Origin of the sequence: Janthinobacterium sp. Ant5-2-1 (assembly GCF_001445815.1) — a bacterium.
GTDB classification, from domain to species: Bacteria; Pseudomonadota; Gammaproteobacteria; order Burkholderiales; family Burkholderiaceae_D; genus Janthinobacterium; species Janthinobacterium lividum_E.
The window spans coordinates 1-115,343 of record NZ_LNCE01000004.1 but is presented as its reverse complement, the minus strand read 5'-3'; the positions used below and the strand labels follow the sequence as shown (position 1 = coordinate 115,343).

Sequence of the window (115,343 nt, the reverse complement as noted above, 5' to 3'; positions counted from 1 at the left end):
GAGATTGACATGTCCTTCACGCACCCGAAACGCAGCTTCATCAAAACCACCCTGATCGCCGCCGCTCTGGCCGGCATCGGCAACCTGGCCGCCGTCAGCATGGCGAACGCGGCCGAAGCAGGCACCCTGCTGATCTGGATCAATGGCGACAAAGGCTACAAAGGCCTGGCCAAGGTCGGCGAGGAATTCACCAAGAAGACGGGCATCAAGGTCGTCGTCGAGCATCCGGAAGATGCGCCGAACAAATTCCAGCAAGCGGCCGCCGCCGGCAAGGGCCCGGACATCTGGATCTGGCCGCATGACCGCATCGGCACCTGGATCGACGCCGGCTTGCTGCAACCATTGACGCCAAGCAAAGAAGCGCGCGCCGCCATCCTGCCGCTGGCCTGGAACGCCTTTACGGTGAGCGGCAAGACTTGGGGCTACCCGATCTCCATCGAAGCCGTCGCCCTCGTCTACAACAAGGACCTCGTGCCGACGCCGCCAAAAACCTTCGAGGAAATCGCCGCACTGGACAAAAAATTGTCTGCGCAAGGCAAGAAAGCCATCCTGTGGGATTACACGAATACCTATTTCACGTGGCCATTGCTGGGCGCGGGCGGCGGCTTCCCGTTTGAAGTCAAGTCCGACGGCCGCTACGATGCAGCCAAGACGGGCGTGAACAATGCCGGCTCGCAGGCGGGCGTCAATGCGCTGATGACCCTGATCAACAGTGGCGCCATGCCGAAGGGCGCCGGCTACGCCGAGATGGAAGCCGGCTTCAACCAGGGCAAGATCGCCATGATGATCAACGGCCCATGGTCGTGGGACAATGCGCGCAAGTCGAAGATCAATTTCGGCGTGGCAACGATCCCTACCGTGGCAGGCAAGACGGCCACGCCATTCGTGGGCGTGCTGGGCGCGATGATTTCCAAGGCCAGCCCGAACAAGGACCTGGCCACGGAATTCCTGGAAAACCAGATGCTGCAGATCAATGGCCTGAAAACCATCAACGCCGATGTCCCGCTGGGCACGCCAGCCAACAAGGTGCTGTTCGCGGAATTGAAAGCCAATCCGAACATCCAGGCGACGATGGAAAGCGCGCAAGCGGGCCGCCCGATGCCGAACAACCCGGAAATGGGCCGCTTCTGGTCGTCGATGCAATCGGCGCTGGAAAACATCACGCAAGGCCGCCAGACGACCAAGGATGGCCTGGATGCGGCGGCGAAGCGGATTACGACGGCGAATTAATCAATATCGCGCTGCATCACGTGACTTCGCGTAGGTCGGATTAGCGCTTGCGCGTAATCCGACATGTGCAGCCAACAATGTTGTCGGATTACGGCCCTTCGGGCCTAATCCGACCTACACCACAACGCCTTCATCCAGCATCCATCTTCACAGGTATCCATCGTGCGCAAGTTTATCGGCCCTACGGTATTGACCATCAGCATGGCGCTGGGTCTGTATCTGCTCTTCATGTTGTACATTTCCGGCCAGACCATGCTGGCCGCCGTTTTCCTCGGCTTGCTGACCCTGACGACGTTCGTCTTCACGTCGCCGCGCGCCTATGCCTACCGCTATCTGTTTCCCGGCATCACGGCGGTCATCGTCTTCGTGCTGCTGCCGATGGTGTACACGGTGTCGATCGGTTTTACCAATTTCAGTTCGCGCAACCTGCTCACCTACGAGCGGGCCACGCAATATTTGCTCGACGAAACGCAGCGGGTGGAAAGCGCCGGCTATGCGATGACCGTGCATGCCGACAATAAAGAATACCGCTTGCGCCTGGAAAGCCCGGACACGGGCGAAGTGCTGCTGACGCAGCCGCTGGCCCTCAAGCGCGCCGTGCCCCTGAAGGTGGAAGTGGTGCCGCTCGATCCCGTGCAGGCGCCCGTGCTGGCCGCGCCGCTGGGCATCAAGGACATCATCGCCCTGCAAAAGGATATCAAGCTGCTCACCCTCGTGCTGCCGAACAAGATCGAGCTGCGCATGGTGGGCTTGCGCGAATTCGGCCCTGTCGCGCACGTCTACAAGCAATTGCCGGACAAGACCTTGAAGAAGATCGCCACGGGCGAACTGGTCACGCCGAACTTCAAGACGGGCTTTTATGAAATGCCGGACGGTAGCAAGCTGGAACCGGGCTTCAAGGTCAACGTGGGCTTCGCCAACTTCGTCAAGATTTTCTCCGACGAAGCGTTCCGCGGCCCCTTCCTGCGCATTTTTGTCTGGACCATCGTTTTCGCCCTGATCAGCGTGGCCACGACGACAGGCCTGGGCATGGTATTGGCTGTACTGCTGAACTGGGATGCGCTGCGCTTCCGCGGCCTGTATCGCACCCTGCTGTTCCTGCCGTACGCCGTGCCGGGCTTCATTTCCATCCTCGTCTTCAAGGGCTTGTTCAACAATAACTTTGGTGAAATCAACCTCGTGCTCGACGCCCTGTTCGGCATCAAGCCTGCCTGGTTCTCGGACACCACCCTGGCCAAGGCCATGATTTTGATCGTCAACACCTGGCTCGGCTACCCCTACATGATGGTCGTGTGCATGGGCTTGATCAAGGCGATCCCGTCGGACCTGTACGAAGCGTCGGCCCTGGCCGGCGCAGGACCGCTGACGAATTTCTTCAAGATCACGTTACCGCTGATCGTCAAGCCGCTCACGCCGCTGATGGTGGCCAGCCTCGGCTTCAACTTCAACAATTTCGTGCTGATCAGTTTGCTGACGGGCGGGCGTCCCGATTTCCTCGACACCACCTTGCCGGCCGGCACGACGGACTTGCTCGTGTCCTACACCTACCGCATCGCGTTCGAGGATTCCGGCCAGAACTTTGGCCTGGCCGCCGCCATCTCGACCCTGATCTTCTTCCTCGTGGCCGCGATTTCGCTGGTCAACATGCGCCTGACGCGCATGAACAAAGCATAAAGGACAGCCATGGCTATCGTTGTCGACCGTTCCAACCGCTGGCGCATCCTGGCGGCCCACGCCGCCGTGATCGCGCTGATCGCGCTGGTGATGTTCCCCTTCCTGATGATCTTGTCGATCTCCCTGCGGCCCGGCAATTTCGCCTCGGGCAGCCTGATACCGCCCGAGATCAGCTTCGAGCACTGGCGTTTGGCGCTGGGCATGTCTTACCAGGCGCCCAACGGCGCCCTCATCGAGCCGGACTTCCCCGTGCTGCTGTGGCTGTGGAATTCCATCAAGGTGGCCAGCATGAGCGCCACCGTGACCGTGCTGCTGTCGACCACTTGCGCGTATGCGTTCGCGCGCATGCAATTCCGCTTCAAGTCACAGACCCTGTCCGCGCTGATGCTGCTGCAGATGTTCCCCGCCGTGCTGGCCCTGGTGGCCATCTACGCCATCTTCGACGTGCTGGGCAGCTACGTGCCATGGCTGGGCATCGACCACCACGGCAGCCTGGTGCTGGCCTACACGGGCGGCATCGCCCTGCACATCTGGACCATCAAGGGCTACTACCAAACCATCCCCATCGAGATCGAGGAAGCGGCCAAGGTCGACGGCGCCACGCAGTGGCAAGCGTTCGTCTACGTGCTGCTGCCGATGACGGTGCCCATTCTGATGGTGGTGTTCCTGCTGTCGTTCATCGGCGCCATCATCGAGTACCCGATCGCTTCCGTGCTGCTGCATGAACAGAACAACCTGACCCTGGCCGTCGGCTCGAAGCTGTTCCTGTACGAGCAAAAATACCTGTGGGGCGACTTCGCCGCGGCCGCCATCTTGTCCGGCCTGCCCATCACGGCCGTGTTCCTGCTGGCGCAAAAATGGATGATCTCCGGCCTGACGGCTGGCGGCGTGAAAGGCTGACCATGCGGCGCACCCTGACTACGCTGGCCGCCCTGCTCCTGTGCGCTTCGGCGCAGGCAGGGAGCTTTGCCGAGAATCCGATTGTCTACTTCGCCGTGACAGACCGTTTCGCCAACGGCAATCCCGGCAACGACCACAGTTATGGCCGTGCCGCCGACCCGCAAGGCGGCGACGTCGGCAGCTTCCACGGCGGCGACATCGCCGGCATCACGCAGCAGCTGAAAGCCGGCTACTTCAAGGAACTGGGCGTCAACGCCCTGTGGATCACGGCGCCGTACGAGCAGATACATGGCTGGGTGGTGGGCGGCAAGCAGCAATTCCAGCACTACGCCTACCACGGCTACTGGGCGCTCGACTACACGACGATGGACGCCAACATGGGCACGCGCGAGGAACTGCGCGAAATGATCAATACGGCCCATGCGCAAGGCATCCGCGTGCTGTTCGACGTGGTGCTGAACCATCCCGGCTATGCGGACCTGCGCACCCTGGCGCAGTACAAGGTGCCCGTGCTGTGGCCGGGCCACGAAAAGGCCGTGCTGCGCGACTATCACAGCTTCATCGACTACAACAACTTCGAATTCAAGCAATGGTGGGGTCCGGACTGGGTACGCGCGGGCTTGCCCGGCTACCCCGACGGCGGCAAAGATGATTTCACGATGCAGCTGGCCTACCTGCCCGACTTCCGCACGGAGAGCGGCAAGGCCGTGGGGTTGCCGCCGATCTTGCAGCGCAAGATGGATACGCGCGCCGTGGCCCTGCCCGACACCACCGTGCGCGGCTACCTTGTCCACTGGCTGGCCGACTGGGTGCGCGAATTCGGCGTCGACGGTTTCAGGGCCGACACCGTCAAGCACGTGGAGCCGGCCAGCTGGCTGGCCCTGCGCGCGGCGGCCACCGATGCCCTGGCCGACTGGAAGGCGCGCCACCCGCAGCAGAAAATCGACGACGCACCATTCTGGATGACGGGCGAAGCGTGGGGCCATGGCCCCGAGCGCAGCAGCTGGCATGATGCGGGCTTCGACTCGATGATCAATTTCGATTTCCAGCATCGCGCGGGCGGCGACTGGAAAAGCATCGACGGCGTGTACCGCCAGTACGCGGGCTTGCTGAACAAAGCCTCGGGGCCCCCCTACGACATCCTGTCGTATATCTCGTCGCACGACACCAGCCTGTTCCCGCGCGACCGGCTGAAACATGGCTTGAGCGCCCTGCTGCTGGCGCCAGGCGGCGTGCAGCTGTTCTACGGCGATGAAAGCGCGCGCCAGCCTGGCGCGGCGCCCATCGGCGACGAACAGCAGGCGACCCGCTCCGACATGAACTGGTCGTCGCTCGATGCGGCCACCCTGGCGCATGCGCGCAAGCTGGGGCAGTTCCGGCTGCGCCACCCTGCCCTGGCGCGCGGCGAACACCGGTTCATCAACGACAAGCCATATGCGTTCGCCCGCGTGACGCAGGACGACGCCATCATCGCCGTGCCCGAAGCGCAAGGCGCGCTCCAACTCAAAGTACATGGCGTGTTCGCCGATGGTACACAACTGCGCGACGCCTACACGCATCAAACTTATATCGTCAAGGAGGGTGCCGTCGCCGTGAACGCGGCCGGCACCGTCCTGTTAGAAAAGGCAGCACCATGAGTACCTATGACATCTTAGTGGTCGGCGGCGCCGGCATCGACACCATCGTGCGCGTCCCCGACCTGCAATTGCCCGTCGCCGACTCCGTCCACGTGCCGCCCATCCGCGACTACGTGGCGCACACTGGCAATGGCGTGGCGCTCGGCTGCCACGCGCTGGGCTTGCGCTGCAAGTTCATCGACTTCATCGGCGACGATGCGCAAGGCGCGGCCATCCTGCAGCGCTACAAGGAAGCCAAACTCGATTTCTCGCACATCGTCGAACCTTCGGGCACGCGGCGCAGCGTCAACCTCGTCGACCCGCAAGGACGCCGGCTGTCGCTGTATGACGGGCGCCACCCGGAAGACGTGCGCATGCCTGCCGCCTTCTATCTGCCCTACCTGGGACCGGCCCGCCACGCACACTTTTCCATCATGGGCTGGGTGGCCGAGCTGTTTGACGATGCACTGACGTGCGGCACGACGGTATCGACCGATTTGCACGACTGGGATGGCGTCAACCCGCACCACAAAAAATTCGCACTGCGCGCCGACCTGGTGTTTCTCAGCACGGCGGCGCTGGGCCAGCGCCGGGACGACGTCATGCGCGCGATTATTTCGGAAGGCCGCGCGCAAGCCGTCATCGCGATGGCGGGCGCGGATGGCGCCTACCTGCTGGAACGGGACAGTGCCTCGGTGCGGCACTATCCGACGGCAGGCTTGACGCTGCCCGTGGTGGACACGAATGGCGCGGGCGATTCGTTCGTGGCCGCCTTCCTGCACGCCTGGCTCGATGGTGCGGGCATCGACACCGCCATGCGCCACGGCGCCATCGGTGGCGCGTTTGCCTGCGCGCAGCACGGCACGCATGAGCGGTTTATCGGCAAAGAAGATCTCTTGCACCAATACCGAAAAACACAGCAAGCAAACGCGTCCTGATGCTTTTATCGTCTATTTAACGAGTAAAACGCTGTTATTTAAAGCCAAAGAGCAGACGATGAGCAGCTAGATATGGTTTGTGTTGCGCCTGAATCGGGATAATAATAGTAGTTGAAATATTGAGGGCGCTGAGGTCCTTAGCAGTCAGTAGTGGGCTAATCATGATCTGGCCGGCATCTGTAAAACCAATCAAGCCTTTATCAAAAAGTCTGTCGACATGCGGCGAGAACAGGAATCCGTTGAAGGGGTCAAGCCTTTCACTATCATCTGAAGTCGCCCAAGGTTTCATGTGCGACGCAATCAACAGGTCGAGATTCGCAAGCCCTGTAACCGGACAAGACTTCCAAAGTTTGATCAACTCTTGCCGAAAATACCCTTGACCAATGCGTGCTTCACGTATTGTTTGTCGAGTAGTAGCTCCAACAGGTCGTTTTGCAGACGAGAAAAAATCACGACCAAGAATATCACTAGCCTCAACCACAGAAGTCTCTATTTCTCTGGACATGCTCAACAAATCCAAGCCTGCTGCATCAGGAATGCTAGCCATATACCCTTGAAATACATTCCCATTAGATTTGAAGACTGTCGGTTTCGAACCAATGTTGTAGCGCGTCTGAAATGCCTCATGTATATAGCCATCGACACTCAGGGGAGTCGGTAATGGAAAAATATCGATGCGTACTTTATTTCCATTAACACCCCACTGTCTGAAAGTTCTGGTAGATGGACGTGTAGCTGTCTCCGCATCAGCAAGTGCAACTGCAATGAATCGAATCTTACGATCCATATTGCAGAAAATAATATCCCCCGCCTTCACCAAACCAACATTGGTCCAATGATCGTACTTCCGCACTCGAATCCCCTTCGAAACATCATTGATATCGACTGGTTTTTCACCTTGCAATGGTGCCCATAAAAATCCGTTTTCAACAACTTCATCATAAGACAGGCCGATGTTAACCCAGTAAAAATTCAAAATATCTCCTTGTACGAATGAAGGATGAACCAGAAATTACGACTCATTTTCAATCTTACAATATTTCCACGGGGAATCTAAATAAAAAATTGGAAATTTTTAACAGAAAAAATTTTTTGTTTCATCTCATCAAAAATATTCTACTCATCTTTTCTTTAAAAAATTAGGAAACATATGCCTATAACGCACTAGCTTATGACTTAATATTCTATCAAGCGTAGCAACGCGCTAATGGTCGCATGGCACAATGGCTGCGGATTTCACCACACAGACTATTGAAACCGGAGACCACATGAGAATCGAAACCCTGGCCGTGCACGCCGGCTACACCCCCGACCCGACCACCAAGGCGGCCGCCGTCCCCATTTACCAGACGGTGGCCTACGCCTTCGACAATGCCCAGCATGGCGCCGACCTGTTCGACCTCAAGGTCGCCGGCAATATCTACACGCGCATCATGAACCCCACGCAGGACGTGCTGGAAAAGCGGGTCGCGGCGCTGGAAGGCGGCGTGGCCGCGCTGGCCGTGGCGTCGGGCATGGCCGCCATCACCTACGCGATCCAGACAATTGCCGAAGCGGGCGACAATTTCATCTCCGCCAGCCAGCTGTATGGCGGCACCTACAACCTGTTTGCCCACACCCTGCCGCAGATCGGCATCGAAGTGCGCTTCGCCGACGCGCGCCAGCCCGAGACCTTCGCCGCCCTGATCGATGCGCGCACCAAGGCCATCTTCTGCGAATCGATCGGCAACCCGCTGGGCAACGTGACGGACGTGGCCAAGCTGGCCGAGATCGCGCATGCGCACGGCATCCCGCTGATCGTCGATAACACGGTGCCCAGCCCCTATCTGTTCCGTCCCATCGAGCATGGCGCCGACATCGTCGTCCATTCGCTGACCAAATACCTGGGCGGCCATGGCACCACGGTGGGCGGCGCCATCGTCGACAGCGGCAAATTCCCGTGGGCCGAGCACAAGGAGCGCTTCAAGCGCCTGAACGAGCCGGATGTGTCGTATCACGGCGTCGTCTACACGGACGCGTTCGGCCCCGCCGCCTTCATCGGCCGCGCGCGCGTCGTCCCGCTGCGCAATATGGGTGCGGCCATTTCGCCCTTGAGCGCGTTCCAGCTGATCCAGGGCATCGAGACCTTGGCCCTGCGCATGGACCGCATCTGCGACAACACGCTAGCCCTGGCCAAGCACCTGAAACAGCATCCGAAGGTCGCGTGGGCCAATTACGCGGGCCTGGAAGACCACCCGGACCACGCGCTGGTGAAAAAATACATGCAGGGCCGCGCCTCGGGCATCTTGTCCTTCGGCCTGAAGCTGGCGGCTGGCGAAGATCCGCGCGCTGCCGGCGCCCGCGTGCTCGACGCCCTGCAACTGTTCACGCGCCTGGTCAACATCGGCGACGCCAAGTCGCTGGCTACGCACCCGGCGTCCACCACACACCGCCAGCTCAATCCCGAGGAACTGGCCAAGGCGGGCGTGTCCGAAGACATGCTGCGCCTGTCCGTCGGCATCGAGCATATCGACGACTTGCGCGAAGACCTGGAGCAGGCGTTGAACGCGGCCTGAGGCCCTATTTCAAACCGTCCACAGGGGTCTTCATGCCATAATTGGCGGCATGTCTTCCCCTCCCACTCCCCCTGAAGAGCCGGCGTCCGACCTGTTCCGCGCCGAATATGCGCGGCGCATGAATGCCGTGCTCGATCATATCGACCGCCACCTCGACACGCCGCTGGATCTGGCGCAACTGGCCGACGTCGCGCATTTTTCCCGTTTCCACTTTCACCGCGTGTTCGCCGCCTGGATGGGTGAAACGCTGGGCGACTATGCACGCCGCCGGCGCCTGGAAACGGCCGCCTTGCGCCTGGCCTGCCGCCCTGGCGAAACGATACTCGGCGTCGCGCTGGCGACGGGCTTCGGGTCAGGCGAAGCGTTTGCGCGCGCCTTCAAGTTGAAATTCGGCTGCACGCCAACCGCCTGGCGCGCCAGCGTTGCCGCAAAAAACGCTGCCATGCTTGCGGCCATGCGCATGCGCCGGCAAGATAGCAATCCTGATCAGGCCATGCGCAATACCGATCAGGAAAGCCTGCTGAACTTCCAGCACCATGACGACTCCCATTCACATCATAGAGAGAGTCTTATGAAAGTTACCATCCTCGACCTGCCGCCTGCCACCGTGGCATGCCAGCGCCATATCGGCCCCTACGGCCCCGCCATCAGCACCTTCTGGCGCGACACCGTCGCACCATGGATGCAGTCGCACGGCCTGGACGACGCGACCTGCTACGGTATCGGCCATGATGATCCCGGCATCACGCCGCCGGACAAATGCCGCTACGATGCCTGCGTCGCGGTACCAGATGGCTTCCAGTCAGGCGGCCGGGCCAGCATCACCACCCTGCCCGGCGGGCGCTATGCCGTGGCGCAGTTCAAGGGGTCATCCAGCGCCATCGCCGAGACGTGGACGCGCATGACGCGTGAATGGCTGCCGGCCAGCGGCCTGCAGTGGGATGAGCGCCCTTGCTTCGAGCGCTTTTCCGCCGCCACGGCGATGGACCCGGCCACCGGAGAATTCTCTTGCGAGATCTGCATCCCCGTGCGACCGCTGTAACTTCGGCGCGCGGCGCTGGCGGCCCTCCTGTCAGCCATTGACGCCATAGCGCGATGCCGGCTGGCCGCGCATCGCGCCCGCGAACAGGGCCAGGCGGGCCGCATCGAACTGCTCCCACAAGGCCTGGTCTTCCACCGAAGGCAGGGTCACCAGCTCGCCCTGGTCCAGGCCCGCCAGCGCCGCATCGACGCAGTCTTCCGCGCGCATGATGGTGGCCTGGTCCAGCTGCGCCAGCGGCACGCCGCTCAATTCCCAGATTTCCGTCGCCGTCGACGCGGGCAGCACCAGCTGCACCGTGATGCCCGTGTCGGCCAGTTCCTGCTGCAAGCCGCGCGTGAAATTCATCACATAGCCCTTGGTGGCGCTGTAGATCGTGCTGACGGGCAGGATATGGAAGGACAGCACGGAGCCGATGTTGATGATGGTGCCGCTGTTGCGCTGCTTGAACTGCGGCAGCACGGCGTACGTCAATTGCGCCAGCGCCGCCACGTTGACCTGGTCCATTGCGGCGATACCCTCGCGCGGCGAGTCCACCACGGCGCCCAGGGTCGAGACGCCCGCGTTATTCACCAGCATGGTGATGGCCGGGTTGCCGGCCAGTTCTTCGGCCACGCGCTGCAGGTCGGCCGGTGCGGCCAGATCGGCGGCCATGGCGCGCACGGCCACGCCATATTTTTCCGCCAGCGAGGCGGCCAGGGTGCCCAGGCGCTCGACCCGGCGCGCCACGAGGATCAAATCGAAGCCGCGCGCGGCCAGGCGGTCCGCATATACGGCGCCCAGGCCGGAAGAGGCGCCGGTGATGAGGGCCGTGCCTTGGGTAGTAACTGCATTCATGATCATTCCTTCTTCAGTATATGGGGTGGGTTGAGGCCATCAAACATGACAGCCATCATGCTTCAGCACATTAAATATGACGGTCATCATGTTTAATGTGCTGAAGCATGACGAACATCATGTATGATGTCAACCATTATTTTTGAATTGCGATCAGGAGCCTGCCATGCGTTATCCCGCCGAAGAAACCGCCGAAAAGCACCAGCGCATCCTGACGCAGGCGGCGCGGCTGTTCCGTGAAAAGGGCTACGACGGCGTCAGCGTGGGGCAGATCATGCAGGCGACGGGACTCACGCATGGCCCCTTCTACAACCACTTCGCTTCGAAGGAAGCGCTGATGGCGGAAAGCACCCTGCACGGCTCGGAACATTCGCGCGTGGCGCTCGATGCGGCGACCATCAGCCCGGAAGCCATGCGCCAGTACGTACGCGATTACGTCAGCACGGCCCACCGCGATGCACCGGGCGATGGCTGTCTGCTGGCGGCGCTGGCCGGCGACGCGCGCAAGCAACCGGCCGTGCGCCCTGCATTTACTTTCCACCTGAAGTCCATCATCGGCAAGCTGGCCACGCATTTCCCGTGGCAGAAAAAACGCAACGCGCGCCAGGACGCCATCGTCATGCTGTCGGCCATGGTGGGCGCCGTGGCGCTGGCGCGCGCCGTCGATGATGAAGCGTTTTCGGATGAAATCCTGAAAGCAGTGAACACAGCTTTTACGACGTAGGTCGGATTAGCGGCGCAGCCGCGTAATCCGACAACATTGTTGACGTATGTGGTGATGTCGGATTACGCTCCGCTAATCCGACCTACGCGCGAGCAACTGGGCGACTTGCCCTACCCTGTCTGCGACCGTGCCTGACACATTGACATAGGCGATCCCTCTGCGGGCCAGTTCGGCCTGGTACCACGCATGCTGGCGCGCGCGGAAATCCTCGTCGCGGCGCGTGCCGTCCTGGATGAAGGGGAAGTCGGGGGCGCACAGCAGCACCAGGTCGTATCCGTGTTCAGCCAGCTGCGCCAGTTCCTGCTCGGCCTTGCCGAACATCTCGACGCAGTAGAAATACGTGGTCATGGGCGATGTATCGCAAAACAGCCAGCGCCGCGCGGCCAACAGCGCCTGCGCTTCGCGGCGCAGCTGCTCGCGGCCGATCTTCAGCAGATCGTCATAATTCAATATGCCGTCCTGGTTTTCCCACAGCTCGCGGCCATACTCGGCCACCCAGGCCGTCTCGAAATGCGCCGCCAGTGCGGCCGCCAGGGTCGTCTTGCCGCTCGATTCGCCACCGAGCACGCACACGCGCATGACAAAATCGGCGCGCACGATGGGCGACAGGAAGGCGCTGTGCGCATGTGGATCTTGCCGCGCCACGGTGCCGGACACGGGCACCATGGTTCTCGCCCGGTCCACGCTCACGTGGGCCACCGGCCCGCTCGCATAATGCCGTTGCAGTACCTGCGCAAAGCCGGGGCCGTAATCCTCGCTGGTAAACACGGCGTCGAGGGGCAGTGCCAGCACCGTCCAGCACAACCAGCCCATGAAGTGGCGATGCAGCTCGCCATCGTCGTCGTTGTGCGGCAAGGTCCGTGCAGGAACGCCGCGCGCCGCGCACAGGGCGGCCAGGCGCGCATCATCCAGCACGACGATGTGCGCCTGCGGGAATTGCGCGCGCAGCCACCGTTCCCTGCGCGCCGGCTCGCAACCGGGAAATTCGGGCTTGGTGTAGCTGACCACCAGCACTTCTTCGCAAGCGTTTTGCGCACGGTTGATCAACAGTTCATGGCCCAGGTGCAGCGGGCAAAATTTGCCGACCACGAGACCGCGCTTGTAAAGGTTCATGCCACTGCTTCCTGCAAATCCGAGGTGTATTGAATGATCTTGTCTTCCGCCAGCAAAGTCTCGACCGCGACGTCGCCGAAAAAGGGCGCGAGCAAGGCGCGCGCCCTGTCAGCCTGCGGCATGGCGTTCGGCGCCAGGCGCAGCGCGATGGCACCATCGCCATGCTGGTGCACGCCGAACAGGGCGATGGCCAGCGGTTTCAGGGCGTGCGTGATGTCGATATTGTTGATCCACTCGCCGTTGACCGTGCGATAGCGCAAGGGGCTGCGTCCCGCCAGTCCCACCAGTACGGGACCGTGCGGGCCATACGCCAGCGAAGCGTAGTCGCCCGTGCGGTAGCGCACGAGCGGCAGGCAGAAATTGAAGCCGCCCGTCACCGTGATTTCGCCGCGCGCGCCATCAGGCACGGGCTGGCCCGCAGTATCGAGGATTTCCACGTACAGCCGGTGCTGCAGCAGCACGTGGCCGCCCGCCTGCTCATCGTAGACGGCGACGGGCCCCACTTCATTGAGCGAATAGATATCGAGCACGGGACAACCAAAACGCGCTTCGAGACGCGCGCGCATGCCGGGCAACAGCATCATCGACACGGACATCAGCGCGGCCGGCTTGTGCGCCATGGGCAAGGTCAGCAGCTCGGCAAACGAGATGGGGTCGCCCGCGATCAGCTCCGGCGCCATGGCATCGAGGTAGCGCGCGCGGTCGTCCGGGTCGCGCCAGTCATCCACATGCAGGTTGATCTTCGCCAGGCCCGATTCGTTCATCGTCGGCGTGACGGAGACATAGGTAAAGCAGCGGCGCTGGTGCCCCAGCAGCATGACGCCCACCTGTCCAGAGCCATGGCACAGGGTCACGCCGAAGCGGCGCAGCGCGCGCTTGTGGAAGGCAAGGTAGCGCCCCGCCACCAGCGGGTGCGAAGCGATCAGCAGCGGGTGGCCCGTGGTTCCCGTCGTCTGGAAATTGATCATGCGCGCCAGGTCCGCGTCGTCGGGCACGAAGGCGGCGATGTCGTGCGCCAGCTCGGCGCGGCTGATGGGCGCCACGTCCGCAAGGCGCGCGGGCGGCGAGCCGCAGGCGCGGTAATGCGGCACGGTGGCGTAGGCCGTCCTGAGAAAACCGGACAGCCAGAACGGCGGCGTATCGGCGCTCCAAGCGACTACCGCATCCATGACTTCCTGCTCGTAGGCGCGCAACGCTTCCACTTCGCCGGCCAGCAGCTTGTTGCCGCTGCGGTTGCGGTACCGGGGCGCCGCCGGATGGCTGCGCAGTTTTTCCAGCATGCGCGCGCCCGCCGGCGTCAGGGTGGGACAGTAGTCGCGGTCCGACTCCCAGGCGCCCCCAGGCAGGTTGGCGTCAGGTTTGCCAGCGAGCGTCATTCGCGCGACCACTTGTCGGCCGACTCCTCGGCCGCTTTTTTCGCCAGCGCCTCGCGGATTTCGCGTGCGCGCTGCTCGGCCAGCCGGCTCGCTTCGAGCAGGCGGCGCCGTTCCGTGCCGCTGATGGCCGACAACCGGTCCGTCGCCTGCGCCACGCTTTCGTCGCGGGGCCGAAAACCGAGGCGCGCCAGCACGATGCGCGCCAGTTCCTCGCGCCGCTCGGAGTCTTGCGTGAACTGGTGGGCCGGCGTGGCGGCGGCCAATTCGCGCGCCGCCTCGCCCAACAACTGCAACAAATCGTGCTGCGGCAACTGCCGCCCGGTGAACCAGTCGTCGGCCAGCAGCCAGCACACGATCATGGCCAGCGCCAGCCGGTTGCGGTCCGCCTTCACTTGCGCGCCGATAAACCCCTGCAAGGACGCGGCCGGCGCACGGGCGCCATGCAGCAGCAAAATGTCGTTGACCAGCGCGGCCACGGCCACGGCCTGCGCATTGGCGACGCCGGCAATGCGGGGCTCGGCGAGGAATTCGACGGGCGTGTCGGCCAGGCGGTGGGTCAGGGTTTCGAGGTGGGGACCGGGAGTATGCATGTCATTGTTGTATATAGTGGCGCCGGCTGAACGCCCGCGCAAAGTCCAGCAAGTCCTCGTAACGCTCGACGGCGTGGATATCCCAGCCCTGCTCGCGGCGCGCGCGCTTCAAGTCGTCATAGGTCTTCTGCAGCCACTTGTTAGCCGCCGCGCCCTCCCAGTCGCGCTCCAGGTTCAGGGCCATGGTGCCGCCCGCGCCACCCTGGGCCAGCGCTTTCGCCGAGATATCCCAGCCGCTGTTGCCCAGTTCATCCTGGTCGAACATGGTGGTGATGCCATCGTCGGAAATCATCAAAATGTGCGCGGGCCGTTCGCGCCTGGCCGCATACGTCTGGCGCAAACGGTGGATGGGGAAGCAGGTGCCGCCGCCGAAAAATTCCGTCAGCACGCCCAGGATCATGTCTTCATCGCGCACGAAACCCGGCGTTTGCATCACCTCGTTCTTGCCGCTCCACAGGGTCACCTGCACTTTCGCGCCGGCGCGCAAGGCCGATAGCGCGATGACGGCGCCAGCCAAGGTCAAAAACGAGGTGTGCGCCTGCGGGTTCGGCATGGAACCGGAACTGTCCACGTACATGTTGAGGTCGACGGGCACGGCGTCGATCGCGCGCGCCGGTTCGCGGCCATACACGCGGCGCACGGTGGTCACGCCCGGCACGGGGCGCGGCGACTGCATCACCGATTGCAGCCAGTCGATGTCTTCCAGCGGGTCGCCGATTTCCCACGGCTCCAGCCCTTCCATCTGCGGCTCCTGCGACTCGGGTGCGGGGCGGCTGGGAAACGCCACCAGGTGCGGCAAGGCCCGCTCGCGGTAGTAGCGGATGGCGATTTCATGGTCGCTCAGGTTCACGCCCGACGCCTTTAGAATGTCGCCCAGCTCGAACGGTTCGCGCAGCTGGCCGCCGCCCTGCCTGGCCGGCGCATCGGCTGCAGGTTCCTCGCCATCGAGGCCCGAGATGCGTTTGTCGTGCACGGGATGGATGGCGCCGTCCGCCTCGTCATTCTCGATCTGCTGCGCGCCATAGGTCTGGCAGCCACGCGCCGCATCGCGCGTATCGAGCAGATAGCGGCTCGGGCTCAATGCATCCGTGTCTTCCACCAGGTAAGGCAGCAGCAAGGTGGCGAAGCGGCCCGCCGCCAGCATCCAGTCGTTCGCGTAGACGCGGATCAGGCGCGCGCCCAGCCAGGCATCCGTGTCCAGGCGCTCATCGGCCTGGCCGCCTCCCAATTCACCTTTTTCCAGCTGCCACAGGTTTTCATAGATGCGCATGTACAGGGTCCAAACACCGCCACTGGCCTTGGCTTCCGCAGAGCGTCCCTGCTCCAGTTTGCGGTAGATGTCGGCCATGCGCAGGTTCGCCTGGCGCTGCAAGCGGTCGTTGATGAACAGGTCCGTGTACAGGTTGGCCACCATGGGCGCGTGCTGCTCCAGGGTCGGCAAGGCGCGGCGCATGCGGGCCAGCAGGCGGAACTGGTCGCTTGCGCTGCCAGGCGCGAGGATGTGGTGGCCGATTTCATGGGCGAGCACTTCCAGCGCGTAGTCGTCCAGGCCCAGCTCCGTCACCAGCGGCAAGTCCACCACCACGCTCTGGTCCAGCAGTCGTATCATGGCGAAACTGCCGGACAAGCCCTGCTTGCTGGCCTCGACGCGGCTGGCGCACAGGCTCGGGTCGCGCAAGCGCGTGAATTTGCTCCACACGGCCAGGGCTTCGGGCCAGGCGGCGCGCCAGGCGCCGATCAGTACGGTGTCGTCGGTCGTTTTCATGCGAGCGGCAGCAGGCGGATCGCGTGCGTCCACGGCGACGTGATGGCGAGCGTGTGCGCATTGGCGGCAAGAGCGATGTCGCCAGCGGGCAGATCGAGCGCGATGCTGCGCGCGCCGATATGCACGGTCGCCCCATCGAGGCGCACGGACGATGGCATGCCGGTATTGGCCTGCTCATACTCCTGCGCCGTGGCGCTGTGCAGCACGGCGCCATAGGCATCGGCCACCAGCAGGTAATGGCGCTCGGCGCTGCGCACGACAAAACCGTCGTTTGTTGCACGCACTTGCGGCGGCGTGCCGAAAGCGCCACCGAGGCCGCTGAAGCTGCCGAACTCCCTGCCCTCGGCATTGCCGCGCCAGGGATTAGCCAACAACTGCGCCCGCACCTGCGGCCATTGCGCGCCCGGTTCGTCAAACGCGGCCAACGCCAGCGCTGGCGGCAAGGTGTCGGCGGCGGCCAGCGCGCCCAGGCGAAAATGCGCAACGCCGGCGCGCCAGGCCAGCACCTGGCCCACGGCGCGCAGCTGCGCAACGCTGTCCACTTGCGGCGCCACGGCAGCCATCCCGGCTTGCCACTGCGCGGGACGCGCACCGGCCACAGAGGCGATGTGGATGGCCGCGTTGCTGAGCATGCCCAGCACGTCGACGGGGGCCGTCGCCAGCAGCCGCGAAAATTGCGGCGCCAGTTCGCGCCACACGGTATTCAAGAAGGCATTTTTCGCGGCCGGGCCGGCCAGGCCATGGCCCACCAGTTCCAGGGCCATGTCGTAGGCGGCCAGGGTGACGCCGCCCACGCGCTCGGGCGCGGCGGCTGCCACGGCCTGCACCAGCGGATCGACGCCGTCGTGCAAGAAGGCGCCGAAGGCGGCCATGTCGAGCGAGGGAAAACGCCGGCGCGCTTCCGCCGCGCGCGCATTGAACTGGGCGCGGCCGCTGGCGAGTATCGAGGCAAAAGCAGGAGAAATCATCGCGGCCCGTCAGTCGCTATGCGAAAAGTGCAGCAGATAGCGTTCGCCATCGCGCTCGAACGCGATCTCGTCCCAGTGGATCGCGTACCACATTGGTGGCGTCATCGTCACGGCGTGCAGAGAAAATCCACCGAGCGCGTCGTCGAGCGATTCCAGGAAGGCGGCCGCCAGCTGCGCGCGAAAGCGCCCCGGTGGCGCCGCCTGCATGTGCCGCGACGAGAAAAACCAGCGCTGGCATACCTGTTCCAGCTGCGTACGCCCGCACGGCGCCACCTTGATGTGCCACAGGGCTGCCGGCAAGTCGCGGGCGGGTGCGATGACGTGCAAGGCATAATCTTCCACGCGCAAGCCCAGCGCCGTGGCGAGATCGGGCGCATCGGGCAGGCGCTGCAACTCGTAGCTGGCGCACAGGTCGCTCGCTTCGCCATTGAGCAGGGCCAGCGCTTCCAGGAAGCCTTGACAATGCAGGACGCTCATTGCGAACGCAGCCAGCTGCGGTAGTTGGTATAGCGCTGGTGCAGATACTTGAGTTTCAACAGATCGTCGTACAGAGGACCGTACAGTTTTCTCCCCTTCGTGCGTTCGGCGATCAGCTTTTCGATGCGGTTCAAACGCGCCAGGGTCTCGCGTTCGCTGACGCCATCGAGGCCCAGGTCGAATTCGGCCGACAGCACGCCGACAGGATCGTCGCGGTCCAGGTCCAGGCGGTTGAATTCATCGTTCGACAGATCGAACAAACGGCGCAGCCAGCCCAGTCTGTCGCTGCGGTAGGCGGCGTTTTCCGGCAGCGCGAAAAATGGCGCATCCAGGTCCGGCTGCAGCTTGTTATGCAGGACGAATGGCAGCACCTGGCGCAAGTCTTCCAGCTCCACTTCGCCATTGCCGCGGAAATACGCCATGGCCTTGGCGTAGATCATGAGCGCCATCAGGGTGCGCACGGAGATGCCGTTCAGGGTCTGGCAGCCGAGGTCCTTTAGGCGGTCGCGCCCATTGTCGGCCGCCTGCGCCTGCCCCCGGTCGGCGCCGGCCAAACGGGCCGTATCCTTGGTCATGTATTCGAACTGGCCGCCGGCCGTCTCGAACAGCTCGAACTGGCTGGCGAAAAATTCCAGACGGCGGCGCACGGCGTCGGGGATGCCCACCTGGCGGATCGCCTCGCCGATCTGGTCCACTTCGCCTTCCGTGAAGATGATATCGGGCGGTACCAGCTCTTCGGGGCGCACGTTTTCTTCCACGCGCAGCAGCAGTTCATTTAAAAAGCGGGGATTGAAAGCCAGCGCCTGCACCGTCACGTCGACCCGGTCGCGCAGCGCTTCGATCACCTGGTAGGTGCCGCCGCCCTGGTCGTCGTTGGCCGTCAGATACCAGGCCGCTTCCGGGCACTCATAAATATGGTTCAGCACTTCCGCGTAATTGTCGCCCATGACGGTGAGCAGCGCGCTTTGCGTGCGCGTGGGAATGCGGTTGTATTCATCGACGATTTTCACGCGCATGCCCAGCCAGGCGCGCCAGGCGATGCGGATATCGTCCATGCTTTGCGCGTTGACCAGGTCGGCGGGCAGCGGATTGCCCAGCAAATCGGCCACCGTCATCTGCGGGTGTCCATGCTGCATGGCCCGTTTGACTTCCTTGACGGTGGAGCCGGCCAGCACGCCCATCAGCAAGGCGCTGGCCGTCTTGCCCCGCCCCGGTCCGCCGACGAACAGGCATTTGCGGCGCGTGGCAAACGTCAGCAGCGGCAGCAGGATGAAACTGGAATAGCTTTGCGCCGACGGCAGATTCAGGGTGCGGCGGCTGTCGCCCACGGAATACGTCTGCGACGGGCCATCGTTGTACTCGATGTCGTAATGGGGACTGATGATGGCGTGATTGACGATCCAGAAATACGCCTGGCGCAGCTTTTCATCGAAGGGCCGCGCCTGCGTCTCGCCTTCCGCTCCCAGCGCGATGGGGCCTTGGTACAGGTCCGCCACGTCGAACTGCCGCGCAACGGGCGCGGACTTGGGCTTGGTGGGGGCCTGGGACAGGCGCTGGAACAGATTAAAAGACGGCATGGCAATACTCTTCCGTTAAGGAAATGAAATTATTGCACAAGCCGCCTGCAAATACCGGTTCGGATGAAAGCGGATTAGCCCGCCATCGGCGTAGCCAGAAACACCGGCTGCCGCTCGGCCAGCGCCGTCAGCACGGCCACGGCCGGATAGTCGCCGGCCGCCATCACGTCGGGTACCATCTGCTGAGCGAAACTCCAGGCCACCGCAATGGTGATGCCGGCAATACTCAGGCAGTCCGGCGCCTCTTCGCGCAGTGACGCTTCCAGCTGCCGCCACGCCTCATGCAACTGCAGCTGGACGCGGTCCAGCCAGGGCTGATGCTGTTTTTCCTGCGGGCGCAAGCGCCGCTCATAGACGATCTGCACGGCTTTGTCGCAGGCCGCCAAAGCATAGCTGGTCTGGCACAGCGCGCGCAGGCGTGCAGGCTCCGGCTCAGGCCTGATGCGGGGAGCATGCGCGGCCAGCTCCTCCAGATACGCGAGGATCAGGGTCGAGTCCATCAGCACCTGGCCGTCGCCGGTGACCAGGGTCGGCACTTTGACGGCAGGATTGATGGCTTGTACCTGGTCGAAATCGGAAAACACCGACAAGGGCCGGTGTTCATGTTCCAGACCCAGCACTTTCATGCCGATGGCAACGCGCCTGACGTAAGGCGAATCGAGCATTCCGATCAATATCATGGTTTTCTCCTCTCCAGCTGATGAATAAACGCGATCACTTGTGCCGCGACGGCCGCTGGCGCATCTTCCATCAGGAAGTGCCCGGCCTCGTCAAACAGGTGCAAGGTGGCGCCGGGAATATCGCGCTGCAGGCGATGGCCATAAGCCACCGGCTGCCACTCGTCCTGCCGGCCCCATAATACCTGTACCGGCAAGGTTAACTGCGGCAGTTTTTCGGCAAAGTCCATCGTATGGCAGGCGTTATAGTGCGCCACCTGGTGCTGGTAAAACGAGGGCTGCCCCACCACGCCGCACAGCGGCTCCAGGTAACATCGCAAAAGCTCGCCCTGCATCCTGTCCTTGTGAAAAACGGCCATGCCCAACTGGCGCGCCATCGTGGCGCGATGCTCGTTGGCCGGCGTCAAAGCATACCGGGCGAAGTCATCGCGCAGATGCTTCCAGGTGGGCGATGGCCAGGAATCGTAGCTGGGCGCGTCGGCGATGCTCAAGCTGCGCAGGCGCGCCGCGTGGTCGAACGCCAGGCGCAGCGCAATGGCGCCGCCGATATCGTGGCCGAACACATGGGTGGTCGGCAGTTGCCAGTGGTCGAGCAAGGCCGCCAGCAAGGTCACCTGCGCCGCTACGGAGGTATCGGCCTCGACGGGCCGCTCGGATCGTCCAAAGCCCAGCAAGTCATACAGGTGCACGTGGAAACCGGCATCGACGAACAGCGGCACCAGTTCGCGCCAGATAATGCTGTGCGCCGGCGTGCCATGCACCAGCACCAGCGGCGTGCCTGCGCCATGGATACCGGTGGCGATACGCTGGCCGTGGATCAGGGCGTGGCCATTCAACAGCGGTTCTTGACTCGTCATCAGATGTCCTTTTGTTTGCAGAACCTGCAGGCTAAGGCTAGACTGAACATGACGCCAGCGACATTCTTTTAACCATCAATCCAACTTTTGTCATAGCCCATGAATTTACGTCTATCCGTTGACGCCCTGCGTGTGTTCAGGGCCGTGGTACATACCGGCAGCATGAGCCAAGCCGCCAGCCTGCTTCATCTGAGCCAGTCGGCCGTCAGCTGGAAAATCAAGCGGCTGGAGCAGCAGCTCGATTGCCAGCTGCTGGTGCGCAGCGGCGGGCTGTTTGCCACGACCGACCAGGGAGCCGTGCTGCTGCGGCATGCGCTCAACATACTCGACGCCCACGATGACGCCGTCGCCCATTTTTCGCCATCGGCAATGCAAGGCCGGCTGCGCATCGGCGTGACGGAGCAGATTTCATTGGCGGACGTGTGCGCGGTGCTGTCGCAGTTCTCGCATCACCACCCCAAGGTGGACGTGCAGCTGGTGGTGGAGCAAAGCCAGGTATTGCGCGAACGCTTTGCCGACGGCGTGCTCGATGTGATTTTGCACCAGGATTTTGCCGGCAAGGCGGCACCGGGCGACACGCTGTTATGGAAAGAAGCGCTGCATTGGTGCGCTGCCACGGCAGAGCAGGCTTTGCCGGGAGAGACCGTCAAGCTGATCACCTACGGGCCGCACTGCTTTTACCGCCGGCTGGCCGAGGAAAAGCTGGGCCAGGCCGGCATGGCCTGGAGTGTGGGCCTGGAATGCCCATCGGTGGCGGGCATGCTGACCGCGGTTGCCGCCGGCCTGGGCATGGCGGTGGTCAATGCACGCAACCTGGGCCAGGGCGTGCACCGGCACGCGGCACTGGAACGGCTGGCACCGCTGCCCCGCGTCGACAGCCTGCTGCGGGCCAATGACAACCTGCCCGACCCTGTGCGCGACGGTTTTTGCCAGTTGCTGCTGGCGGCATTACGGAAAGCCTGATGGCTCCCGTCGCTAACGATACAGGCAGTTGGGGCTCCAGCTCTTTCCCCGGCTGCATGCTCATCCTTGCTGGACGATGGGCGCTGGCGCCTCGGCGCGCCAGCGCCACCAGCCCAGCGCCACGCACGCTACCAGCAAGGCCAGCAAGCCCGCCACTTCATGGCGGATTTCATACAGCGAGGCGCCCATCTGGTTGAGCGCGACAAAGCCCTGGATGCCGGCCGTCGATGGCAGCAGCCAGCGCAGCCATTGCAGCACGACAGGCATGGACGAAACGGGCCAGGTCAGCCCCGCCAGGAACAGCACGGGCATCGAGGTGGCAATCATCAGCTGCGTGCCCCGTTCGCGCGTGCGGAACAGCATGCCCAGCAGCATGCCGAAGGCCGCTTCCGCCAGCGAAAACAGCACCAGCAGCAAGAGCATGCCGCCGAAGTTGCCGCCACGGGGATAATCCTGGAACCAGAAGACGAAGCCGAAGAAATAGCAGCAGTTAAGGAACGCCACGCAGGCAAACGCCAGCAGCATGCCCGCATAGCCGCCCGCCGTGCGCTTTCCCGCCACGGGGAAACTCTTGTGCTGGTACCAGGTGCCGAACAGCATGGTCATGCCGATCAGCAAAGTTTGCTGCACGATCAAGGTGGCCACGCCCGGCACGACATAGGCGCCATAGCCTTCCTTGACGTTAAACAGGGGCACGGCATCGAAGGCGATGGGCGAGCGCTGCTGGTTGGCCTGCACGGTCGATGGCGTGCCCGCGCCCAAACGCTTGAGTTCGATACCGGCCGACACGGTGCCCACCACTTCGGCCAGGCCATTCAAGGCCACCTTGTTGAGCATCAGATACAAGCCGTTGCCCGCCACTTGCGCGTGGGCGGCGCGGCCGGCCAGCACGTCCGTCTGCAAGCCGTCGGGAATGATCAGCACGCCCATGACCTCGTCGCGCCATAGCAAGTCCTGCGCGACGGGCAGGTCCGGCGTGACGGCCACGACTTGGAGCGACGGGTGGGCCATGGCAAAGCGCGTCAGCTGGCGCGACATGGCGCTGCGGTCCTGGTCGACGACGGCCACGGGCACGCGCTGGACGATTTCCGTCGAGTACGGCAAGGGGTAAAAGAAGGAATAGATGATGCCGCCGATGAACAGCAAGGTCAGTGCGCCCTTGTCCGTCAGCATGGCGCGCCAGGTGGAGAGGAAGGATTGCCACATCATGCGCGCCCCCAGGCGGCAGGCGCATTTGCGCGGCGCGCCAGCAGGAACACGCCCACGGCGCCGCAGCCGATGGCAAAGCCCGCCAGGATCAGCATTTCCTGCACGCCATAACGCCACGGCGCGCCGGCCAGCCAGTATTTCGTTTGCAGCTGCAGATAATGCGTGAGCGGCAAGGCTTCCGCCCAGGCGCGGGCCGGTGCCGGCATGGCCATCAAGGGAAAGGCCTGGCCCGCAAACGCGAAGGCCGGCGCCGTGATGAAGGCCGCGCCCGACAGGGCCAGACGCAGGGACAAGGTGGCGCCGATCAGCAAGGTGGCCAGGCCGCAGTAGGCCAGCACCAGCAGCAGCATGCTCAGTAGTAAGGCCGGCAAGCTGCCCGCCACGGCCCAGCCCCGCGCCAGGCTGAAGAACAGCAAGTACAGCAGCGCCAGCGCGCAGTAGGCGATGAGGGGAAACAGCAGCTTGGCGCCGATGGCGCGCAGCCAGCTGCCCTTGGCCGTAGCCAGCCATTGCGGCACCGTGCCGTCGCGCAACTCGCGTCCTATGCTCGTGACGACGGCGACGACGATGAAAATCTGCAGCATGGCCGGCATCAGGGCCAGGGTCAGGAACGCTTCATAGCTGGTATTTTCGTTGTATAAACTGTTCAAGGTCGTGCGTATCGGTTCGAACTGGGCGGCAGCCTGCACGCCCGGCATGCCCTTTTTCACCCGCGCCGTCATCTCGATGCCGGCCGACAAGGTCGTGCTGACCGTGCGCACGTCACGCAGCAAGGCGCCCGCGTGCGAGGAAAATTGCGCGTTGTACAGCCATTGCACGGTGGCTTGGCGGCCGCCCAGCAGTTTCTGCTCGAAATCGTTCGGGATCAGCAAATAGCCGAACGCCGTGCGCTCGCGCAGGCGATGCAAGGCTTCGTCGCTGGACGCCACTTTCGCCGCCACCTCAATGCCGGGCGAGGCGTCGAGCCAGCGCGTGAGCTGGCGCGACAAGGTGGAATTATCGTTATCGATGACGACGATGGGCAAGTCGCGCGCAATGCCGGCGGAAAACACCAGCCACAACATGCCGCATAGCACGACCGGAATCCAGCTGAGCATGCCAAAGTCCCAGAAGTCGCCGCGCAAACGCCGCCACTCGCGTGCCAGCGCTGAAACCGGCTCTTTATCCGCTTCGTTCATCTAGTATCAGAGCGGTGGAAAGACGACCGACATGCCCGGGCGCAAACCCTCGACCTTGATGGCGGGACGCAAGCGGATTTCAAATGTGCGCAAATCCGTGCCACCCGGACGTGCCGCGCGCCACGTGGCGAAGTCCGGCAGCACGGCCACGGAACTGACCTTGAAGCTGACCTGCTGTTTCAGCGCCGGCACATTGGCCGTGTGCGTACTGCCCATGGCAAACGCGGCCATTTCATCTTCACGCACTTGCAGCACGGCCCAGGCGTCGTCGAGGTTCACCAGGGTGATCACGGGGAAACCTTGCGGCGCCAGTTCGCCCGGCTGTATCTGGATCTTGCTGACCTGCCCCGCCACAGGCGCGGCGATCTTCGTTTCGGCCAGGGCGATCTGCGCTTCCGTCAGCACGGCGCCCACCTGGCGCGCCTGGGCGGCGGCGGCCGTCTTGTCTTCCGGACGGGCGCCCTTTTGCGCCATGTCATATTGCGCGCGGGCAGCCTGCGCCAGCTGGTCGGCGGCGCGCCATTGGGCTTGCGCCTCGTCGCGTTTCTGCAGGGCGATCACGCCTTGCTCGTACATATTGTTGACGCGGGTGTACGTCGTCTTGGCGATGGTCGCCCCCGTCTGGGCCCGCTCCCAGTTGGCTTTGGCGGCTGCGACTTCTTCCGGACGCGCACCGGCTTGCGCCTTTTGCGCCACGGCGTCGGCCGCTTGCGTGGCCGCCGTCGCTTGCGCGATCTTCGCATCCACTTCCGGACTCGTCAGCTGGAACAATATCTGGCCTTTCGGCACGGTCTGTCCCAGCTTGACGTACAGCTCGCCAACCCGCCCCGGCACTTTCGACGAGACATTGACTTCCTGCGCATCCATCTGCCCCTGCAATGGCAGGCGCTGCGGCTGGAATGCCTGGTACAAGCCCCAGCCAACGAAAGCCAAGACAAGGATGACGAGGGCGACGGCGCCGATGGCCAACGGTTTTTTGGAGGTACTCATTATTATTTGTCCACAGGTAATTGGATATCGGCCGCGGCGGCCAGGCTGCCCAGGCGCTGCGTCTCGCCCGTCGCTTCAAGCAATTGCGCCAGCCCCATCACATAGTTATAGGCAGTCTGCGCGCGCTGGGTTTCGACCTTGGCCAGGTTCAGGCGCGCGTCGACCACTTCCAGCGACGTCACTTGCCCTTGCTGGAAGGCCACCGTTTGCAGGCGGATATTTTCGCGCGCCAGTTCCACCGACGAGGCCGTTGACAGATACTGGATGCGGGCGTTTTCCAGCGCGCGCCAGTTCTTTTCGATCAGGGTGGGAATGTCGCGCTCGGCCTGGCGCGCCACCACCTCCACCCGCTCCTGGTCCAGCTTGGCGGCGGCGATCATCTTGCCCGTATTGATGCGGTGCACGAGCGGCACGGACACGACCAGGCCGATGGCCCAGTTCGAGCGCACGAGCTTTTCATTGCCTCGGTTCAAATTGTAGTTACCGATGGCAAACACGGTGGGCGCGTATTCCTTGCCGTGCAGCTTCAAGGCTTGCTCGGCCTGCACGCGCTTGCTGTCGATCTTTTTCCAGTTAGCGTTTTCGCGCATGCCCGTACTGATGAACGATTGCAAGGTACCGACCGGCAAGCTGTTGACGAACAGCGGCGTGCTGGGCAGCACTTGCGTGTTGACGGCAAGCAAGCGGTCGAGCGCCACCTGGGCGATTTCCTCGTCGCTGCGGGCCTGCGCTTCGTCGCTGCGAGCGCTGTCCAGGGCCACGTCGGCGCGCAGGCGTTCCGCCCGCGAAATCAGGCCGCCCTTTTCCAGCCTGGCCGCGTCGCGCTGGTGCTGCGTCACGCCAGCCGTCACTTCGGCCCGCACGGCCACCACTCTTTTTGCCAGCAGCAACTGGAAATAGCGCTGGGCCACCAGGGTGGCCAGCTGCTCTTCCGCTTCCGTGCGCTCCGCTTGCGCGGCCAGGGTCAGGCTCGATGCGAGGCCCTTGACGGCGTCCAGGCGCCCGCCCGTGTAGATGGGCCACATGCCCAGCAAGCCGAACGACGTCAAATCCGTCACCACTTCACGGTTCAGGGAATTGGGAATATGCGGCGTGGGCAAGCCGGGTATCGCCGGCAGCACGGATTCGATGCCGCCCACGATGCCCGACAGGCCGCTCGTATCGATATTCAAATCCGTCGACAAACGGCCGCGAAACGCCGTCAAGTCCACGGACGGGCCGTCGATATTCGACAAGGCTTCCGCCTTCAGTGTTTTTGCGCGCACGTCGAGCGCGGCGCCCTGCACCGTGCCCGAAGCCTTGGCCGCTTGTTGCAGCGCTTCGTTAAAGGTCAGCGGTTCCGCCGCGGCGGGCATGGCCGCGCCCAGCGCGCTGGCCAGCAATAATGATAAGTGTCCTTGCAATCTGCCCATGTAGCGTCCAGTCAATGAATGAGGGGAAAGCACGGGGTTGCCATGTTTATACTTTCACAATAGCAATTATATCTATGGATGTCCATTCCAGCCTGCACTATTGGTTACCGGGACTGGCACATGAAAACGGGCGCCTCTTGCGGGACGCCCGTTGCGGTCAAGCCTTTACCAAACTAATTATTTCTTCGCTTTCTTGCCACCCTTCTCTTTTTCCTTTTCAAACACGGCAAAGAACTCGGACGCCATGTTGCGGATGGCGCGGCCGATGTTGGCGTAGTCGTATTCGTTCAGGTTGGCCAGCGATACGCGGCCGGACGGGTGCGTGGTGCCGAAGCCGCGGCCCGGCAACAGGATGACGCCCGTTTCCTCGGCCAGGCGGAACAGCGCTTCGTTCGGTTTGAGCTTTTTCAGCAGCCACTGCGAAAACTCCACGCCATGCATTTGCGCGGCCAGGGACTCCATGTCCAGCAGATGGTAGTAGCGCACGGAATTGGCGTCGTGCACCATCGGCAAGCCCAGTTCGCGGTACAGCGCTTCCTTGCGGCGCAGCACGATGCGCTTCATCGACTGCTTGTACTTTTGCTCTTCATCCATCAGCGAGAACAGGGAGAACAAGGTCATCTGCGCCTGCACGGGCGTGGACAGGCCGGCCGTGTGGTTCAGCGCCACGGTGCGGCTGTCGGCCACCAGGCGGTCGATGAATTTCAGCGCGCGCGGCTCCGTCGTGATCGAGTGATAGCGCGCATCGAGCTGCTTCTTGATAGTTTCCGGCAACTTGGCAATCTTGGCGTCGAGCACATTGTCTTCATGCGTGGCCACCACGCCCATGCGCCAGCCCGTCGCGCCGAAGTATTTCGAGAACGAATACACGAGGATGGTGTTGAACGGGCAAATGGCGAACAGCGAGACGAAATTGTCGGCAAAGGTGCCGTACACATCATCGGTCAAAATGATCAGGTCCGGGCGCTTCTTGATGATCTTGGCGATGTATTCCAGGGTCTCGTCATCAATCTTGACGGATGGCGGGTTGCTTGGGTTGACGAGGAAGAAGGCCTTGACTTTCGGGTCCAGCAGCTTGTCCAGCTCCTTCTTGGTGAATTGCCAGTTGTTCGATTGCGGCGCATCGATGTGCACGGTGTTCAGCTTGTAGTCGTTCAGCTGTGGAATTTCGATGTACGGCGTGAAGATCGGCATGCCCAGGGCGATCGTGTCGCCTTCCTGGATGATGTGGTTCGATTTCAGGCTGGCGAACAGATACGTCATGGCGGCCGTGCCGCCTTCGACGGCGTACATGTCGAAGTTGCCGACGAAGGGATGGTCGCCCACCATTTCACGGTGGATATACTGGCCGACGATTTTCTCGGACAGGCGCAGCATGCGGTCCGGCACGGGATAGTTGCAGCCGAGGATGGCTTCGCACATCTCGTAGAGGAAGTCGCCCGCGCTCAAGCCCAGCTGGTCGCGCACATACGACACGGCCGCCTCGATGAAATGCACACCCGGGTTGCCTTCATGCTTGCGCACGAAGATTTCAAAACGCGCCTCGATGCCGTCGCGCGTGGGGAAACCGCCCACGTCGTCCATGTACACATAGGAACGTTCCGCTTCCGTCATGGCGAACTGGCCGAACTGGAAGAAGCCGTGACGTGGCGTGGTGGCCAGGAAATTCGGGTTGCCGCGGCCCGCATTGAGCATCAAACGGTTGCTTTGCTTGGCCGTCTGGATCAGCGCATCCTTCAATTCGAATGGGCTCAACAGGGCGAGTTTGCTTGGGTTACTGAAATCCATTTTTGCTACTCCTTATTGACAGACAATGTGCAGGGTTCTTGCAGACTCAGACGAAGGCCACGATCAGCGGCCCCAGCAAGGTCAGGAAAACGTTGGCCAAGGCATACGTGATGGCAAACGGTACGGTGGGAATCGAGTTTTGCGCCGCGTTCAGCACTTCGCCGAACGCGGGATTGGCGCTGCGCGAGCCGGACAAGGCGCCAGCAAACACGGCCACGTTGTCATAACGCAAGATGTAGCGGCCGATCAGCATGGTCAGAATCATCGGCAGGATGGTCACCACCACGCCGACGCCAAACAGGGTCAGGCCATGTTCGCGCACGGTTTGCACGGCTTGCAGGCCGGACGTGAGGCCGACGACGGCAACAAAGCCGGCCAGACCCAGGTCCTTGAGGATTTGCACGGCGCCGCTGGGCATGTAGCCGAACGTCTGGCGCTTGGCACGGAACCAGCCGAATACCAGGCCCGACAGCAGAACGCCGCCGCCGCTGCCCAGGGTCAGCGGAATCGAGCCGATACGCGCCACCAGCAAGCCCACCAGAAGGCCGACGACGAGGCCGGCACCCATGTAGACGAAGTCCGTCTTGGCGCTCGGCACGATCATATAGCCCACTTCGGCCGCCACGCGCTTCACGTCCTGCTCGGCGCCGTAGATGGTCACCACGTCGCCCGTCTGCACGACGGTTTCCGCCTGCATGGGCAGTATCTTGCCCATGCGGCTCAGCTGCACGACAAAGATGCCGTGACGCACGCCCGGCGCCGTCGCGCTGCGGATTTCGCCCACCGTCTTGTTGTGGTAAGCCTTGTTGGTCAGCACCATGTCGCGGCGCTGCATCACCAGTTCCATGCCTTCGACGGCAAGCAATTCCTTGCCCAGCTGGGAAGAGACGCTGAGCATGGCTTCGCGCCGGCCCACCAGCAGCACGATATCGTCGGCCGCCAGCACCAGGTCCGGGCTGACGTCGATGATCTGGCCATTGCGTTTCACGCGCTCGATGGTGATGGCCGTGTTCGGATTGGCGCTTTCGATCTCTTCCACGGAGCGCCCGGCACCGGGGCCCACGTCGTAGATGCGGCCGATCAAGTCAGGCGCGGCCGGCGTCTGGCCAGGTCCCAGCACCTGCACGCCCGCTTGCAGCGCCGTTTCCGCCTTGATCGCATCTTCGCGGATGGTACGCCCCATGAGCTTTGGCAAGATGTTGACGCAGACGATGATGGCGCCAAACGAGCCAAACACATACGTCACGGCATAGCCGACGGCCACGTTGCCCTGCAAGCGCGCCACTTCCTCGGCCGCCAGGCCCAGCTTGGTGATCGCGTCGCCGGCCGTGCCGATGATGGCCGACTGCGTCAAGCCGCCCGCCGCCACGCCGGCCGCCAGGCCCTTGTCCAGGCTAAAGACCTTGGCCAGGATGACCACCGTAATCAGCGACGTCACGGCCAGCACGACGGCCAGGATGATTTCGCGCACGGACTGGCGCCCCAGCGAATTGAAGAATTGCGGCCCGCTTTCATAGCCGACCGCGTAAATGAACAGCGCGAACAGCACCGACTTGACGCCAGGATCGATGGCGACGCCCACCTGGCTGACGAGTACCGCCACCAGCAGTGAACCGGCGACCCCGCCCAGCTGAAACGAGCCGAACTTGATCTTGCCGATGTAATAACCCGCTGCCAGGGAGAGAAACAAGGCAATTTCAGGCGACTTCTTGAATAACTCATGCAACCATTCCATGCGGACCGCCTTTCATGTTGAAGGAATTCTTTACTGCCTGTGCTCTTGCGTGCTTCACGCGTGGACGGAGCCGGCCAGGGCCACGATCAGCGGCCCCAAGAGGGGCAGCACCACGTTCGAGATGGCATACGTAATCGTGTAGCCGAGCAAGGGCGTGGAATTGCCGGCCGCGTTCTGCACGGCGGACAGGGCCGGCGTGCTGCACTGCTGGCCGGCGATGGCGCCCAGGAGCACTGGCGCTTCCAGCTTGAGGAAAAAGTGGCCCACCAGCAGGGACAGCGAGGCGGGAACGACGGCGATCAACACGCCCATCAGCGGCAGCGACAGGCCGTACTGGCGCACCAGCTCGATCGCCTGCGGTCCCGACGCCAGGCCCACGCAGGCGATGAAGGTGGCAAGGCCGATATCCTTCATCATGTCGAGCGCGCTGGGGTGGATGCCCGGCATGCCAGGTTTTCTCGCCTGGTACCAGCCGAACACGAGGCCAGTGAGCAAGGCGCCGCCGCCCGTACCGAGCGAAAACGGAATGCCGCCCAGCCTGGCGCTAAAGCCGCCGATATACACGCCGAGCACGATGCCGATGCTGGCGTAGACGATATTGCTGCGGTCGCCCGTGGGCACGCGCTTGCCGATGGCGGCCAGCGCCGTGTTCAGTTCGCGCCCATCCGTCGTGCCGTACAGGCGCAGCACGTCGTCGCGCTGCAGGGCCAGGTCGGGCAAGGGTGGCATGCTGTGCTCGCCGCGGACGACGGCCGCCACGTGCACGCCGGTGGGCAAGGCCAGCTGGCGCAAGGGCTGGCCCACCAGCGCGGCTTGCTGCAGCACCACTTCGACGGCGGAGACGGCCATGTTCAAGCCCGTCGTGTCGGCAAATTCCTCGCCCAGGATGGCTTCGGCCGCCACCAGCGCGGGACGGTGGCCGATCACCAGCACTTCGTCGTTATTGCGCAGGCGCAATGCCGGTTCCAGCGGCAAGACCTTGCCATGCCGGCGCACGCGCGTGATGCTGGCGCGGCCCGCAAAAATATGCTGCAAGGCATCGAGGCGGCGTCCCGCGCCCCGGCTGATGCGATAGGCGCGGCCCACCATTTCCGGCGTGGCCTGCACGCCGTCGCCATCGGTTTGCGCGCCGCCCATCTTTTCCCACAATTTATCGGCTTCCTCGCGCAGGTTGACGCGCAGCAGGAGCGGAAAAATCTGGCTGGTGGCGATGACGATGGCGATCAAGCCAAAGATGTACGTGATGGAATACGCGGTGACGACGTTGGCTTGCAGCTCGGCGATGCGGGCGGCCGGCAGCGCCAGCTTCGAGATGGCGTCCGTGGCCGTGCCGACGACGGCCGATTCCGTCGCCGCGCCCGCCATCATGCCGGCCGCCGTGCCCTGGTCCAGGCCCAGGAAACGCGTGGCCAGCAGCACCAGCGCCAGCACCACCACCACTTCGATCAGGCACAGCAAGCCCAGGCGCAAGCCCTTGGCGTTGAGGTTGGCAAAGAACTGGGGACCGCCCGCATAGCCGAGGGCAAAGATGAACAGCATGAAGAAGACGTTCTTGACGCTGGCGTCCAGGGTGATGCCCAGCTGGCCGATCAGCAGCGCGGCGATCAGGGTGCCGCATACGCCGCCCAGCTGGATGGGACCGAAGCGTATCTGCCCTACCGCATAGCCCAACGCCAGCGCCAGGAACAGGGCCAGTTCCGGCACTTGGTGCAATACCGACGTGATCGACTCGAGCATGGGCAAACCTTCGAAAAGATAACGGATGGTTACAAGGGAACAGAGCGTTCGGCGGCTGGCGGCGGCTGGCTTTTGAACGGGCGCACGGGTCCTGCACGACAATTGCCATGGCAGCTTGTGCTTGCAAAATGTTGCAACGTGGAATTATGTTCGGTGAAAATTTTACAAGTGTCAACAGGTGTTCTGTTGAACTCGCCTTGCGTTTCATCAAACATCGTACGCACGATTGAAGCGCTTGTTTGACACTGATCAATAAAACTATTAGTAATGTTTTGGACGGTACCAAAGTGCCTTGCGCAGCAGCGGCGTCTCTTCCGGCAAGTCGGGATTGGCCAATTCCAGCACGTACCGATGGGACAGCTTCAGGCCCTGCGCGAGGCGGCCGAAATGGCGCTGGAACAGCTGCGCGAAACTGCCATCGGCCAGCATGGTTTCCAGTCCGATTTCAATGTGGCGCGCCAGTTCCGGCCGGTGCTTGCCGACAAAAAAGTACAGCGCGGCCGGATAGCGGATGACCAGGTGGGTGTCCAGCGCCAGCGGCAATGGCGCATGGCTGGCCAACTCGCTTTGCGCCTCGATCACGGAGCGGGGAAAGTAGTCGATGCGCCCCGCCGCCAGCTGCTGGAACAGGCCTTCGTAGGTGCTCGAAGTATCGAGGCGCAAGCCATTCGCCTGCAGGATGACGGAGTCGGGCCAGTCGCGCATCTGGCCGGCCGACAGCCGCGCCAGTGCGGCGATGCTGCGCACGTCGCGCAGCAGTTGCGGCTGGCGCGCGTGGATCAGGGCCACTCGCCAGCCGATCAGGCCGCGGTCGATGGGGATGCGCACCGGCAGCAATTGCGTTTCGCGCGCGCGGCTCGTCATGGTCCAGACGACATCGACGCTGCCGGACGCCGTGGCGATTTCCTGCATGGCGCGCGTCTGCACCATGCGCAGCGCAGCGCGGAGCGGCGCAAGGCATAGGCCTGGCCCGAACGGGCCAGCGCCTGTTGCAGCAAGGCCGTCACATAGCCTTGTTGCGGATCATCAATCGCCTGGTGGCGCGGATACACGAGCGGCAGCGGCGACGACTTGCCGGCGGCGGCGGCGCCCAACGGCCACAGGGCGGCAAGCTTGAGCAGGGGGCGGCGCTGCATGGACCCTCCTTTCCAGCGCTTTCATCAGCGTTCTTATCAGAATGACAGTATCACGCAGCAGAGCACGCTTGTCGACTCGAATATGGAAACTGTGTACAAAACAACAGCGCTTCCAGGCTGGACAGCAGGGGTCGGAATTAATCCAGATCAATAAAACCGCAAATAGAAAATAAATCCTGCGTGCTGCCCTGGACGGCATGCACGCCCCTCGCCTACGCTGTTTTTTTATCTGAAAAACAAGAGGAACCCATGCAGACAGCGCGCTTGAATATTATTGGAATGGATCACGAAGGCTGCGCCGACAGGCTGACGGGCGCGCTCGAAGCCGTCACGGGCGTGGCCACCGTCTGCGTCTCGCTGGCGCGCCACGGCGCCACGGTGCAATTCGACGAAAAGCTGGCCACGCAGGAACGCCTGCTGGCCGCCGTCAACGACGCCGGCTTCATGGGCGAAGCGACGGATGAAGAACAGCTGGCCTCATGCAGCGGCGCCTGCGGCCACTGCCGCCATTGAGTGCCGCCACTGCGCGCCGCCACCTTCCCGCTTACCCTCCCCGCGCGCCACGGTCGCGCAGATGCGCCAGCACGCGGCGCGGTCCCAGCGCCTGCAGGTCGAACGGCGGCAACTCGATGGCGTCGAGCGTATTCTTGAACAGCAAGCCCAGTTCCGTATCGCCTTCCAGGCTCAAACGGCGGCTGAAGAACAGGGTGTCCGGGTCTTCCTGGCGCCGCGCCAGCAGCATCAAGTCATGCACGCTGGCGGCGATGCACAGGTCCGGCACGTCGACATAGCGCTCGGCCACGAACACCGTTCCCTGCCACTCGAAATCGAAGGCGATGCCCGCGTCCAGCAGGCGCAAGCGAAGACTGCGCCCTTCCAGGCTGCAGCGCACGTCGTCGGGCAATTGCGGCGCCAGCAGGCGGTTCAAGCCTTGCACGAACAGCCACGAGGCGGGATACGGCGGCAGCTTGGACAGCAATTCGGCCAGCGGTTCGGGCAGCCGGTACGATACGGCCGGCTTGCTCATGGGAGGCTTGGCCGGGACGGGCAATCTTTCCAGTTGATCTTGCATGTGCTTCCTTTCGATGCGTTCAATGGGCGGCGTGCTGGTGCTGTTCCATGCCGGGCTGGCCGTGCCAGTAGCCGTCGCAGGCGCCGGCCGGCTGGCAAGCGGCCAGCTGGGCCTGGGCGCCGATGCCGCTGACCTGGCCGCGGCGGGCGCGGTCGAAGATGGCGATGACTTGTTCCGTATGCATGGCTTGCGGGCTGATGCGCGCCACGGATACGCCCATATCGCGCATGGCGTCGAGCTCGCGCACCAGGTTGTAAACGAGGGCCGACTGCGTCTGCGTGCCGTTGAGCACAAGGAACGGCACTTCGTCGCGCGTGCGCAGCAGCAGGCCGTCCGGTTCTTCCAGGCAGCTGTAGCCGCAATCGTCCTTCGGCAGGTTGCGGTTGCGCGCCGTGAAGCAGCGCGCGGAAAACGCCAGCGGCATGCGGCCGTAGGCAAAAACTTCCGTCTCCAGCCCTTCCGGTTTCTGGCGCTGCATCTCGGCCAGCGCCGTCTGTCCCATTTCCAGCGGCATCACCCAGCGCCGCGCACCCAGACGCGCCAGCAATTGCAGGCTGGGACCATTGAACAGGTTCAGATGGGGACCGGCGACGAAGGGCGTGCCCTTTTCCATGCAGTGCACGGCGCCCATGTCGTTGGCCTCGATGCCGTAGCGGCCATTGCCCGTGATGCGGCGCAGGGTCGCCAGTTCCGCGCCCGCCTCGATCAGCGCCTGCGTCGACAGCACCACTTCCTTGCCGGCGGCGGCCAGCATGTCGGCGATATCGAGCCAGTCGGCCAGGCGTACTTCATGCCGGCGCGAGCAGACAGTTTCGCCCAGGTAGACGATATCGACGGCCGTGGTGGCGATCTGCTGGTAAAACTCGAAAACGGTGGCGCGCGGCCAGTAGTAGAGCAAGGGCCCCAAAGAAAGCTTCAGCATGTTCATCCTTTATTTCCAAGATCTATGGTAGGCACCCAAGGTGTGCTGCTGGCCTTCGGCCAGCTTGTCCATGGACGCCATCCAGGCCGGCTTGACGGCGTAGCGCGCATTGCCGTCGCGGCAGGCGTCGATCGCTTCGCGCCACACGCGCGTCACCTGCGCCACGTAGGCGGGGCTGCGCTGGCGTCCTTCGATCTTCACGGCGCGCACGCCCATGGCGATCAGCTGCGGCAGCAGCGCCAGCGTGTTCAGGCTGGCCGGCTCCTCGATGGCGTAATACTCTTCGTCGTTGACTTCGAAACGTCCCTTGCACAGGGTGGGATAGCTGGCGTTTTCGCCCGGTGCGTAGCGGTCGATCAGCACGCCGTTCAGGCGCGATTCGAGACCGTTCGGCGTTTCCAGCCAGCGCACGGATTTCGCCGGCGAGCACACGCCGTGGGTGTTCGGCGCCTCGCCCGTCGCATACGACGACAGCGCGCAGCGCCCTTCGACCATCACGCACAGGCTGCCGAAGCCGAAGACCTCGATCTCGACTTCCGTCTTGGCGATCAGTTGCTCGACCTGCGCCATCGACAGCACGCGCGGCAGCACGGCGCGGGCGATGCCGAAGTGCTCATGGTAAAAATTGATCGCTTCGTAGTTGGTGGCCGAGCCCTGCACGGACAGGTGCAAACGCAGTTGCGGGTGGTGCTGGGCCGCGTAGGCCATCAGGCCCGGATCGGCCACGATCATGGCGTCGATGCCGGCCTGCGCGGCGCGGTCGATGGCGCTGCGCCACACGGCCCAGTTGTGCGGCTGCGGATAGGTATTCAGCGCCAGCAGCACCTTGCGTCCGTATTGATGGGCGTAGCGCACGCCCTCGGCGATGGCCTTCTCGTCGAAATTGAGGCCGGCGAAATTGCGCGCATTGGTGGCGTCGCGAAAACCCAGGTAGACGGTGTCGGCGCCGTTGTCGATGGCCGCCTTCAAGGCAGGCAGGCTGCCGGCGGGGCAGACCAGTTCCAGCGGTCCGGCCACGCGGGTGGCGGTGGTTGATTCAAGCATCATGGTGTTCACAGTCCTGTAGCGGCTCAGGGTGCAGACTATAGCCCCGCCCATACCGCCCAGTCCTTGACGCAGGTGAAGGAATGCATGCATGGCTGGCGCGCGTTCAACTTGCTTGACCTGGCTGTAAAATGCCCCACTTTTCTCCCTCACCGATTGCCGCCATGCCCCGCAAACCGCTGCTGATTTTTTTGCTCACCCTGTTCCTCACCGTGCTGCAAGTGCAGTGGGCCGCCCCCGCGCAAGGCTACGACGCCGAGGCGCTCTCCGTGCTGTCGCCCGAGGCGCTGGGCGTCTGGGCCGGCGTGCTGCTGCTGTTCCTGCAAGCCGTCTTCGCGCGCCGCGCCATGCCCGTGCTGCGCCAGGCCGCCATCTGCACAGGCCTGCTGGCCGTCTACTGGCTGCTGGCGAACTACGTGACGTTCGACGCGCGCGTGGCCAGCTGGAGCACCTTCTCGGCGCGGGAAATCTGGGCGCACGTGCTGCCCGCCTCCGTCGTCAGCATCGCCGTCTGCGGCGCCGCTTACCTTGGCCTGAGCGGCTTCCTCCTGCGCCAGGGCCGCGCGAAAAAGTAAACGGGGACGCTTTTTTCACCTGCATCAAGGATTCGCCACGCAACTGCACGCGCCCTTTGACGCCACTATATTTAGTGATTAATCTCCATAAAAACACCGCATGTTGTGTTTATTGGAGGTTTCATGACGACGAATGCAGTTCTTCCATCACGCGGCCAGGTCGATGTCGCCGCGTCCATCAATGAATACCTGGACCGGCGCGACTGGCGTGTCAACGCCAACGCCAACCAGGGCTACTCGCTGGGGGGCCTGATACTCAATGTGTCGGGCAAGGTCATCGCCAATTACTGGCTGGACCAGGTGTATCCGCCGGAAGTGGGCGCGGCGCACCGCGAAGCGGCGCTGCACATCCACGACCTCGACATGCTGGCCGGCTATTGCGCCGGCTGGTCGCTGCGCACCTTGCTGCACGAAGGCTTGAATGGCGTACCGGGCAAGATCGAATCGGGCCCGCCGAAACACATGTCGAGCGCCATCGGCCAGATCGTCAATTTCCTCGGTACTTTGCAAAACGAGTGGGCCGGCGCGCAGGCGTTCAGTTCCTTCGACACCTATATGGCGCCCTACATCCGCAAGGACAGCCTGCGCTACGAGGACGTGCGCCAGTACATGCAGGAGCTGATCTTCAACCTCAACGTGCCATCGCGCTGGGGCACGCAGACGCCGTTCACCAACCTCACCTTCGACTGGGTCTGCCCGGACGATTTGCGCGAGCAGATTCCCGTCATCGCCGGCCAGGAAATGGACTTCAGCTATGGCGAGCTGCAGACGGAAATGGACATGATCAACCGCGCCTATATCGAAATCATGATGGCGGGCGACGCCAAGGGCCGGGTCTTCACTTTCCCCATCCCCACCTACAACATCACCGAGGATTTCGACTGGCACAGCGACAACGCGGAGCGCCTGTTCGAGATGACGGCGCGCTATGGCCTGCCCTACTTCCAGAATTTCATCAATTCGGAACTCAAGCCGAACATGATACGTTCCATGTGCTGCCGCTTGCAGCTGGACCTGCGCGAACTGCTCAAACGGGGCAATGGCCTGTTCGGTTCCGCCGAGCAGACGGGTTCCCTGGGCGTGGTCACCATCAACTGCGCGCGCCTGGGCCACTTGTGGCGCGGCGACGAGCCAGCCTTGATGGCCGACCTGGACCGCCTGCTGGAACTGGGCAAGACCAGCCTGGAAGTCAAGCGCCGCACCATCGAGGAACTGATGCAGCAGGGTCTGTTCCCGTACACGAAGCGCTACCTGGGCACCTTGCGCAATCACTTTTCCACCCTGGGCGTCAACGGCATCAACGAGATGATCCGCAATTTCAGCGGCGACGCCTACGACATCACGACACCGGAAGGCCATGCGCTGGCCGTGCGCCTGCTCGACCACGTGCGCGCCCGCATGGTGCGATTCCAGGAAGAGACGGGCCACATGTACAACCTGGAAGCGACACCGGCCGAAGGCACGACCTACCGCTTCGCCCGCGAAGACCGCAAGCGCTATCCCGCCATCCTGCAGGCGGGCACCGTCGACAATCCGTATTACACGAATTCGTCGCAGCTGCCCGTCGGCCATACGGACGACCCGTTCGAGGCGCTGGAATTGCAGGATGCGCTGCAGCGCAAATACACGGGCGGCACGGTGCTGCACCTGTACATGACGGAAGCGCTGTCGGATGCGAATGCGTGCCGCGAGCTGGTAAAACGCGCGCTGAGCCGCTTCTCGCTGCCCTACATCACCGTCACGCCCACGTTTTCCATCTGCCCGCGCCACGGCTACCTGGCCGGCAAACATGAATTCTGTCCCACCTGCGACGCGGAACTGATCGCCCGCAAGCAGTCCGATCTCGCTCACCCACTCAAGGAAACGCCATGAATGCACGTCCCCACTTCACTCCCGCCATCACCCTGCTCGATACGGAACGCCAGCGCTGCGAAATCTGGACCCGCGTGATGGGCTACCACCGCCCCGTCGCCTCGTTCAATATCGGCAAGCAGGGCGAATTCCACGAGCGCCAGTATTTTACGGAAGCGAGCGCCCGCGTGGGCCAGCCCGCCTGCCATGGCTGAGTTGAAAGTGGGCGGCCTGACGCCCTTTTCCGCCACCGACTATCCGGGCAAGCTGGCGGCCGTGGTGTTCGTGCAGGGCTGCCCCTGGCGTTGCGGCTATTGCCACAATCCGCACTTGCAGGCGCGCACGCCGGAAGGCGCCATGCCCTGGCAAGACGTCTTGACCTGGCTGCGCCGCAGAGCGGGCCTGGTCGACGCCGTCGTCTTCAGCGGCGGCGAAGCCTGCATGGACCCGGCGCTGGGGCGCGCCATGCAGGACGTCAAGACACTGGGGTTCGGCATCGGCCTGCACACGGCCTGCATCTATCCGCAGCGCCTGCAGGAAGTGCTGCCCCTGGTCGACTGGGTGGGCTTCGACATCAAGGCACCGTTTGCCGACTATCGTCATGTGACCCGCGTGGCCGGCAGCGGCGACCCCGCGCGCGCCTGCCTGGACGCCATCCTTGCCAGCGGCGTCGCCTACGAGTGCCGCACCACCGTCCACCCGGACTTGCTGCCGGACGAACAGCTGCTGGCCCTGGCCAGCGCCCTGGCCGCCAAAGGCGTCGACAACTACGTGCTGCAGCAGTTCCGCGCCGAAGGCTGCCTGGACGCGGCGCTGTCCGGCCGCCCCCTGCACGGCTATCCATCGGCGCCTGTTCTGGCGCAAATCGGCGCCATGTTTCCCCGTTTTACATTCCGTAATCATGGCAATTGAGCCTGCAGCCACATAATTGCTGAAAGCTTCACAAAATTCCCCGTTCTGCAACGCTGAAATGTCTTGCGTGCTGTAATGTATCAACTGTGCCGCGCACCACGCGCAGCCCATCTGATTCCTCACTCCGCATTACAGATAAGCGTCATCCATGAACGATTTCACCGCAGTCAGTCCAGGCCTCCCTTCCACCCACGCCGACATCCTGTACGGCCCGCCGCGACCGGATCTGCTGCGCGAGGAAGTGCTGGCCGACCTGCTGGAAGCGACGGCCCGCCGCTGCCCCGAGCAAATCGCCCTGATCGACGGCGCGCGCCGCACCACCTATGCGCAGCTCGATGCCCAGGCGGGCCTGGCCGCGTCACGCCTGGTGGCGGCCGGCGTCAAGCCCGGCGACATCGTGGGACTGTGGCTGCCGCGCGGCGCCCATTTGCTGCTGATGCAGGCGGCCATCGCCAAGGCGGGCGCCGCCTGGCTGCCCGTCGACGAAGACACGCCCGTCGAGCGCCTGCAGGTGTGCCTCGATGACGCGAACGGTTTTGGTGTCGTCAGCTGCGCCCAATTCGCGCCGCGCCTGGCCGAGGCAGGCATCGGCCGCCCCGTATGGACGGCGGAAAGCCTGCTGGCCCCCGCCACGCCGGGCGAACAGCTGCCCGCGCGCGGCGCCGTGCTGCCCGAACACCCGGCGTACGTGATCTACACATCCGGCTCCACGGGCAAGCCGAAGGGCATATTGATCAACCAGCGCAGCATCTGCCACTTCCTGCGCAGCGAAAACGCCGTGCTGGAAGTGGCGCAGTCCGACACCGTCTACCAGGGCTTTTCCGTCGCCTTCGACATGTCGTTCGAGGAAATCTGGATCGCCTACCTGGTGGGCGCCACCCTGTGGCTGGGGCCCAAGGAGATTTCGGGCGACCCGGAAGCGCTGCCGCGCGCGCTGGCCGACAACCACGTGACGGTGCTGCACGCCGTACCAACCTTGCTGGCCCTGTTCGCCGAGGAAGTACCGAGCCTGCGCCTGATCAACCTGGGCGGCGAGATGTGTCCGGAGTCGCTCGTCGAGCGCTGGTCGCGCCCGGGCCGCGCCATGTTCAACACCTATGGTCCCACGGAAGCGACCGTCTCGTGCAGCCTGGCGCGCCTGCGCCCCGGCGAGCCTGTGACCATCGGCACGCCGCTGCCCAACTACGGCTTGCTGGTGCTGCAGGTGGCCGAGCCGGGGGAAAACCATCCCTTGACTTTGCTGGCGCGCGGCGAGACGGGTGAGCTGTGCATCATCGGTCCCGGCCTGGCCGAGGGCTACCTGGGCCGGCCCGACCTGACGGTGGAAAAATTCCTGCCCAATCCCTGGAGCACGGGGCCCGACGATGCGCGCCTGTACCGCACGGGCGACCTGGCGCGCATCGATCCTGATGGCCAGGTGCTGTGCCTGGGCCGCGCCGACGACCAGGTGAAGATTCGCGGCTTCCGCGTGGAGCTGGGAGAGATCGAAGCCGTGCTGGCGCAGCAAACGGGCGTGGGCACGGTGGCCGTCCTGCTGCGCAAGGATGACGGCATCGACCAGCTGGTGGCCTACATCGTCGGCAGCGACGAGGCGCCGGCCGAGGCCCTGGCCGCGAAAACCCTGCGCGCGGCCTTGAACCTGCACTTGCCGCCATATATGGTGCCGGGCCGTTTTGAATTGCTGCCGCTGATGCCGCGCCTCACCTCCGGCAAGATCGACCGGAAGGCGCTGAAGGCCATGCCCCTGTCCGCGCCGCCGCCTGGCGAAGCGGGTGAATCGGACGTACCGGAAACGCCGGCCGAAGCGGCCCTGTTCGCGGCGCTGGCCAAGCTGTTCCCGGGCCAGGCCATCTTGCGCCAGCTGGACTTTTTCAGCGACCTCGGTGGCCATTCCTTCCTGGCCGCACGCCTGGCCTCCGCCCTGCGCGCCGATCCGGCCTACGCCCACATGACGGTGCGCGACATTTACCAGAACCGGCAGATCGGCAAGATCGCCGCCGTGCTGAACGAAGCACCCGCGCTGGCCACACCGGAAGCGGAATGGACGCCGCCATCGACGTGGAAGCGCTGGATCTGCGGCGCGGCGCAGGCGGCGGCCGTGCCTGGCCTCGTCACCCTGCGCATGGCGCAGTGGATGGCGCCGTTCTTCACCTATCACTTCTTCACGGGCGACACGGGCGACACCGTGCCGCGCGCCATCGCCGCCTCGATCGCCGTCTTCCTGTTGGCGACCCTGGCCGAATTTGCCATTGCGATTGCCGGCAAGTGGCTGATCGCCGGACGTTTGAAGCCGGGCAGCTATCCGCTGTGGGGCGTCACCTACTACCGCTGGTGGCTGGCCGACCGCCTGGTCGAATCGGCGCCCGCCTACCTGCTCAGCGGCTCGTCGCTCAATAGCTGGTGGCTGCGCGCGCTGGGCGCGAAAGTGGGCAAGGAAGTCGTCATCGGCTCGATGACCCTGCGCGCGCCCGACCTGCTGTCCATCGGCGACAACGTCAGCGTGGGCAATGCCGTCAACTTTGAAAACGCCCGGGTCGAACGGGGCCGTTTGTTGCTGGGCCAGATCAGCATCGGCAACGACGCCTGCATCAGCTCTTACGCGATCATGGAAGGCAATACCACAGTGGGCGCCTTCGGCCACCTGGAAGGTCAATCGGCGCTGGCCGATGGCGCGGCGGTACCGGCCGGGCGCGTGTACACAGGCTCTCCCGCGCGCGACGTTGGCGCGTTCGACCCTGCCAGCCAGCCGCCACGCCCCGCCGTCTCGCGCCTGCGCCTGACGGGCGAAACCGTGTTCTTCTGCTTCGGCATGGTCCTCATCGCCGTGCTGTTCTTCATGCCCGTCTTCCCCAGCTTCGTGCTGATCGACTGGTTCGACGAGCGCGAAATGATGCCGTGGCTGCAGGGACGCGACGTGACGACCCAGCTGGCCCGCTACTTCCTGCTGGCCTTCCCCGCCAGCGCCGTGCTGATCGTGCTGACGGCCCTGCTGTCGGCCGCCATCCGCTGGGGCGCGCTGCCCCGCTTGAAGCCGGGCAGCTCGCCCGTGCACAGCAATATATATTGCGCCAAATGGCTGGTCAGCCATATCCAGGAATCGAGCCTGAACGTCCTGCATGGCATTTACGCCACCGTGTACGCGCCGTACTGGTACCGCCTGCTGGGCGCCAAGGTCGGCAAGGGCGCCGAGATTTCCACGGCCCTGGGCGTCGTGCCCGACATGCTGACCCTGGGCGACGACACCTTCATCGCCGACGCCGTCATGCTGGGCGACGAGCAGATCGACGGCGGCTGGATGACCATGCGTCCCACCGTCATCTCGCACCGCAGCTTTGTCGGCAACGGCAGCTATATCCCGGACGGCACCGTACTGCCCGAACACGTGCTGATCGGCGTGCACACGCATGCGCCCCGCAATGAACAGATGCACAGCGGCGACACCTGGCTCGGCTCTCCGCCCATGCACTTGCCCGCGCGCGAACAGGTCAGCGGCTTTGCCGAACACCTGACCTTCAAGCCGTCGCTGTTGCGCCGCCTGGGCCGCAGCCTGATCGAAGCGTTCCGCATCGTCGCGCCGCACGCCGTGGTGATCGCCGTCGGCTATACCCTGGTGCTGGACGTGATGCCGATCGCGGGCGCTGGGCGCTGGGGCGAAGTGGTGGGCGACCTGGCCATTGCCGGCCTGGCCTACGGCATCGGCAATTTTTTGGTGGTCGTGCTGTTCAAATGGCTGCTGCTGGGACGCTACCGCAAGCACGCGGCGCCCATGTGGACGCCGTTCGTGTGGATTTCGGAAGGCGTGACCAATCTGTACGAAGGCATCGCCGTGCCCAACTTCATGCGCTACCTGCGCGGCACGCCGTGGCTGCCGCTGGCTTTCCGCCTGATGGGCTGCAAGATCGGCCGCGGCGTCTACATGGACACGACGGACATCACGGAATTCGACTGCGTGCACATCGGCGATTACAGCGAATTGAACGCGCTGACCTGTCCACAGACGCATCTGTTCGAAGACCGGGTGATGAAGATCGACCACGTGGAGATCGGCCAGCGCGTCTACATGGGCCCGCGCAGCTCCGTGCTGTACAGCGCCAAGGTGGGCGACAATGCGCGCCTGGGACCGTTGACCCTGGTGATGAAGGGCGAACATATCCCCGCCGGCAGCAACTGGGCGGGCTGCCCGGCCGCGCCGCTGCGTAGCTGATCGCAGTTGATGGCTTTTACGGTGCTCCGGTTGGGGGATGGCGTGCTGGTGATCGGCATCGCCGCCGTGCTGCCGCGCTTGGAGGCCCGGTTACGCATCCGCGATGCCGCGCGCGAGGCCGTCGCACAGTGGCTGAAGCTGGATATCGAGACCATCTCGGTGGAGTCGACGCCGGGCGCCCCTCCCCACCTGCTGTTTCCCGGCGGCGTTGCGGGACTGTCGTTCAGCCATGATGAGGGAATCTCGCTGGCCGCCATCGGCTTGCATGGCCCTGTCGGCATCGACGTGATGCGGGTACAGGACATCCCCGACTGGTTCATTCTGGCGCGCGATTATCTGGGGCCGCAGGTGGCCGAAGCACTAGCCGCCTGCCCCGCCGAGCAGCGCCCATTGGCGCTGGCGCAAGCGTGGACGGCGCGCGAGGCGGCGCTCAAGTGGGCAGGTTTACAATTGGTGGAATGGGATGGGGCAGCACCGGCTTGCCGCTCGCATGCCTTGCCCCTGCCCGCACCCTACGTCGCGACCCTGGCATATTAATCTTCTTTGCCGCTACCGCTACCGCCAATCTGGACGAAAATCAGTTTTACGATAATACTGACGAGCAGTCCCAGCACCCCGATCAATTCCAGCATGGTCTTTCCTTTGCAGTGACAGCAGACGAGGCCACTGTACCGCGAACGGCGGGGCCGGGCCAATATCAAATCAGGCAGTCTCCGATCTCGAAAAGGCATACGATTGATTTCCATCAGACAGTTCCGCTACTTTGTCGAAGTCGTCGATGCGGGCAGCTATTCGCGCGCGGCGGAAAAGCTGTACATCGCGCAGTCGGCCCTGAGCCGGCAAATCAAGGAGCTGGAAGGCGAGGTGCAAGCCCTGCTGCTGACGCGCGACGCACGCCATATCGAGCTCACGCCCGCAGGACAGGTCTTTTATGAACGGGCCAAACGCATCCTCGACGACATCGAAGAAACCGTGCGCCAGACGCGCCACGTGGGACAAGGCGCGCAAGGCATCATCCGCCTGCTGCATTCAAGCTCCGTTACCCTGACGCCCGCCATCGGCGCCGTGCTGAACCGCCTGCTGGCGCAGTTCCCCGGCGTTTCGCTCGATGTGTCAAAGGGATCGTCGGAAAACCAGGCGGCCGACATCGAGGAAGGCCGCGCCGATCTGGGCCTCGTGCGCCTGCCCACCCTGCGCAAGCATGCCAACATCGTCGTGCGCGAACTGTTTGCGGAAAAGCTGGTGGTGGCCGTGTCGGCGATGTCGCCGCTGGCCGCGCTGGAGCGCACGACGATAGCCGCCCTGCGCGACGAAGCGTTCGTCTCGATCCCGCACAAGGACCGGGGAGGCCTCAGCTACCTGGTGGCGGGCCTGTGCCTGGCGCAGGGCTTCTTCCCGAAGGCGGCGCGCGCCCTGTCGCGCAAGACGTCGCAGCTGAACCTCATCGAGGCCAACATGGGCATCGCCATCGTCCCGGACAGCATGCGCCTGGTGGCGCCGCCGGGCGTACGTTTTATCGCGCTGCCGGACGAGGAGTCGCACTCCGTCGTGGGCCTGATCTTGCCGCGCGCGGCCAGCGGCATGGTGGCCGCGTTTACGGAAGCATTCGTGCGCGAAATGGCCAGCCTGCCGGCCGCTTAACCCTCCGCATACAGCGCCGCATCCACGTCGCGCACGGCCGCCATCAGCAAGGCCAGCTTCATGACGTCGAGCTGGCCATCCGTGCGCACGCGCGAGCACAGGTCGATGCCGTAGGGGCGCACCTGGCGCAGCGCTTCCATCACATTGTTCGCATCGAGGCCGCCGGCCAGAAAAACGGGACGGGGGCTGGCGCGCACGAAGCGAGCACTGACGGACCAGTCGTGCGTGCGGCCCGTGCCGCCCAGTTCCGGCACCGCCGCGCCGGGACGCCCCGAGTCGAGCAGGAAAGCATGGACGTGGGGCGCGTAGGCGGGGATCAACGCCAAAGCCTCGGGCCCCTCCACGTGGATCACCTGCACGCGCCGCACGTGCGGCAGCAAGCCCGCCAGTTCCTCGACCTCGCATGGGTCGATATGGCCGACGATCTGCACGGTCGATGGCTGCGTGGCGCGCACGTGTTCGGCGATGGCTTGCGCCGTCGTCTCGGACGTCAGCAGGAACGTGGCCACGGGCGGCGGCGTCCAGGCGGCGATCTGCGCGATGCGCGCGTCGGGAATCGGGCCGGGGCCGGACGGCATGGCCGCCACCAAGCCCAGTGCGTCGGCGCCGGCGGCAATGGCCAGTTGTGCTTCGTCGATGGAAGCGATGCAGCAAATCTTGATGCGGGTTCTCATGGCCTTGCGTGCTCAGTCGGGATGATCAACATTACAACACAGGGCGGCACGCGCGCCAAGACACGCGGTCAAGGCGGCGCACGATTGTGTGCCAGCATGGGACCGCCCACTTCGTCTCGACGGAAGGCCGCTCATGCCGCCTGATCGTCAGCCCGCGCTGATTGACATGCGCCAGATGGCGGATGATACTTGACATCCGGGGTTGCCATTGGAAGCCGTACATGCGTATCGTCGACTTTGAAGTCCGCAAGGAGTGTCCGCCGCAGTTGTGCGACTGCGAGCGCGAGCGCCTGCTCGACGATGCGCAGGCGGACCTGTCCATCCTGCGCCTGAACCTGACGGAAGAAAAGCGCCTGCTGGCGCACATCGAGGGTATCGCCACCCATGCGCAGTTGCGGAAGCTGCAGCTGCTGTTGCAGAAAAACCTGGGCGTGGAATTGCAGATTACACCGGGCAGCGGCGAAGTGCGCACCGTGCGCGGCTTCCAGATCCGCCTGCTGGAGCGGCCCGGCCTGTGCCGCAAGACGCGCGCCGCCATTCCCGCCGCCGTGCGCCGCTGCCTGGCCGCGCACCCCGAGATAGCGTTTGCGATATTGAATGAAAACGATTTGCTGGGCGGGGTGTGATCCGGCACCATTATTGGCCTCGCAATGTCGGATTACGCGGTTCCCGCTAATCCGACCTACGCCGCCACGCTGGCGCGGATGGGAATGACCTTGCCCTTCGCTTCGCGCGCCCTTAACTGCCCGCAGCCGCCCTCCACGTCCTGACCGGCCGAATCGCGCAATTTGGTCAGCACCCCGCGTTCGTGCAGGGCGGCGGCAATCGCACGCGCCTTTTCCCAGCTGGGGCGCTTGAACGGCAAGTCGGCTATGGTGTTATACGGGATCATGTTCAGCACCGCGTACTTGCCCTTTAGGAGTTCCACGATGCCATCCATCTCATCGTCACCGTCGTTGACGCCTTCCATCAGGGTCCATTGATACTGCACCGGGTAGCCGGTCAGGCGCGCATACGACTCGCCGAAGTCCACCAGTTCGCGCGGAGTGAGCCTGGGCGCGCGCGGCAGCAGCTGTTCGCGCAACTCCGGCTTGGTCGTGTGCAAGGAGAGGGCCAGCGCCGGCTTGACCCTGCCTTGCGGCAGGCGCTCGAAGGCGCGCGGGTCGCCCACCGTGGAAAACACGAGGTTCTTGTGGCCGATATTGCCCTCGGTGCCCAGCAGTTCGATCGCTTCCATCACATTGTTCAGGTTATGCGCCGGCTCGCCAATGCCCATGAAGACGACTTTTTTCACGGGACGCATGGTGCGCGCCAGCACCACCTGGGCGACAATTTCTCCGCTGGTCACTTGCCGGATCAAGCCGTCGCGGCCCGTCATGCAGAACTGGCAGCCGACGGCGCAACCGACCTGGCTCGATACGCACAAGCCGTCGCGCGGCAGCAGCACGCTCTCCACCGTCTGGCCGTCGTGCAGTCCCACCAGCAGGCGCGCGGAACCGTCGGCCCCCGGATGGGTGCTGAGCAGCTTCAGCATGCCCTGCAATTCCAGGTCGAGCGCAGGCAGGGCATCGCGCACGGGCAGGGGCAAAAAATCTTCGGCGCGGCGCCGGCCCTGGTCGTGCGGCTGCCCCTGTATCCAGTCGCGCAGCACGCGCTGTTCGTGCAGGGGCTTGGCGCCCAAGGCGCGCAGGCGCTGGCGGATGGTATCGATTTGCATGGCGTCAGAATAAAAAAAACGGCGCGCAGGAATGAAACCGGCGCGCCGTGTTAGGGGTAAAAGCTTTAGACCTTCTTGACGAATTCCGTCTTCAGACTCATGGAACCGAAGCCGTCGATCTTGCAGTCGATATCGTGATCGCTGTCGACCAGGCGGATGTTCTTGACCTTGGTGCCCATCTTGACGACACCGCCGCCGCCCTTCAATTTCAAGTCCTTGATGACGCTGACCGTGTCGCCGTCCTGCAGGATGTTGCCAGCCGAATCGCGGTATACCTTGGCGCCCTCTTCGACCGCTTCGCCAGCCGTGGCCGACCATTCATGCGCGCATTCAGGGCAGATCAACTGGCTGCCGTCTTCGTACGTGAATTCGGATTTGCATTGCGGGCATGGTGGTAATGTGCTCATTTTATTCTCTGTCTGGTGAACAGCGCGTGCTGTAAAAGCCGACATTATACTGCCTACGCCCCGCATCAGCGGGCTTGTTTCACCATCATTGTCAAGGACGGCGAATAATCTCGATGGTGCTGTGGACGATCTCCTCGTGGATGCCGATGCGCGCGCGCAGCTCGGCGCCTGTCAGCGCGGGGTCGCGGCTGACGACGGACAAGGCGCACGAGTACAGCTGCTTGCCCACTCGCCACACGTGCAGGTCGACGATACGCGGCGTGTCGCCGGCGCTTTCCACTTCCACGGCCTCGCGGATTTCATCCACCACGGGGTGATCCATCTCGCGGTCCAGCAAGACCTTGCCCGTCTCCTGCATCAGCTTTTTCGCCCACAGGGCCACCAGCACGGCGCCCGCGATGCCCATCACGGGATCGAGCCACTGCCAGCCGTAAGCCCACGCGCCGGCCAGCGCGACGATGGCCAGCACGGACGTGGCGGCATCGGCCAGCACGTGGATGTACGCGGCTTTCATGTTCAGGTCTTCGCCATGGCCATGGTGGTCGTGGTGATCGTGATGGTCATGCCCATGGCCGTGGTCATGATGATGGTCGTGGTCGTGATGCCCGCCGAGGATCAGCGCGCACACGAGGTTGACCACCAGGCCGAAGGCCGCCACCGCCATGGCCTGAGGATAGTGAATGGATTGCGGCGAGAACAGGCGTTCGACGGAAGCGGCCACCATCAGCACGGCCACGCCCAGCAGCAGGATGGCGCTCGTGTAGCCGGCCAGCACCTCGATCTTCCACGTGCCGAAGGCGAAGCGGGAGTCGCGCGCATAGCGGCGCGCGGCAGCATACGCAAACGCGGCCAGGCCGATGGCCAGCGCGTGCGAACTCATATGCCAGCCATCGGCCAGCAGGGCCATGGAGTTGTACCACCAGCCGGCGACGATTTCCAGCGCCATGGTGGCCAGGGTGATCCACATGACGATGCGCGCGCGGCGTTCGGCCTTGCCATTGCTGCTGTCAAAAACGTGTTCGTGCTGCCAGGCGGAGAGGTCTTCGCCGAGGGATTGCGTTTGCATGCCGTTCTCCTTATTTGAGGTAGGTGCGCAGGATGCCCGCGATGTCGTCGGCGCCCCTGGCCCGCTCGTCGCCGGAGATATCGGGACTGGCCACGTGCTCGCGCAAGTGTTCTTCGATGACTTCGGCCATCAGGCCATTGACGGCGCCGCGCACGGCGGCGATCAGCTGCAGCACTTCGCCGCAGTCGCGCCCTTCTTCCAGGCCCCGCTCCAGGCCTTCCACCTGCCCCCGGATACGCTTCACGCGATTGAGCAGCTTGGTCTTGTTGTGCGCCGTGTGTCCCATGATTTCACTTCGATAAATACTATAGGGGGGTATACTATCAGAAACGGTGGCGGCCGCGTCAAGGCGCCGGCGCGATCTTTTGCAGCTTGCTGGCCAGCGAGGCATCGGACAATTCGCCCAGGTGCGTGTCGACCAGGCGTCCTCGCGCGTCATAAAACAGGGTGGTGGGCAGGGCCGAGGAACTGGCCGCCTTGCCCAGCGCCGCCCCGCTGTCGAGCACCACATTGCGCAGGGTGGCGCCGCTCCTGTCCAGGAAAGCGCTGGCGGCAGCCGCATCCTCGCGCTGGTTCGCATACACGAAAACGATATCGGCACGTGCCTGCTGTGCGGCGGCCAGCACGGGCATCTCGCGCCGGCATGGCGGGCACCAGCTGGCCCACAGATTCACCACCAGCGGCTTGCCGCCGGCCAGCGCCGCCAGGGTCACGGGCGCGCCATCGAGCGCCTGCAGCGCCACGGCCGGCAAGGCCGTCGGCTTGTCGTAGGCCAGCGAGAGCCCTGCGCTCAACGCACCCCAGGCCAGCGCCCCGGAGGCCACGCTGACGGCCAGCGGACGGCGCATGGCCGCCATGGCGGGACACCGGCAACGCCATGCGGCGATGGCCAGCGCGGCGGCGATGCCGGCCGGCGCCAGAAAGCCGCCATCGCGGATATTGATGATGGACCAGGGAGCGGCCAGGTACTGTTCATGCCAGCGCAGGACGAAGGCCAGCCGCGCCGCCAGCAGGCCGGCGATCAGCATGTCGGAAACGAGGGGGCTGGCGTCCGGCAGCCGGCGGGATCTGCGCAGCCACCACGCCGCGCCGTAGGCGACGCACAGGGCAACGAATAACAGGACGAGGCCCGTGGGCAGGGCCAGGGGACCGATTTGCAGGGACAGCATGGGCGCTTTCGTCAACAGTCAAGGCGCCCATTGTGCCTCAAGCCCCGCCGGGCAGCGCCTCGCGGCAAAGGCGAGCGGGCGTTTTTCCTACGCCAGGCACCGCAGAACGCCTATCGCGCCGGCGGCCTGCCATGGGCATCATGGATGCCTGACTCCCTAACAGGGGCACAGCATGAAAAAAGACATGAACGCCGTTGTTGCGAAAGGCGCGCCGGCACGGGCACAGGCACGTAGGGGCTGGACCCTGGGCGCGCTGGCCCTGGGCGCCGCGTGGCTGTTTGTCCGCAACCGCAGCCGGCAGGCGGAGCGCGCGCATCCGCCCGCAGGCCATTTTCTCGACGTGCACGGCACACGCCTGCACTACCTGAGCCAGGGCGAAGGTCACGTCATCGTGCTGTTGCATGGGAATGGCGTGATCGCGGAGGATTTTCGCCATGCGGGCCTGTTCGAGCAGCTGGCGCGCACGCACCGCGTGATCGCCTTCGACCGGCCCGGCTTCGGCTACAGCAGCCGGCCGCGCGGCACGCTGTGGACACCGGCCGCCCAGGCCGCGCTGCTGGCCGCTGCGCTGGAGCGGCTGGGCGTGAGCCGCGCCGTCGTGCTGGCGCACTCCTGGGGCACCCTGGTGGCGATCTCGATGGCCCTGCAGCACCCGCACCTGGTGCAAGCCATGGTGCTCGCTTCCGGCTACTACTATCCCAGCGTGCGCTTCGATGTGCTGACGGCAACGCCGGCCATCCCCGTCATCGGCGATGTGCTCAGCCATACCGTGTCGCCCCTGCTGGGTCGCCTGATGTGGCCCCTGTCGGTCAAACGCGCGTTCGCGCCCTCGGCAGTGCCGGACAGCTTCAAGCGCCTGTCGCCGTGGATGATGCTGCGTCCCGGCCAGTTGCGCGCCGAGGCTGAAGAAACGGCCATGATGATACCGAGCGCGGCGGTGCTGCGCAAACACTACCCGGAACTGCGCATGCCCGTGTCCATCGTGGCCGGACGCGAGGATGCGATCGTCAGCGCCAGCCACCATTCCGCGCGCCTGCACGATGAGCTGGACAACAGCGAACTGACCTTGCTGCCCGACGCCGGCCACATGATCCAGCACCTGTCGCAACCCACCCTGCTGCGCGAAACGGCGCGGGCCGGATACGGCGCGGGCATCGGCATCCCCGCCTGAACATAAACTTTTCAGGGAAAGGCTTTCCGGCCATTTATATCACGTTGTGATATATTTGACGCCTTTCTCTCACCAGGCCGCCGCGATGCCCCTTGCCCCTCCCGCCACACTTGGCAAACATGACTTTACGACCCTGTCGGAATTTCGCTATCAGATGCGGCGTTTCGAGCGCTTCTCCGACGACGTGATCCAGGCGCACGGCATCACGCCGCTGCAATACCTGCTGCTGCTGCATATCAAGGGATACCCGGGCCGCGACTGGGCCACGGTGGGCGAACTGGCTGAACGGCTGCAGGCGAAGCCGCACGGCGTCGTGGCGCTGGTCACGCGCTGCGAGGCATCGGGTCTGGTGGAGCGCCGTCACAGCAGCGCCGACCGGCGCCGTGTCGAAATCCACCTGCTGGCCGACGGTGAAGCCATGCTGGCCAAGCTGGCGCAATTGCACCGCACAGAATTGCTGTCCCTCGAAGGCGTGTTCACCATCCCGAAGCTGGCGGGAGACGGCCATGCATAAATACGATACGCGGCGCGACTTCGATGGCCAGGCGCGGCTGATCCTCATCTCCGGTCTCGCCATCGTGGTCGGCGCACTGAGCACCGTGACGGCCTGGGTGCTGCTGCGCGCGATCCACTTCTTCAGCAACCTGTTTTTCTTCCAAAAATTATCGACCGACTTCACGTCGCCAGCCGGCCACGCGCTGGGCATCTGGGTCATCGTCGTGCCCGTGCTCGGCGGCCTCGTCATCGGACTGATCGCCCGCTACGGCACGGAGCAGATACGCGGGCACGGCATTCCCGAAGCCATCGAGGCGATCCTGTTCAAGAAAAGCCTGATGTCGCCCAAGGTGGCCGTGCTCAAGCCGCTGGCGTCGGCCATCGCCATCGGCAGCGGCGGTCCGTTCGGCGCCGAAGGGCCGATCATCATGACGGGCGGCGCCGTCGGCTCGCTGCTGGCGCAGCACTTTCACCTGAGCGCGGCCGAGCGCAAGACCCTGCTCGTGGCAGGCGCCGTGGCAGGCATGACGGCGGTATTTGGCACGCCCGTGGCGGCGCTGCTGCTGGCCGTGGAACTGCTGCTGTTTGAATTGAGGCCGCGCAGCCTGGCGCCAGTGGCGATTGCCTGCGTCATCGCCGGCTTCCTGCGCCCCGTGCTGATCGACAGCGGCCCCCTGTTCCCGCTGCATAGCGCGGCGCTGCCGCCATCGGCATTGCTGTCTTGCCTGATCGCCGGCTTGCTGTGCGGCGCGCTGGCCTGGCTGTTGTCGACGTCGCTGTACCGCGTGGAAGACCTGTTTCACCGGTTGCCATGCCACTGGATGTGGTGGCCGGCCATCGGCGGCCTGGCCGTGGGCATCGGCGGCTATTTCCAGCCGCGCGCGCTGGGAGTGGGCTATGACGTGATCGCCGACCTGCTGCACAACCATATCGCGGCCGGTGCGCTGCTCGCGCTGCTGGCCGTCAAGGCCGTGATCTGGCTGCTGGCCCTCGGTTCGGGCACCTCGGGCGGCGTGCTGGCGCCGCTGCTGATGCTGGGCGCCGGCCTGGGCGCCCTGCTGGGTCCCTACCTGCCCGGCAGCGAGCCTGCCATCTGGCCGCTCGTCTTCATGGCAGCCACCCTGGGCGGCATGATGCGCGCGCCCATCATGGCCGTGGCCTTCGCGTTTGAACTCACGCACGACGTCAATGCGCTGCTGCCCGTGATGGCCGCGTCGGCAGTCGCCTATGCCTTCACCGTGACCACCATGCACCGCTCCATCCTGACGGAAAAGATCGCCCGCCGCGGCTACCATATCTACCGCGAGTACGGCATCGACCCCATGGAACGCCATAGCGTGGCCGAAGTGATGACGCCAGCGCCGCTCAGCATCGACGCCGGCGCGCGCCTTGCCGACGTGCTGGCCAGCCATTTCGGCGAGACGCAGCGCCATCGCGCCTTCCCGGTCACACGCGACGGCGCGCTCGTCGGCATGCTGGACCGCCCTACCCTGCTGGAGCGCCTGCCCGGCAACGGCGACCTGACGGCCGGCGAGCTGTTTGGCGTGAACATGTCGGTCGTCGCCCTGGCCGATGAAACGTGCCGCGCCCTGGCGACCCGCCTGGCCGTGCACGAACTCGAACGCCTGCCCGTCGTCAGCGACGCCAGGACCTTGCGCCTGATCGGCATCGTCAGTCGCAGCGACCTGGTCAAGCCGGCGCTGGGCCTGCAATCGGAAGAGGTGCAGCGGCAGACCGTGCGGCGCCTCTGGCCGCTGCAGCGCCAGCGATAAAAAGAGTTCAGGTGAGCAGCGCTTCCTTGCGCACGAAATGCATGGCTTGAGGCTGGTCCACCAGCACGCACTGCTTGCCCGTGCGCTTGCAGTGGTCATGCACGCGCCAATAGGCGTCGTGGCTGACGCAGCCCGTCTGGCAAATCACCAGGTCGGCCGCCACCAGGCCCGCTTCCAGCGCCGCCACGTCGTCGGCGCCAGCGTCGCCGCCCGCGTGGTGCAGGAAGCGCCCGCCCGCCTGCTCGATGACCAGCTGCGCCACGTTGGCGCCGGCGGCCGGTCGGCCCGCATTCTGCTCCAGATAGCTGCCCACATACAGCACGGCTTTTTCGCGCACGTCGGCCTGCAAGACGGGCGCGGGCAGCCACTGCAGGCGCAACAGCTCGCGCATCAGGTCTTGCACGCGCTCACCGAGCCACTCGACCTTGCGCGCCAGCCTGGCACGCGTCGGCAAGCCCGGCACGCTGGCCGCCAGTTCGGCCAGTTCGTCGCGCGCCAGCGCCAGCCTGGTATCGCGGATCACGACCTGCGCCCGCGCGCGCATCAATTCCGATTCAAGCTGCGCGATGCGAGCCGCCTGCGCAGCCAATTGCGCACTGCAGCGCGCCTGCGCGCGGCCATACTCGCCCATCAGCACGCGATGCTCGTGCGCGATCACGTCCTCGTTGCCATACACACTGCCCATCATGCCCTCCTTCACCGCCCGTGGCGCCATGGCGCCAGCCCACGCTACCCCATTGCCCGCATTATAAATGAGAATCATTATTATTTGTCTATGCGCGTGCGTGCAGTAGGGGTATGCGGTGGCCGCCAGCGTCACGCAGGCGGCGGGCAAGACAGCAGGCGCTGCCAGACGTCGTCCTGCACTTCTCGAACATGCCGCAGGCCGTCGGGGCCACGATAGATGTCCAGCGTGTTCGGCCACGCCATATCGATGAACAACTGCCGTGCAGGATCGATCAGCAGGGACTGCCCCACATAGTTACCCTTGATCTCGCTCTTGTTCACGGCCAGCAGGCGCGCGCCGCCCGCAAGCGACCGCTCGTCCAGCGCCACGCCGCTGCGTTCGGCCACGTCGCGCAGCCAGCGTTCGCGCCAGCGCGCCTGCTCCTCGAACTGTCCCTTCGGTGGCCGGTCCAGCTTGACGACGGCCGCCACGGGACCGCCTATGCCCGCCTGCAGCGAAAAGCCCATGCGTTCCTGCAATTCGACCGTGTAGGCCTCTCCCTTGACGTCGATCTGGTAGCGCCCCGTCCCGTCCTGCACCAGCAGCTTGGCCTGTTGATAGGCAGGCTTGACGCAACTGGCGTACTGAGAAACGAGCACGTCAAGGAACGGCGGTGCGGCCGGGGGAGATGCCGCCATGGCGGGCGACAGGCTGGCACACAGCGCGGTAGCGGCCACGCATTGCATCGTATTCATTCTTGCTCCGGTTGTTGCACAATTTTCTCAATGGTGGAATTGGCAAGATCCGCACTCTACCTGATGGGGAGAAAACAGCCCACACGGCACCGAACGACAGGCCCTGGCGCACGATTCAATTGAATCGCGCTTGTTAAATCACTATTTCTAAGGTGTAATCTTATAAGTAAATCATTGAATTAATTGCAAGCACACTCATCTCGCCACACGGAGTTCCAATCCATGTCCGAATTGGTCCAAGCAAGCGCGTCGTCGTCAGCCGGTGAAGCACCCGTCGCCAACGTCTACAGCCAGGCCACGCGCCTGCTGAAGCTGAGCACGCCGCTGGGTCCGGACAAGCTGCTGGCCGAATGCGTGCGCGGCGAGGAAGGACTGGGACTGGGCTATGTCTTCCACATCGCCGCCCTGTCGCTCGATGCGGCCATTCCTCTCAAGTCGCTGATCGGCCAGCCCATCCTGCTGGAATTGCGCACGGCCGCCGGCGCCGAGAACTGGCGCCCTTTCCACGGCCATGTCACCGCGGCCGAACTGGCGGGGGCGAACGGCGGCTTTGCCCGCTACAACCTGACCATGCAGCCGTGGACGGCCTTCCTGGCACACGGCCGCGACAGCCGCGTCTTCCAGGACCTGGCGGTACCGGACATCCTCGAAGTCGTCTTTACCCGCTACCAGGGCCAGGGCATGCTGGCGCCAGCCTGGCGCTTCGACCTGCTCGACCGCGCGGCTTATCCGAAACGCAGCATCTGCAGCCAGTACCAGGAAAGCGACTGGGCCTTTGCCGAGCGGCTGATGAGCGAGGAAGGCCTGTTTTATTATGCCGAACACACGGGCGACGCGGGCAGCCCCAGCCTGGGCAGCCACACCCTCGTCATCGCCGATCACAACGGCAGCTTCAAGCCCAGCGCCCAGGCCAGCATCGCCTACAGCCAGCCCGGCGCCGTCATGCCGCAAGACACGATGGACCGCTGGCGCATGCAGCTGCGCCAGCAAACCAACGGCATCGAACTGTCCAGCTGGGACTACCGCGCGCTGGGCGGACGGCCCATCAGCGCCGCTGGCGCCCATGACGGAACGATGGCGCTGGTCAGCCGCGACGCGCCCGGCGCCTATGCCTACCCGTCGCGCGAGCACGGCCAACGGCTGGCCGAGCGCCAGTTGCAGGCGCTGACGGCGTCCAGGGAAGTGTTTACCGGCGCCGGCACCGTGCGCACCCTGGCGCCCGGCACCACGTTTACCCTGAGCGGCCAGGCGCAAACGGATGCGGCGGGTGGCGGCGACGCAGCGACCTTCCTCGTCACCCGCACGGTACACCTGATGCATAACAACCTCGATGCGGAACTGGGCGGCGGCATGCTGCAGCGCTTCGGCCGGGGCTTGCTCGACGCGCTGATCGGCGAAGAGGCGGCCGGCAGCCTGCACGCCGTCGGCGACTCCATCAGCGAACGCCCGCCCTACCGCAACCGCATCGACGCCATCCGCAGCAAGATCCCCTACCGCAGCAGCTATGCCAACGGCCACGGCCAGTTGCTGCATCCGCGCCCCGTCATCATGGGTCAGCAGACGGCCATCGTCGTCGGCCCGGCCGGCGCCCAGCTGCACACGGACCGCGACCATCGCATCAAAGTGCAATTCCACTGGCAGCGCGGGGCGCAAAGCCATAGCCGGCTGGCGCACCCGGCCGCCGACGGCCACACGGGTGCGCCCGGCGACGACAGCGCCGGCACCTGGGTCAGGGTGGCCACGCCGCTGGCGCCCGTCGCCGGCGCCAACTGGGGCAGCAACGCCCTGCCCCGCGTGGGCCAGGAAGTGCTCGTCGATTTCCTGGAAGGCAATATCGACCGCCCCGTCGTCATCGGCACGCTGTACAACGGCCGCGGCCAGGCCGACGCGCAAAACAACCAGGTCAGCCAGGGCACGGGCGCGGCGACGGGCAACGCGCCGGCCTGGTTTCCCGGCCAGGCCGGCGCCCATGCCCATCCGGCCGCCTTGTCGGGCATCAAGACACAGGCATTGCCAACGAGCCAGGGCGGCGGCGGCGCCTACAGCCAGCTGGTATTCGACGACAGCCCGGGCCAGGGCCGCGTGGCCCTGCAGCGCCACGCCGGCCCCCATCAGGGCACGGCCGAACTGAACCTGGGCCATTTGCGCCACCAGAGCGACAACCAGCGGCTGGCGCCTGCCGGCTTCGGCGCCGAGCTGAAAACGGAACACAGCGCCGCCCTGCGCGCGGGCGCGGGCATGCTGCTGTCGGCGCATGGCCGCGACGCCAGCGGCAGTCACATGGATGCGAAGGAAGCGCTGGAACAGCTCACGCACAGCTTGCAACTGCAGACCTCGCTGGCTGAGCAGGCGCAAAAACATTTCGCGCTCGAGATGGCCAGCCCGGATACCGCCGGGACAGCCGCCCCGAAGCCCCCGGCCACGCCGGACCAGCCGGAGACGCCGCCCCAGGCCGCCCAACTCCCCGCCCTCGCCCAGATGCAGCACAGCATCGAGGTCTTGGGAGCGACGGCCGAGGGCGCCGCCGCTGCGGGCCAGGGCCAGCAGGCGGCGGGCGGCGAAGGCCAGGCCAGCGCGTATGGCGACCCGCTGCTGCAATTGTCCAGCCCGTCCGGCATCGCCGCCACCACGCCGGCCAGCGCCGTGCTGGTCGCCGGCGGCAATGGCAGTCTGGCGGCTGGCGCCGATCTCAACTTCGCGGCGCAGGGCAACAGCCTGTACGCGCTGGGCAAGGGCATCGGCCTGTTCACCTACGGCAAGGCCAGCAGCAAGGACAAGCCCAACCAGGAAACGGGCATCCGCCTGCATGCGGCCAGCGGCAAGGTCAGCAGCCAAAGCCAGTCCGATGCGACACGGCTGACGGCGGACAAGGCGATCACCGTCAGCAGCACCGCCAAGAGCGTCACGGCGGCGGCCAAACAGCACATCCTGATGACGGCCCAGGGCGCGTACATCCGCCTCGAAGGCGGCAACATCATGCTGCACGGCCCCGGAAAAATCGATTTCAACGCCAGCATGAAGGAATTGACGGGGCCGGCAAGCAGCCAGCCTACCTTGCCGGCGATGCCGAATGCGGCCGACCTGGGCCGGGCAGTCGAGCTGAACCTGCATTATGGCGATCTCGAGCCTGTCATGAACTCGCCCTACAAAATCACGTTCGCCAATGGCACGTCGCTGAGTGGATTGCTCAACGACAAGGGCCATGCCCGCCTCGAAAACATTCCTCCCGGCGCCTATCACATTGAATATGGCGAAGACCAGCGCGACTGGGTGGCGCCCCCATTGGTAGCGGAACCCCGTTTGCAGCAAGCGAGGCAGCAGCTGAAACAGGCATCGGCATTGCTGGAGGCGGCCCGAAAAACCAGTAAGCCGGAGCCCAAGCCATGAGCCAGAATTTTGTCGACGAGATTGTCGAATTTTTCAAGGACCTGATCCTCGGCGACTTTGAGGATGACCAGGGCAAGGCCGCCATGATCGTCGGCGGCGCCATTTCCCTGATCCCCGTGGTTGACCAGGTGATGGACGTGCGCGATGTCTCGGGCATCATCTACCGCGTCGGCAGGAAAGGCGTGTCGCGCGCGACCCGCGATGACTGGGTCGACATGGCGTTGGCGGCGTTCGGCTGCATTCCGGAAGTCGGCAGCCTGTTCAAGACCATCATCAAGCCTTTGCGCAAGTACCGCAAGGAGGTAGGCGCGGCGGCCGCTGGCGGCAATGTCATGATCGAAGCCATGCTGGGCAAGAGCAAGGGCGCCGCGATCAAATTCCTGAAAACTTTCCAGTGGGCGCAAAACACCCAGCTGGCAATCAGCACGGCGATGAGCGCGCTGGACAATTGCGTGCAATTGCTCGGCTACCTGTCGACCAGCCATTGGTGGCTGCCGTCGGACTTGCAGCATCTGGCGCGCGACATGAAACCGCAAGTCGAAGCGGTGCGCGGCCCGCTCAAAGCCGGTATTGCGCAAGGCGCCAAGGCGTTGCAGGACTTGATCGAGGACATGCTGGGCGAAGACGCGTTATGGGCGGCAAAAAAAATCGCCGTCGCAGCCGGTACCGGCGCCAATACGGCGGCCAGGCACAATCACAAGCCAGGCAACACGCATCCGCACAGCGCCAACGCCCAGTTCAAATCGCCCACGATCAGCGCCGATAAAAAGTCCAAGGGCATGGATGCCAAAGCAAAAACCAAAGAACGGGACTCGCCGGGCAAGGGCAAGGAACACAAACCCGTGGACGAATCGCACCGCCAGAGCAGCGACGGCGGCACCGCGCCGGTGAAGAATACGTCGCGGCCGATTCGCGAATTGCTGTCTGAAATCAAATTTGGGCCGCGGGGACTGGTTGGTGAGCATATGGCCGACTACTACCATATGGATCATGTGCTCAAGAAAACAGGTGACTGGCCACACGGCAACATCCACGGTAAATGGCGCAGCAAATATCCACGCATTGTCGGCCCCGACAGCAAACACAAGCGCCCCACCGAATTGGTGCCGGAAGACCTGGCCAAGGTGACACTGTCAGGCGTCGATACGATCTGGCAGACCGACACGACTACCTATCACTTCATCGAAGCCAAATTTACTGAAAGCGTGTACAGCCTGCACGGACGGCTGAAAAAAAATATGGCAAATGGGAAAATCCCGCGTGCGCCGGCATCGTTAAATGACCGACAGTTAACTTTATGGGCGTTGCTTGGGGAGCCTAAAAAGGGAACACAGATGGGGAAAAAATGGATTACCAAAAGCACGAATAATCCTGCAATGGTCACGTCCAGCAATTTCAAAAACCGCTGGGTATATCTGATGCTTGGAACTGCAGCCCTGACCAATCCATTTGTTACGGCAGCACATCCTACAGGGAAACTTAAATTAACGGCCGCACCGGGAATTTTCGAACACATGGAAGCCATATGGGAATTGATGAAATCAAACGACCATTACAATATAAAAATACATGACAAACACAAAAAAACGCATGGAATAACTGATGAATTTGACCATCTGGAAATTGATCGAGTAGCAGATTTGCGTGAAGTAGCGACAAAATTATCTTCCGAAAAACCTGCGGGACAAGAAAAACCTAAAGACAAACAGGAAAAACCGAAGTCCCCCAAACGAAATCCTGGGAAATAAATGCAAAACATTCCATTCCATGATCGCCGCCGCCAGCAATTCATTTACCAGGAACTGTATGAAAAAACTCTGGAAAATTCGCTTGCCCTGATACAAGTCCAACAGAAAAATAAGGAATCGGCTGAATCCGCGGCAGATCTCAGTCTGGCTTACAATTTTTTGTATCTTGAAAATTTCTGGATTTGGCTACTGGATTACACTGCGGGCATGCCCATAGAGGACCTCGCACCACGCCTGCATGGCATCGTGGACAAGTTTGTGGAGTGGAATGAAGTCGATCAAATCCATCAGAAGGAAATATTATCGAAATATCCTGAATATGGCCCGTATAAATATCGGGCAGCACCAAATTTCGGCGACCTTTCCGATTATGAAGATACTCTGCAATTATTAAGTATCGCTATATTATTGCGTGACCAGCGTTCGGTCAGTCGCATCATACGCATACTAAGCAGCCACCGTGGACAGGATGGCTTGTTCGAGGAACTGATTAGCGCCTATGTGGAGGATGCGATCATGATCGACACTTGCGTACTTGGCAAACCGTACGATGTCTTGCTGCAGACAGTTTATGAAGATGATGAAAATTCGGCACGAAATTTACTCAAGAAATATTTGAAACAATGGTACCCGGCGATGAAGGACCATCCTCGCTGGTACAACGGTCACCTCAGAATCAGCGATGAAGGCTACGCGCCATATTATGGTTATTGGGCATTTGAAGCAGCTGCAATGGTTTTTGTTTTTGACTTCGATGACAGTGACATAGACCATTTGGTCTATCCAAAAGACCTCGTTGACTATGCGCGCAAGTTACGTAAAGAAAATCGATATACGAGTATCGATGTGGAAGATGTGACAGGTGCCCACCGTGTCGAAGGCGGCCAGCCCTGCCCGCAAACCGGCTTCTGGGAAACCCCGGCAAAGCTACACAGCCGTAGCCATTTTGAGCAAGGTGACAGAATGCCAGTTTTCGATGATTCTAAATATGGAGAAACCATTTGGTATTGGAGTACGGAACAGTAGCCTCCATGACAGCATGGGGATGCCTCCCTCGAAATTCGTCAGCGCTGAGATAAATTAACGTTCCACGGTGTTTAGCTTACAGGAAAACAATGAGTACCAGTCCATTCAATGCGCGGCGCCGGCAAAAATTTCTCCATGAAGACATTTACCATAACACGCGAAAAAACCAACTCGAATTATTTGAAGGACAATTTCTCAAAAAAAATATCGCTGAGTCGACACAAAGTCAAACTGTCATTTACCAGTTTTTGTATTTAGAAGAATTCTGGATCTGGATGCTCGACTATACCGCTGGTGAGCCAATCGAGACACTGGCGCTGCGCATCACGGGTATCGTGGATAAATTTGAAGAATGGAATGAAGTCGATCAACTCTATCAGCAGGAAGCGGCGCTCGATTTTCCAGAAGATGGGCCATATGGATACGAGGGTGCGCCGCAGTTTTCCACCCTTTCCGACTATGAGGACACACTACAACTGCTCAGCATCGCCATCCTGCTGCGCGATCAGCGTTCGGTGCGACGCATCATCCACGTGCTGCGCAGCCACCGTGGCCACGATGGGCTGTTCGAGCAATTGATTGGCGCATATGTCGAGGACATTCAAGACCTGGACACCTGCATTATTAACAAACCCTACAACACCCTGCTGCGAGTATTCCATGAGGAAGATGAGGAAGCTAGCTTGATCCTGCTTCAAAAATACCTGAAGCAGTGGTATCCAGCCATGAAAAATCATCCACGCTGGTACGATGAGCATCTCAACATCAACGAGGAAGGCTATGCCGCGTATTACGGTTACTGGGCCTTTGAAGCGGGTGCGACCGTCTTTATACTCGACCTGGACGACAGCCAGATCGACCATCTGGTCTACCCCAAAGATCTGGTCGACTATGCGCGAACATTATGGGAAGAAGGCCGCTACACCAGTCAGGAAACAGAACCACTGATACGCAAGGGACGCGTCGAGGGTGGCCAGCCCTGCCCTCAAACAGGTTTCTGGGAAACCCCAGCAAAGTTACACAGCCGCAGCCATTTTGAGCAGGGCCAAATCATGCCTGTTTTTGATGATGCTGCATACGGTGAAACCATCTGGCATTGGAGTGAAGAACAATAGCCCATTTTCCATCTAACACAATCAGCGACTGGCCCAGCGCCGAGCTGCGCCAGCAATCAGAAAGAACGACGGAAAAACAATGATGACAACCCCGTTCGACATGCGTCGCCGACAGCAATTTCTCTACGAAGATCTTTATAACAAAACGAGGGTAAATCAATTTTCGTTAATTAATGGGGGCATTGAAAACAAAAAAATAGCCGATTCGACGCTGGAAAATTCTTCAGTGCATCAGTTTTTATATTTAGAAGCGTTCTGGATATGGATGCTCGACTATACTGCGGGCGTGCCGATCGCTGCACTGGCGCCGCGCATCGCAGACATCGTGGATAAGTTTGAAGAGTGGAATAAGGTCGATCAATTCTGTCAACAGGAAGCAGCGCTCGAGTTTCCAGATTATGGGCCTTACGAATACAGTGGAGCGCCAGATTTCTCCATTCTTTCCGACTATCAGGACACACTGCAACTACTCAGCATTGCCATCCTTCTGCGCGACCATCATTCGGTTAAACGCATCATCTACATGCTACGCAGTCACCGTGGCCGCGATGGCCTGTTCGAACAATTGATTGACGGGTATGTGGAGGATGGACAAGCCCTCGACACCTGTATCATCGGCAAGCCCTATAGCACGCTATTGCAAGTGTTCTATAAGGAAGATGAGAAGGCCACGCTCGACCTGCTCCAAAAATACCTGAGACAGTGGTATCCGGCCATGAAAAATCATCCCCGCTGGTATGACGGGCATCTGAGAATCCGGGACGAAGGCTACGCTCCCTATTACGGTTACTGGGCATTTGAAGCGGGTGCGACGATTTTTTTACTTGACCTCGATGACAGCGGTATCGATCATTTCGCCTACCCGACAGATATCGTTGCGTATGGGCGTGCACTGCGCGAGGAAAACCGTTATACCAGCATAGATATGAATGCGGCGGACGATGTCGGACATGTCGAAAGCAAACAGCCCTGCCATGACACGGATTTTCGGGAGTAAGCATGCAGACTCTGGACGAACACACTTTTTTGGCGAGGCGCAGGGAACCGCTGCTGTCCTACGCGATTTACCTTGAAAGCAAAGACAGCCAGGACGAGTGCTTCGACATGTTGGAGGCAGGCTTGCAACAGCCTGCTGAAGTACTGCAAAATATCCCGCCAGAAAACTTCATGACGGCCACGCGCCAGCGGGCATGGGATGGCATCGACCTGCTCAGCCTGGCTTACAGCGCTGGTCATACGACAGCCGATCTGCGCGCGCTGTACCCCACGATACTGGAGTACTGGGAAGAGTTTGCCAGCTATGACAGGGCTTTTGACGTGCAGGCCGGCGCTGTGGAACAGGGGTTTCCCCACTTCGCCCTGCCTGGTAACGGCTACGAGCAGGTCAACCGGATGATCTGCCTTGGCATTCTCCTGGGTTGGGGCAATTTGCTACCGCGCCTGGCGCCTGTCATCGATTTCAACAACCCTGAAAAAGATGGGCTGATCGAACGCCTGCTGGCATTTTCCGTCGATGGCAGGGAGACCGCCTGGCCAGCATGCACGCGCCACCTGCCCTATTTCAAGACACTCAAGATATTCGCGGCAGAAAAACAGGCGCGTCCGGCATTGATGCTGGACTACCTGGAAAAATGGTATGACGCCAGCCGCCGCGAACCCTACTATGGCAGCCACGAGCGCGACACCTCATTTTCAGGCTACTGGTCATGGGAAGCGGCCGCCATCACCTGCCTGCTCGATATCGACGACAGCTGCTATCGCGATGCCGCATTCTATCCCGCCGACCTGACGGCATTCCACCGTCAGCCACTCTCTATATGATTGGAGCTCGCATGCGCAGCAAACCCGCCGTGATCGCAGCCTGCCTCATCTTCGCCACGCCCGCGCTGTCGCTCGCCGCCGACACGCCTTTCCCCGGCATTTATTCCGTCATCGATCCCGTCACGGGCATGACACAGGATGTGCTGAAGATCGAACCCTTCATCGATGGCGAATTCAACGTCTTTCCCCGTTTCGCGGGCGAGCGGGCATGGGCAGGCGTGCTCTCCGCCAAGGTCATGGGCGCCGGGGACCGCTACCTGGCCGAACCATTATTTACCCAGGACAGCAAGGTGCGTGCCCTGGCGATCGCAGACATCGGCTACCTGTACCGCACACCCGGCGACAGTTACTCACGCGATGGCCGCTCGGATACGGGCTACCTGAGCCATATCTTTGCCATCGGTATCAAGTCCATGCAGCGCCGTCCGCTGCTGGCAGGCCATGCCGAACGGGGCGAGCGCGGCCGGCATGACTACCGGCCCGGGGCCGGTGAAGCAAAGATAGCGGTCAGCACCTTGAACTACAGCGCCCGCCCCATCCAGGTCGGCGTCAGCGATGCCGGCAATCCGGCCAATGCCGTCGATACCGATCCCCTGAACCCTTATATGGGCAGCGCCGCCAATTGCTGTTTCTACCTGCCGGCCACCCCGCACAAGCCGGTACGGGTCAACATCGAGTACCGCTGGCTGCCGGACGGCAAGCCGGAAACGCGCACGCGACCGCTGCCGGCCGGCACTGCCACCGAGGAACTGCTGGTCATCGTGCAAGCCGATGGCCAGCTGGCGCTGGAATTTCGCGCCTCGCACGCGTCGTTGTCGATGACGGAGGATGGCGGTGTGAATGCCGGCAATGGCCGTCTGTATCCGGCCCTGCCCGCCGCCGCGCGCAAGGCCGTGCTGGCAGCGGAACTGGCGCGTCAAAAGAATTCTCTGCAAGACATCAGCAAAAAACTGGAGAAACTTCCCCCGACGACACCGTTGCAGCTCACGCAGCAGGCGGCAGAACAAGTCGCAGCGAGGCAGACTGCCGTGACCTATCTGGAAGCATTTTCCGCATGCAAAGCGACGGTGCGCGAGTGCGACAAGCAAGCCAGGGCGGCGGCAGGCATGCAATGATGATCGGGGGCCGGACGCCGTCAGGCAATGGCCTCTTCCGTCGGCTGGCGATTGCTCGATATCAGCACGCTGTCATAGCCGCTGTATACCTTACGGTAGCGCAAATACCCGGCCTTGCCGGACAGGCCATAGCTGGCCCAGCTTGAATCGAACGGTTCGCGCCCTTCCGTCTTCATGCGCGGGATCTTGCCCGTGCGTTCGAACTCCTCCGCCGCCTTGCGCTCTGCATCGTCGAGGCCATCTTTTATCGGCGTAAATTGTTGCAGACCGGTAGTCGACTTCATGCCATAGGTGCGCGCCATCATCTTTTGCCGCTCTTCGTGGTCTTTTGCTTCGCGAATATTGTACTGTTGCACCCTTTTCCGCTTCGCATTCATGGCTTTCAGCTTCTCGATCAGAGCGCCTTCATTGTCCGGATTACCGGGAATCAGCTTGAACCACGCGCGCGAATCGTGCACATAATTGTCAAAGAAATTGAGCGTCTCCGCACCAAGCGGCGGCGCACTGTTCCACCACGTCGCGATCTCTTCCCATTCATTGTCGTGGTCATTGTCAAAACCAGGTTCCTGTGCCTGCGGCTTGAAACCCTTGCCTTTCTCTGCCATCCATTTTTCGAACACCTGGATTTCCTGCTCAAATTCCTGGTTAGCGCTGTGCAAATCGTTCTTGTCGAAATTGGAAGCACGGCCAAAGCTGGCCGTCGATTCCAGCGGTGTTTTGCTGGTGAGCCGCCGCGACCTGTGCCATAAAATATGATTCTTGCCCTGTTCACGCATGATGGCCGTCAAGGTGCCCGTCTTGACCTTGCATGTGGCCAGATAGGCGTTCAATGCCGTGATCGTCTCCGGCGCGACCTTGAAGCGCTCCTTGGCAACGTCATTGGCAAATTCCAGCTTCAGGGGCACGCCTGCCAGCCTGGCCGCACGGTACATATAGATCAGCGGTATGCGCGACAGCATGTCGCCCCCCATGCTGTCCAGTCCACGGCCCTGTTCGCCGGGCATATAGCCACAGCCGAGATCGGAGTGCACGCCAGGGACGACCACTTCATCGCAATTGGGCGGCAGCACCTGTTTGACGGAGATCGAGTCAAGCGGAAAGCTGCGCCGCAATTCATGCGCTGCCACCAGATGCAGGCATGGAATACCCGGAGGGATACGCAGGCTGTCATCGGTATCGGCCCAGCCGCCATGGCCATCGAACATCTTGCCCATCAAGCTGTTACCCAAGGTATTGCCCAGCCCGACGGACGCCACCGTATCAAACAAGCCGAGGAAGTTGAATGCCACCTCGAAACCGCCGAGTGTCATCACGCCCTCTTTCTTGCACATGCGGGCATCGAGCGTACACATCGACATGAGCCAGTTGAGAAAAGCCCGCGCCTGCGTGGCGCCGCGCGAAAAACCAAAAATGGAGATGAATATTTTCTTTACCGTTGCCGGGTCTTTTTGCCTGGCATTGCCGTATTTGTCGGGCATGTGGACGGCAATTGCCGCATGCAGGCGCTTGAGTATTTTTTCAAATTCAAGACGCGTCTTTTCATTTTGCTCGTCATTCGGCATTTCCGCTTCAAACCGGCGGCGTGGCTGCATCAGCCGCCGCCGTGCCCTGTCGAGCACGATTCTATTCAGGATCGACCTTGTTTCGTCGGGCGATAGCAGGGGCTTTTTCAGAAAATAGCGGTGTATATTATTAATTGCCTGCAGCAGCGCCCACATAATACGGCCTTCGCCGCCATACCCGGCAGCGGCGCCCCGGGTCAGTTGCAAACCGCTGCCGCTATCGCCGATCTGCTCGAACGGCGAAGCCACGCCAGGAATATACACCTTGAAGAAATGCGAATACGCCTCCTTTTCGTGTTCCCAATCGGTAACAACAGGCAGTACTGTCGGCGTGCTCAGGCCGGGAAAACAGTCATATAACCGGGCGACATTCGAGTGATTCTTCGTGGCATCAGCCTGAATATAGTTATTTTTTGTGCCGTCAAAGAAAAAACCAAAAAACAGGTTGGTCTTGCAGGTTGCGCAGGGAGGGCTGGCGGCAGACTTCTCGATAGCCTCCGTCGTCTTGCGTATTTTTCTCGCATCAAGGTCAGAAAAAAAGGTAGCGAAATCAGCAGCCTTGGAAAACTCCGCCGGGACGGGCTCAATCAATCTGAAACTCATGGGCGTTCCTTTTTTAACTGTTCCAATTTGCTTCGGCTCCCCGCCAGCAAACGGGCATAGTCCGCGCGCAAATACGCATGAAAGCGCGCATCGCCGGGGCCCGTAAACTCGCCGAGCGCCTTCGGGTCCGATTTGCGTTCGGATTCCCATACTTCCCTGGCATGCTTGAGCGGCGCCAGCCGCATCTGTTCCAGCAGCTTTTCCCACAACGTAATATCGCCCGTCGCATCATCGATATAAATATCCCATCGTTTGCGCTGATACTCGAGCGACGGCATCGGCCACCCTTTGATTTTCCCCGGCCAGCTGGCGTGGTCGGGCTGGTAATCGCTGGTAACGAGGCTCAGCTTCCCATCGGCGTCGCGCAGCACCCACAGCTCGCCCGGCTTGCCATCGGCATACGCGGGTACTTCGAGCAACTGCTTCTGCTGTACTTCCGGCAAGCTGCCATCGGCCTTTCTGGGCAGCCAGTGGGTGGCGTCGACCCGCACCTGGATGCCGGGACGCCAGCGCCGGGGCAAGTCGTAGCAGCACAGAGTGCCGCCGGCGGCGTACGGGTCGATCAGCTCGCCGCCGCCCCTGTTCGCCTCGTTCTTTGGATCAACAATGACGTAACTGAAGACCTCGCCGCTGTAATTGACGCCGTGTATGCTGACGGGCACGTCCTTGTCAGCGCAGGCGCTGAGCATGGGCAGCAACAGCACGCCCATTGTCAACGCGCGCAAGCCCCTGCTGGCCGGTGCTCGAGCGCTCATCGTGCTTCCCCCTGCTCTTGCAGGCTGGCTTGCTGGTACGGCACGGCTTCGGCCGATGCGCCACGCCTCAGCCAGCGCTCGCACCAGTCTGCCTTGTCATAGGTATCGAGCGGCTCGTCCTCGATAGCGGCCAACGCTTGCGCCACGAGAAGGTAGGCGCCATGGCGGTCCTGGCTGTGGTCATGGCCGCGCTCGTAGAGCACGGCGAGTATTTCATCGGTTTCGCTGTCACTGACCAGGCTGGCAAACTGCTGTTCGCTCAGCACCACCGGGCGTTCGGCATGGGCGCTGTCCTGCCGCAGCACGGGCAATTGCCGCCAATGGCCGTCGCGGGCGATGTACGACCAGCTGACGGCAGGTCCCGCCAGCTGGGCCTGCTGTTCCCGTGTCAGCGCGGCATGGATGGCGGGCAGCCGGCGCGTATCGGGAAAGCGAAAATTGAAGCGCTGTCCATCGGCTTCGACGATGCACCAGGCGGCCAGCCGCGAAGCCAGTTCCGCCAGGCTTTCGCGCGTGGCGATGGCGCTCAGCATGGGCCAGCCGCTGCAGCGCGCCAGCCACGGCGCCTCCGGGGGGGCGGAGAAAGCGGCGGAGTAAGCCAGCAGCAGCGGCGACACATCGCGCGTGGCATCCGTGCACCCGGGCAGCGCCTCGAACAGCAGCGAAGGCGACAGTGCTGCCAGCTTCCGGTGCAGTCCCGGCAGGAAAGCGCCGTCGAGCAAGAGATACAGCCGTGCCTGCCCTTGCGTGGCCTCGCGCGCCAAGGTGTCGAGATGTGCCTGCCAGCCGTCGGCATAAGGGGCGATCAGCATCGTCTATCCTGCCATGGTAAAGGCGGAGCCGGCCATCAATGACTTCTTCAGGCACTCCACGCAGATACTGCTGGGCAAACCGGGCATCGCATACGCCATGCTTTCCGGACCGATAAAACTCTTCTTGCCGGCATGCACCGTGATCTTGCCCGGACATTGCACGGTGATGTTGCCGCCCTCGATCGTGATGTTCGCCCCGCCCGCCGTCGACAGGCGGATGCTTTTGGCCGCCGCCCAGTCGATGTGCGCGGCGGCGCTGACGATATTGACTTCCTCGCGCGCCTGCACGTTGAGCACGTCTGCCTGCGCCTCGAACTCGATGGACTGTTTGGCGGCGATCAGCTGCAGGCCGGTATTGTTCTCGCCCGCCTTGACGACGCCGGCCAGCGCGCCAATGGCCTGGCCGCTGTGCACGCGCAGCTGGCCGCCGCCGACGAACTGGGTGTCCTGGCCGCTCATCAGGGAAGCCGTTTCTCCATTCGCCAGCTGGATGTCCTGGCTGGCCAGCACGCCCAGGCCGGCGCGGGCGGCGATGGCGATGATGGCGTCGCTGCTGTGCGGCAGCTTGTCGTCGCCGGGGCTGGTCGGCTTGCCCGCCGCGTCGCGCCGCGCGGCGGCGGTGCTGTCCTGGCTCAGCATGCCGGAGGCGGTGGTGAGGAAGGCTTGCAGGGGCGCCGCCTTTTCGTCCAGCACGCTGGTGTTCGCCTTGGCCGGGCCCAGGTGGCTGGCATACGCGACCGTCTTGTGCGTGACGGCGGCGGCGCTGAAGGTTTCACCCAGCTTGGCCGCCTGCTTGAGCAAGACCATGCCCGGCGCATTGTCGCCGGCCGGATCGCGCGCCTGCGCGTCGTGGTTCACGAGGTAGCTGGAAATCAAGAGCCCGGCACCGGCCCGCACGGCGCCGTAATCGTCGGTGCGCAGTTCGGCGCCCAGGCCGCGCAGGCTGCCCCGGTAATTGTCGGCCGCATGGATCAGGTGGCCAAGACCGAGCGCGCTTGCCGCATGGCTGCTCTTGAGCTCGATGCGCCCCTGCTGGTCGGTATCGTCGAACAGCAGCTGGTTATAACCAGAGCCGGAGCCGGCGGCGCCGAATTCCTTGCTGCGGATACCCCATTGCGCGGCGCCGTTACGGTGGCCGGCGCTGCCGCCGGCCGCGCCATGCCAGAGCGGACTGTTGCCGCCCGCCACGTTGCCCTGCGCCGATGGCGCATGGTCGCGCGCCGGTTCGAATACGCTGGCGTCCGCGGGTTTGTCCGTGACGCCGCCCGGCGTGGGGGCGATGCCGCCCTCGCCCTGCCCGTTGTACAGGGCGCCAACGATGATGGGCCGGTCAATATCGTTTTCCAGGAATTGCACCAGCACTTCCTGGCCGATGCGCGGCAGGAACTGGCTGCCCATGCCGCCGCCGGCAGCACGCTGCGCCACGCGCACCCAGCAGGTGGCGCTGCCATCAAGTTGCCAGTGGAAACGGATGCGCACCCGGCCCAGCTTGTCGCAATGGATTTCGCTGCCGCCGCTGGCGCTGCCGTCGGCGCCGACGACGATGGCGCTCTGGCTGCCGCAGGCCGTCGGCTTCGGGTGGTGGCGTATATCGTCCGTATCTTGCAGCGGCCGCCATGGCGTGTCGGCCGCGATGGCGTCAAGATGATTGGCATAGCCGCTCTCGACGGCCTGCGCGATCACCTGTGCGAGAGGCGCCACGCCCATCGACGGCGAAGCCAGGCCGGCGAACGCCGTTTGCAAGGTTTCCTGCAACAGTTCCGGGATCGGGCCGAACAGTTCAGCCAGGCCCTGTCTGACGGGCGCCGGCAAGTTATTCACGCCTACGCTGCACACGCGCAGCACGACCAGCGCCGGCGCCTCGGCACCGTCCTGCTGCAACGGTCCCTGCGTCAAGGTAAAGCGGGTGCCGGCACGCAAGGTGCGCACGGTCGAACGGGCGTGCCAGCGTTCGCCGCGCGCTTCGATCGCCTGCATCTGCAGCAAGGCATAGCGTTCGGCCTGGGCCGCATCGGCATAGAAATACTGGCCAGGCGCATCATAGCTTTCCAGCGCGGGCGCGTTTTTCCCGCCCGGCGCCAGCCGCGTCGGCACGCTGGCGCTGACGGCTTTCTTGGCCTTGTAGTCGTAGCTGAGCACTGTCGCCACTGCCGTGCACAAGGCGCGTGCCCGGCCGAGCGCCTGGATGGAGTCGGCCTGTTCCATGACCCGCGCGCCATGAAATCGGATGCCGCCTCCTTGCGCACTGCTGGCGTCTTCCGGCACCGCGCTCAAGGCGCTGCTATCGGCGAACAGTACCAGGCAATGTCCGCCATCGTGTTCCTCAAAACGCCAGGCCAGACCTTCTTCGCTCAACAGGCGCGTGACGAAGGCCAGGTCCGACTCGCGGTACTGGCAGCAATAGCTGCGCGGCTGCGCCTCGGCCATGAACGGCCCCGTGTCGCCGCTCCAGCGCCAGTCGGCTTGCGGCGCGTAGGCCTGGAACACGCTGTCGACGATCTCTATCACGCTCTTGTCTTGCCAGACGCGACTGTTGCGCACCTGGCTCAACAACCATAGCCACGGCGTCAGGCGCAGCCGGAAACGGGCCAGTCCGCCGTCGCTGCCCAGCATCGCCGCTTCGCTGATATAGCCGCTGAAGACGGCACGGCTGCCGTCGGCCAGGCTGGCGTGCAGCGCGGCCGGCTTGCCCAGCAGCGGCGCCAGCGCCACGTTGGCATCCGTGGACAACACGATGATGTCGCGCACGCCCACCGCCTGCAACTGCTCGTCGGCGGCAAACGCTTCCACCAGCCACTGTGCCGTCCCGCCCTCGCCGCCGTCCAGCGACAGCTCGTACAGCCGCGTCACGCTGCTGAAACCAGCCAGGGAGGCGTTGACCTGATCGGCGCTTGCGGCACTCATTTCCCGCCTTTCGCGTCAGCTTGCCCGGCCTGGCATTGCGCGTTGTCGCCATGGCCCTGGCAGGCGCGCGCGTGGCACGCCACGGCGGCGTCGCGCTTGAGCGCCGCGCATTGCCGCAACTGGGCCCGTAGGCCCGCAGCGGTTTTCTTTGGCGCCGGCGCGGCCTGCGCATGGGCCAGCAGGGCCGACAGCAAAGCGATATCGCTGTCTTCCGCGCGGCGGGCGGGCGTTGCCGTAGGCACTTTCGCCGGCGTTTTTTTGGCTGCGGGGCGAGCCGCCCTGGCTGTCTGTTTCACCGCAGCGGCCGGTGGCGATGGCGTTTCCAGCGCCTTGCTCAACACATCGCCGGGGTGCGCGGCACTCGCGTTCCGGGCAGCGGCAGTGGCGGCAGTGGCGGCCGCGCCGGCATCGAGCATGTCGCTCAGGCTCTGCTGCGGTACGGCGGCGCCGGACGGCGCCTCGTCATGGATGCTGGCGGCGGCCGGCGGCGCTTCCACGGCGCTGGCGATGGGCAGGGAAAACGGCGCCGCCAGCCCATCGTCGTCTCCAGCCCGTTCTCCGCGCTGCCCCAGCCAGACGCCAGCGGCCACCAACAGCAGCAGCGCGGCCGCCGCGCCCATGCCCGCGCGCAGGGACAGCCTGCCACGCCGGCTCCTGGCGGACGAGCCGGTATTGCCACCCTCGAGCGTGGTCAGGATGCGGTTACGGTCGGCCTCCGCCTGTTGCGCCTGCGTCAACAGGCTGGGCCGGGCCGGGAGCCGGGGGCTATCGTCATGAGTTCGCAAAATGTGCGCTCCTGTAATATTTGCAAGACTTTACGCTATTCAACAAAATCATGACGCGTGCCATAAAATCAACAGTGCGCACCCCCGCACAATTGAAAAACGCCCGCCTTAATTATCAGTTTTGTAAGATATACTTCCAGGCAATATCCATCGCTTCCCTGTTTCCGCCCGATGGACAGCACCGTTCCGCAGCCAAACATTTTTGATTGAGGTTAGCGTGTTCCTACTCGCGGTAGCGCTGTATTTCATCCTGGCATGCCTGATCAGCTGGCTGATCCTGTTCCCGGCCGGGCGCGATTTCGTGCTGCACGCCGTCGATGGCGCGGAGCAGCGCCTCGCCGCCTGCCTGCAGCGCGTGGCCAGGCGCCGGCAGACGGGGATGGCCAGCCTGGGACAGCGCATCGCCACGCTGCTGGCTCGCACTGCCGGCCTGCTGCGCCGTCATTACCTGCTGTGTCTCGCGGGCGTGGCCGCGCTCAGCCTGCCGACCCTGCTGGCCCTGATGGCCGACAGCAAATCCATGCTGGGCGCCTATGATGTATCGACGCGTGAAATGAATACGCAGGTGGCCAGCCTGCTGCAGGGCGAGCAGCTGGTGCCCCCCGTTGACCTGCCGCCGCTGGTGTTTGCCACGGAAGAAGTGCGCCAGGAGCGCCCGCTGCTGGTATCGGCCAGCCGCAACTGGACCTTGCTGAATGGGGAATACGCGCAGCGCCTGCTGCTGGTGTTCAAGATCATGAAGGAAAAACATGGCTACGAGATGGCGCTGCTGGAAGGCTACCGCAGCCCCGAGCGGCAAACCATGTTGGCGGGCATGGGGCCCAACGTCAGCAACGCGGCCGCCTTTCAAAGCTGGCACCAGTACGGCCTGGCGGCCGACTGCGCCTTCCTGCGCAATGGCAAGCTGATCATTTCCGAGAAGGACCCGTGGGCCATGCGCGGCTACCAGCTGTATGGCGAAGTGGCCGAATCGGTCGGCATGACGTGGGGCGGACGCTGGAAAATGATGGATTTCGGGCATACCGAGCTGCGCCTGCCCGGCGTAATGAAAAAACACTGAGAGGAGCGCGTATGGCCGGTCCCGTAATCAGATTAGGCGACAAGACATCGCATGGCGGCACCGTGCTGGAAGCATCGGCGGTGAGCGACAGCGGCGGCATCGGCATGGCGCGGGTCGGCGACAAGGTAGCGTGTCCCCTGCCCGGCCATGGCGTCTGCCCCATCGTCAGCGGCGACCCCAGCCTCATCGTCGATGGCAAGCCGGTGGCACGCCACGGCGACAAGACCAGCTGCGGCGCGCTGCTGATCGCCAGCCAGCAAGCCACCACAGACCAGGCATGACGGCCCTGCCCGTATGCGGAGCAGCCCGCTGATGCGCCCCTGGCTGCGGCGCTGCCTGCTGAGCGTGTCCGTCTTTGCGCTATGCTGGACGGGCGCCATCGCGTATTGGCGCGACAGCACGCGCATGCCTGCGCCGGGCGAGCTGGCCGGCGCCATGCTGGCGCTGCCGCTGGCCCTGCTGTTGATGCTGTGGCTGGGTAAAAAGCTGCTGGCCAAACTGCTGGCCGGACCCGCGCTGGCCGCGGCGCCGGGTCTTGCCGCCCCACTCCAGGCCGAGGCGGCGGCCCCGCCCGCGACGCCGGCGCCGCTGCATATCGTGGCCGCCACCGTGCGCATGCCGGGCGGCGCCACGCCGGCGCAATTGCTGGCCGCCATGCGCTCCCGGCAAGCCCGCCCCGCGCTCGACGGGCAGCTCCTCGATGAAGACGGCTATCCGCTGCTGTGCGGCAGGGTGGACGGCATCGACGAAGAGACGCAGCAGCCATTGCTGGCCGCCTGGCTGCGCGAACATCCGCAGGCCGGCCTGGCCAGCGAACCGTTCCCCTTCAATCCGGAAGACCTGCGCGCGCTGGCCCTGGGCGCCCAGGTGCTGGCCGAACTGCTGGACGAAGCCCTGCAGCATGCACTGTCGGCAGGCGCACCGGCCTCGCTGGCCAGCGCGCTGCCCATGCTGCGGCTGCACCTGCTGATGCCGGCCTTGTGGAGCGTCGCCCAGCGCCAGGCCGGCGACGCCTGGCTGCGCCACCTGGCGCGCGAGCAGGGCTGGCCGGTGCAGAAATTGCTGCCGGCCGCCGAGCCAAGCACCGGGCAACCGGCGCCGTTTGCGCTGTTGAATGCGCTTGCCGGAGACGCGCCACCGCAGCCGCCCGGCCTGTCCATCGTGCTGGCCTGCGACTCCTGGATAGGCGAACTGCGCGTGCATGCACTGGCAAGCCAGGGCCAGCTGTTCAGCGCCGCTCAGGCGAACGGGCAGATCCCCGGCGAAGGCGCGGCCGGCCTGCTGCTGGCCGGTCCAGGCGCAACGGCGCCGCTGGGCGAGCCGGCGCCAGTGCTGCTGCACCGCGCCGCCACGGGCGAACTGCCGCAAGGCGCCAGCCGGCGCGGCGAAGCGGACAAGAGCCTGCTGGCGGACCTGGGCCGGCAGGCGCTGGCCGCGGCAGGCGACGATGCGGCGGCAGGCATCGCGCTGGTCAGCGCCGATACCGACCAGCGCGCGCCCCGCATGCTCGAACTGATGCAATGCGCCGGCGCCCTCTTGCCCCAGCTGGACCTGGGCGAGCAGGTGCTGGGCGTCGGCGCCGCATGCGGCCAGTGCGGCGCCGTCACGACACTGGCCGCACTGGCCATGGCGCGGCAAGCCGCGGCCGACGATGACGCGCAAATCTTATGTCTCAGCAACCTCGATCCACTCCAGCGCGGCGCCCTCGTCATTGGTCCGCCCGCGCAAAGCAGTCACGGCTCCACCTGATACGGCGACGTCCCCTCCACGCACATTAACGGTTTGCACACTATAAAATTATGATGCAACGATTCTGGCACTCCCTGACCTCACGCACCAGCCTGCTCATCCTCGGCATCGCGGCCGCCGTCCTGCTGCTGTTCGCCTGCGCCGTCATTTTCGACTGGCCGACCACCCGGCTGGCGCCTTTGCTGGCTGCGGCGGCGCTGCTGGGCGCCATCGTGTGGTGGCTGCGCCGCCGCCGGCGCCGGCGCGAGGGCGCCAGCTTCAACAGCATGCTCGAGCAGCAGGCGGCCGGTGCGGCGCCCAAGGCCGGCCCGGTGCAGCGCGAGGAAACGGAAGCCATCCGCAAGCGCATGCTGGAAGCGATCAATACCATCAAGACATCGCGGCTGGGCCAGCTGTCGGGCGATGCGGCGCTGTACGAACTGCCCTGGTATATGATCATCGGCAATCCCGCCGCCGGCAAGAGCACGGCGATCGCCAATTCGGGCCTGCAGTTTCCTTTTGTCGACAGCAAGATCGTGCAAGGCATGGGCGGCACCCGCAACTGCGACTGGTTTTTCACCACCGACGGCATCCTGCTCGACACGGCCGGACGCTACGCCATCAACGATGAAGACCGCGCCGAGTGGTTCAGTTTCCTCGCCCTGCTGAAAAAACACCGCAAGCGCGCGCCGATCAACGGCATCATCATCGCCGTCAGCATTGCCGAGCTGACCGGCAGCAAGCCTGAATTCGCCATCGAACTGGCCAAGAACCTGCGCCAGCGCGTGCAGGAACTGACGGAGAAGCTGGAAGTCCATGCGCCCGTGTACGTGGTATTCACCAAGGCTGACCTGATCACCGGCTTCAGCGAATTTTTCCAGGATGCCGAGCGCGCCGAACGCGACAAGGTCTGGGGCGCCACCCTGCCCTACGGCGTCAACAACTCGAAGCAGGACGTGCTGGAACAGTTCGACCAGCGCTTCGACGAACTGTACGATGGCCTGAAGGACCTCAGCCTGGCCAATATGTCGCTGCTGGGACGCGAGCGCATGCCGCCCGGCGTGTTCACCTTCCCGCTGGAATTCAGTTCCGTGAAGGGGCCGCTGCGCGCCTTCATCGCCACGCTGTTCGAGGAAAACCCGTTCCAGTTCAAGCCCGTCTTCCGCGGTTTCTATTTCACCAGCGCGCTGCAGGAAGGCGCTTCCGTCTCCGCCTCGTCGGAACGGGTGGCGCAGCGCTTCGACCTCAAGCCGCAGCCGCAGGAACACCAGGCCGTCCAGGCCCAGGACCAGCACGGCTACTTCCTGCTGAACCTGTTCCGCAAGGTGATCTTCGCCGACCGGGAACTGGTGGCGCAATACGCCAGCCCGCGCAAGACGCGCTTGCGCTATGCCACGTTTTTCACCGCCATCGCGCTGGCCGGCCTGGCGCTGGGCGGCTGGAGCTGGTCCTACCTGGCCAACCGCCAGCTGGCGGCCAATGTCCAGGCCGACCTGGAGCAGGCCATCAAGGTGCAGGACAAGCGCCTGGACCTGCAGTCGCGCTTCCAGGCCCTGGAAATCCTGCAGGACCGCATCGAGCAGCTGGAAGCGTACCGCAGCAAGCGGCCGCTGGCGCTCAGCCTGGGCCTGTACCAGGGCGATTTGCTGGAGCGCAAATTGCGCGAGGAGTATTTTTCCGGCCTCAAGGAAGTCATGCTCGCGCCGGTGGCGCAGTCGCTGGAGTCGTTCCTCGCGGAAGTGAACGCGGGCGCCGACCGGCTGCAGCCGCTGGCGGCAGTGCCAGCCGGCACGACGGCCGCGACCACAGCCAGTCCGCCAGTCAGTGCGACAAGCCAGCCCTTCAAGGATGCCGCGCCGACGAACGTGGAAGATGCCTACAATGCCCTGAAAACCTACTTGATGCTGGGCGACAAGTCGCGCGCAGAGGCGGGTCATTTGAACGACCAGCTGACCCGCTACTGGCGCGGCTGGCTCGACGCCAACCGGGGCAACATGCCGCGCGAACAGATGATCCGCAGCGCCGAACGCCTGATCTCGTTCTACCTGACGCAGATCGACGACCCGTCCTGGCCGCAGATCGAGAACCAGCGGGCGCTGGCCGACCAGTCGCGCGACAGCCTGCGCCGCGTGGTACGCGGCATGCCGGCGCGCGACCGCGTGTATGCGGACGTGAAGGCGCGCGCCGCCACGCGCTTCCCGTCGATGACGGTGGCGCGCATCGTTGGCGAGCAGGACAAGGAACTGGTGCTGGGCAGTTACGCCATCCCCGGCACATTCACGCGCGACGCCTGGGAAAAATACATCCAGCAGGCGTTCCAGGAAGCGGCCAACCGCGAACTGCAAAGCGCCGACTGGGTGCTCAAGACGGCGTCGAAGGATGACCTGACCCTGGAAGGCAGCCCGGAACAGATCCAGAAGGCGCTGGTGGAACTGTACAAGACCGATTACGCCAGGGAGTGGCAGAAATTCATCCAGGGCGTCAGCATCCGCGAATTGAACGGTTTCGACAATGCGGCGCAGGCGATGAACCGCCTCGGCGATCCGCAAGCCTCGCCCCTCAACAAGCTGATCGAGACGGTGTACCAGGAAACCTCGTGGGACAACCCTTCCCTGCTGGGCCAGGGCTTGCAGCGGGCCCAGCGCGGGGTGATGGACTGGTTCCGCGAAACGGTGCTGCGCCAGAAGCCCGCCGCCACAGTGACGGGCCAGACCGGCGGCGCCATGCCGATGGGCCCTGTCGGCCGCGAGTTTTCCGGCGTGGCGCGCCTGGTGGTGGCGCGCGACAAGGAAGCGTCGCCCATGCGCGGCTACCTGGCGGCACTGTCGAAGCTGCGCGTGCGCTTCAACCAGATCAAGAACCAGGGCGACACGGGTCCCGGCGCCAAGCAGCTGATGCAGCAGACGCTCGACGGCAACGGTTCGGAACTGGCCGACGCGCTGAAATACGTGGACGAGCAGATGCTGACCGGCATGAGCGATCCGCAAAAGCAGGCCATCCGCCCGCTGCTGGTGCGACCGCTGATGCAGACCTTCGCCGTCATCGTCAAGCCCACCGAGACGGAGATCAACAAGGTATGGCTGGCCCAGGTCCTCGAACCGTTCCAGAAAACCCTGGCGCCGAAATATCCGTTCGCGCCCGACTCGCGCATCGAGGCGAGCAATGCGGACATCGGCCAGGTATTCGGCCCCGAAGGCGCCATCGCCAAGTTCTTCAACACCACCATCGGCCCGCTGGTCGTGCGGCGCGGCGACGCCATCAGCGCCAGGACCTGGGCCGCGATGGGCATCACCCTGGCGCCGCCGGTGGTGGCCAGCCTGCCCGGCTGGGTCGCGCCGCTCAGCGCCAACGGCGTGGCCACGGCGGCCGGCGCCGCCGAAGCGCAGACGCGCTTCGACCTGCAGGCGCTGAGCGCGCCCGGCGCCACCGAATATACGATCGAGATCGATGGCCAGGCGCTGCGCTGGCGCGGCCAGCCGCAGCCCTGGGTGCACATGGTCTGGCCCAACCCGCAGGGCGTGCCAGGCTCGCGCATCAGCGCCATCACGCCGGAAGGGCGCACGGTGGTGCTGCTGAACGAACCGGGGCATTTCGGCCTGAAGAAGATGATCGACTCGGCCAAGCGCACGCGCAAGGAGGGCGGCGTATTTGAACTGAGCTGGGAAAACAGCGGCGTCACCGTGACGGCCAACCTGAAGATCGTGGCCGCTGCCGCACCGGCGCCCGCCTCCGCCGGGAACCAGGGTTTCCGTGGCCTGAAACTGCCGGAATCGGTGGCCATCGGCGCGCCGGAAACGGCCACCGCCATCGCCGGGAATACGCCATGAGCCGCCCTACCGCTACCCAGATCGGCTATTTCGGCAAGATTCCCAGCCGCGGCGACTTCATCAAGCACGGCGACAACCCGGCCCTGCTGAAGATACTCGACGACTGGCTGGCCAACGCCATGGAACTGATGACGGCCGATGCGCGCTGGAAGCTCACCTACGATGCGCTGCCGCCGCTGCATTTCGCCTTCATCGGCCCGCGCCGTGGCCGCGCCATCGCCGGGCATATCGCCGCCAGCAGCGATGCCTCGTCGCGCCGCTTTCCCTTCCTGATGATGGGCGCCATGGAAGTGGCGCAGCCGGCCGGCTTCGTGCCGACCAGTCCGCTGGTGCTGTCGCGCCTGTGGAACCGCCTCGATGCCATGAGCGCCGAGATGTGCGGCGCGGCTGCCGGCGCCGCGCTGCCGGCGGCCGCCGCGGGCGCCAGCATCGAACTGGACTTGCGCGGAAGCGCCTACGAGGCCGCCTTCGACGACTTCCTCGGCCTGCAGACGGTGGGCGCGCTCGACGCCCTGCTGGCGCCCACGGGTTTTGGCGGTTCCGTGCGCCAGGTGCTGCTGGCCCTGGGCATGCTGCTGCAGCCCGTCATGGCCAGCAGCTCCAGCCGGCTGGAAAAAAGCCTGGAACTGCCGCTGCCGGCCGACCCGCTGTACCGCAACCTGGTGGCGGCCTTCTGGATGCACCTGATCGCCCCATTCCTGGCGCGCGCCGACTTCGAACTGGCGCTGTTCATCACCCGCATCCGCGGCCGCCATGCGCTGGTGCTGGGTTTTTGCGGCGCCTCCGCGCAGACCCTGCACGCCATCATGGAACCGCAGGCGGCGCTGGAGCACCACATCGCCTTCGACGACCTGGCCTGGGTCGAGGAACAGGCCGACAGCGACTACGCCATCAAGAAAGCCTCGAGCTACCTCGCGCAGGCCAACCTGTCACTCAAATCGGCGCACGACACGTTCCGTGCGGCCTTCATCGGGAGCTGATCATGCACATCCGCCTTGCCATCCTTCTCGGCCTCGCATGCGCGCTGGCCGGCGCCAATGCGCAAAACGCCGCCGCGCCGGTGGCCGCTGTCTCGGTACCGGCGGCCGCCACGCCGCAACCGGGCCAGGTACTGGCCAGCGGCACGGTACCGGACGAAGCGGCCAAGGCGGCGGTGCTGCTGCGCCTGCGCGAACTGTATGGCGCCGACAAGGTGGTCGACCAGATCGCCGTCGGCCAGGTCGCGCAGCCGGCAAACTGGAACGCCTATGTGCAAAAGCTGCTGACGGCGGACCTCAAGCAGATCCGCCGCGGCCAGCTGAAGATCGAAGGCAGCGTGGTCAGCGTGCGCGGCGAAGTGGCCAACGAGGCGCAGCGGCAAAAGATCGCCAGCGACTTCGCCACCAGCCTCAATCCCACGTACACCGTCAACAACGGCTTGCGCGTGTCCGCCTCCGAGCAGAACATCCTCGACGGCGCGCTGGCCAACCGCACCATCGAATTCGAGAGCGGCAAGACGACGCTGACGCCGTCGGGCCGCGCCATCCTCGACGAAATGAGCGCGGCGCTGCACAAGCTGGCGGGCCGCAAGGTCGACATCATCGGCCACACCGACAACCTGGGACTGCGCGCCAGCAACCAGAACCTGAGCCAGGCGCGCGCCGAGGCGGTCAAGATCTACCTGGCCGGCAAGGGCATCGACGGCGACCTGCTCAGCGCTTCCGGGCAGGGCCCGGACCGTCCCATCGCCAGCAATGACAGCGCCGACGGCCGCGCGCGCAACCGCCGCATCGAATTTCGCATGGTCCAGTAAGACCGCACCATACCGAGCAAACCATCCGCCCACTGCCGAGAACACACATGATTTCAGCCGACCAGCTCCTGCTTCCCATCAGCGCCGAACAGCCATGCGGCGTCGACCTGTCCTTCTCCACCGACTTCGACGCCATCGGCCAGGCGCGCAAGTTCGACGACCCCACGCTCGACCAGGGCGAGTGGGTCACCGACCTGAAGGAAGCCGACTGGGCCTTCGTGCTGCAGCGCTGCGCCGCCCTGCTGGGGGAAAAGAGCAAGGACTTGCGGCTCGCCGCCTGGCTGGCCGAAGCCAGCGCCAGGCAAGACCATTTGCGCGGGCTGGGCGAAGGCTATCGGCTGCTGGCGGGGCTGCTGCGCCAGTACTGGGACCTGGGCCTGTACCCGCAGCCCGACGGAGACGACCACGAGCAGCGCATCGGCAACCTGGGCTGGATCCTGGCGCGCACGCCGTCGCTCGTGCGCGCCATGGCGCTGACGGACAAGCAGTCGGGCGGCTGGTCGACGATCGACTTCGAGACGGCGCGCAAGCGGGCCGCCAGCAACCAGGACGGTGTCAACGGCACCAGGCTGGTGGACATGGAGGCGGCGCGGCGCGGCACGTCGTCGCAATTCCGCGCCGCTTTTGCGGCCGACGCCCAGTTCTGCCTGGACGCGCTGGCCGAGCTGGAACAGGCCGCCGATAGCCGCCTGGGCAAGGACAGTCCGGGCTTTTCCATGGCGCGCGAAGCGCTGCAAACGATGCAGCTGGCCCTGCCGGCCGCGGCCAGCCCTGCCGCCAGCGTCGCGGCCGCGCCGGTGCCCGCTGGCGGCCAGGCGGCGGGGGCCGCCGTGCTGGCGCTGCCGCCGGCGGCGCCAGGCGAGCTGCACAGCCGCGCCCAGGCGCTGGCGCAGCTGCGCCAGGTGGCGCAGTACTTCCGTCAGACGGAGCCGCACAGTCCCGTCTCGTACTTCGCCGACAAGGCCGCCAACGCGGGCGAGCAGAACCTGCACGAATGGCTGCGCGGCGTGGTCAAGGATGGCGCCTCGCTGGCCCACATCGAGGAGCTGCTGGGCATCGCGCCCGGCAGCGGCCACTGAACCGGTTTGGCGCCTATTTGATCGTATACCGGAACTGCCCCTGCTTGCCGGCGCTGGCCTTGATACGGCTGATGCCCTGCCCTTCCGCCATGCGCGCCAGCACGGCTTCGGCGATCTCCGGCAGCAGGCTGCCATTGAGGATATTGTCGACATTGCGCGCGCCCGAATCGACTTCGGTGCAGCGCGCCAGCACCGCCTCGACCAGCGCCTCGTCGTAGATAAACTCGGCCTGGTGATTGGCGGCGATGCGGGCGGCGATGCGGCCCAGCTTCAAGCCGATGATACGGGCCAGCACGTCGTCGCCGATCGGATAATAGGGAATCACCTTCAGGCGCCCCAGGAAAGCGGGCTTGAAGACCTTCAGCAGTTGCGGACGGATGGCCAGCTCGAGCTGCTCCGGCGTCGGCAGCTGCTCTTGCGGCAAGTTCAGGCACGCCTGCATCATGGTGGCCGACGCCACGTTCGAGGTCAGGATGATGATGGTATTTTTAAAATCGATCTCGCGTCCCTCGGCATCGTCCATCACGCCCTTGTCGAAGACCTGGAAGAACAACTCCATGACATCGGGATGCGCCTTTTCCACCTCGTCGAGCAGCAGCACGCTGTACGGATTGCGGCGCACGGCCTCGGTCAGCACGCCGCCTTCGCCATAGCCGACATAGCCGGGCGGCGAACCCTTCAGCCCCGACACGCTGTGGGCTTCCTGGTATTCGCTCATGTTGATGGAAATGAGCTTGCGTTCGCCGCCGTACAGCACGTCGGCCAGCGCCAGCGCCGTTTCCGTCTTGCCGATGCCGGACGGGCCGACGAACAGGAACACGCCCTTCGGCTTGTCGGGGTCGTCCAGGTTGGCGCGCGCCGTGCGAACGCGCTGCGCCACCGCCTCGATCGCGTGGGGCTGGCCCAGCACGCGCTCCTGCAGCAAGTCCTTCAGCCGCAGCACGGTCTTGAGTTCATCCTTGACCATCTTGCCCAGCGGGATGCCGGTCCAGCCGGCGACGATTTCCGCCACCACGTGACCGTCAACCTGCACCGGCACCAGCGGCGTCTCGCCCTGCAGCGACGCCAGTTCGGCCTGCAGCGCCAGCAGCTCGCGCCCCTGGCCCGCGTCGGCCGGCGTGCCGTCCTCGAGCTGCCGGCGGATCGCCTGGATCTGTTCCGACAGCGTCTTTTCGCTGTCCCAGCGCGCGGCCAGCTGCGCGTGCTCCTGCGTGGCGGCGCCGCGTTCGGCATCGAGCCGCTGCAGCCGCGCGCCATGGCGCGCGCCGCCGCTCTCCTCGCGCGCCAGGGCCGATGCTTCCGCATCGATGCGCTCGCGCCGGCGCGCCACGCTGTCGAGCAGGGCCGGCGTGGCGCTCTGCCCCAGCGCCACCCTGGCGCAGGCCGTATCGAGCACGCTGATGGCCTTGTCCGGCAGCTGGCGGCCCGCGATGTAGCGGTGCGACAGGCGCACGGCCTCGGTAATCGCCTCGTCGAAGATGCGCACCTTGAAATACTGCTCCATCAGCGGAGCCATGCCGCGCAACATGGCGCACGCCAGCTCTTCGCTCGGTTCCTCGATCTTGACGACCTGGAAGCGGCGCGCCAGCGCGGCATCCTTTTCAAAATATTTTTTGTACTCGCCCCAAGTGGTGGCGGCGATGGTGCGCAGCTCGCCGCGCGCCAGCGCCGGTTTCAGCAGGTTGGCCGCATCGTTCTGGCCGGCGCTGCCGCCGGCGCCTATCATCGTATGCGCCTCGTCGATGAAGAGGATGATGGCGTGCGCGCTCCTGCCCACTTCGGCGATGACGTTTTTCAGGCGGTTTTCGAACTCGCCCTTGACGCTGGCGCCGGCCTGCAGCAGGCCCATGTCCAGCGTGTGGATCTCCACGCCCTGCAGGATGTCGGGCACGTCGCCCTGCACGATGCGCAAGGCCAGGCCCTCGACCACGGCCGTCTTGCCGACCCCGGCCTCGCCAGTCAGGATGGGATTGTTCTGGCGCCGCCGCATCAGGATGTCGATCGCCTGGCGGATTTCCATGTCGCGCCCGATCACGGGATCGACCTTGCCGGCGCGCGCGCGCGCCGTCAGGTTGACGGTGAACTGGTCCAGTGCCGGCGTTTTCGACGCTGCCGCCGCGCCGGCCAATTCCCCCACGGGATCGCCGCCGGCATCGCTCGCTTCCTCCTGCCCTGTAGCCGCCACGCCGCCTTCCTGCGAGCCCTCGGTCAGCTTGTCGAGCCCGTGCTTGATCTCGTCGAGCTTGAATTCGTGGAACAGCGCCGAGCCCCGGTAGGCCAGCTGTGCCAGTTCCGGCTCGGTCAGCAGCGCCTGCAGAAGGTGGCCGCTGCGGATGCTCACCTGCCGCCCGGCCCGCAAATCGAGCGAAGCGATCAGCCAGGCATGCTCGAACAGCTTCGGCAGGCGCACGGAAAACACGGGCGTGCGCGTGTTGCCCGTCTGCAGGCGCGCCACTTCGGCGCGCAAATCCGCTTCCAGCATGCTCACGCTGACGCCGCTCCTGCAGGCAATCAGCACGAAATCGCTGCGCGGCTGCTCCAGCAACGCGAGGAAGACGTGCTCGAGGTCGACTTCGTACTGCCCCAGGCCGACACAAAGGCTGGCCGCGCGCGTGGCGGCCGTGCGGCAGGTGTCGTTCAACTTGCTGATCAATGTTTTCAGGTTGATGCTCATGGGGCGGCGGTCCTTGTCGGGTGATGGTTGGCGAAATCGGTGAAGTGGCGCGCTCAAGCCAGCGCATGCAGTTCATAGCGGACATCGGCGCGGTCGCGTGCCTCGCCGCCGGTGATCAGAAAACTGTCCCAGCCCAGCCGCCCGCCGCTGCGCGGCACTGCCAGCGCAATGCCCTGCACGTCGGCGGCGCGCAGCACCAGCTGCACTTCGTATTCCAGGGTCAAGCCGGTGAACATGGCGAGCATCCTCTCGAGCGCGAGGGCGGCCGCGCCGCCCGGCAGGAACGCGTCGAAGTGGCAGCGGGCCAGCGGACCGATGGTCAGCCGCAGGCGCAGGTCGCGCTGCCAGACGCGCGCGCCGACCATGGCGGTGGCGCCCAGCAGGGCGTTGCTGCCGCCCAGCGTGCTTTGCTGCTCGCGCGGCACGTCGTACCAGCAGCCGACAAACTGGCTGACGGCGATGCGCTGCCCGAAATACTCGGACAGCACCTGGCCGATCAGCACGGCGGACGGCGGCCGGTGGCGCATGGCGGCGGCGAAAAAAACCACCGATTCGTCAAGCACGCCGGCGCCGTCCCCGGCCAGGCGCTGGCGCAGCGAGGCATTGCCCAGCCCCGCCAGCGACAGCAGCAGCGGCAGGAACTGGTCCTTGCCGTCGAGCTGGTATTTGAGCTCGAGCCGGTACTTGCGCCACGCTTCATAGAACAGGGCCAGCGCACGATTCGAAAACGTGTCGAGGAAGGCGCGCGGCCCCTCGTCCTTTTCATACAGCTGGTGCGTGGCGATGCGTTCCGTATAGTGCAGCGGCAGCGCGCCGGCGACGCCGAGAAAACCCATGAAAGCCGGCGTGACGCGCACGTATTTCAGCTGCCCGCCACGCAGCGCCGCACCCAGGGCGCTGGCATCCGTGGCCAATTCGCGCGGTTCGGGCGCCAGCGCTTCAAGCTGGCTGGGAGCGAAGTCGAGCGAGATGGAATTCTGGAAGCGCAGGAAACTGGCCACCGCATCGTCGTGCGGCAAACCATTGCGCCTGAGCCACAGCTCCAGCATGCGCACCGCCTGGAAGTACTGGAAGCGGCAGGGCTGGGCAAACAGGCGCTCGATTACACTAGGCTCGAATCGCCGCTGCGTGGTTTGCATCGCCACAACTCCTCTCCTGATTTTTTGGCCTGCACCACCAGCTGCGTGAAGCTGTTCGCATGCACATACAAGCCCAGGAAGCACTCGATCACGTGCGCAAAGGCGTGGATGCCGCTACCGACGAAGGCCTCTTCGTCTATCGTCAGCCGCACTTCGACGCCGCGCACCAGGCAGGCAAAGGGATTGCCCGGCAGCCAGGCGTTGACGGCCTGGTGGCCGATGGCGGTGATGCCGCGGATTTGCCGCTGCGAAGTGGCCGAGCGCGGCAAGTCGTACAGGGTCAGCATTTCCTGGAACGCTTCCAGGCCGCTGCCGGCCAGCGACAGGTGATTCAGCGACAGATGCGAAATCAGACGCCAATGGGCGCCACGCCCCCGTTCGAAACGGTGCGACTCGCTGGGTTTGCGCAGCAGGCTGATACTGCGCACGCTGGAGCCGCCTTCGAGGAACAGGTCGCCGCCGTGCAAGCCGTAGGTCAGCTGCGCCGGCAAGTCGCGGTTGGTGCAGCTCAGCTCCAGGCTGAGCGTGTCCGTTTCCACGGCGGCCGGATCGAAATCGATGTCGACGATCGAAATCTGCGTTTCATAGCCGGGACTCTTGCCGGCGATGATCTCGTCGCGCCGCATGACCCAGTAGTGGCCATCCCTGGCCGGCGACTCGCCATGGCGCAGCGAATAGAACGGACGGAATTCCACCACGGATTCGCCCTGCGGCGTCTGCCGTACCAGTTTGACCGAGTCGATGGACTGCACCTCGAATGCATAGGCGCGGCGCGCATCGGCCAGCACGGGATAACTGGCGGCCGTGTGCGTGAGGCGGATAGGCTCGCCGCGCTGGCGGAACAGGTTGACCACCGGCGTGCAGCCCAGCAGCAGGTTGTGCGTGTTCATCGTCCCCAGCAGGCGCGCCGTGTTCGAATCGGTGCGCAGGCCGCTCAGCGCCAGGTGCAGGGTGATGCGGCGGCAGCCGGCCGGCAGCGCGGCGCACAGTGCGCCGAGGTCGATGTCGAAGAAATTGAATTTCTCGGGAAAGCAGAAATACTCGGTCAGCAGCCGGTAGGCCGGATGCGAGCGGGCGGAAAACGGGATCAACGCATCGTCCTCGGCAAAGCCGGCGCTGCGCACGGGAATGCCGTCGAGCGGGACCCAGCTGCCGCTGCCGTCCGCCTCGGCGTAGGCTTTCACGGTGCGCATGAACAGGGCGTCGCGCAGCGCCGCGCAAAACGAGGGCTGGCCATCGATGAACACGCGCAGCGAGGCCAGTCCCAGCTGGCCCAGCGCCAGCTGGGCGGCGCTCGACTCGATGGTGATGCGCACGCCCGAGGTGGCATTCGCCGGCAGCAGCACCTGCTCCGGCGCCTCGATGATGGCGCAAAACGCCGCATGCGTGAGCGCCAGCGGCGCCACCGTCACGGGGTAGGCCGTGCGGAAGGTGCAGGCCACGCCTTTCACGGGACGCGTCGTCAGCTCCGTGCCGCGGGCGATTTCGGCAGGCGCCGTCAGTTGCGCCGCTGCGGCGCCGCTATCCATGCGCGCGATCGAGCACGATGGAAACGGCCGCAGGTAATGCGGGTACAGCACTTCGAACAGCGCTTCGGTAAACTCGGGATAATCGTCGTCGATGCGCTTCGAGATGCGCGAATTGAGCAGCGCGAACGACTGGATCATGCGCTCGATGTGCGGGTCCTCGCACACCTCGCCGCCCATCAGCAGACGGCCGGCGATCTTCGGGTAGCGCTCGGAAAACTCGCGCGAATAGCGGCGCAGGAAACCCAGTTCGCGCTCGTAGTAGGGCAGCAAGTCTTCCAAGGTCAGGCTCCCGTGGACGCGGCGCGGCGCCCCTTGCTGATCGTGTAATGCAGGCTGGAAGGCTGCAGGATGGCGTCGAAGCTGACCGGTTCGTGCGCCGCATGCACCACCAGCAGCGCACTGATGGCGAAATTGAGGCGGTTGATCGAGCCTTCCTCGATTTCCAGCGATGCGCGCACCTGGCGCAAGCGCGGCTCGTGGCGGGCGATGGCCTTTTCCAGGCACTGGCAGATGTGGGCGCGGTCGTCCGTGCTCGACAGGCTAAGCCCGGCGAAATCGTTCAAGCCGTACGTGATGATCGACTTGCCGCACTCGGGAAAGGGTTTGAGCAGCGCCTCGGGCAGCACGGCGCGCGTGTTGAGCAGCGCTTCGAGATCGCGCGCCACGGTGTCTTTCAAATCCTCGAGCGAGAGGCGCGAGACGGTGCCGCTGGAGGCGCCGTGCACTGGCGTATCCATCAGGCGGTCGAACAGGCCCGGCGTAAAACCTTTCATGGGCTTTCCGTTTCATGGGTGGCGTGACACTGCGGCCGGCGGCCAGGAAAGCCAGCGGCGGCAGCGCCGCTGGCGTACGCGGTCGGATACGGTCAAGCCGTCTTGTTGGCCGACAGGTCCCAGCCGCCAGAGGTGTTACCGCCCGAACCGCCGCCCACTTTTTGCTGGGTGTACTTCCACTTGACCTTCGAGTACTTGAGCGCCAGGTCTTCGCCGAGAATGTCGCCCGCGGCCACCGATGGCGCCACGCTGCTGATCATCACGTTCTCCAGTTCGATTTCGAAGTACTTGATGCGTTCGCCCTGGCCATCGGCGCGCAGGAACTCGAGCTTGGCTTTCGGAATGGTCTTGCCCGACGAGCAAGTTTGCAGCAGCAAGGGGCTGGCGAGGTCGGCCATCTTGGCGATGACGATATCCTTGTGCTCGGTACGTTCGGCGGTATGGCCGCCGCCTGTCGAGGCGGTCGCCGATTTGGGTTGCAGCACTTGCCACTGGACCGACTTGCATTCGATCCAATCCTTGTGGCTGTTATCCGTGGATTCGCCCTTGATGCCATCAATCTGCAAGTATACGTCGATTGCCATGTTATTCCTTTCAATAGTGTAAAGAAAAATACATTACGATTTGGTCGACTGCGGAAGCTCCGCGACCAAACGGAGTGAAACGGACAATTCGTCCAGCTGGAAATGCGGACGCAAAAACGACACGGCGCGGTACACGCCGGGCCGGCCCGGCACTTCCGCCACCTGCACCGAAGCTTCGCGCAGCGGAAACTGGGCTTTCTGTTCCTGGCTGGCGTTATCGTCGAGCAGCACGTACTGCGTCAGCCAGCGGTTGAGGAAATCTTCCACGTTGGAGGCGGCGGCAAAGCTGCCGATCTTGTCGCGCATCATCGCCTTCATGTAATGGGCGATGCGCGAGACGGCAAAGATGTATTGCAGCTGCGCCGACAGCACGGCGTTCGCGTTGGCGGCGTCCGTGTTGTACTTTTTCGCCTTCTGCGCCGACTGGGCGCCGAAAAACGCGGCATAGTCCGTGTTCTTGCAGTGCACGAGCGAGATGAAGCCCAGGTCGCTCAATTCCTTTTCGCGGCGGTCCGTGATGGCGATCTCGGTCGGGCATTTCAGCGCCACTTCGCCCTCGTCCGTCTTGAAGGTATGCGTCGGCAAGTCTTCCACCAGGCCGCCCCCTTCCACGCCGCGGATCGCCGCGCACCAGCCGTAATCCTCGAAGGCGGCCGTCAGCTTGGTGCCGAAAGCGTAGGCGGCGTTACACCACAGGTATTTCTGGTGATCGGTGCCGTCCACGTCCTCGACGAAATTGAAGCCGTCGACAGTGGCGCCATCGAGCGGATTGAACGGCAGCCGGCCCAGGAAGCGGGGCAGGGTCAGGCCCACGTAGCGCGCGTCTTCCGATTCGCGCAAGGATTTCCACTTCGCATACTCGACCGTGTCGAATACCTTGGCCAGATCGCGCGGTTTGCCCAGGTCGCTGTAGCTTTCCAGGCCAAACAGTTCCGGCGAAGCGGACGAGATGAACGGCGCGTGCGCGGCGGCGGCCACATGCGACATCTGTTCGATGAAATACATGTCTTCCGGCTGGCGGCTGAATTCGAAGTCGCCCAGCAAGGTGCCGAACGGCGCGCCGCCAAAGGTGCCGAATTCCTCTTCGTAGACCTTCTTGAACATGGTCGACTGGTCGAACTCCAGCGCGCTCTGGAAATCCTTGACCAGTTCGCGCTTGGTCGCATTCATCAGCTTGATTTTCAGGTTCGTGCCGGTGGCCGTGTTCTTCACCAGGTAATGCAGGCCCGTCCAGCTGCTTTCCAGCTTCTGGAATTCGGGCGCGTGCATGATGGCGCTGAGCTGCGCGGAAATGAGCTGGTCCAGTTCGGCCACGCGGGCGTCGATGGTGGCGGCCAGGTTGTTCGACACCACCACCGTGCCATCCATGACCTGGCTGACCAGTTCGGAAATGAGATCCTTGGCGCGGGCGTGTTCGACGCTGGACTTGGCCACCTTGCTCTGCTCGACAATCTGGTCGAGCAAGTCGATTTCGGCGGCGCCGGCAGCGCTTAATGCGGGGGTCAGTTGTGCGGACATATCAATCTTTCCTGACGTGGGAATGTTGTTCCAGCTGGGCCAGTTTTTCCGTGCTGTTGAGCACGTCATTCAGGATGTCTTCCAGCTTGTCGTTGCCGGCCAGCTTGTTGCGCAGGTCGGCCAGCTTGGTGCGCGCCTCGAGCAGCTTGCGCAGCGGTTCGACCTGCTCGACCACCGCTTCCGGGCGGAAATCGGCGATCGAGCGGAATTTCAGCTCCACGCCGAACTGGCCGCCACCGGCGCCCAGTTCATTGGGCACGCGGTAGGTGGCGCGCGGCTCGATGCCCTTCATCACTTCATCGAAATTGTCGCGGTCGATATCGACGAACTTGCGGTCCTTCAGGCGCTTCTGCTCGAGTTCCGAATTGCCGCCGAAATCGCCCACCACGCCCACCACGAAAGGCAACTCCTTGTTTTCGATGGCGTCGCCGATCTCGACGTCATAGGTCATCTGCACGCGTGGCGGGCGTACCTTTTGCAAGCGCTTCTGCACACTATCTTTTTTCGACATGACATCCCCTTCCAAATGTTGGCGGCATCGGCGATGCGCCTGTTGAACTGCGGCGTACCTGTGCCTGGCTGGCTACTTCAGGGCATTGAATGGATTGGCGCTGCCCTCATCGGCAGCGCGCTTGCTTGGCTGCTTGCGCGATTGGCGCACGGGCGGCTTGTCCGGCGGCGGCACCAGCACGGTTTCGCCGAGGCTCTCGCGCAGCAACTTGGCCAGGTCCTGCGATTCCGCGCGCAGCGGACCGGACAGGTTGTTCTGGCGGCTCAGGTCGGCCAGCGCCCGCGTCGACAGGCGCAGTCCGCTGATGGCGATCACGCTGTTGGCCAGCTTGTCGGCAGGATCGCGCACCAGCACTTCCTGGGCACTGAGGATGGCTTCGCCATACTGGCCCGCATCGTAGCGGCTCTGCGCCATGCGCACCCAGGGCTGCTTGTCGGCGGGCGCGGCGGCGGCGGCCTCCTGCCACAGCGCCAGCGCCGCCGCCTTGTTGCCCGTGTCCACCGCCTGCGTGGCCTTGGCCATCAGCTCTTCCAGCGTCGGCGGCGCCACGGCGGTCGGCGGTTTGGCCACCGGCGCCGTACTGCAGGCGCTGAGGGCAAAAGCACAGGCGATAAAGGCAAGAGTGCGGAGCGAAACCGAGCGTGTCATGTTGAGCGTTCCTTCAAAAAAGAAGACCGTTTTGACGACTGAAAAGTTGCTTTTTATAGTTGTTAATTGTTTATTTTTCTGAGCGTAGCATGATTTGAAAATTTACTGCGTTCAATAGAAAATACGCGAAAACTCACACTATGGACGCTAAAAACGTACAGTACGCACCATTCCTCAAGATAATGCTAATGTTCTTGCAGTTGCGAAAAAAGCACCAAGTTGCGCGATGCGAAGCATGTTTTTCAGTCGCCGCCGCGCGCCTCACTGTGTCTGGCATAGAGGGCAATTCATGAGCATGGCAAACAAATTGTTATGGGGCGAAGGCCTGTTCCTGCGGCCCCAGCATTTCCAGCAGCAAGACCAGTACCACGAACAGCGTCTGCACGAGAGCGTCAAGGCGCTGCACCCGTATGCGTGGGGAGTGAACCAGCTGCAGATCGACCGCGATGCGCTGGCCAACAACAGCTTGCGCCTGCTGGAACTGTCGCTGGTCTTCCAGGACGGCGAAATCTACAATGCGGCCGGAGGCGATGACCTGCCCGAGACGCTCGACCTGGGCAACTTGCCATCGTCGCTGCAATCGGTGACCTTCCACGCCGCCTTGCCGGCCTTCAAGCCATTCGGCGGCAACTTCGCCGCCAGCGGCCAGCCCAACAGCGCGGCGCGCTACGCCCAGGCCAATCTCAGCACGCCGGACCTGTACACCCAGGCCGCGCAGGCCGAACTGACCTACCTGAAAAAAACCCTGCGCCTGGTGGCCGATTCCGAACCGCGCGATTCCTACGTCAGCTTTCCCCTGCTGCGCCTGCGGCGCCTGTCGACGGGCGGCTTCGAACAGGATCCGGCCTTCGTGCCCCCCAGCCTGTCCATCCGTAGCGCGCCCCTGCTGTTCCTGCAATTGCGCCGCCTGATCGACGCGCTGCAGGCCAAGGTCAATGCGCTGTACGGGCACCACCGCGAGCCGAGCAAGAGCGTGATCGAATTCCGCTCCGGCGACATGTCCTCGTTCTGGCTGCTGCACACGGCCAGCGCGGCCTACGCCTCGCTCAGCCACTACTTCCATCATCCGGCGCTGCATCCGGAGCGGCTGTACGAACAGCTGCTGGCCCTGGCGGGCGGCTTGATGACATTTTCAAGAAGCCATGCGCTGGCCGACCTGCCGCCGTACCGGCATGCCGATCCCGGACCGCCGTTCGCCCAGCTGCACGCCATGATCCGCGAATTGCTCGACACCGTGATCTCGTCGAAATACTTCGCCATCGCGCTGACGGAAACCAAGCCGTCCTACCACCACGGCAAGCTGGACTCGGAAAAGATCGACGCCAAGACGGCGTTCTACCTGGGCGTGTCGGCCGACATGGCCGGCGTGGAACTGGTCGACGTGGTGCCGCTGCGCTTCAAGGTGGGCGCGCCGGACGACGTGGAAAAGTTCGTCCTGTCCGCCCTGCCCGGGGTGCGCCTGCAGCACGCGCCGCAGGTGCCGGCCGCCGTGCCGGTGCGCCCCGACATGTTTTACTTCACCATCGAGGCCAAGGGCCAGATGTACGAACGCATGCTGCAGGCGCAGTCGCTGCTGGTCTATGTCCCTTCCGGCATGCGCGAACTGAAACTCGAACTTGTCGCCGTCACTTCCTGAGGTCCAACGATGCATTCCAGCGCTCCTCCTTCCCTGATGTCCGGCGGCCAGGCCGCCTATGCCTCCAGCACGGCTGCCGGTCCCGGCACGGAACACACCTTGATGGACTTAATGTACGACGGTTTTTACGCCCTGTTCATGCTGAAGAACGGCAGCGGGCCGCAAGACAATGCCGATTTCATCAGCAAGATGACGCACTTCCTCGATGAATTCAGCCGCGGCGCGAAAAAACAGGGCGCGTCGGCGGACGATATCGACGCCGCAAAATATGCGTTCTGCGCGGCCGTCGATGAAATCATCCTGCGCTCGCCCTACAGCATCCGCGACGAATGGGCGCGGCGGCCGTTGCAGCTGGTGCTGTTCGGCGACCAGCTGGCCGGCGAAAACTTTTTCATCCGCCTGGAAGCGCTGCGCGCGCGCGGCAGCGCGCACCTGCAGGCGCTCGAGGTATTCCACATGTGCCTGCTGCTGGGTTTCCAGGGCCGCTACATTCTGGAAGGTCCGGAAAAACTCAACTACCTGACGGCGCGCCTGGGCGATGAAATCGCCCAGATGAAGGGCAAGAAAACCGGCTTCGCCCCGCATGCGGAGCGGCCCGACCAGATCATCCACAAGCTGCGCAACAACGTGCCGCCATGGGTGTTGTGTTCGGTGTTCGCCCTGATCTGCGCGCTGGGCTACCTGGGGCTGCGCACCATGCTGGCCAAGCAGACGGAAGCGCAGATCAATGCCTACAACGACATCGTCAAGCTGGCGCCGCGCGTGGCTAACCTGAGCATTACCCTGCCGTGATGGGCGGCGCACAACAAGCTCCCGCGGCCACGGGCCAGTTCGGCACCGGCCTGAGCCAGCATGCGCGGCTCATCACCCTGGCCACGGCGCAGCAGTCCGGGCAGCCCGAGTCGCTGATGGCGGAACAGTTCGAGGGCCGCGAGGCCGTCAATGAACTGTTCCGCTTCGAGGTCGATGCCCTGAGCACCGCGGCCAGCCTGGACCTGGCCTCCTTCATCGGCGAGGAAATGACGCTGTGCCTGCTTCAGCCCGATGGCAGCCAGCGCGCCTGGCACGGCATCTGCACCGATTGCGCCTGGCTGGGCGCCGACGGCGGCGTGGCACGCTACCGGCTGCGCCTCGAACCGGCCCTGGCCCTGCTGCGGCTGCGCCGCGACAGCTATATTTTCCAGGACAAGCATGCGCGCGACATCGTCACCGAGCTGCTGGCCGACTACCCGCAGCTGCGCTTCGAATTCGACGTCAGCCAGGCGCTGGCCACGCGCGCCATCTGCACCCAGTACCGCGAAAGTGACTTCGATTTCTTCGCGCGCCTGCTGGCCGCCGAAGGCCTGAGCTGGCGCTTCGAGCACGACCAGCCCGGCGGCGCGCAGGAAGGCGGCGACGGCCAGGCGCAGGCCAGGCACAAACTGGTGATCTTCGACAGCAAGGCCACAGCGCCGCAGACGCCGGGCGGCGCCGACATGCGCTTTCACGGCGTGCGCGCCACCGATACGGACGACGCCATCGACCGCTTCGGCGCGCGCCGCCAGGTGCAGTCGAATGCCGTCAGCATCAGCAGCTGGCACCCGGAGCAGGTGACGGCGCCCGCCGCCGAGCAGGTCTCCAGCCTGGAGGCCGGGCAATTGCCGCAGCTGGCCGTGTATGACGGCGCCGGCGAGCGCCTGCACGCCGACCGCGCGGCGGCCGGGCCGCACAGCGAGCGCATGCTGCAAGCGCTGGAACTGGACAACAAGCAGTTCGACGGCGCCGGCGCAGTGCGCCGCCTGGCCGCCGGCCACGCCATGCGCCTGCTGCAGCACGAGCAGCATGCCGATGGCGCCAACGCATTCACCGTGCTGTGGGCCGAGCACCAGGCGCGCAACAATGCGGGACCGGCGGGCGCCAGCCTTGGCGGCATGCTGTCGCAGCTGGCCAGGACGGCCGGCCTGGGCGGCGTGGCCGACTGGATCGCCGGCCAGATCGAACCGGGCACCTACCGCAACCGCTTCGGCTGCGTGCGCGCCAGCGTGGCCATCGTGCCGCGCGCCACCGCCGCGCGCGCACCGGCCGTGGCGCTGGGTCCGCAGACGGCGCTGGTGGTGGGCCTGGCCGACAGCGTCGCCACCACGGGCCGCGACCATCAGGTGCGCATCCAGTTTGCCTGGCAGCGCGGCAGCGCCGCCAATCCGGGCGGCCTGGCGCACAACACCGACCAGCAGGGCAACGCGCCCGGCAACGAGGCGTCCGGCGCGTGGGTGCGCGTGGCCGAAGCGCTGGCCGGCCCGAACTGGGGCTCGCAATTCACGCCGCGCCTGGGCACGGAAGTGCTGGTCGATTTCATCGAAGGCGACATGGACCGCCCGCTGGTCGTCGCCCAGCTCTACACGGGCAGCGACACGCCGCCGTATGCGGCCGGCGAAAATTCGGGCGTCAACCATGCAGGCGTCCTGTCGGGCATGCACAGCCACAATTTCGACGGCGCCGGCTACAACCAGTGGGTGCTCGACGATACTCAGGGCCAGCTGCGCACCCGCCTCGCTTCGAGCAGCGCCGCCACCGAGCTCAATCTGGGCTACCTGGTGCAGCAAGGCGCCACCACGGCGCAACGGGGCAGCTACCGCGGCAGCGGCTTTGAATTGCGCACCGATGCCTGGGCCATGCTGCGCGCCGGCGAAGGCATGCTGATCTCGACCACGGCGCGCGCGCGCCAGGGCGCCGGCGTGGCGTCGAGCCAGCTCGACACCAAGGAAGCGCTGGCCCTGCTGCGCGGCGCCTGTGAACTGAGCAAGACGGTGGCGATGTCGGCAAACCAGCAAAGAGCCCTCGTCAGCAAGGATGCGAACCAGGCGCAGCTGGACATGGCGGCGCAGATCGACCCGCAGCAGGACGGCAAGTACCAGGCCGCTATCGGCGGCCAGGAAGCCAGCAAGGCGGGCAGCGGCACGCGCGCGCCCGATACGGCGCAGCCCGTGGAACGCTACGCCCAGCCGCTCGTGCTGATGGAGTCGCCCAGCAGCATCAACTGGGCCACGCCCGCTTCGACCGTGCTGTTTGCGGGCCAGCAGCTGCACTGGACGGCGCAGGCCGACCTGCACATGACGGCCGGTCAGACTGTTGCATCGGTGGCGGCCAACGCGGCCACGCTGTTCAGCCAGGAAGGCGGCATCAAGGCTGTCGCGGGCAACGGCCCCGTCTCGCTCGAAGCGCATACCGACCAGCTGGAAATCCTCGCCGATCAAGCCGTCACGGTGATCTCCGTCAGTGACAGCATCGATATCAAGGCCAACCAGAAAATCGTCCTGCAGGCGGGACAATCGTCGATCACGCTCGAAGGCGGCGACATCACCTTCCGCTGCCCGGGCCATTTTACGGTCAAGGGCGGGCAGCATGTCTTCAACGGCGGCGCCAGCGCGGCCGCCGGCCTGCCGCCGCTGCCCGACAGCCGCCTGAAACTGTTCGACGAAGGCTTCGTGCTGAAAGACCGCGACACGGGCGAACTGATGCCGCGCCAGCCGTACCGCGTCAAGCGCGCCGATGGCAGTATCGAAACGGGCATGACGGACGCCAGGGGCTTGACCCATGTCGTGGCCGCCGCCGCCGTCGAGGCGCTGGTGATCGAACTGCTCAAGTCGCCGGGCCAGTTGCCCGAGACGCCGGACAGCCCTGCGCCCGCCCCCGCGCCAGACACGCGCGCCAGGGCCCCTGCGCCCGGCACGACGGCCAAGGCGCCGCCCAAGCCCGAGCCGAAATTCAAGGAAACGGGTACGTCGAGCACCAGCCCCGTCGACAACAAGCAGCGCAAGGAGGTGCTGATCAAGCGGCCCGCCTGCTGGATCGACGACTACGAAAAGGAGATCGACGTCTCCAGCGTGCCGCGCTACAACAACACTTTCGGCGCCAATGGCGCGCCGCATAATTATTTCGATACCGTGCGCTACAAGATCTACGTGCCCGTCAAGTCGAATACCAGCATCATCGCCGAATTGCGCGTCAAGGCGATCACAGTGCTCGATGCGGCCGACCAGGCGCTGGAAGAGCGCGAGCGGAGCACCCCTCAGGCGGCGACCAGGGTCAAGCAGCGCGCCGCCGCCATCAAGTACGTCAAGGGCATCGCCACCGCAGGCCTGGAAGCGCACTGGAACAATAAATTTCAAATGGAAATCCGCGATCCCGAATGCGGCACGCGCATCCTGCCCATCGTCTACCGCATCGTCTACGTGGAAAGCAACGAGCACTACCTCATGCAGATCCACAAGCGCTACGATCGCGAGGGCGTGACGGGTACCGTGATCGACGTTTCCCCCTCCACCAACGGCCAGGTGCACGCCCATGAGTTCGGCCACTGCTATGGCATTCCCGACGAATACTCGTATGTCGAAGGGGACGATGAAACCGTCAAGTACATGAAGCCGGACGGCACCTGGGACGCGCCCGTGTCGGCGCTGTCGGACGACGAGGAACCGGAAGCGCGGCTGGCCAATATCATGAACTCGGTCGGCTCCACGATTGTCTATCACCGCCACGCCTGGCAAATCGCCATCGAAGTGCAAGAATTGCTGCGCGCGGAAATAGGACGGAAAATCAAATGCGATATCATCCTCATCCGCTCCTAGCCGCACTGCTTGCAGTATCCCTCCACCTTACAGGAAACGCCATGCCGAACGACGTACTTTCCGTCAGCGCCCATTGCCTCGACAACCCGGCCTGCATTTTCACGGGCAGCGACATGCGCATCGAGGTCGTCATCAAGAATACCGGCAGCGCGGCCGTCGGCTATCCGCTCGACTACATCCAGCAGCGCGGCCCCAACCTGCGCCTGATCGACAATGCCAGCGAGCGCAGCCAGGTACTGAAAACGGGCTTGGCGGACCATGCGCTCAAGCGTGCCTTCACCACCATCGCTCCGGGGCAGTCGGTGGCGCTGCAAACCATCATCAAGCATACGGAACTGCTGCTGTTCCGCAAGGAATTCGTCGATGTGACGGCTGAAATCGGCGTCTCGGCGGGGATCCGGACGGCCGGCAGCGAGGAAGCGCTGCCCTTCAAGGGCGGCGCCAGCCTGAAGATCATCGGTAGGGATACGCTGGAGCGGGAGGCGAAGCGGTGATGCTGGTCCTCTGGGTGATGCCGGGGGACCGCGTGATGCTGGCTATGCTGGCTGTGGAGAACGATGCGTAGGCGCTGGCCGCAACCGCTTGAGATGAGGGGACGGCGTTGGCCGCTGCGCGGTGGTCGGGCGATTCGGATAGCCTCGCGCCCTTTAGGGCGCTCCGTCTTCGAATCCCACCGTTCCGTCCGGACAAATAAAAAAGCCTCCCGCAGGGGAGGCTTTTTTATTTGATTCTGGCGGAGACGGTGGGATTCGAACCCACGATACAGGTATAAGCCGTATGCATCCTTAGCAGGGATGTGCCTTCGGCCACTCGGCCACGTCTCCTAGCTGATTACTCAACTATGTCTCTGTAGCTAACTGCGCTGCAGCGACGAACGTCATAATATCGATTGCCCCCCCTTTGGTCAAGGGCGCGGGGCAATATTTTTGGATATTTAAGCTTTTTCCAGCTCGAACGCCTTGTGCAGCGCGCGCACGGCCAGTTCCATGTACTTTTCATCGATCAGCACGGAGATCTTGATCTCGGAAGTGGAGATCATCATGATGTTGATGCCCTCTTCCGACAAGGTACGGAACATTTGCGATGCGACGCCAACGTGGCTGCGCATGCCCACGCCGACGACGGACAGTTTCGACACTTTCGCGTCGCCCGTGATGCTGGCCGCGCCCAGCGATTCGCGGTTCGCTTCCAGCACGGCCAGCGCGCGCGTGTATTCGCCGCGCGAGACGGTGAAGGTGAAGTCCGTTTTACCGTCGACCGACTGATTCTGTATGATCATGTCGACTTCGATGTTCGCGTCGGCCACCGGTCCCAGAATGTGGTACGCCACGCCTGGACGGTCGGGCACACCGAGCACGGTGATTTTGGCTTCATCGCGGTTGAAGGCGATGCCGGAGATGACTGCTTGTTCCATGTTTGTATCTTCCTCAAACGAAATCAGGGTGCCTGAATTGGCTTCTATTTCCAGCGGCAACATCGGGTCGGTCAGCGACGACAGCACGCGCGTGGGTACGCGGTAATTGCCGGCAAATTCCACCGAACGCGTTTGCAGCACTTTGGAGCCCAGCGAAGCCAGTTCCAGCATTTCTTCAAAGGTGATGGTCTTCAGGCGGCGCGCCTCGGAGACCACGCGCGGGTCGGTCGTGTAGACGCCGTCGACGTCCGTGAAGATCAGGCATTCGGACGCCTTCATGGCGGCGGCGATCGCCACGGCCGACGTGTCCGAACCGCCACGGCCCAGGGTCGCGATGTTGTCGTGTTCGTCGACGCCCTGGAAACCGGTAATGATGACGATCTTGCCCGCATCGAGGTCGCGTTTGACTTTTTCGTCATCGATCGACTGGATGCGTGCCTTGGTAAAGGCGGAATCGGTCTTGATCGCGACTTGCCAGCCAGCATAGGATACGGCTTGTTTGCCGATCGCCAGCAGTGCCATCGACAATAGGCCGACGGACACTTGTTCGCCTGTCGAGGCGATCATGTCAAGTTCACGGGGATCGGGTTGATCCATGATTTCCTTGGCCAGTCCAATCAGGCGGTTGGTTTCGCCCGACATGGCGGATGGCACCACCACGATTTGATGCCCTGCGTCGTGCCACTTGGCAACGCGCTTGGCGACATTCTTGATACGGTCAGTCGAGCCCATCGACGTACCGCCATATTTGTGGACGATTAAAGCCATAAGAGTGAAGTTTCCGCTCAAGAAGAATAAAAAAGGAGGGCTTTACTCTACATGCCGCAATGCAAAATAACAAGCTAAAAAGCGCATTAGCTCATACCGATTGCGCATATGGAAATAACCAATCCATGCAGTCCAGCCGGCTTGCACAGCCACTTGGCGGCCACCCCGGGAGTGGCCGTGGCAGCTGTCCTTACGCTCAGCAGGAGACCCAGCGCAAGGCGACGCGGGGACGATCCAAGAGACTCAGGCAATGGCAATCGAAGCCAATACCAGCCGCGAACAGCAATTGTTGCGCCGCACAGACAAGGGGCAGGCGTTCGCGCTCCCAGGCGGGCACGTCAAACGCCTGGTAATGGTATTTCAAGCTCTTCGTGGGACGGTTCAAGGCCAGTTTCAGGCGCTCGCCGCCCTGGCGGAAATCGATGCTCAAAGTTTGAGCTTGCAACCAGGTAATATCAATACCTTGTCCCCCCTCTTCCACTGCATCGAAATGCAGCACGCCGCCATACGCGGGAAACGCCAGGCTCGCTTCGCCTTGCCATTTGAACTCCTGGCTGGCCTTTTCCAGGCCGGGAATGCCCGCGTCGCTCTTGTCGCGCATGCCGGCCAGGTCATCGAGCTTCGGCGTCAGGTACAGCCGATCGCGGTGGCGCCGCACGTGGCATTCAGGGTGCGTGACCAGCAACTGCGCATCGGGCCGCGCTTCCAGCAATTGCGCCAGCATTTCCGCCAGCCACGCCGTCGACGGCATGCGCAAGCCGCGCGTGCCGAACCAGTGGCGCAGCAGGTTGTAGCAGCGGTCCGCGCTCAACTCGCGCAATTTCGCCAGCTCGATGCAGTCGCCATCGAGGCACGCCGCCAGATCCTGCGTCGCCAGTTCCGTCAGCAGGCGCTGCGCCGATTGCGCGTGCTGCGCGCTGCGGGCGAAGCGTTCCTGGAAGCCGGGAAACGCCTGCGCCAGCACGGGCATCACCTGGTGCCGCAGGGCATTGCGGGCAAAGCGGGGATCGTCGTTCGATTCATCGTGGATGTGCGCGATCGCATGTTTCGCCACATACGCTTCGAGCTGTTTGCGCGACACGGGCAGCAAGGGGCGCGCCATCACCAGGTCCGGGTTGCCCAGCAGCTCGGGCGCGCTGTTGGCGCCATCCATGCCGGACAGGCCCGCCGTGCCCGAGCCGCGCAGCAATTGCAGCAGCACGGTTTCCGCCTGATCATCCTGGTGGTGGGCGGTGAGCAGCAGGCGCACGCCGTGCGTGGCGCACAGCTCGCCCAGGGCCGCGTAACGGCGCTTGCGGGCCGCCTCTTCCGTGCCCGTCTTTGCATTCTTTTCCAAGGTGACCTTGCGCGCCTCGAAAGCGATGCCCATGCCGGCGCACAATTGTTCACAGTGGGCCAGCCACGCATCCGCATTCGGGCTCAGGCCGTGGTGCACGTGAAACGCGTGCAAGGCCACGCCATGCTCTTGCGCCCAGGCATGCGCCAAGTGCAGCAGGGCCGAGGAATCGAGGCCGCCGCTCAGGGCAATGCCGACCGTCTCGCCGGCTTGCGGTGCGCAGGTTTCCAACGCACTGGCGAAAATGTCGGCGACGGTGGCGGTTTGTTGCTTTTTCAATGTGGACTCCGGGAATGCAAAGAGGGACAGGCTGCTAAACGGATGGTGTCGTTTAGCGGACTGTCCCTGGTGTGTTCTACTGTCTTGTCGGCTTACGTCATGTCGGCTTACGCTGCGCTAAGCCGACCTACGCCGACCAACGCCGACCGACGATGGCTTACTCGCTCGGCGTCGTTTCCTTGAACTTGCCGTAGCTCAGCAGTTTTTCGTGGCGCGCGGCCAGCAGGTCCTTGGTTTTCATGCCGTGGAACTGGCGCAGGGTATCGGCCAGTGCGCGTTTGAGCAAGGTGGCCATCTGTTTCGGATCGCGGTGGGCGCCGCCCAGCGGTTCGTTGATGATCTTGTCGATCAGGCCCATGGCTTTCAGGCGGTGAGCCGTCAGGCCCAGCGCTTCGGCCGCGTCGGAGGCGCGCTCGGCGCTCTTCCACAGGATCGAGGCGCAGCCTTCCGGCGAAATCACGGCATAGGTCGAGTATTGCAGCATCAGCACGGCGTCGCCCACGGCGATGGCCAGTGCGCCGCCGGAACCGCCTTCACCGATGATGGTGGCGATCAGCGGCACTTTCAGCTCGGCCATCACGTACAGGTTGTGGCCGATGGCTTCCGACTGGCCGCGCTCTTCCGCGTCGATGCCGGGGAAGGCGCCTGGCGTGTCCACAAAAGTAAAGATGGGCAGGTTGAACTTTTCAGCCACTTTCATCAGGCGCATGGCCTTGCGGTAGCCTTCCGGTTTCGGCATGCCGAAATTGCGCATGGCGCGCTCTTTCGTGTCGCGGCCCTTCTGGTGGCCGATGACCATGCACGGCTGGCCGTTGAAGCGGGCCAGGCCGCCGACGACGGACAGATCGTCCGCGTAGCTGCGGTCGCCATGCAATTCGTGGAAATCGGTAAAGATTTCATTCACGTAATCCATGGTGTAGGGGCGCTGCGGGTGGCGCGCGATCTGCGCCACTTGCCAAGGGGTCAGCTTGGCGTAGATATCCTTGGTCAGCTGCTGGCTCTTCTTGGCCAGGCGGTCGATCTCTTCCGAGATGTCGACGGCCGAATCGTCTTGCACGAAGCGCAACTCTTCGATCTTGGAATCGAGTTCCGCGATCGGCTGTTCAAAATTGAGGAAAGTCGTTTTAGTCATTGTACCTCCAGGTTTTACCGGCCACGGCGCCAGGGCGCGCGGCGTCATCTATGTTTATTTTACCGTACCGGCTGGTGCGCCGGGGGCTGCATCGGGTGCGGCAGGGGCGGCTGCAGGGTCAAGACTGCGCCACAAATACCACGTCGCCACGGTGCGCCACGGTTCCCAATTGGCGGAAACTTCGCGCGCATCGCTGCGGGAAACAGGTTCGCCGGAGAAATAATTGACGCTGATGCCCTGGATCAAACCGGGGTCGTCGAGCGGCAAGACATTCGGCCGGAGCAGATTAAATATCAAAAACATCTCGGCTGTCCAGCGGCCGATGCCGCGGATCTGCACCAGTTCGGCGATGACGGCTTCGTCATCCATCTGGTCCCACTGGCTCGCGTGCACGCGCTTGGCCTTGAAATGGTCGGCCAGGTCGAGGATGTATTCGGTCTTGCGTTTGGACAAGCCGCAGGCGGAAAGCTGCTCGGCGCCCGCCTTCAATACTTGTGTAGGCGTGCATTTCGGGCAAGCCAGCAGCAGCTTTTTCCAGGCAGCATCGGCCGCCTTGGGCGTGATCTGCTGCCCCACCAGCGAACGGGCCAGGGTGGTAAACGGGTCGCTATGGCCGACCAGGTGCAGGTCGCCAAATTGCGGGATGAGCTTTTTCATGATGCGGTCGCGCTTCATCAGCTCGATCTTCGCCTCTTCCCAGTAATGCGGCACCTGGATCACCTGCGCAGCTGTTACTGGCGCTTCCCCGTTTTCCCTGGACGTTGGCATCATGCGCGGCGCCAGTTGGTCGAGCCGTCAGGCTTGTCTTCGAGAATGATGCCTGCGGCCAACAATTCGGCGCGGATCTTGTCCGATGCGGCAAAGTCGCGCGCCTTTTTCGCCGCGCTGCGCGCCGCGATGGCAGCTTCAATGCCGGCCGCTTCGTCCTGGCCGCCAGCGGCGGCGCCGACTGTCGCTTGCAGGAATTGCTGCGGCGTGCGTTCGAGCAAGCCGAACACGCCCGCCAGGCCCTTCAATTGACGCGCCAGGGCTGGCGACTTGCTCTTGTTCACTTCCGTTGCCAGATCGAACAGGGCGGCCACGGCCAGCGGCGTGTTGAAATCGTCATCCATGGCTTCCGCCACACGCACGGCATGGGCTTCGCTCCAGTCGATGGCGCCCTCTTCCACCGCCACGTCGGCCAGCGCCGTGTACAAACGGGTCAGGGACAGACGCGCATCGTCGAGGTGCACGTCCGAGTAATTGAGGGGGCTGCGGTAGTGCGCGCGCAGGATGAAGAAGCGGATCACTTCGGCATCGAACTTTTGCAGCACTTCGCGGATGGTGAAGAAGTTGCCGAGCGACTTGGACATTTTTTCATTGTCCAGGCGCACGAAACCGTTATGGATCCAGTAATTGACGCTCGTATGGCCGAACGCGCCTTCGGACTGGGCGATCTCGTTTTCGTGGTGCGGGAATTGCAAATCCGCGCCGCCGCCATGGATGTCGAACTGTTCGCCAAGCAAGGCGCAGGACATGGCCGAGCACTCGATATGCCAGCCCGGGCGGCCCTTGCCCCACTTCGAATCCCATTTGACTTCTTCCGGCTCGGACTCTTTCGACGATTTCCACAGCACGAAGTCGAGCGGATCGCGCTTGCCCGTGTTGACGTCGACACGTTCGCCCGCGCGCAGGTCGTCGAGCGACTTGCCCGACAGCTTGCCGTAGTGGGGGAAATTGCGCACGGCATAATTCACGTCGCCATCCGCGCCCTGGTAAGCCAGGTCTTTCGCTTCCAGCTGCTCGATCAGGCGCAGCATCTGCGGCACGTATTCGGTGGCGCGCGGCGTGTGGTCGGGCGTCAAGATGCCCAGCGCGGCCGTGTCTTCATCCATGTACTGGGTGAAACGCGTCGTCAGCTGGGAAATCGTCTCGCCGTTTTCCACGGCGCGGCGGATGATCTTGTCGTCGATGTCCGTAATGTTGCGCACGTAGGTGACGTCGAAACCGGACGCTTTCAGCCAGCGGTAGATGACGTCGAACGCCATCATCATGCGCGCATGGCCGATATGGCAATAATCGTAGATGGTCATGCCGCACACGTACATGCGTACCTTGCCCGCTTCCATCGGGACGAATATCTGCTTCTCGCGCGCCAGGGTGTTGTAAATCTTTAGATTGCTCATCGTACTTTGCAAGTGGAGCGGCCGCCAGCTTGGCAAAACGACAGACAGGCGCGGACACCGGAGGTGCCGCGCCACAGAACTGCCGTGTGCGCCGAAGACTGTACGACCCGCTATATTGTTGTTCTTGTTTGTTAGAATTAGGGCGTTAGCGGTCAAGTATAACATTGATAAAAACCATACTGGCCCGATATGAATCAGGTTTTTACGATGTTCAACCGAATTTTCATTTCTTTACAATTAAAGCAAGTTTAAAGAAAAATAACGATCAAGGACGCCTTCATGCAAGAAACCAAATCGAAACGCCTGTCTTTCCTGGCCCGTTTTTGCACCCTGTTTGCCGGCCTGACCCTGGGCAGCGCCGTCGTGGCGGCCGCTCCGGCGACCGCCCTCGACCCCACGCCCCACGTGGCCCTGAAAACCAGCATGGGCGAGATCGTGCTGGAACTGAACCAGGAAAAAGCCCCGCAAAGCGTGGCCAATTTCTTGCAGTATGTCAAAAGCGGTTATTACAAGGGCACCGTGTTTCACCGCGTCATCGACGGCTTCATGATACAGGGCGGCGGCTTCGACAAGAACATGAAGCAGAAAGCCACCAAGGCGCCGATCAAGAATGAAGCGCAGAACGGCTTGCAAAACGTCACCTACAGCATCGCCATGGCGCGCACGGGCGACCCGCATTCGGCCACAGCGCAATTCTTTATCAACGTGAACGACAATGGCGCGCTCGACTACCCGGGCCGCGACGGGTTCGGCTACACGGTGTTCGGCAAAGTCGTCAGCGGCATGGACGTGGTCGACAAGATCAAGGCCGTGCCCGTGGCCGACAAGGGCCCGCACCAGAACGTGCCGGTCACCCCCGTGGTGATCGAATCGGCGACTTTACTCAAGTCCGCGCCCGCAAAACTGTAAAATAGCGTTTTTGCGGCGCCGGCCTGCCTGGCGCCGCTGAATCAATTATTCATCCAATTTATTAAGGATCATCATGACCTCCGTCATCATCACCACCAATCTGGGCAAGATCACCGCTGAACTGGACGCCGAGAAAGCGCCGAAAACGGTTGCCAACTTCCTGGCCTACATGAAAGCCGGTCACTACGACAACACGATTTTCCACCGCGTCATCGACGGCTTCATGATCCAGGGCGGCGGTTTCGAGCCAGGCATGAAACAAAAGCCAGCCGACACCACCGTGGAAAACGAAGCCAAGAACGGCCTGAAAAACGACACCTACACGCTGGCCATGGCCCGCACGTCGGATCCGCATTCGGCATCGGCCCAGTTCTTCATCAACATCAAGAACAACAGCTTCCTCGACTACCCAGGCCAGGACGGCTGGGGCTACGCCGTGTTCGGTAAAGTCACCGAAGGCAAGGAAGTCGTCGACGCCATCCGCGCCGTGAAAACCTCGCGCGCCGGCATGTTCGCCGATGTGCCAGTGACCGATGTCATCATCGAAAAAGTCGAAGCGGTTTAATTCGGCTACAGCATCATGAATAACAGGCATTGCAGCGTTTGCGCCTCTCCATGTACATCACTTTTTGGGAGCGTTGAACGATGACAATGCCTGCCGCACTCTTTATTTCCGACCTGCATCTGCAGAGCTCGCACCCGCGCACCAGCGCGGCGTTTCTTTCTTTCCTGGAACACCATGCGCAATATGCGCAAGCGCTGTATCTATTAGGCGACCTGTTCGAATACTGGGCCGGCGACGATGACCTGGAAGACCCGTTCAATGCGCGCATGACGGCCGCCATCCGCGCCGTCAGCGATGCGGGCGTGCACGTCTACTGGATCGCCGGCAACCGCGACTTTCTTGTCGGCTCCGGCTTTGCCGCCGCCGCCGGCGCCACCCTGCTCAGCGAACCGCACGTGGCCACGATAGCGGGCCAGCGCATCGTCCTGCTGCATGGCGACGCCGAATGCACGAAAGACGTCAGCTACATGGAGTTTCGCGCAATGGTGCGCCAGCCCGCCTGGCAAAAACAGTTCCTGTCCATGCCGCTGGCGCAGCGCAAGGCCATCATCGACGGTTTGCGCCAGAGCAGCCGCGAGCACAATGGCGAAAAATCCATGGATATCATGGATGTCACCCCCGATGCTGTGGCGCAGGTGTTTGCCGAACATGCGAGCACCATCATGATTCACGGCCACACGCACCGCCCCGCCCTGCACCAGGTCGACCATACCCTGCGCTATGTCCTGCCCGACTGGGAATGCGATGTCACGCCGCCGCGCGGCGGCTGGATCGCCATCGATACGCGCGGCAACATCACGCGCCACGACCTGAACGGCGACATCATCGACTAGGCCCGCGCCGACGGCCGCACGGGCGTTTGTCCGATAGCCGCGCCCGCCTGGCCTTGTTGTAATGGCGCCATGCATACTATTTACATCGGCACGGCCGGCTGGAGCATTTCCAGCGCCGCCGCCAGCCACTTCCCCCTCGACGGCAGCCACCTGCAGCGCTATGCCCGGGTGCTCGACTGCGTGGAAATCAACAGCTCTTTCTACCGCCCGCACCAGCCCGCCACCTACGCGCGCTGGGCCGCCAGCGTGCCCGACCATTTCCGTTTCAGCGTGAAATTGCCGCGCAGCATCACGCATGAACGGCGTTTGCGCGATGCCGCGGCCGAACTGGATCGTTTTGCGGGAGAAGTCTTGCAGTTGAGGAATAAACTGGGCTGCGTGCTGGTGCAACTGCCGCCCAGCCTGCGTTTCGAAGCGGACGTGGCCGCAACATTTTTCCATGCGCTGCGCCAGCGCTTCGACGGCATGCTCGCGTGCGAAGCGCGCCACCCCAGCTGGTTCGAAACGGGCGCGACCGAACTGTTAACGATGCATGGCATCACCCGCGTGCGGGCCGATCCGCCCGCCGGCCAGCCCGGCCCGCACGTGCCGACGACGGAAATCGCCTACTTGCGCCTGCACGGCAGTCCGAAAATATATTATTCGGACTATGCGGCCGAGTACCTGGCAGCGCTGGCGACCGAATTGCGCGCACCAGCGCATGCGGGCAGCTGGTGCATCTTCGACAACACGGCGGCGGGCGCCGCCGTGTTCAATGCGCTGGGTTTGCGGGCGCGGCTGGCCTGAAAATAGGTGTTGATTTTTTGAGACTTGGTGTTATAGTTAACTACAACACTAACTCAATAAACCACGGAGCTTCGATGCCTACCGCATTTTTCACGCGCCGCACCGCCCCGCCCTTATGGGAGCGCATCCCATGAGCGCGGAATGGAACGACAATAGCCCCATTTACCGCCAGCTCAAGGCCAGGGTGGTGGGCATGATGCTCGATGGCGTGCTGCAGTCCGGCGACGCCCTGCCTTCGGTGCGCCAGGTGGCGGCCGATTATCAATTGAATCCCATCACGGTTTCGCGCGCCTATCAGGAACTGGTCGACAATGCCCTGGTGGAAAAACGCAGAGGACTCGGTATGTATGTCTTGGAGGGCGCCCGCGACAAATTGCTGGCAAGTGAACGCGAGCGCTTCATGCGCGAAGAGTGGCCGGCGATGCTGGAACGCATCACGCAACTGGGCCTGAATCTCGAGCAACTACTGCAAGCAAGCCGCGACAGTGGCCCACACGGAGAGAGCGCATGAATGCATTGAACAAGGACAGCATCATCAGCGCACGCGGCCTGCGCAAGCAGTATGGCAAACAGGTGGCCATAGCCGGCATCAGCTTCGATATCGCGCCGGGACGCATCGTCGGCTTGATCGGGCCTAACGGTTCCGGCAAGACCACCACCCTGAAAGCCATCCTGGGCCTGACGGGCTTCGAAGGCGAGCTGTCGGTGCTGGGGCGCGACCCGCGCGTGCAGCGCGATGCGCTGATGGACGACGTGTGCTTCATCGCCGACGTGGCCATCCTGCCGGGCTGGCTGCGCGTGGCGGACGCCATCGATTTCGTTGCGGGCGTGCATCCCCGTTTCGACCGCAGCAAGGCCGAGCGCTACCTGGCCCACACCAAGCTGGCGCCGAAGATGAAGGTCAAGGCCATGTCGAAAGGCATGGTGGTGCAGTTGCACCTGGCGCTGGTCATGGCCATCGACGCCAAACTGCTGGTGCTCGACGAGCCGACCCTGGGCCTGGACATCCTGTACCGCAAGCAGTTCTACCAGAACTTGCTGGAGGACTATTTCGATGAAAACAAGACCATCGTCATCACCACGCACCAGATCGAGGAAGTGGAACACATCCTCAGCGACCTGATGTTCATTCGCGACGGCAAGATCGTGCTGGCCTCAAGCATGGAAGAAGTGGGCGAACGCTATATCGAAGTGATGGTGGGCCCGCAGCACGTCAATCCGGCGCGCGCCCTGCAGCCGATCAGCGAACGCAGCGTGTTCGGCAAGTCGGTGATGCTGTTCGATGGCGTTGCCCGCACCCAGCTGGCCGCCCTGGGCGAAGTACGCACGCCCAGCCTGGCTGACCTGTTTGTCGCGACCATGAAAGGATCGTACCAATGAGTATTTCCCCTGCCAACAAGATGCAATGGCTGATCCGGCGTGAACTGTGGGAACACAAGGGCATGCTGGTGTGGACGCCCGCCCTGATCGGCATCGCCATGACCGTTCTGGGCGCCCTGATGACGATAGCCACCATCGCCAAGACCAAGATGCGCACGGCGCTGATCGTCAATGGCGAGGAAGTGTCGTGGAGCACCGTCTTCAACACGCGCACCTTCGGCCCGCGCCGCACGGAAATCATCGACGCCGTCGCCAACAACTATACGTACGCGGCAGCGCCGCTGTTCCTGGCGCTGGGTTTCCTCGTGTTCTTTTATTGCCTGAGCGCCCTGCATGACGACCGCCGCGACCGCAGCGTGCTGTTCTGGAAATCGCTGCCCATCTCGGATGCGCAGACGGTGCTGTCGAAAGCGGCCATCGCCCTGCTGGTCGCGCCACTGATCGTGGCCGCCGCTGCCAGCCTGACTTCGCTGGCCCTGATCCTGATCCTCAGCGGCGTGCTGGCGGCCAACGGCATCCACGTGTTTGCCGAACTGCTCGCCACCCCCGGCCTGTACCTGGGACCGCTGCGCGTGTTCGGCTTGCTGCCCGTATATTGCCTGTGGGCCTTGCCGACGGTCGGCTGGCTGCTGATGGTATCGAGCTGGGCCAAGTCGAAAGTCTTCCTGTGGGCCGTCGGGGTGCCGCTGCTGCTGCTCATCCTGACCGTCTGGGCCGGCAAACTGGCGCAGACGGAAAGCGGCGTCGACTGGATACAGATGAATGTCATCGGACGCGCCCTGCTGGGCACCCTCCCCGGCAGCTGGTATCTGTTCGAGCCGCAACTGCTGTCGCAAATGCACGCCCTGGCGGAAGGGGGATCGCACATGACGCGCATCGATGTGTTCAGCAATTCCTGGTCCAGCCTGGCCTTGCCAGCCGTCTGGCTGGGTGCGGCGGCGGGCGCGGCGCTGATTTACGCCGCCATCCGCCTGCGCCGCTGGCGCGAGGAAGGCTGACAGCGCAGTATCACCGCCCCATAAAAACGCCCCGCCCGTCGGGGCGTTTTGCATTTTTATCCCAATTCAGCCCCTGAAATAATAACTACTTTATTGATAGTTATTATGAAAAATCCCCTTCACTACATTCAGGCTATTCATTCGATAGCATTAATGCGATATAAAAATTACAAATAATTATTTCTATCGTATTTTATTACCAATCACATTTGATAATCGACAGTCAAAAAAACAACAACTAGCAATTCGATAGCAAGCCAGTTTTTTGAATAAAAGGTGCAGAGATACGGGAACACAGCAGCAAATACAGCCGAAAAAGTCCATTTGGTGACAATCCGTGAGAATTATCACGCGCAGCGCTGGACAGAATAGCGTCATGGAAAGTGATCAAAATCAAATTGGAAATTTCAAAATTGAAACTATTCTCAGAGTGGGAGCCAATACATGCCTCGTGCAAAGGCTGCGCCCTGCCAGCGCGTCTGGCTGGACAAGCCCGTTGCCGGCGCAACAAAATACAGGAAAGCGGCAACACATAAAACGAATATCAAAATGACATTTTAAATATTGCTGAAGTAGCGCCCTTTTGCCGCAGCGTTTTTTTCCCAGTTATGTTTTACTTGCCACTATCAACATCGGAAACACCAAAGTTCGACCTCGGCCCAAGCCTCGCCGGAGCAAGCAAGGAAGTGAACCATATTATTGATTTTTTATTATTTTAGAAAATTGAACGAACACATAACCCTTTCCGGAGACTTTCAAATGGCCACCACCCCAAATCCAGCACAAGTTCCCGTCAATGCCGAAGGCGCTGGCGCCAAGACCGCGACGCCCGCAAAAAAAGCCGTCGACCCGAAAACCGGCGACCGCAAGCAATATGACGAAGATGAACTGATCAAAGGGGCTGATGCCAGCGCGACCATGCCGCCTGAAAATGTCGTGGAAGTCACGGGAAGCGCCGGCAACGGCAATGCCGCCGCCCTCGGCACGGCCGCCGCTGTGGCAGCCGCCCTGGCCGCCGGTGGCGGTGGCGCGGGCGCAGGCCAGGCGGGACAGGCTGGTGCCGACCTCGGCACGCCGCAAAGCGATAACAATGGCGGCGCCGCAGGCGCTGCGGGCACAGGCGCGGGCGCGGCCGGCATCCCCAGCGGCAGTGTCGTCGATGTCGCCGGCGCATCGGCTGGCGCAGGATCCGGCGCCGGCGCGGGTGCTGTGGGCGGGCTGAGTGGTCTTGGCGTGCTGGGCGCGCTCGGCGGCCTTGGCCTCGTTGCAGCAGCGGCAGGCGGCGGCGGAGGCGGTGGCGCCGCGGCCGGCGGTTCCGGCACCGGTGGGACGGGCACGGGCGGCACCGGCGGCGGTACGGGCACTGGCGGTACTGGTGGTGGCACCGGCACTGGCGGAACTGGCGGTGGCACAGGCACGGGGGGAACCGGCGGTGGCACAGGCACTGGCGGCACTGGCGGTGGCACGGGTACGGGCGGTACCGGCGGCACGGGTGGCACAGGTGGCACGGGCGGCTCGACCGGCGGTGGCACGGGCAATCAATCCACCACCACCGTTGTGACCGACGCGGCCATACTGGCCGCCGCGGCCGCCGTTGCCGCCGCCAACAATGCGCTGGCCGATGACGCCGCCGCCGCCGCTGCGGCAGCCACGGCAGCAGCTTCGCTGGCCGCGGCAAATGCGGCCGCCCTGGCCGACCAGCTGGCGGCGCAAGCCGCTGCCGCTGCAGCAGCGGCCTTGCTCGCCGCCAATAGCGCTACCAGCGACGATGCCCTGGCGGCCAGCACGGCCGCCGTCGTCCCCGCAGCACAAGCGGCCGCTACCGCCGCCACGAGCGACGACAGCGCCGCTGCCGCCGCTGCCGCTGCCGCCGCCATATCCCAGGCCGCCGCCACATCGGCGCAAAATGCCGATACGGCCGCCGCCACGGCCGCCGCCGACGCCGCCGCCGCGCACGCCGCTGCCGATGCGGCGCAAACGCAAGCGGACCAGACCAACGCCCCGGCATTGCAAGCCATCGCGGATGCGGCCGATGTCGTCTCCACCGCAGCCAACACCCAGGCAGCACTGACCGATGCGGCCGCGCTGGGCGTCATCTCGGCCAATGATGCAGCCGCCGCCGCTGCCGCCACGGCCCTGGCCAATGCCACGGACGCCGCCGCGCTAGACCTGGCGGCGGCCGCCGCCGCCAATGCCGCCGTCGCGGCCAACACCCAGGCGGGCCTGACGGATGCCGCCGCCCTGGCCCTCATCTCGGATGCGGATGCCGCCAACGCCGCCGCAGCGGCCAGCCTGGCCGCCGCCACGGATGCAGCAGCCCTGGCCGCCGCCTCGAACGCCGCCGCCACCGCGGCAGCGAACGCGGCAACCGCCGCCAATGCCAGCGACGCCACGGCACTCGGTATCGCCGCCACCGCCGCCGCGAATGCAGCCGCCGCCGCCAACACCCAAGCGGGCCTCACCGACGCCGTCGCCTTGAGCATGGCAGCGGACGCTGCCGCCGCCATCGCCACCCAGGATGCGTCGATCGCCAACGCCACCGACGCCGTCGCCCTGCAGGCCGCCGCCGATGCCGCCGCCACGAACGCCGCCAATGCACAGACGCAAGCGAACATGACGGACGCGCCCACCCTGGGCCTGATCGCCGATGCCGCCACCGCGGCGTCTGACGCGGCACAACTGCAGGCCGACTTGACCGACGCGGCTGCACTGGCCCTGATTTCCGATGCCGACGCTGCCACGGCAGCGGCAGCCGCATTGGCCGCCAGCGCCGATGCCGCCGCGCTTGATGTCGCCGCTGCCGCTGCCGCCACCGCAGCGGCGAATGCCGTGATTACCGCCAACCAGAGCGACGCGGCAGCCCTGCAAATCACGGCCGATGCGGCCGCCAGCACGTCCGCCAGCGCCGCCGCACAAGCGGCATTGACGGACGCGGCGGCCCTGCAAGTGATTTCCGACGCCGATGCCGCCGCCGCGCTGGCCGCGCAAACGACGGCCAACCAGACGGATGCGGCCGCTCTGGCCGCCGCCGACGCAGCCGCCGCCAGCGATGCCGCCAACGCCCAGGCAGTGGCCGACCAGACCGATGTCGTCGCCCTGCAGCAAGCGGCCGACCAGGCCGATGCCGATGCGGCCGCCGCCAATGCGCAGGCCAGCCTGCTGGACGTCAATGTCGCGCTCAATGCCTTCAATCTCGCCAGCCTCGCCGCCCTGGCCGCCAACGTGACGGCTGGCCAAACCAGCGTGCTCGACCTGACGGCCACCGTCAATACCTTGCAGCTCGGCGCCGATAATGCCGATATCACTGCCTCCCTGTTCGATGCCACCATCCTTGCCGGCATCTCCACCGCTGATGCGCTGACGGCAGCCGGCCTGCAAACCCTCGCCGCCGCGACCGATGCCCAGGCACTCATCGTCACGGCCGCTGCTGCCGTCTCGGCGGCGGAGGTGGCCGCCGGGCTGGGCGGGATCGACATCTCGGCAGTCAGTGCTGCCGCCGCCGCACAGGCCGCCGCCGCGGCTGCCGCCGCCACGGCCCTGCTGACCGATGCCGGCGCGCTGGGCCTCGTTTCCACCACCGACGCCGCCGCCGAACTTGCTGCCCAGACGGCTGTCACCACCTTGACGGCCGCCAACACGCTGGCGCAAAACGCGCTGACGGCGGCACAATCTGCTGCCAACCTGACCGACGCCGTGGCCCTGGGTCTGGTCTCTTCCGCAGCCGACGCGGCCGCAGCCCTGGCCGTCACGACGGCTGGCCAGACCGATGCCACCACGCTGAGCCTCATCTCGAATGCCGATGCGCTGGTCGCCTCCTCGGCCGCCAGCCTGGCGGCGCTGACGGACGCCGCGGCGCTGGGCTTGATCTCGACCGCCGATGCCACCGTGGCCGCCACCCTGCAGGCAACGGCCAACCTGACGGATGCCGCCGGCCTGGGACTGCTCGCCACGGTCGCCGCTGCCGCCGCCAATACGGCGACGAACGTTGCCAACCTGACCGATGCGGTAGCACTGGGCACCGTCTCGGCAGCAGCCGCCACGGCCGCCAGTACGGCTGCCGCCACAGCCGCGCTGACAGACGCCACGGCATTGGGCCTGGTCGCCACGGCCGACGCGACTGCCGCTGCCGCCCTGCAAACGACGGCCAACCTGACCGACGCTGTGGCACTGGGCCTCGTGTCGACGGCCGCCAACACGGCCGCCAGCGCCGCTGCCGCCGTTGCCAGCCTGACCGATGCCGTCGCCCTGGGCACCGTCTCGACGGCCGCCACGGCAGCCGCCAACACGGCTGCGGCCACGGCAGCCCTGACCGACGCTGTCGCCCTGGGTCTGGTAGCGACCGTCGATGCGGCCGCCGCCACTGCCGCGCAAACGACGGCCAACCTGACGGACGCCGTCGTCCTGGGCCTGGCAGCGACCACAAACGCCACCGCCGCCACGGCGGCAGCCGCCGTCGCCGGCCTCACCGACGCCGTCCTGCTGGGCACGGCCCATACGCTCGACGTCACGGCCGCCACCGTGGCGGCCACCAAGGCCGCCTTGACGGATGCCGCCGCCCTGACCACCGTCGCCAACAACGATGCGGCGAATGCCGCCGCCCTGGCCGCCTATTCGGCCGCCCATCCATTCGACCTGGTGGCGGCGCTGGCATCCACCGTCGCCGCCACCACGGCATCCTTGTCGCTCGCCGCCGCGCAATCGGCGCAAGCCGATGATGCGGCTGCCGCCTCGACAGCCGCCGCGGCCGCAGCATCCCTGGCAACCCTGAACAGTGCGCTCGCGGCCGACAATGCCGCCACCGCCGCCGCCACCCTGGCCCTGACTTCCCAGGCGGCGGCCACGGCGGCGGCGCTGGACGACACGCT

95 protein-coding genes, 1 tRNA gene and 1 pseudogene are annotated in these 115,343 nt (G+C 63.8%); 47 read left to right on the top strand and 50 right to left on the bottom strand.

What is annotated here, in order from left to right:
• Window positions 1–9 precede the first annotated feature (9 nt).
• From malE to ASN89_RS00675, 5 genes are all read left to right on the top strand, one after another.
• Window positions 10–1,230, top strand: coding sequence for a maltose/maltodextrin ABC transporter substrate-binding protein MalE (malE, locus tag ASN89_RS00695; protein ID WP_058047926.1), 1,221 nt, complete (start codon window positions 10–12; stop codon window positions 1,228–1,230).
• A 162-nt stretch (window positions 1,231–1,392) separates the two neighbouring features.
• Window positions 1,393–2,904: a maltose ABC transporter permease MalF gene (gene malF, locus ASN89_RS28500; protein WP_152988392.1), complete on the top strand. Its 1,512-nt coding sequence runs from the start codon at window positions 1,393–1,395 to the stop codon at window positions 2,902–2,904.
• Between the two features lie 9 nt (window positions 2,905–2,913).
• Window positions 2,914–3,804: a maltose ABC transporter permease MalG gene (gene malG / locus ASN89_RS28495; protein ID WP_058047925.1), complete on the top strand. Its 891-nt coding sequence runs from the start codon at window positions 2,914–2,916 to the stop codon at window positions 3,802–3,804.
• A complete protein-coding gene (locus tag ASN89_RS00680; protein ID WP_235501816.1) occupies window positions 3,762–5,441 on the top strand; it encodes an alpha-amylase family glycosyl hydrolase in 1,680 nt (559 codons plus the stop codon). Before malG ends, ASN89_RS00680 begins: the two co-directional genes overlap by 43 nt.
• A complete protein-coding gene (locus tag ASN89_RS00675; RefSeq protein WP_058047923.1) occupies window positions 5,438–6,358 on the top strand; it encodes a carbohydrate kinase family protein in 921 nt (306 codons plus the stop codon). Before ASN89_RS00680 ends, ASN89_RS00675 begins: the two co-directional genes overlap by 4 nt.
• A 34-nt stretch (window positions 6,359–6,392) precedes the next feature.
• On the opposite strand, the gene ASN89_RS27980 is transcribed toward ASN89_RS00675, so the two are convergent.
• Window positions 6,393–7,334 (bottom strand): HNH endonuclease, encoded by a 942-nt coding sequence (locus tag ASN89_RS27980; RefSeq protein WP_152988391.1) that lies wholly within the window; start codon window positions 7,332–7,334, stop codon window positions 6,393–6,395.
• Window positions 7,335–7,626: 292 nt separating this feature from the next.
• On the opposite strand from ASN89_RS27980, the gene ASN89_RS00665 reads away from it, so the two are divergent.
• A complete protein-coding gene (locus tag ASN89_RS00665) occupies window positions 7,627–8,913 on the top strand; it encodes an O-acetylhomoserine aminocarboxypropyltransferase/cysteine synthase family protein (protein WP_058047921.1) in 1,287 nt (428 codons plus the stop codon).
• Window positions 8,914–8,962: 49 nt separating this feature from the next.
• A complete protein-coding gene (locus ASN89_RS00660; protein ID WP_058047920.1) occupies window positions 8,963–9,955 on the top strand; it encodes an AraC family transcriptional regulator in 993 nt (330 codons plus the stop codon).
• Window positions 9,956–9,985: 30 nt separating this feature from the next.
• Here ASN89_RS00660 and ASN89_RS00655 read toward each other — a convergent pair whose 3' ends face one another.
• Window positions 9,986–10,789, bottom strand: a complete 804-nt coding sequence (locus ASN89_RS00655) for an SDR family NAD(P)-dependent oxidoreductase (RefSeq protein WP_058047998.1) — start codon at window positions 10,787–10,789, stop codon at window positions 9,986–9,988.
• A 166-nt stretch (window positions 10,790–10,955) separates the two neighbouring features.
• Between ASN89_RS00655 and ASN89_RS00650 the strand changes: the two genes are divergently transcribed.
• Window positions 10,956–11,513 carry a TetR/AcrR family transcriptional regulator gene (locus tag ASN89_RS00650; RefSeq protein ID WP_058047919.1) on the top strand — a complete coding sequence of 186 codons (558 nt, stop codon included), beginning with the start codon at window positions 10,956–10,958 and terminating at the stop codon, window positions 11,511–11,513.
• A gap of 72 nt (window positions 11,514–11,585) precedes the next feature.
• Here ASN89_RS00650 and ASN89_RS00645 read toward each other — a convergent pair whose 3' ends face one another.
• From ASN89_RS00645 to ASN89_RS00605, 9 genes are all read right to left on the bottom strand, one after another.
• Complete coding sequence (locus ASN89_RS00645) at window positions 11,586–12,626, bottom strand: AAA family ATPase (RefSeq protein ID WP_058047918.1); 1,041 nt, start codon at window positions 12,624–12,626, stop codon at window positions 11,586–11,588.
• Window positions 12,623–14,002, bottom strand: a complete 1,380-nt coding sequence (locus ASN89_RS00640) for a phenylacetate--CoA ligase family protein (RefSeq protein WP_058047917.1) — start codon at window positions 14,000–14,002, stop codon at window positions 12,623–12,625. Before ASN89_RS00640 ends, ASN89_RS00645 begins: the two co-directional genes overlap by 4 nt.
• On the bottom strand, window positions 13,999–14,592 hold the full coding sequence (locus ASN89_RS00635) for a hypothetical protein (RefSeq protein ID WP_058047916.1): 594 nt from the start codon (window positions 14,590–14,592) through the stop codon (window positions 13,999–14,001). Before ASN89_RS00635 ends, ASN89_RS00640 begins: the two co-directional genes overlap by 4 nt.
• A 1-nt stretch (window position 14,593) precedes the next feature.
• A complete protein-coding gene (locus tag ASN89_RS00630) occupies window positions 14,594–16,357 on the bottom strand; it encodes a vWA domain-containing protein (protein ID WP_058047915.1) in 1,764 nt (587 codons plus the stop codon).
• Window positions 16,354–17,325, bottom strand: a complete 972-nt coding sequence (locus tag ASN89_RS00625) for a hypothetical protein (protein WP_058047914.1) — start codon at window positions 17,323–17,325, stop codon at window positions 16,354–16,356. The genes ASN89_RS00630 and ASN89_RS00625 overlap by 4 nt, the downstream gene beginning before the upstream one ends.
• 9 nt (window positions 17,326–17,334) lie before the next feature.
• Complete coding sequence (locus ASN89_RS00620) at window positions 17,335–17,802, bottom strand: hypothetical protein (protein WP_058047913.1); 468 nt, start codon at window positions 17,800–17,802, stop codon at window positions 17,335–17,337.
• A complete protein-coding gene (locus ASN89_RS00615) occupies window positions 17,799–19,379 on the bottom strand; it encodes an AAA family ATPase (protein ID WP_058047912.1) in 1,581 nt (526 codons plus the stop codon). The genes ASN89_RS00620 and ASN89_RS00615 overlap by 4 nt, the downstream gene beginning before the upstream one ends.
• 74 nt (window positions 19,380–19,453) lie before the next feature.
• Window positions 19,454–20,059, bottom strand: a complete 606-nt coding sequence (locus ASN89_RS00610) for a glutathione S-transferase (RefSeq protein ID WP_058047911.1) — start codon at window positions 20,057–20,059, stop codon at window positions 19,454–19,456.
• Entirely contained in the window at window positions 20,056–20,913 is an 858-nt protein-coding gene (locus ASN89_RS00605; RefSeq protein ID WP_058047910.1) for an alpha/beta fold hydrolase, read from the bottom strand. The genes ASN89_RS00610 and ASN89_RS00605 overlap by 4 nt, the downstream gene beginning before the upstream one ends.
• Window positions 20,914–21,012: 99 nt before the next feature.
• On the opposite strand from ASN89_RS00605, the gene ASN89_RS00600 reads away from it, so the two are divergent.
• Window positions 21,013–21,876 (top strand): LysR family transcriptional regulator, encoded by an 864-nt coding sequence (locus ASN89_RS00600; RefSeq protein ID WP_082654331.1) that lies wholly within the window; start codon window positions 21,013–21,015, stop codon window positions 21,874–21,876.
• A 60-nt stretch (window positions 21,877–21,936) separates the two neighbouring features.
• Here the strand turns inward: ASN89_RS00600 and ASN89_RS00595 are convergent, their stop codons facing one another.
• From ASN89_RS00595 to ASN89_RS00555, 9 genes are all read right to left on the bottom strand, one after another.
• Window positions 21,937–23,085 carry an ABC transporter permease gene (locus tag ASN89_RS00595; RefSeq protein ID WP_058047909.1) on the bottom strand — a complete coding sequence of 383 codons (1,149 nt, stop codon included), beginning with the start codon at window positions 23,083–23,085 and terminating at the stop codon, window positions 21,937–21,939.
• On the bottom strand, window positions 23,082–24,263 hold the full coding sequence (locus tag ASN89_RS00590; RefSeq protein ID WP_058047908.1) for an ABC transporter permease: 1,182 nt from the start codon (window positions 24,261–24,263) through the stop codon (window positions 23,082–23,084). Before ASN89_RS00590 ends, ASN89_RS00595 begins: the two co-directional genes overlap by 4 nt.
• Window positions 24,264–24,269: 6 nt before the next feature.
• A complete protein-coding gene (locus ASN89_RS00585; protein ID WP_058047907.1) occupies window positions 24,270–25,253 on the bottom strand; it encodes an HlyD family secretion protein in 984 nt (327 codons plus the stop codon).
• A gap of 2 nt (window positions 25,254–25,255) precedes the next feature.
• Window positions 25,256–26,665, bottom strand: a complete 1,410-nt coding sequence (locus ASN89_RS00580) for a TolC family protein (RefSeq protein ID WP_058047906.1) — start codon at window positions 26,663–26,665, stop codon at window positions 25,256–25,258.
• A 177-nt stretch (window positions 26,666–26,842) separates the two neighbouring features.
• A complete protein-coding gene (locus ASN89_RS00575) occupies window positions 26,843–28,453 on the bottom strand; it encodes a bifunctional aspartate transaminase/aspartate 4-decarboxylase (RefSeq protein ID WP_058047905.1) in 1,611 nt (536 codons plus the stop codon).
• Between the two features lie 46 nt (window positions 28,454–28,499).
• Window positions 28,500–30,188, bottom strand: coding sequence for an aspartate-alanine antiporter (gene aspT / locus ASN89_RS00570; RefSeq protein WP_058047904.1), 1,689 nt, complete (start codon window positions 30,186–30,188; stop codon window positions 28,500–28,502).
• Between the two features lie 54 nt (window positions 30,189–30,242).
• Window positions 30,243–31,925 carry an aspartate-alanine antiporter gene (gene aspT, locus ASN89_RS00565; protein WP_058047903.1) on the bottom strand — a complete coding sequence of 561 codons (1,683 nt, stop codon included), beginning with the start codon at window positions 31,923–31,925 and terminating at the stop codon, window positions 30,243–30,245.
• A gap of 261 nt (window positions 31,926–32,186) precedes the next feature.
• On the bottom strand, window positions 32,187–32,837 hold the full coding sequence (locus ASN89_RS00560) for a substrate-binding periplasmic protein (RefSeq protein WP_058047902.1): 651 nt from the start codon (window positions 32,835–32,837) through the stop codon (window positions 32,187–32,189).
• A complete protein-coding gene (locus ASN89_RS00555; protein WP_058047901.1) occupies window positions 32,786–33,061 on the bottom strand; it encodes a hypothetical protein in 276 nt (91 codons plus the stop codon). Before ASN89_RS00555 ends, ASN89_RS00560 begins: the two co-directional genes overlap by 52 nt.
• A gap of 249 nt (window positions 33,062–33,310) precedes the next feature.
• Here ASN89_RS00555 and ASN89_RS00550 point away from each other — a divergent pair, with 249 nt between their 5' ends.
• A complete protein-coding gene (locus ASN89_RS00550) occupies window positions 33,311–33,574 on the top strand; it encodes a heavy-metal-associated domain-containing protein (protein WP_046683619.1) in 264 nt (87 codons plus the stop codon).
• Between the two features lie 31 nt (window positions 33,575–33,605).
• Here the strand turns inward: ASN89_RS00550 and ubiT are convergent, their stop codons facing one another.
• Genes ubiT through ubiU form a run of 3 tightly spaced genes read right to left on the bottom strand, consistent with a single transcriptional unit; the run spans window position 33,606 to window position 36,102 of the window.
• Entirely contained in the window at window positions 33,606–34,133 is a 528-nt protein-coding gene (gene ubiT, locus ASN89_RS00545; RefSeq protein WP_058047900.1) for a ubiquinone anaerobic biosynthesis accessory factor UbiT, read from the bottom strand.
• Between the two features lie 19 nt (window positions 34,134–34,152).
• Window positions 34,153–35,055 carry a ubiquinone anaerobic biosynthesis protein UbiV gene (gene ubiV, locus ASN89_RS00540; protein ID WP_058047996.1) on the bottom strand — a complete coding sequence of 301 codons (903 nt, stop codon included), beginning with the start codon at window positions 35,053–35,055 and terminating at the stop codon, window positions 34,153–34,155.
• 9 nt (window positions 35,056–35,064) lie between these two features.
• Window positions 35,065–36,102, bottom strand: coding sequence for a ubiquinone anaerobic biosynthesis protein UbiU (gene ubiU, locus ASN89_RS00535; protein WP_414842496.1), 1,038 nt, complete (start codon window positions 36,100–36,102; stop codon window positions 35,065–35,067).
• Between the two features lie 161 nt (window positions 36,103–36,263).
• Here ubiU and ASN89_RS00530 point away from each other — a divergent pair, with 161 nt between their 5' ends.
• From ASN89_RS00530 to ASN89_RS00500, 7 genes are all read left to right on the top strand, one after another.
• Window positions 36,264–36,674 carry a hypothetical protein gene (locus ASN89_RS00530; protein WP_046683616.1) on the top strand — a complete coding sequence of 137 codons (411 nt, stop codon included), beginning with the start codon at window positions 36,264–36,266 and terminating at the stop codon, window positions 36,672–36,674.
• Between the two features lie 123 nt (window positions 36,675–36,797).
• Window positions 36,798–38,546, top strand: coding sequence for a ribonucleoside triphosphate reductase (locus ASN89_RS00525; RefSeq protein ID WP_058047899.1), 1,749 nt, complete (start codon window positions 36,798–36,800; stop codon window positions 38,544–38,546).
• Window positions 38,543–38,740, top strand: coding sequence for an anaerobic ribonucleoside-triphosphate reductase (gene nrdD, locus ASN89_RS29645; RefSeq protein WP_058047898.1), 198 nt, complete (start codon window positions 38,543–38,545; stop codon window positions 38,738–38,740). Before ASN89_RS00525 ends, nrdD begins: the two co-directional genes overlap by 4 nt.
• Complete coding sequence (locus ASN89_RS00515; RefSeq protein ID WP_058047897.1) at window positions 38,733–39,437, top strand: anaerobic ribonucleoside-triphosphate reductase activating protein; 705 nt, start codon at window positions 38,733–38,735, stop codon at window positions 39,435–39,437. Before nrdD ends, ASN89_RS00515 begins: the two co-directional genes overlap by 8 nt.
• A gap of 148 nt (window positions 39,438–39,585) precedes the next feature.
• Window positions 39,586–43,641, top strand: coding sequence for a Pls/PosA family non-ribosomal peptide synthetase (locus tag ASN89_RS00510; protein ID WP_058047896.1), 4,056 nt, complete (start codon window positions 39,586–39,588; stop codon window positions 43,639–43,641).
• A gap of 21 nt (window positions 43,642–43,662) precedes the next feature.
• Window positions 43,663–44,178 (top strand): 4'-phosphopantetheinyl transferase family protein, encoded by a 516-nt coding sequence (locus tag ASN89_RS00505; protein ID WP_160309288.1) that lies wholly within the window; start codon window positions 43,663–43,665, stop codon window positions 44,176–44,178.
• Window positions 44,179–44,376: 198 nt separating this feature from the next.
• Window positions 44,377–45,282 carry a LysR family transcriptional regulator gene (locus tag ASN89_RS00500; RefSeq protein ID WP_058047895.1) on the top strand — a complete coding sequence of 302 codons (906 nt, stop codon included), beginning with the start codon at window positions 44,377–44,379 and terminating at the stop codon, window positions 45,280–45,282.
• On the opposite strand, the gene ASN89_RS00495 is transcribed toward ASN89_RS00500, so the two are convergent.
• Entirely contained in the window at window positions 45,279–45,956 is a 678-nt protein-coding gene (locus tag ASN89_RS00495; protein ID WP_058047894.1) for a phosphoribosylanthranilate isomerase, read from the bottom strand. The genes ASN89_RS00500 and ASN89_RS00495 overlap by 4 nt on opposite strands.
• Window positions 45,957–46,177: 221 nt before the next feature.
• Here ASN89_RS00495 and ASN89_RS00490 point away from each other — a divergent pair, with 221 nt between their 5' ends.
• Window positions 46,178–46,582, top strand: coding sequence for a hypothetical protein (locus ASN89_RS00490; RefSeq protein WP_046683608.1), 405 nt, complete (start codon window positions 46,178–46,180; stop codon window positions 46,580–46,582).
• 56 nt (window positions 46,583–46,638) lie between these two features.
• Here ASN89_RS00490 and ASN89_RS00485 read toward each other — a convergent pair whose 3' ends face one another.
• From ASN89_RS00485 to ASN89_RS00465, 5 genes are all read right to left on the bottom strand, one after another.
• Window positions 46,639–47,673, bottom strand: coding sequence for an RNA methyltransferase (locus ASN89_RS00485; protein ID WP_058047893.1), 1,035 nt, complete (start codon window positions 47,671–47,673; stop codon window positions 46,639–46,641).
• A gap of 65 nt (window positions 47,674–47,738) precedes the next feature.
• Entirely contained in the window at window positions 47,739–48,080 is a 342-nt protein-coding gene (locus tag ASN89_RS00480) for a zinc ribbon domain-containing protein YjdM (protein ID WP_034756972.1), read from the bottom strand.
• A gap of 91 nt (window positions 48,081–48,171) precedes the next feature.
• A complete protein-coding gene (gene dmeF / locus ASN89_RS00475; protein ID WP_058047892.1) occupies window positions 48,172–49,146 on the bottom strand; it encodes a CDF family Co(II)/Ni(II) efflux transporter DmeF in 975 nt (324 codons plus the stop codon).
• Between the two features lie 10 nt (window positions 49,147–49,156).
• The gene (locus ASN89_RS00470; protein WP_034784058.1) at window positions 49,157–49,432 is read right to left on the bottom strand and encodes a metal/formaldehyde-sensitive transcriptional repressor; all 276 of its coding nucleotides are present in this window, start codon (window positions 49,430–49,432) and stop codon (window positions 49,157–49,159) included.
• Window positions 49,433–49,490: 58 nt separating this feature from the next.
• Window positions 49,491–50,315, bottom strand: a complete 825-nt coding sequence (locus ASN89_RS00465; protein WP_058047891.1) for a TlpA disulfide reductase family protein — start codon at window positions 50,313–50,315, stop codon at window positions 49,491–49,493.
• 184 nt (window positions 50,316–50,499) lie between these two features.
• Here ASN89_RS00465 and ASN89_RS00460 point away from each other — a divergent pair, with 184 nt between their 5' ends.
• The 3 genes from ASN89_RS00460 (at window position 50,500) to ASN89_RS00450 (ending at window position 53,753) form a co-directional block, all read left to right on the top strand.
• Complete coding sequence (locus ASN89_RS00460; RefSeq protein WP_161911725.1) at window positions 50,500–51,486, top strand: alpha/beta fold hydrolase; 987 nt, start codon at window positions 50,500–50,502, stop codon at window positions 51,484–51,486.
• 85 nt (window positions 51,487–51,571) lie between these two features.
• Window positions 51,572–52,000: a MarR family winged helix-turn-helix transcriptional regulator gene (locus tag ASN89_RS00455; RefSeq protein WP_046683605.1), complete on the top strand. Its 429-nt coding sequence runs from the start codon at window positions 51,572–51,574 to the stop codon at window positions 51,998–52,000.
• Window positions 51,993–53,753 carry a chloride channel protein gene (locus ASN89_RS00450; protein ID WP_058047889.1) on the top strand — a complete coding sequence of 587 codons (1,761 nt, stop codon included), beginning with the start codon at window positions 51,993–51,995 and terminating at the stop codon, window positions 53,751–53,753. The genes ASN89_RS00455 and ASN89_RS00450 overlap by 8 nt, the downstream gene beginning before the upstream one ends.
• Before the next feature lie 7 nt (window positions 53,754–53,760).
• Here ASN89_RS00450 and ASN89_RS00445 read toward each other — a convergent pair whose 3' ends face one another.
• Entirely contained in the window at window positions 53,761–54,297 is a 537-nt protein-coding gene (locus ASN89_RS00445) for a DUF2325 domain-containing protein (RefSeq protein ID WP_058047994.1), read from the bottom strand.
• A gap of 272 nt (window positions 54,298–54,569) precedes the next feature.
• Window positions 54,570–55,175 (bottom strand): hypothetical protein, encoded by a 606-nt coding sequence (locus ASN89_RS00440; RefSeq protein WP_058047888.1) that lies wholly within the window; start codon window positions 55,173–55,175, stop codon window positions 54,570–54,572.
• A gap of 222 nt (window positions 55,176–55,397) precedes the next feature.
• On the opposite strand from ASN89_RS00440, the gene ASN89_RS00435 reads away from it, so the two are divergent.
• The 7 genes from ASN89_RS00435 (at window position 55,398) to ASN89_RS00405 (ending at window position 65,387) form a co-directional block, all read left to right on the top strand.
• Window positions 55,398–58,562, top strand: coding sequence for a type VI secretion system Vgr family protein (locus ASN89_RS00435; RefSeq protein ID WP_082654328.1), 3,165 nt, complete (start codon window positions 55,398–55,400; stop codon window positions 58,560–58,562).
• Entirely contained in the window at window positions 58,559–60,310 is a 1,752-nt protein-coding gene (locus tag ASN89_RS00430; RefSeq protein WP_058047887.1) for a hypothetical protein, read from the top strand. Before ASN89_RS00435 ends, ASN89_RS00430 begins: the two co-directional genes overlap by 4 nt.
• Window positions 60,311–61,336 (top strand): PoNe immunity protein domain-containing protein, encoded by a 1,026-nt coding sequence (locus tag ASN89_RS00425; protein WP_058047886.1) that lies wholly within the window; start codon window positions 60,311–60,313, stop codon window positions 61,334–61,336.
• An 89-nt stretch (window positions 61,337–61,425) separates the two neighbouring features.
• Entirely contained in the window at window positions 61,426–62,451 is a 1,026-nt protein-coding gene (locus ASN89_RS00420; RefSeq protein ID WP_058047885.1) for a PoNe immunity protein domain-containing protein, read from the top strand.
• Window positions 62,452–62,530: 79 nt separating this feature from the next.
• Entirely contained in the window at window positions 62,531–63,448 is a 918-nt protein-coding gene (locus ASN89_RS00415; protein WP_058047884.1) for a PoNe immunity protein domain-containing protein, read from the top strand.
• A gap of 2 nt (window positions 63,449–63,450) precedes the next feature.
• A complete protein-coding gene (locus tag ASN89_RS00410) occupies window positions 63,451–64,272 on the top strand; it encodes a PoNe immunity protein domain-containing protein (RefSeq protein ID WP_058047883.1) in 822 nt (273 codons plus the stop codon).
• An 11-nt stretch (window positions 64,273–64,283) separates the two neighbouring features.
• Window positions 64,284–65,387: a hypothetical protein gene (locus tag ASN89_RS00405; RefSeq protein ID WP_058047882.1), complete on the top strand. Its 1,104-nt coding sequence runs from the start codon at window positions 64,284–64,286 to the stop codon at window positions 65,385–65,387.
• Window positions 65,388–65,407: 20 nt separating this feature from the next.
• Here ASN89_RS00405 and ASN89_RS00400 read toward each other — a convergent pair whose 3' ends face one another.
• The 5 genes from ASN89_RS00400 to ASN89_RS00380 are packed head-to-tail and all read right to left on the bottom strand — an operon-like array spanning window position 65,408 to window position 72,808.
• Entirely contained in the window at window positions 65,408–67,552 is a 2,145-nt protein-coding gene (locus ASN89_RS00400; RefSeq protein WP_058047881.1) for a T6SS phospholipase effector Tle1-like catalytic domain-containing protein, read from the bottom strand.
• Window positions 67,549–68,307 (bottom strand): DUF3304 domain-containing protein, encoded by a 759-nt coding sequence (locus ASN89_RS00395; protein WP_082654326.1) that lies wholly within the window; start codon window positions 68,305–68,307, stop codon window positions 67,549–67,551. Before ASN89_RS00395 ends, ASN89_RS00400 begins: the two co-directional genes overlap by 4 nt.
• The gene (locus tag ASN89_RS00390; protein WP_058047879.1) at window positions 68,304–69,119 is read right to left on the bottom strand and encodes a DUF4123 domain-containing protein; all 816 of its coding nucleotides are present in this window, start codon (window positions 69,117–69,119) and stop codon (window positions 68,304–68,306) included. The genes ASN89_RS00395 and ASN89_RS00390 overlap by 4 nt, the downstream gene beginning before the upstream one ends.
• 3 nt (window positions 69,120–69,122) lie before the next feature.
• The gene (locus ASN89_RS00385) at window positions 69,123–72,023 is read right to left on the bottom strand and encodes a type VI secretion system Vgr family protein (RefSeq protein WP_058047878.1); all 2,901 of its coding nucleotides are present in this window, start codon (window positions 72,021–72,023) and stop codon (window positions 69,123–69,125) included.
• On the bottom strand, window positions 72,020–72,808 hold the full coding sequence (locus ASN89_RS00380) for a hypothetical protein (protein WP_161911724.1): 789 nt from the start codon (window positions 72,806–72,808) through the stop codon (window positions 72,020–72,022). Before ASN89_RS00380 ends, ASN89_RS00385 begins: the two co-directional genes overlap by 4 nt.
• Before the next feature lie 217 nt (window positions 72,809–73,025).
• Between ASN89_RS00380 and ASN89_RS00375 the strand changes: the two genes are divergently transcribed.
• The 7 genes from ASN89_RS00375 to tssA are packed head-to-tail and all read left to right on the top strand — an operon-like array spanning window position 73,026 to window position 82,294.
• Window positions 73,026–73,868, top strand: coding sequence for a M15 family metallopeptidase (locus ASN89_RS00375; RefSeq protein WP_058047876.1), 843 nt, complete (start codon window positions 73,026–73,028; stop codon window positions 73,866–73,868).
• An 11-nt stretch (window positions 73,869–73,879) separates the two neighbouring features.
• Complete coding sequence (locus tag ASN89_RS00370) at window positions 73,880–74,149, top strand: PAAR domain-containing protein (protein WP_058047875.1); 270 nt, start codon at window positions 73,880–73,882, stop codon at window positions 74,147–74,149.
• Window positions 74,150–74,180: 31 nt separating this feature from the next.
• Window positions 74,181–75,617, top strand: coding sequence for a hypothetical protein (locus ASN89_RS00365; protein WP_152988389.1), 1,437 nt, complete (start codon window positions 74,181–74,183; stop codon window positions 75,615–75,617).
• Between the two features lie 53 nt (window positions 75,618–75,670).
• On the top strand, window positions 75,671–79,423 hold the full coding sequence (gene tssM / locus ASN89_RS00360) for a type VI secretion system membrane subunit TssM (protein WP_082654341.1): 3,753 nt from the start codon (window positions 75,671–75,673) through the stop codon (window positions 79,421–79,423).
• A complete protein-coding gene (tagF, locus tag ASN89_RS00355) occupies window positions 79,420–80,403 on the top strand; it encodes a type VI secretion system-associated protein TagF (RefSeq protein ID WP_058047873.1) in 984 nt (327 codons plus the stop codon). The genes tssM and tagF overlap by 4 nt, the downstream gene beginning before the upstream one ends.
• Window positions 80,404–80,405: 2 nt before the next feature.
• On the top strand, window positions 80,406–81,215 hold the full coding sequence (locus ASN89_RS00350; protein WP_058047872.1) for an OmpA family protein: 810 nt from the start codon (window positions 80,406–80,408) through the stop codon (window positions 81,213–81,215).
• Window positions 81,216–81,262: 47 nt separating this feature from the next.
• Complete coding sequence (tssA, locus tag ASN89_RS00345; RefSeq protein WP_058047871.1) at window positions 81,263–82,294, top strand: type VI secretion system protein TssA; 1,032 nt, start codon at window positions 81,263–81,265, stop codon at window positions 82,292–82,294.
• A gap of 13 nt (window positions 82,295–82,307) precedes the next feature.
• On the opposite strand, the gene tssH is transcribed toward tssA, so the two are convergent.
• The 8 genes from tssH to ASN89_RS00305 form a co-directional block, all read right to left on the bottom strand.
• The gene (gene tssH, locus ASN89_RS00340) at window positions 82,308–84,968 is read right to left on the bottom strand and encodes a type VI secretion system ATPase TssH (protein ID WP_058047870.1); all 2,661 of its coding nucleotides are present in this window, start codon (window positions 84,966–84,968) and stop codon (window positions 82,308–82,310) included.
• Between the two features lie 53 nt (window positions 84,969–85,021).
• On the bottom strand, window positions 85,022–86,107 hold the full coding sequence (gene tssG, locus ASN89_RS00335) for a type VI secretion system baseplate subunit TssG (RefSeq protein ID WP_058047993.1): 1,086 nt from the start codon (window positions 86,105–86,107) through the stop codon (window positions 85,022–85,024).
• Entirely contained in the window at window positions 86,071–87,915 is a 1,845-nt protein-coding gene (gene tssF / locus ASN89_RS00330) for a type VI secretion system baseplate subunit TssF (RefSeq protein WP_058047869.1), read from the bottom strand. The genes tssG and tssF overlap by 37 nt, the downstream gene beginning before the upstream one ends.
• 2 nt (window positions 87,916–87,917) lie before the next feature.
• A complete protein-coding gene (gene tssE / locus ASN89_RS00325; protein WP_058047868.1) occupies window positions 87,918–88,409 on the bottom strand; it encodes a type VI secretion system baseplate subunit TssE in 492 nt (163 codons plus the stop codon).
• A gap of 92 nt (window positions 88,410–88,501) precedes the next feature.
• Window positions 88,502–88,993, bottom strand: coding sequence for an Hcp family type VI secretion system effector (locus tag ASN89_RS00320; protein ID WP_035817450.1), 492 nt, complete (start codon window positions 88,991–88,993; stop codon window positions 88,502–88,504).
• 33 nt (window positions 88,994–89,026) lie between these two features.
• Window positions 89,027–90,511 carry a type VI secretion system contractile sheath large subunit gene (gene tssC, locus ASN89_RS00315; protein ID WP_058047867.1) on the bottom strand — a complete coding sequence of 495 codons (1,485 nt, stop codon included), beginning with the start codon at window positions 90,509–90,511 and terminating at the stop codon, window positions 89,027–89,029.
• Between the two features lies 1 nt (window position 90,512).
• Window positions 90,513–91,022, bottom strand: a complete 510-nt coding sequence (tssB, locus tag ASN89_RS00310; protein WP_058047866.1) for a type VI secretion system contractile sheath small subunit — start codon at window positions 91,020–91,022, stop codon at window positions 90,513–90,515.
• A gap of 72 nt (window positions 91,023–91,094) precedes the next feature.
• Window positions 91,095–91,670, bottom strand: a complete 576-nt coding sequence (locus tag ASN89_RS00305; protein ID WP_152988388.1) for a hypothetical protein — start codon at window positions 91,668–91,670, stop codon at window positions 91,095–91,097.
• Between the two features lie 289 nt (window positions 91,671–91,959).
• On the opposite strand from ASN89_RS00305, the gene tssK reads away from it, so the two are divergent.
• Genes tssK through ASN89_RS00285 form a run of 4 tightly spaced genes read left to right on the top strand, consistent with a single transcriptional unit; the run spans window position 91,960 to window position 98,407 of the window.
• Window positions 91,960–93,306: a type VI secretion system baseplate subunit TssK gene (gene tssK / locus ASN89_RS00300; RefSeq protein WP_058047865.1), complete on the top strand. Its 1,347-nt coding sequence runs from the start codon at window positions 91,960–91,962 to the stop codon at window positions 93,304–93,306.
• 9 nt (window positions 93,307–93,315) lie between these two features.
• Window positions 93,316–94,098 carry a type IVB secretion system protein IcmH/DotU gene (gene icmH, locus ASN89_RS00295; protein WP_058047864.1) on the top strand — a complete coding sequence of 261 codons (783 nt, stop codon included), beginning with the start codon at window positions 93,316–93,318 and terminating at the stop codon, window positions 94,096–94,098.
• The gene (locus ASN89_RS00290; protein WP_082654325.1) at window positions 94,098–97,913 is read left to right on the top strand and encodes a type VI secretion system Vgr family protein; all 3,816 of its coding nucleotides are present in this window, start codon (window positions 94,098–94,100) and stop codon (window positions 97,911–97,913) included. The genes icmH and ASN89_RS00290 overlap by 1 nt, the downstream gene beginning before the upstream one ends.
• 41 nt (window positions 97,914–97,954) lie before the next feature.
• Window positions 97,955–98,407, top strand: coding sequence for a hypothetical protein (locus tag ASN89_RS00285; protein ID WP_058047863.1), 453 nt, complete (start codon window positions 97,955–97,957; stop codon window positions 98,405–98,407).
• A 237-nt stretch (window positions 98,408–98,644) separates the two neighbouring features.
• Here the strand turns inward: ASN89_RS00285 and ASN89_RS00280 are convergent.
• From ASN89_RS00280 to cysS, 6 genes are all read right to left on the bottom strand, one after another.
• Window positions 98,645–98,737, bottom strand: a tRNA-Ser gene (locus ASN89_RS00280).
• 110 nt (window positions 98,738–98,847) lie between these two features.
• The gene (locus tag ASN89_RS00275; protein ID WP_034756957.1) at window positions 98,848–100,095 is read right to left on the bottom strand and encodes an aspartate kinase; all 1,248 of its coding nucleotides are present in this window, start codon (window positions 100,093–100,095) and stop codon (window positions 98,848–98,850) included.
• A gap of 196 nt (window positions 100,096–100,291) precedes the next feature.
• Entirely contained in the window at window positions 100,292–101,710 is a 1,419-nt protein-coding gene (tilS, locus tag ASN89_RS00270; RefSeq protein ID WP_058047862.1) for a tRNA lysidine(34) synthetase TilS, read from the bottom strand.
• A 157-nt stretch (window positions 101,711–101,867) separates the two neighbouring features.
• Window positions 101,868–102,842: an acetyl-CoA carboxylase carboxyltransferase subunit alpha gene (locus tag ASN89_RS00265; RefSeq protein ID WP_034756951.1), complete on the bottom strand. Its 975-nt coding sequence runs from the start codon at window positions 102,840–102,842 to the stop codon at window positions 101,868–101,870.
• Window positions 102,843–102,896: 54 nt separating this feature from the next.
• Window positions 102,897–103,610: a DNA-3-methyladenine glycosylase family protein gene (locus ASN89_RS00260; RefSeq protein WP_046683769.1), complete on the bottom strand. Its 714-nt coding sequence runs from the start codon at window positions 103,608–103,610 to the stop codon at window positions 102,897–102,899.
• The gene (gene cysS / locus ASN89_RS00255; RefSeq protein WP_058047861.1) at window positions 103,610–105,007 is read right to left on the bottom strand and encodes a cysteine--tRNA ligase; all 1,398 of its coding nucleotides are present in this window, start codon (window positions 105,005–105,007) and stop codon (window positions 103,610–103,612) included. Before cysS ends, ASN89_RS00260 begins: the two co-directional genes overlap by 1 nt.
• A gap of 279 nt (window positions 105,008–105,286) precedes the next feature.
• Here cysS and ASN89_RS00250 point away from each other — a divergent pair, with 279 nt between their 5' ends.
• The 8 genes and pseudogenes from ASN89_RS00250 to ASN89_RS28885 all read left to right on the top strand — a co-directional run.
• Window positions 105,287–105,916 carry a peptidylprolyl isomerase gene (locus ASN89_RS00250; RefSeq protein WP_200968928.1) on the top strand — a complete coding sequence of 210 codons (630 nt, stop codon included), beginning with the start codon at window positions 105,287–105,289 and terminating at the stop codon, window positions 105,914–105,916.
• A 73-nt stretch (window positions 105,917–105,989) separates the two neighbouring features.
• Complete coding sequence (locus tag ASN89_RS00245; protein WP_034784044.1) at window positions 105,990–106,481, top strand: peptidylprolyl isomerase; 492 nt, start codon at window positions 105,990–105,992, stop codon at window positions 106,479–106,481.
• 86 nt (window positions 106,482–106,567) lie between these two features.
• Entirely contained in the window at window positions 106,568–107,314 is a 747-nt protein-coding gene (locus tag ASN89_RS00240) for a UDP-2,3-diacylglucosamine diphosphatase (RefSeq protein WP_046683598.1), read from the top strand.
• Between the two features lie 69 nt (window positions 107,315–107,383).
• Window positions 107,384–108,100, top strand: a complete 717-nt coding sequence (locus tag ASN89_RS00235; protein WP_058047860.1) for a DUF72 domain-containing protein — start codon at window positions 107,384–107,386, stop codon at window positions 108,098–108,100.
• Between the two features lie 130 nt (window positions 108,101–108,230).
• Window positions 108,231–108,611 (top strand): GntR family transcriptional regulator, encoded by a 381-nt coding sequence (locus ASN89_RS00230; RefSeq protein WP_058047859.1) that lies wholly within the window; start codon window positions 108,231–108,233, stop codon window positions 108,609–108,611.
• Window positions 108,608–109,480, top strand: a complete 873-nt coding sequence (locus tag ASN89_RS00225; protein WP_046683595.1) for an ABC transporter ATP-binding protein — start codon at window positions 108,608–108,610, stop codon at window positions 109,478–109,480. The genes ASN89_RS00230 and ASN89_RS00225 overlap by 4 nt, the downstream gene beginning before the upstream one ends.
• Window positions 109,477–110,478, top strand: coding sequence for a hypothetical protein (locus ASN89_RS00220; protein ID WP_046683594.1), 1,002 nt, complete (start codon window positions 109,477–109,479; stop codon window positions 110,476–110,478). Before ASN89_RS00225 ends, ASN89_RS00220 begins: the two co-directional genes overlap by 4 nt.
• A gap of 759 nt (window positions 110,479–111,237) precedes the next feature.
• Window positions 111,238–115,343: pseudogene (locus ASN89_RS28885) on the top strand (hypothetical protein); the annotation flags it as partial.

Coding starts and splice junctions, on each gene's coding strand:
- malE (WP_058047926.1), top strand. CDS start 10: ATGTCCTTCACGCACCCGAAACGCAGCTTCATCAAAACCACCCTGATC.
- malG (WP_058047925.1), top strand. CDS start 2,914: ATGGCTATCGTTGTCGACCGTTCCAACCGCTGGCGCATCCTGGCGGCC.
- ASN89_RS00680 (WP_235501816.1), top strand. CDS start 3,762: ATGGATGATCTCCGGCCTGACGGCTGGCGGCGTGAAAGGCTGACCATG.
- ASN89_RS00675 (WP_058047923.1), top strand. CDS start 5,438: ATGAGTACCTATGACATCTTAGTGGTCGGCGGCGCCGGCATCGACACC.
- ASN89_RS00665 (WP_058047921.1), top strand. CDS start 7,627: ATGAGAATCGAAACCCTGGCCGTGCACGCCGGCTACACCCCCGACCCG.
- ASN89_RS00660 (WP_058047920.1), top strand. CDS start 8,963: ATGTCTTCCCCTCCCACTCCCCCTGAAGAGCCGGCGTCCGACCTGTTC.
- ASN89_RS00655 (WP_058047998.1), bottom strand. CDS start 10,789: ATGAATGCAGTTACTACCCAAGGCACGGCCCTCATCACCGGCGCCTCT.
- ASN89_RS00650 (WP_058047919.1), top strand. CDS start 10,956: ATGCGTTATCCCGCCGAAGAAACCGCCGAAAAGCACCAGCGCATCCTG.
- ASN89_RS00645 (WP_058047918.1), bottom strand. CDS start 12,626: ATGAACCTTTACAAGCGCGGTCTCGTGGTCGGCAAATTTTGCCCGCTG.
- ASN89_RS00640 (WP_058047917.1), bottom strand. CDS start 14,002: ATGACGCTCGCTGGCAAACCTGACGCCAACCTGCCTGGGGGCGCCTGG.
- ASN89_RS00635 (WP_058047916.1), bottom strand. CDS start 14,592: ATGCATACTCCCGGTCCCCACCTCGAAACCCTGACCCACCGCCTGGCC.
- ASN89_RS00630 (WP_058047915.1), bottom strand. CDS start 16,357: ATGAAAACGACCGACGACACCGTACTGATCGGCGCCTGGCGCGCCGCC.
- ASN89_RS00625 (WP_058047914.1), bottom strand. CDS start 17,325: ATGATTTCTCCTGCTTTTGCCTCGATACTCGCCAGCGGCCGCGCCCAG.
- ASN89_RS00620 (WP_058047913.1), bottom strand. CDS start 17,802: ATGAGCGTCCTGCATTGTCAAGGCTTCCTGGAAGCGCTGGCCCTGCTC.
- ASN89_RS00615 (WP_058047912.1), bottom strand. CDS start 19,379: ATGCCGTCTTTTAATCTGTTCCAGCGCCTGTCCCAGGCCCCCACCAAG.
- ASN89_RS00610 (WP_058047911.1), bottom strand. CDS start 20,059: ATGATATTGATCGGAATGCTCGATTCGCCTTACGTCAGGCGCGTTGCC.
- ASN89_RS00605 (WP_058047910.1), bottom strand. CDS start 20,913: ATGACGAGTCAAGAACCGCTGTTGAATGGCCACGCCCTGATCCACGGC.
- ASN89_RS00600 (WP_082654331.1), top strand. CDS start 21,013: ATGAATTTACGTCTATCCGTTGACGCCCTGCGTGTGTTCAGGGCCGTG.
- ASN89_RS00595 (WP_058047909.1), bottom strand. CDS start 23,085: ATGATGTGGCAATCCTTCCTCTCCACCTGGCGCGCCATGCTGACGGAC.
- ASN89_RS00590 (WP_058047908.1), bottom strand. CDS start 24,263: ATGAACGAAGCGGATAAAGAGCCGGTTTCAGCGCTGGCACGCGAGTGG.
- ASN89_RS00585 (WP_058047907.1), bottom strand. CDS start 25,253: ATGAGTACCTCCAAAAAACCGTTGGCCATCGGCGCCGTCGCCCTCGTC.
- ASN89_RS00580 (WP_058047906.1), bottom strand. CDS start 26,665: ATGGGCAGATTGCAAGGACACTTATCATTATTGCTGGCCAGCGCGCTG.
- ASN89_RS00575 (WP_058047905.1), bottom strand. CDS start 28,453: ATGGATTTCAGTAACCCAAGCAAACTCGCCCTGTTGAGCCCATTCGAA.
- aspT (WP_058047904.1), bottom strand. CDS start 30,188: ATGGAATGGTTGCATGAGTTATTCAAGAAGTCGCCTGAAATTGCCTTG.
- aspT (WP_058047903.1), bottom strand. CDS start 31,925: ATGCTCGAGTCGATCACGTCGGTATTGCACCAAGTGCCGGAACTGGCC.
- ASN89_RS00560 (WP_058047902.1), bottom strand. CDS start 32,837: ATGCAGGAAATCGCCACGGCGTCCGGCAGCGTCGATGTCGTCTGGACC.
- ASN89_RS00555 (WP_058047901.1), bottom strand. CDS start 33,061: ATGCAGCGCCGCCCCCTGCTCAAGCTTGCCGCCCTGTGGCCGTTGGGC.
- ASN89_RS00550 (WP_046683619.1), top strand. CDS start 33,311: ATGCAGACAGCGCGCTTGAATATTATTGGAATGGATCACGAAGGCTGC.
- ubiT (WP_058047900.1), bottom strand. CDS start 34,133: ATGCAAGATCAACTGGAAAGATTGCCCGTCCCGGCCAAGCCTCCCATG.
- ubiV (WP_058047996.1), bottom strand. CDS start 35,055: ATGCTGAAGCTTTCTTTGGGGCCCTTGCTCTACTACTGGCCGCGCGCC.
- ubiU (WP_414842496.1), bottom strand. CDS start 36,102: ATGATGCTTGAATCAACCACCGCCACCCGCGTGGCCGGACCGCTGGAA.
- ASN89_RS00530 (WP_046683616.1), top strand. CDS start 36,264: ATGCCCCGCAAACCGCTGCTGATTTTTTTGCTCACCCTGTTCCTCACC.
- ASN89_RS00525 (WP_058047899.1), top strand. CDS start 36,798: ATGACGACGAATGCAGTTCTTCCATCACGCGGCCAGGTCGATGTCGCC.
- nrdD (WP_058047898.1), top strand. CDS start 38,543: ATGAATGCACGTCCCCACTTCACTCCCGCCATCACCCTGCTCGATACG.
- ASN89_RS00515 (WP_058047897.1), top strand. CDS start 38,733: ATGGCTGAGTTGAAAGTGGGCGGCCTGACGCCCTTTTCCGCCACCGAC.
- ASN89_RS00510 (WP_058047896.1), top strand. CDS start 39,586: ATGAACGATTTCACCGCAGTCAGTCCAGGCCTCCCTTCCACCCACGCC.
- ASN89_RS00495 (WP_058047894.1), bottom strand. CDS start 45,956: ATGAGAACCCGCATCAAGATTTGCTGCATCGCTTCCATCGACGAAGCA.
- ASN89_RS00490 (WP_046683608.1), top strand. CDS start 46,178: ATGCGTATCGTCGACTTTGAAGTCCGCAAGGAGTGTCCGCCGCAGTTG.
- ASN89_RS00485 (WP_058047893.1), bottom strand. CDS start 47,673: ATGCAAATCGATACCATCCGCCAGCGCCTGCGCGCCTTGGGCGCCAAG.
- ASN89_RS00480 (WP_034756972.1), bottom strand. CDS start 48,080: ATGAGCACATTACCACCATGCCCGCAATGCAAATCCGAATTCACGTAC.
- dmeF (WP_058047892.1), bottom strand. CDS start 49,146: ATGCAAACGCAATCCCTCGGCGAAGACCTCTCCGCCTGGCAGCACGAA.
- ASN89_RS00470 (WP_034784058.1), bottom strand. CDS start 49,432: ATGGGACACACGGCGCACAACAAGACCAAGCTGCTCAATCGCGTGAAG.
- ASN89_RS00465 (WP_058047891.1), bottom strand. CDS start 50,315: ATGCTGTCCCTGCAAATCGGTCCCCTGGCCCTGCCCACGGGCCTCGTC.
- ASN89_RS00460 (WP_161911725.1), top strand. CDS start 50,500: ATGAACGCCGTTGTTGCGAAAGGCGCGCCGGCACGGGCACAGGCACGT.
- ASN89_RS00455 (WP_046683605.1), top strand. CDS start 51,572: ATGCCCCTTGCCCCTCCCGCCACACTTGGCAAACATGACTTTACGACC.
- ASN89_RS00450 (WP_058047889.1), top strand. CDS start 51,993: ATGCATAAATACGATACGCGGCGCGACTTCGATGGCCAGGCGCGGCTG.
- ASN89_RS00445 (WP_058047994.1), bottom strand. CDS start 54,297: ATGCGCGCGCGGGCGCAGGTCGTGATCCGCGATACCAGGCTGGCGCTG.
- ASN89_RS00440 (WP_058047888.1), bottom strand. CDS start 55,175: ATGAATACGATGCAATGCGTGGCCGCTACCGCGCTGTGTGCCAGCCTG.
- ASN89_RS00435 (WP_082654328.1), top strand. CDS start 55,398: ATGTCCGAATTGGTCCAAGCAAGCGCGTCGTCGTCAGCCGGTGAAGCA.
- ASN89_RS00430 (WP_058047887.1), top strand. CDS start 58,559: ATGAGCCAGAATTTTGTCGACGAGATTGTCGAATTTTTCAAGGACCTG.
- ASN89_RS00425 (WP_058047886.1), top strand. CDS start 60,311: ATGCAAAACATTCCATTCCATGATCGCCGCCGCCAGCAATTCATTTAC.
- ASN89_RS00420 (WP_058047885.1), top strand. CDS start 61,426: ATGAGTACCAGTCCATTCAATGCGCGGCGCCGGCAAAAATTTCTCCAT.
- ASN89_RS00415 (WP_058047884.1), top strand. CDS start 62,531: ATGATGACAACCCCGTTCGACATGCGTCGCCGACAGCAATTTCTCTAC.
- ASN89_RS00410 (WP_058047883.1), top strand. CDS start 63,451: ATGCAGACTCTGGACGAACACACTTTTTTGGCGAGGCGCAGGGAACCG.
- ASN89_RS00405 (WP_058047882.1), top strand. CDS start 64,284: ATGCGCAGCAAACCCGCCGTGATCGCAGCCTGCCTCATCTTCGCCACG.
- ASN89_RS00400 (WP_058047881.1), bottom strand. CDS start 67,552: ATGAGTTTCAGATTGATTGAGCCCGTCCCGGCGGAGTTTTCCAAGGCT.
- ASN89_RS00395 (WP_082654326.1), bottom strand. CDS start 68,307: ATGAGCGCTCGAGCACCGGCCAGCAGGGGCTTGCGCGCGTTGACAATG.
- ASN89_RS00390 (WP_058047879.1), bottom strand. CDS start 69,119: ATGCTGATCGCCCCTTATGCCGACGGCTGGCAGGCACATCTCGACACC.
- ASN89_RS00385 (WP_058047878.1), bottom strand. CDS start 72,023: ATGAGTGCCGCAAGCGCCGATCAGGTCAACGCCTCCCTGGCTGGTTTC.
- ASN89_RS00370 (WP_058047875.1), top strand. CDS start 73,880: ATGGCCGGTCCCGTAATCAGATTAGGCGACAAGACATCGCATGGCGGC.
- ASN89_RS00365 (WP_152988389.1), top strand. CDS start 74,181: ATGCGCCCCTGGCTGCGGCGCTGCCTGCTGAGCGTGTCCGTCTTTGCG.
- tssM (WP_082654341.1), top strand. CDS start 75,671: ATGCAACGATTCTGGCACTCCCTGACCTCACGCACCAGCCTGCTCATC.
- tagF (WP_058047873.1), top strand. CDS start 79,420: ATGAGCCGCCCTACCGCTACCCAGATCGGCTATTTCGGCAAGATTCCC.
- ASN89_RS00350 (WP_058047872.1), top strand. CDS start 80,406: ATGCACATCCGCCTTGCCATCCTTCTCGGCCTCGCATGCGCGCTGGCC.
- tssA (WP_058047871.1), top strand. CDS start 81,263: ATGATTTCAGCCGACCAGCTCCTGCTTCCCATCAGCGCCGAACAGCCA.
- tssH (WP_058047870.1), bottom strand. CDS start 84,968: ATGAGCATCAACCTGAAAACATTGATCAGCAAGTTGAACGACACCTGC.
- tssG (WP_058047993.1), bottom strand. CDS start 86,107: ATGCAAACCACGCAGCGGCGATTCGAGCCTAGTGTAATCGAGCGCCTG.
- tssE (WP_058047868.1), bottom strand. CDS start 88,409: ATGAAAGGTTTTACGCCGGGCCTGTTCGACCGCCTGATGGATACGCCA.
- ASN89_RS00320 (WP_035817450.1), bottom strand. CDS start 88,993: ATGGCAATCGACGTATACTTGCAGATTGATGGCATCAAGGGCGAATCC.
- tssC (WP_058047867.1), bottom strand. CDS start 90,511: ATGTCCGCACAACTGACCCCCGCATTAAGCGCTGCCGGCGCCGCCGAA.
- tssB (WP_058047866.1), bottom strand. CDS start 91,022: ATGTCGAAAAAAGATAGTGTGCAGAAGCGCTTGCAAAAGGTACGCCCG.
- ASN89_RS00305 (WP_152988388.1), bottom strand. CDS start 91,670: ATGACACGCTCGGTTTCGCTCCGCACTCTTGCCTTTATCGCCTGTGCT.
- tssK (WP_058047865.1), top strand. CDS start 91,960: ATGAGCATGGCAAACAAATTGTTATGGGGCGAAGGCCTGTTCCTGCGG.
- icmH (WP_058047864.1), top strand. CDS start 93,316: ATGCATTCCAGCGCTCCTCCTTCCCTGATGTCCGGCGGCCAGGCCGCC.
- ASN89_RS00290 (WP_082654325.1), top strand. CDS start 94,098: ATGGGCGGCGCACAACAAGCTCCCGCGGCCACGGGCCAGTTCGGCACC.
- ASN89_RS00285 (WP_058047863.1), top strand. CDS start 97,955: ATGCCGAACGACGTACTTTCCGTCAGCGCCCATTGCCTCGACAACCCG.
- ASN89_RS00275 (WP_034756957.1), bottom strand. CDS start 100,095: ATGGCTTTAATCGTCCACAAATATGGCGGTACGTCGATGGGCTCGACT.
- ASN89_RS00265 (WP_034756951.1), bottom strand. CDS start 102,842: ATGACTAAAACGACTTTCCTCAATTTTGAACAGCCGATCGCGGAACTC.
- ASN89_RS00260 (WP_046683769.1), bottom strand. CDS start 103,610: ATGCCAACGTCCAGGGAAAACGGGGAAGCGCCAGTAACAGCTGCGCAG.
- cysS (WP_058047861.1), bottom strand. CDS start 105,007: ATGAGCAATCTAAAGATTTACAACACCCTGGCGCGCGAGAAGCAGATA.
- ASN89_RS00250 (WP_200968928.1), top strand. CDS start 105,287: ATGCAAGAAACCAAATCGAAACGCCTGTCTTTCCTGGCCCGTTTTTGC.
- ASN89_RS00245 (WP_034784044.1), top strand. CDS start 105,990: ATGACCTCCGTCATCATCACCACCAATCTGGGCAAGATCACCGCTGAA.
- ASN89_RS00240 (WP_046683598.1), top strand. CDS start 106,568: ATGCCTGCCGCACTCTTTATTTCCGACCTGCATCTGCAGAGCTCGCAC.
- ASN89_RS00235 (WP_058047860.1), top strand. CDS start 107,384: ATGCATACTATTTACATCGGCACGGCCGGCTGGAGCATTTCCAGCGCC.
- ASN89_RS00230 (WP_058047859.1), top strand. CDS start 108,231: ATGAGCGCGGAATGGAACGACAATAGCCCCATTTACCGCCAGCTCAAG.
- ASN89_RS00225 (WP_046683595.1), top strand. CDS start 108,608: ATGAATGCATTGAACAAGGACAGCATCATCAGCGCACGCGGCCTGCGC.
- ASN89_RS00220 (WP_046683594.1), top strand. CDS start 109,477: ATGAGTATTTCCCCTGCCAACAAGATGCAATGGCTGATCCGGCGTGAA.